This is a genomic window from Embleya sp. NPDC059237 (assembly GCF_042754105.1).
Lineage (GTDB): Bacteria > Actinomycetota > Actinomycetes > Streptomycetales > Streptomycetaceae > Embleya.
Genome location: NZ_JBHZAE010000001.1, coordinates 752,374 through 867,716 on the forward strand (window position 1 = coordinate 752,374; position 115,343 = coordinate 867,716).

87 protein-coding genes, 1 other RNA gene and 3 pseudogenes (1 of these 91 running past the window's edge) are annotated in these 115,343 nt (G+C 72.4%); 53 read left to right on the forward strand and 38 right to left on the reverse strand.

The window, feature by feature from the left end; all coding sequences use genetic code 11:
* Positions 1-2,147: 2,147 nt before the first annotated feature.
* The 4 genes from ACFXKZ_RS03360 to ACFXKZ_RS03375 all read right to left on the reverse strand — a co-directional run bounded on the left by ACFXKZ_RS03360 (position 2,148) and on the right by ACFXKZ_RS03375 (position 9,632).
* On the reverse strand, positions 2,148-3,923 hold the full coding sequence (locus tag ACFXKZ_RS03360; RefSeq protein WP_379995866.1) for an ABC transporter ATP-binding protein: 1,776 nt from the start codon (positions 3,921-3,923) through the stop codon (positions 2,148-2,150).
* Between the two features lie 443 nt (positions 3,924-4,366).
* Positions 4,367-4,504 (reverse strand): VenA family class IV lanthipeptide, encoded by a 138-nt coding sequence (locus tag ACFXKZ_RS03365; RefSeq protein WP_379995868.1) that lies wholly within the window; start codon positions 4,502-4,504, stop codon positions 4,367-4,369.
* A gap of 77 nt (positions 4,505-4,581) precedes the next feature.
* A complete protein-coding gene (locus tag ACFXKZ_RS03370; protein WP_379997280.1) occupies positions 4,582-6,399 on the reverse strand; it encodes a prolyl oligopeptidase family serine peptidase in 1,818 nt (605 codons plus the stop codon).
* A gap of 5 nt (positions 6,400-6,404) precedes the next feature.
* Complete coding sequence (locus tag ACFXKZ_RS03375; RefSeq protein ID WP_379995871.1) at positions 6,405-9,632, reverse strand: lanthionine synthetase LanC family protein; 3,228 nt, start codon at positions 9,630-9,632, stop codon at positions 6,405-6,407.
* A 931-nt stretch (positions 9,633-10,563) separates the two neighbouring features.
* Here ACFXKZ_RS03375 and ACFXKZ_RS03380 point away from each other — a divergent pair.
* Positions 10,564-11,421 carry a helix-turn-helix domain-containing protein gene (locus ACFXKZ_RS03380; protein ID WP_379997282.1) on the forward strand — a complete coding sequence of 286 codons (858 nt, stop codon included), beginning with the start codon at positions 10,564-10,566 and terminating at the stop codon, positions 11,419-11,421.
* A gap of 50 nt (positions 11,422-11,471) precedes the next feature.
* Here ACFXKZ_RS03380 and ACFXKZ_RS03385 read toward each other — a convergent pair whose 3' ends face one another.
* The 4 genes from ACFXKZ_RS03385 to ACFXKZ_RS03400 all read right to left on the reverse strand — a co-directional run bounded on the left by ACFXKZ_RS03385 (position 11,472) and on the right by ACFXKZ_RS03400 (position 15,661).
* Positions 11,472-12,143 (reverse strand): response regulator, encoded by a 672-nt coding sequence (locus tag ACFXKZ_RS03385; RefSeq protein WP_379995873.1) that lies wholly within the window; start codon positions 12,141-12,143, stop codon positions 11,472-11,474.
* Positions 12,140-13,405 (reverse strand): sensor histidine kinase, encoded by a 1,266-nt coding sequence (locus ACFXKZ_RS03390; RefSeq protein ID WP_379995876.1) that lies wholly within the window; start codon positions 13,403-13,405, stop codon positions 12,140-12,142. Before ACFXKZ_RS03390 ends, ACFXKZ_RS03385 begins: the two co-directional genes overlap by 4 nt.
* An 86-nt stretch (positions 13,406-13,491) precedes the next feature.
* Positions 13,492-14,256, reverse strand: coding sequence for an SDR family NAD(P)-dependent oxidoreductase (locus tag ACFXKZ_RS03395; RefSeq protein ID WP_379995878.1), 765 nt, complete (start codon positions 14,254-14,256; stop codon positions 13,492-13,494).
* 103 nt (positions 14,257-14,359) lie between these two features.
* Positions 14,360-15,661: a PASTA domain-containing protein gene (locus ACFXKZ_RS03400; RefSeq protein WP_379995880.1), complete on the reverse strand. Its 1,302-nt coding sequence runs from the start codon at positions 15,659-15,661 to the stop codon at positions 14,360-14,362.
* 165 nt (positions 15,662-15,826) lie between these two features.
* Here ACFXKZ_RS03400 and ACFXKZ_RS03405 point away from each other — a divergent pair, with 165 nt between their 5' ends.
* Genes ACFXKZ_RS03405 through ACFXKZ_RS03415 form a run of 3 tightly spaced genes read left to right on the forward strand, consistent with a single transcriptional unit; the run spans position 15,827 to position 18,776 of the window.
* Positions 15,827-16,654: a Nif3-like dinuclear metal center hexameric protein gene (locus tag ACFXKZ_RS03405; protein ID WP_379995882.1), complete on the forward strand. Its 828-nt coding sequence runs from the start codon at positions 15,827-15,829 to the stop codon at positions 16,652-16,654.
* Positions 16,627-17,613: a zinc ribbon domain-containing protein gene (locus tag ACFXKZ_RS03410; RefSeq protein ID WP_379995884.1), complete on the forward strand. Its 987-nt coding sequence runs from the start codon at positions 16,627-16,629 to the stop codon at positions 17,611-17,613. Before ACFXKZ_RS03405 ends, ACFXKZ_RS03410 begins: the two co-directional genes overlap by 28 nt.
* Entirely contained in the window at positions 17,610-18,776 is a 1,167-nt protein-coding gene (locus ACFXKZ_RS03415; protein WP_379995886.1) for a bifunctional RNase H/acid phosphatase, read from the forward strand. The genes ACFXKZ_RS03410 and ACFXKZ_RS03415 overlap by 4 nt, the downstream gene beginning before the upstream one ends.
* A 171-nt stretch (positions 18,777-18,947) precedes the next feature.
* Here ACFXKZ_RS03415 and ACFXKZ_RS03420 read toward each other — a convergent pair whose 3' ends face one another.
* The 5 genes and pseudogenes from ACFXKZ_RS03420 to ACFXKZ_RS03440 form a co-directional block, all read right to left on the reverse strand.
* Complete coding sequence (locus ACFXKZ_RS03420) at positions 18,948-19,085, reverse strand: hypothetical protein (RefSeq protein ID WP_379995888.1); 138 nt, start codon at positions 19,083-19,085, stop codon at positions 18,948-18,950.
* An 89-nt stretch (positions 19,086-19,174) separates the two neighbouring features.
* Complete coding sequence (locus tag ACFXKZ_RS03425) at positions 19,175-19,927, reverse strand: hypothetical protein (protein WP_379995890.1); 753 nt, start codon at positions 19,925-19,927, stop codon at positions 19,175-19,177.
* Between the two features lie 31 nt (positions 19,928-19,958).
* Entirely contained in the window at positions 19,959-21,146 is a 1,188-nt protein-coding gene (locus ACFXKZ_RS03430; RefSeq protein WP_379995892.1) for a 4-hydroxybenzoate 3-monooxygenase, read from the reverse strand.
* 201 nt (positions 21,147-21,347) lie between these two features.
* Positions 21,348-21,757: RNase P RNA component class A (rnpB, locus tag ACFXKZ_RS03435), an RNA gene on the reverse strand.
* Positions 21,758-21,837: 80 nt separating this feature from the next.
* Positions 21,838-22,998: pseudogene (locus tag ACFXKZ_RS03440) on the reverse strand (RNB domain-containing ribonuclease); the annotation flags it as partial.
* A gap of 387 nt (positions 22,999-23,385) precedes the next feature.
* Here ACFXKZ_RS03440 and yaaA point away from each other — a divergent pair.
* From yaaA to ACFXKZ_RS03460, 4 genes are all read left to right on the forward strand, one after another.
* Positions 23,386-24,183 (forward strand): peroxide stress protein YaaA, encoded by a 798-nt coding sequence (gene yaaA, locus ACFXKZ_RS03445; protein ID WP_379995894.1) that lies wholly within the window; start codon positions 23,386-23,388, stop codon positions 24,181-24,183.
* A 418-nt stretch (positions 24,184-24,601) separates the two neighbouring features.
* Positions 24,602-25,312: a DUF732 domain-containing protein gene (locus ACFXKZ_RS03450; protein WP_379995896.1), complete on the forward strand. Its 711-nt coding sequence runs from the start codon at positions 24,602-24,604 to the stop codon at positions 25,310-25,312.
* 125 nt (positions 25,313-25,437) lie between these two features.
* Positions 25,438-25,725, forward strand: coding sequence for a chaplin (locus ACFXKZ_RS03455; protein WP_379995898.1), 288 nt, complete (start codon positions 25,438-25,440; stop codon positions 25,723-25,725).
* A 318-nt stretch (positions 25,726-26,043) separates the two neighbouring features.
* Positions 26,044-26,733 (forward strand): bifunctional DNA primase/polymerase, encoded by a 690-nt coding sequence (locus ACFXKZ_RS03460; RefSeq protein ID WP_379995900.1) that lies wholly within the window; start codon positions 26,044-26,046, stop codon positions 26,731-26,733.
* A 46-nt stretch (positions 26,734-26,779) separates the two neighbouring features.
* Here ACFXKZ_RS03460 and ACFXKZ_RS03465 read toward each other — a convergent pair whose 3' ends face one another.
* Both ACFXKZ_RS03465 and map read right to left on the reverse strand, forming a co-directional pair.
* Positions 26,780-27,739 (reverse strand): hypothetical protein, encoded by a 960-nt coding sequence (locus tag ACFXKZ_RS03465; RefSeq protein ID WP_379995902.1) that lies wholly within the window; start codon positions 27,737-27,739, stop codon positions 26,780-26,782.
* A gap of 111 nt (positions 27,740-27,850) precedes the next feature.
* On the reverse strand, positions 27,851-28,699 hold the full coding sequence (map, locus tag ACFXKZ_RS03470) for a type I methionyl aminopeptidase (RefSeq protein WP_379995904.1): 849 nt from the start codon (positions 28,697-28,699) through the stop codon (positions 27,851-27,853).
* A gap of 81 nt (positions 28,700-28,780) precedes the next feature.
* Here map and ACFXKZ_RS03475 point away from each other — a divergent pair, with 81 nt between their 5' ends.
* Positions 28,781-28,999: a hypothetical protein gene (locus ACFXKZ_RS03475; protein ID WP_246127151.1), complete on the forward strand. Its 219-nt coding sequence runs from the start codon at positions 28,781-28,783 to the stop codon at positions 28,997-28,999.
* A 25-nt stretch (positions 29,000-29,024) separates the two neighbouring features.
* Here ACFXKZ_RS03475 and ACFXKZ_RS03480 read toward each other — a convergent pair whose 3' ends face one another.
* Together ACFXKZ_RS03480 and ACFXKZ_RS03485 are read right to left on the reverse strand one after the other, a co-directional pair.
* On the reverse strand, positions 29,025-29,798 hold the full coding sequence (locus ACFXKZ_RS03480) for an MgtC/SapB family protein (protein ID WP_379995906.1): 774 nt from the start codon (positions 29,796-29,798) through the stop codon (positions 29,025-29,027).
* Between the two features lie 143 nt (positions 29,799-29,941).
* On the reverse strand, positions 29,942-30,430 hold the full coding sequence (locus ACFXKZ_RS03485) for a DUF1508 domain-containing protein (RefSeq protein ID WP_379995908.1): 489 nt from the start codon (positions 30,428-30,430) through the stop codon (positions 29,942-29,944).
* A gap of 135 nt (positions 30,431-30,565) precedes the next feature.
* On the opposite strand from ACFXKZ_RS03485, the gene npdG reads away from it, so the two are divergent.
* On the forward strand, positions 30,566-31,258 hold the full coding sequence (gene npdG / locus ACFXKZ_RS03490) for an NADPH-dependent F420 reductase (protein ID WP_101897013.1): 693 nt from the start codon (positions 30,566-30,568) through the stop codon (positions 31,256-31,258).
* A 145-nt stretch (positions 31,259-31,403) separates the two neighbouring features.
* Here npdG and ACFXKZ_RS03495 read toward each other — a convergent pair whose 3' ends face one another.
* Positions 31,404-32,012, reverse strand: coding sequence for an NADPH-dependent FMN reductase (locus ACFXKZ_RS03495; protein ID WP_379995910.1), 609 nt, complete (start codon positions 32,010-32,012; stop codon positions 31,404-31,406).
* A gap of 241 nt (positions 32,013-32,253) precedes the next feature.
* On the opposite strand from ACFXKZ_RS03495, the gene ACFXKZ_RS03500 reads away from it, so the two are divergent.
* The 5 genes and pseudogenes from ACFXKZ_RS03500 (at position 32,254) to ACFXKZ_RS03520 (ending at position 36,652) form a co-directional block, all read left to right on the forward strand.
* The gene (locus tag ACFXKZ_RS03500; protein WP_078975031.1) at positions 32,254-32,445 is read left to right on the forward strand and encodes a hypothetical protein; all 192 of its coding nucleotides are present in this window, start codon (positions 32,254-32,256) and stop codon (positions 32,443-32,445) included.
* Positions 32,446-32,677: 232 nt separating this feature from the next.
* Positions 32,678-33,691: pseudogene (gene recA, locus ACFXKZ_RS03505) on the forward strand (recombinase RecA); the annotation flags it as partial.
* A gap of 25 nt (positions 33,692-33,716) precedes the next feature.
* Positions 33,717-34,697 carry a recombination regulator RecX gene (recX, locus tag ACFXKZ_RS03510; protein ID WP_379995912.1) on the forward strand — a complete coding sequence of 327 codons (981 nt, stop codon included), beginning with the start codon at positions 33,717-33,719 and terminating at the stop codon, positions 34,695-34,697.
* A gap of 123 nt (positions 34,698-34,820) precedes the next feature.
* Positions 34,821-36,188, forward strand: a complete 1,368-nt coding sequence (locus tag ACFXKZ_RS03515; RefSeq protein ID WP_379995914.1) for an L-serine ammonia-lyase — start codon at positions 34,821-34,823, stop codon at positions 36,186-36,188.
* 86 nt (positions 36,189-36,274) lie between these two features.
* Positions 36,275-36,652, forward strand: a complete 378-nt coding sequence (locus ACFXKZ_RS03520; protein WP_379995916.1) for an STAS domain-containing protein — start codon at positions 36,275-36,277, stop codon at positions 36,650-36,652.
* A 239-nt stretch (positions 36,653-36,891) separates the two neighbouring features.
* Here ACFXKZ_RS03520 and ACFXKZ_RS03525 read toward each other — a convergent pair whose 3' ends face one another.
* Positions 36,892-37,854, reverse strand: a complete 963-nt coding sequence (locus ACFXKZ_RS03525; RefSeq protein ID WP_379995918.1) for an alpha/beta hydrolase — start codon at positions 37,852-37,854, stop codon at positions 36,892-36,894.
* Between the two features lie 168 nt (positions 37,855-38,022).
* Here ACFXKZ_RS03525 and ACFXKZ_RS03530 point away from each other — a divergent pair, with 168 nt between their 5' ends.
* Positions 38,023-39,240, forward strand: a complete 1,218-nt coding sequence (locus ACFXKZ_RS03530; RefSeq protein WP_379995920.1) for a hypothetical protein — start codon at positions 38,023-38,025, stop codon at positions 39,238-39,240.
* Positions 39,241-39,463: 223 nt separating this feature from the next.
* Here ACFXKZ_RS03530 and ACFXKZ_RS03535 read toward each other — a convergent pair whose 3' ends face one another.
* The 5 genes from ACFXKZ_RS03535 to ACFXKZ_RS03555 form a co-directional block, all read right to left on the reverse strand.
* Positions 39,464-41,173, reverse strand: a complete 1,710-nt coding sequence (locus ACFXKZ_RS03535; protein WP_379995922.1) for an FAD-dependent monooxygenase — start codon at positions 41,171-41,173, stop codon at positions 39,464-39,466.
* A gap of 148 nt (positions 41,174-41,321) precedes the next feature.
* Positions 41,322-42,209, reverse strand: a complete 888-nt coding sequence (locus tag ACFXKZ_RS03540; protein WP_379995924.1) for an amino acid ABC transporter permease — start codon at positions 42,207-42,209, stop codon at positions 41,322-41,324.
* Positions 42,206-42,853, reverse strand: a complete 648-nt coding sequence (locus tag ACFXKZ_RS03545; RefSeq protein WP_379995927.1) for an amino acid ABC transporter permease — start codon at positions 42,851-42,853, stop codon at positions 42,206-42,208. The genes ACFXKZ_RS03540 and ACFXKZ_RS03545 overlap by 4 nt, the downstream gene beginning before the upstream one ends.
* A 148-nt stretch (positions 42,854-43,001) precedes the next feature.
* A complete protein-coding gene (locus ACFXKZ_RS03550) occupies positions 43,002-43,952 on the reverse strand; it encodes a glutamate ABC transporter substrate-binding protein (RefSeq protein WP_379995929.1) in 951 nt (316 codons plus the stop codon).
* A 107-nt stretch (positions 43,953-44,059) separates the two neighbouring features.
* Complete coding sequence (locus ACFXKZ_RS03555; RefSeq protein ID WP_126641699.1) at positions 44,060-44,839, reverse strand: amino acid ABC transporter ATP-binding protein; 780 nt, start codon at positions 44,837-44,839, stop codon at positions 44,060-44,062.
* Between the two features lie 225 nt (positions 44,840-45,064).
* On the opposite strand from ACFXKZ_RS03555, the gene ACFXKZ_RS03560 reads away from it, so the two are divergent.
* Positions 45,065-45,742 (forward strand): response regulator transcription factor, encoded by a 678-nt coding sequence (locus ACFXKZ_RS03560; protein ID WP_126641698.1) that lies wholly within the window; start codon positions 45,065-45,067, stop codon positions 45,740-45,742.
* A gap of 36 nt (positions 45,743-45,778) precedes the next feature.
* Positions 45,779-47,194 carry an ATP-binding protein gene (locus tag ACFXKZ_RS03565; protein ID WP_379995933.1) on the forward strand — a complete coding sequence of 472 codons (1,416 nt, stop codon included), beginning with the start codon at positions 45,779-45,781 and terminating at the stop codon, positions 47,192-47,194.
* Between the two features lie 123 nt (positions 47,195-47,317).
* Here ACFXKZ_RS03565 and ACFXKZ_RS03570 read toward each other — a convergent pair whose 3' ends face one another.
* Together ACFXKZ_RS03570 and ACFXKZ_RS03575 are read right to left on the reverse strand one after the other, a co-directional pair.
* The gene (locus ACFXKZ_RS03570) at positions 47,318-49,237 is read right to left on the reverse strand and encodes a bifunctional serine/threonine-protein kinase/glutamate ABC transporter substrate-binding protein (RefSeq protein WP_379995936.1); all 1,920 of its coding nucleotides are present in this window, start codon (positions 49,235-49,237) and stop codon (positions 47,318-47,320) included.
* 210 nt (positions 49,238-49,447) lie between these two features.
* Positions 49,448-50,449, reverse strand: coding sequence for a TAXI family TRAP transporter solute-binding subunit (locus tag ACFXKZ_RS03575; RefSeq protein WP_379995937.1), 1,002 nt, complete (start codon positions 50,447-50,449; stop codon positions 49,448-49,450).
* Between the two features lie 68 nt (positions 50,450-50,517).
* Here ACFXKZ_RS03575 and miaB point away from each other — a divergent pair, with 68 nt between their 5' ends.
* On the forward strand, positions 50,518-51,999 hold the full coding sequence (miaB, locus tag ACFXKZ_RS03580; protein WP_379995938.1) for a tRNA (N6-isopentenyl adenosine(37)-C2)-methylthiotransferase MiaB: 1,482 nt from the start codon (positions 50,518-50,520) through the stop codon (positions 51,997-51,999).
* Positions 52,000-52,027: 28 nt separating this feature from the next.
* Here miaB and ACFXKZ_RS03585 read toward each other — a convergent pair whose 3' ends face one another.
* The gene (locus ACFXKZ_RS03585) at positions 52,028-52,615 is read right to left on the reverse strand and encodes a histidine phosphatase family protein (RefSeq protein WP_379995940.1); all 588 of its coding nucleotides are present in this window, start codon (positions 52,613-52,615) and stop codon (positions 52,028-52,030) included.
* A gap of 61 nt (positions 52,616-52,676) precedes the next feature.
* Here ACFXKZ_RS03585 and ACFXKZ_RS03590 point away from each other — a divergent pair, with 61 nt between their 5' ends.
* A complete protein-coding gene (locus ACFXKZ_RS03590; RefSeq protein WP_379995942.1) occupies positions 52,677-53,396 on the forward strand; it encodes a hypothetical protein in 720 nt (239 codons plus the stop codon).
* 167 nt (positions 53,397-53,563) lie between these two features.
* Here ACFXKZ_RS03590 and ACFXKZ_RS03595 read toward each other — a convergent pair whose 3' ends face one another.
* Positions 53,564-53,905: a hypothetical protein gene (locus ACFXKZ_RS03595; protein WP_379995945.1), complete on the reverse strand. Its 342-nt coding sequence runs from the start codon at positions 53,903-53,905 to the stop codon at positions 53,564-53,566.
* Positions 53,906-54,086: 181 nt separating this feature from the next.
* On the opposite strand from ACFXKZ_RS03595, the gene miaA reads away from it, so the two are divergent.
* The 6 genes from miaA (at position 54,087) to hflX (ending at position 61,351) form a co-directional block, all read left to right on the forward strand.
* Positions 54,087-54,992 carry a tRNA (adenosine(37)-N6)-dimethylallyltransferase MiaA gene (gene miaA, locus ACFXKZ_RS03600; RefSeq protein WP_379995947.1) on the forward strand — a complete coding sequence of 302 codons (906 nt, stop codon included), beginning with the start codon at positions 54,087-54,089 and terminating at the stop codon, positions 54,990-54,992.
* A gap of 197 nt (positions 54,993-55,189) precedes the next feature.
* Complete coding sequence (gene ggt / locus ACFXKZ_RS03605; RefSeq protein WP_379997284.1) at positions 55,190-56,980, forward strand: gamma-glutamyltransferase; 1,791 nt, start codon at positions 55,190-55,192, stop codon at positions 56,978-56,980.
* Positions 56,981-57,058: 78 nt separating this feature from the next.
* Positions 57,059-57,913 carry a diaminopimelate epimerase gene (gene dapF, locus ACFXKZ_RS03610; RefSeq protein WP_379995949.1) on the forward strand — a complete coding sequence of 285 codons (855 nt, stop codon included), beginning with the start codon at positions 57,059-57,061 and terminating at the stop codon, positions 57,911-57,913.
* Between the two features lie 112 nt (positions 57,914-58,025).
* Positions 58,026-58,769, forward strand: coding sequence for a hypothetical protein (locus ACFXKZ_RS03615; RefSeq protein ID WP_379995952.1), 744 nt, complete (start codon positions 58,026-58,028; stop codon positions 58,767-58,769).
* A gap of 225 nt (positions 58,770-58,994) precedes the next feature.
* Positions 58,995-59,705, forward strand: a complete 711-nt coding sequence (locus tag ACFXKZ_RS03620) for a DUF4097 family beta strand repeat-containing protein (RefSeq protein WP_379995954.1) — start codon at positions 58,995-58,997, stop codon at positions 59,703-59,705.
* A 140-nt stretch (positions 59,706-59,845) separates the two neighbouring features.
* Positions 59,846-61,351 (forward strand): GTPase HflX, encoded by a 1,506-nt coding sequence (gene hflX / locus ACFXKZ_RS03625; protein ID WP_379995956.1) that lies wholly within the window; start codon positions 59,846-59,848, stop codon positions 61,349-61,351.
* Between the two features lie 62 nt (positions 61,352-61,413).
* Here hflX and ACFXKZ_RS03630 read toward each other — a convergent pair whose 3' ends face one another.
* Positions 61,414-62,505: a trypsin-like serine peptidase gene (locus ACFXKZ_RS03630; RefSeq protein ID WP_379995959.1), complete on the reverse strand. Its 1,092-nt coding sequence runs from the start codon at positions 62,503-62,505 to the stop codon at positions 61,414-61,416.
* 213 nt (positions 62,506-62,718) lie between these two features.
* Here ACFXKZ_RS03630 and ACFXKZ_RS03635 point away from each other — a divergent pair.
* From ACFXKZ_RS03635 to ACFXKZ_RS03675, 9 genes and pseudogenes are all read left to right on the forward strand, one after another.
* A pseudogene (locus tag ACFXKZ_RS03635) lies at positions 62,719-64,185 on the forward strand (diaminobutyrate--2-oxoglutarate transaminase); the annotation flags it as partial.
* 644 nt (positions 64,186-64,829) lie between these two features.
* Positions 64,830-66,350 carry a pyridoxal phosphate-dependent decarboxylase family protein gene (locus ACFXKZ_RS03640; RefSeq protein ID WP_379995961.1) on the forward strand — a complete coding sequence of 507 codons (1,521 nt, stop codon included), beginning with the start codon at positions 64,830-64,832 and terminating at the stop codon, positions 66,348-66,350.
* Between the two features lie 172 nt (positions 66,351-66,522).
* Positions 66,523-68,292 (forward strand): IucA/IucC family protein, encoded by a 1,770-nt coding sequence (locus tag ACFXKZ_RS03645; RefSeq protein ID WP_379995964.1) that lies wholly within the window; start codon positions 66,523-66,525, stop codon positions 68,290-68,292.
* 28 nt (positions 68,293-68,320) lie between these two features.
* Positions 68,321-68,989, forward strand: coding sequence for a GNAT family N-acetyltransferase (locus tag ACFXKZ_RS03650; protein ID WP_379995966.1), 669 nt, complete (start codon positions 68,321-68,323; stop codon positions 68,987-68,989).
* A complete protein-coding gene (locus ACFXKZ_RS03655) occupies positions 68,986-70,458 on the forward strand; it encodes a lysine N(6)-hydroxylase/L-ornithine N(5)-oxygenase family protein (RefSeq protein ID WP_379995968.1) in 1,473 nt (490 codons plus the stop codon). Before ACFXKZ_RS03650 ends, ACFXKZ_RS03655 begins: the two co-directional genes overlap by 4 nt.
* Entirely contained in the window at positions 70,382-72,247 is a 1,866-nt protein-coding gene (locus ACFXKZ_RS03660; protein WP_379995970.1) for an IucA/IucC family protein, read from the forward strand. Before ACFXKZ_RS03655 ends, ACFXKZ_RS03660 begins: the two co-directional genes overlap by 77 nt.
* 87 nt (positions 72,248-72,334) lie before the next feature.
* Positions 72,335-73,192: a carbon-nitrogen hydrolase family protein gene (locus ACFXKZ_RS03665; protein WP_379995972.1), complete on the forward strand. Its 858-nt coding sequence runs from the start codon at positions 72,335-72,337 to the stop codon at positions 73,190-73,192.
* 104 nt (positions 73,193-73,296) lie between these two features.
* A complete protein-coding gene (locus ACFXKZ_RS03670) occupies positions 73,297-74,253 on the forward strand; it encodes an SGNH/GDSL hydrolase family protein (RefSeq protein ID WP_379995974.1) in 957 nt (318 codons plus the stop codon).
* 83 nt (positions 74,254-74,336) lie between these two features.
* Positions 74,337-76,364 (forward strand): ATP-dependent DNA helicase, encoded by a 2,028-nt coding sequence (locus ACFXKZ_RS03675; protein ID WP_379995976.1) that lies wholly within the window; start codon positions 74,337-74,339, stop codon positions 76,362-76,364.
* 384 nt (positions 76,365-76,748) lie between these two features.
* Here ACFXKZ_RS03675 and lexA read toward each other — a convergent pair whose 3' ends face one another.
* A complete protein-coding gene (lexA, locus tag ACFXKZ_RS03680) occupies positions 76,749-77,540 on the reverse strand; it encodes a transcriptional repressor LexA (protein ID WP_379995978.1) in 792 nt (263 codons plus the stop codon).
* Positions 77,541-78,110: 570 nt separating this feature from the next.
* Here lexA and nrdR point away from each other — a divergent pair.
* Both nrdR and ACFXKZ_RS03690 read left to right on the forward strand, forming a co-directional pair.
* On the forward strand, positions 78,111-78,614 hold the full coding sequence (gene nrdR / locus ACFXKZ_RS03685) for a transcriptional regulator NrdR (protein ID WP_379995980.1): 504 nt from the start codon (positions 78,111-78,113) through the stop codon (positions 78,612-78,614).
* A 149-nt stretch (positions 78,615-78,763) separates the two neighbouring features.
* The gene (locus ACFXKZ_RS03690; RefSeq protein WP_379995982.1) at positions 78,764-81,616 is read left to right on the forward strand and encodes a vitamin B12-dependent ribonucleotide reductase; all 2,853 of its coding nucleotides are present in this window, start codon (positions 78,764-78,766) and stop codon (positions 81,614-81,616) included.
* A gap of 101 nt (positions 81,617-81,717) precedes the next feature.
* Here the strand turns inward: ACFXKZ_RS03690 and def are convergent, their stop codons facing one another.
* From def to ACFXKZ_RS03705, 3 genes are all read right to left on the reverse strand, one after another.
* Positions 81,718-82,395: a peptide deformylase gene (def, locus tag ACFXKZ_RS03695; protein ID WP_379995984.1), complete on the reverse strand. Its 678-nt coding sequence runs from the start codon at positions 82,393-82,395 to the stop codon at positions 81,718-81,720.
* A gap of 56 nt (positions 82,396-82,451) precedes the next feature.
* Positions 82,452-84,071, reverse strand: a complete 1,620-nt coding sequence (locus tag ACFXKZ_RS03700) for a hypothetical protein (RefSeq protein WP_379995986.1) — start codon at positions 84,069-84,071, stop codon at positions 82,452-82,454.
* 156 nt (positions 84,072-84,227) lie between these two features.
* The gene (locus ACFXKZ_RS03705) at positions 84,228-84,773 is read right to left on the reverse strand and encodes a hypothetical protein (protein WP_379995988.1); all 546 of its coding nucleotides are present in this window, start codon (positions 84,771-84,773) and stop codon (positions 84,228-84,230) included.
* Between the two features lie 289 nt (positions 84,774-85,062).
* Here ACFXKZ_RS03705 and ACFXKZ_RS03710 point away from each other — a divergent pair, with 289 nt between their 5' ends.
* Entirely contained in the window at positions 85,063-85,656 is a 594-nt protein-coding gene (locus ACFXKZ_RS03710; RefSeq protein ID WP_379995990.1) for a TIGR00730 family Rossman fold protein, read from the forward strand.
* A gap of 46 nt (positions 85,657-85,702) precedes the next feature.
* Here ACFXKZ_RS03710 and ACFXKZ_RS03715 read toward each other — a convergent pair whose 3' ends face one another.
* Together ACFXKZ_RS03715 and ACFXKZ_RS03720 are read right to left on the reverse strand one after the other, a co-directional pair.
* Positions 85,703-87,325 carry a hypothetical protein gene (locus ACFXKZ_RS03715; protein WP_379995992.1) on the reverse strand — a complete coding sequence of 541 codons (1,623 nt, stop codon included), beginning with the start codon at positions 87,323-87,325 and terminating at the stop codon, positions 85,703-85,705.
* Between the two features lie 157 nt (positions 87,326-87,482).
* A complete protein-coding gene (locus ACFXKZ_RS03720) occupies positions 87,483-88,883 on the reverse strand; it encodes an MFS transporter (protein WP_379995994.1) in 1,401 nt (466 codons plus the stop codon).
* Between the two features lie 120 nt (positions 88,884-89,003).
* Here ACFXKZ_RS03720 and ACFXKZ_RS03725 point away from each other — a divergent pair, with 120 nt between their 5' ends.
* The 7 genes from ACFXKZ_RS03725 (at position 89,004) to ACFXKZ_RS03755 (ending at position 97,248) form a co-directional block, all read left to right on the forward strand.
* Positions 89,004-89,528, forward strand: coding sequence for a winged helix-turn-helix transcriptional regulator (locus ACFXKZ_RS03725; protein WP_379995996.1), 525 nt, complete (start codon positions 89,004-89,006; stop codon positions 89,526-89,528).
* A 162-nt stretch (positions 89,529-89,690) separates the two neighbouring features.
* Positions 89,691-91,181 (forward strand): hypothetical protein, encoded by a 1,491-nt coding sequence (locus tag ACFXKZ_RS03730; protein WP_379995998.1) that lies wholly within the window; start codon positions 89,691-89,693, stop codon positions 91,179-91,181.
* A 315-nt stretch (positions 91,182-91,496) separates the two neighbouring features.
* A complete protein-coding gene (locus tag ACFXKZ_RS03735) occupies positions 91,497-92,177 on the forward strand; it encodes a ribonuclease HII (protein WP_379997286.1) in 681 nt (226 codons plus the stop codon).
* A 92-nt stretch (positions 92,178-92,269) separates the two neighbouring features.
* On the forward strand, positions 92,270-93,175 hold the full coding sequence (locus tag ACFXKZ_RS03740; RefSeq protein WP_379996000.1) for a DUF2510 domain-containing protein: 906 nt from the start codon (positions 92,270-92,272) through the stop codon (positions 93,173-93,175).
* A gap of 164 nt (positions 93,176-93,339) precedes the next feature.
* Positions 93,340-95,949, forward strand: a complete 2,610-nt coding sequence (locus tag ACFXKZ_RS03745) for a TerD family protein (RefSeq protein ID WP_379996002.1) — start codon at positions 93,340-93,342, stop codon at positions 95,947-95,949.
* 231 nt (positions 95,950-96,180) lie between these two features.
* Positions 96,181-96,783, forward strand: coding sequence for a hypothetical protein (locus ACFXKZ_RS03750; protein WP_379996004.1), 603 nt, complete (start codon positions 96,181-96,183; stop codon positions 96,781-96,783).
* A gap of 96 nt (positions 96,784-96,879) precedes the next feature.
* Positions 96,880-97,248, forward strand: coding sequence for a hypothetical protein (locus ACFXKZ_RS03755; protein WP_126641566.1), 369 nt, complete (start codon positions 96,880-96,882; stop codon positions 97,246-97,248).
* 15 nt (positions 97,249-97,263) lie between these two features.
* Here the strand turns inward: ACFXKZ_RS03755 and ACFXKZ_RS03760 are convergent, their stop codons facing one another.
* Both ACFXKZ_RS03760 and ACFXKZ_RS03765 read right to left on the reverse strand, forming a co-directional pair.
* Positions 97,264-97,926, reverse strand: coding sequence for a hypothetical protein (locus ACFXKZ_RS03760; protein ID WP_379996007.1), 663 nt, complete (start codon positions 97,924-97,926; stop codon positions 97,264-97,266).
* A 244-nt stretch (positions 97,927-98,170) separates the two neighbouring features.
* Entirely contained in the window at positions 98,171-100,435 is a 2,265-nt protein-coding gene (locus ACFXKZ_RS03765) for a RecQ family ATP-dependent DNA helicase (RefSeq protein WP_379996009.1), read from the reverse strand.
* 2,338 nt (positions 100,436-102,773) lie between these two features.
* Here ACFXKZ_RS03765 and ACFXKZ_RS03770 point away from each other — a divergent pair.
* The 3 genes from ACFXKZ_RS03770 (at position 102,774) to ACFXKZ_RS03780 (ending at position 107,585) form a co-directional block, all read left to right on the forward strand.
* Positions 102,774-104,105: a DUF4192 domain-containing protein gene (locus ACFXKZ_RS03770; protein WP_379997288.1), complete on the forward strand. Its 1,332-nt coding sequence runs from the start codon at positions 102,774-102,776 to the stop codon at positions 104,103-104,105.
* 135 nt (positions 104,106-104,240) lie between these two features.
* The gene (locus ACFXKZ_RS03775) at positions 104,241-106,184 is read left to right on the forward strand and encodes a glycogen debranching N-terminal domain-containing protein (RefSeq protein WP_379996011.1); all 1,944 of its coding nucleotides are present in this window, start codon (positions 104,241-104,243) and stop codon (positions 106,182-106,184) included.
* 693 nt (positions 106,185-106,877) lie between these two features.
* Positions 106,878-107,585: an NUDIX domain-containing protein gene (locus tag ACFXKZ_RS03780; protein WP_379996014.1), complete on the forward strand. Its 708-nt coding sequence runs from the start codon at positions 106,878-106,880 to the stop codon at positions 107,583-107,585.
* A 105-nt stretch (positions 107,586-107,690) separates the two neighbouring features.
* On the opposite strand, the gene ACFXKZ_RS03785 is transcribed toward ACFXKZ_RS03780, so the two are convergent.
* Positions 107,691-108,143, reverse strand: a complete 453-nt coding sequence (locus tag ACFXKZ_RS03785; protein ID WP_379996016.1) for a hypothetical protein — start codon at positions 108,141-108,143, stop codon at positions 107,691-107,693.
* A 188-nt stretch (positions 108,144-108,331) separates the two neighbouring features.
* Between ACFXKZ_RS03785 and ACFXKZ_RS03790 the strand changes: the two genes are divergently transcribed.
* The 5 genes from ACFXKZ_RS03790 to ACFXKZ_RS03810 all read left to right on the forward strand — a co-directional run.
* Positions 108,332-109,852: an ABC transporter ATP-binding protein gene (locus ACFXKZ_RS03790; RefSeq protein ID WP_379996018.1), complete on the forward strand. Its 1,521-nt coding sequence runs from the start codon at positions 108,332-108,334 to the stop codon at positions 109,850-109,852.
* A complete protein-coding gene (locus ACFXKZ_RS03795; RefSeq protein WP_379996020.1) occupies positions 109,849-110,613 on the forward strand; it encodes a hypothetical protein in 765 nt (254 codons plus the stop codon). Before ACFXKZ_RS03790 ends, ACFXKZ_RS03795 begins: the two co-directional genes overlap by 4 nt.
* A 166-nt stretch (positions 110,614-110,779) precedes the next feature.
* A complete protein-coding gene (locus ACFXKZ_RS03800; RefSeq protein WP_379996022.1) occupies positions 110,780-111,634 on the forward strand; it encodes a FadR/GntR family transcriptional regulator in 855 nt (284 codons plus the stop codon).
* Positions 111,635-111,932: 298 nt separating this feature from the next.
* The gene (locus tag ACFXKZ_RS03805; RefSeq protein ID WP_379996025.1) at positions 111,933-113,588 is read left to right on the forward strand and encodes a SpoIIE family protein phosphatase; all 1,656 of its coding nucleotides are present in this window, start codon (positions 111,933-111,935) and stop codon (positions 113,586-113,588) included.
* 270 nt (positions 113,589-113,858) lie between these two features.
* Positions 113,859-115,343 carry the 5' portion of an RNA polymerase sigma factor gene (locus tag ACFXKZ_RS03810; RefSeq protein WP_379996027.1) on the forward strand. The gene runs 111 nt beyond the window's last position, so 1,485 of the gene's 1,596 nt are visible here — the first part of the coding sequence; the start codon lies at positions 113,859-113,861; its stop codon lies beyond the right edge, outside the window.

The window sequence follows — 115,343 nt, forward strand, 5'->3', positions numbered from 1 at the left end:
CGGACCTTCCTCCGCTGCTGCTGCCGCCGGCTCTTGGCACGGGCTCGTGCGCGGCCTGTGCCACCTGCGGCCCGGGCCGGGCGTTCCTACCGTGTCCCCTCGGGTGGGATCCCCGCCCGGGTCCGGGGCGGATGCGGGGCCTTCCTCGCCTGCGGCCGGTTCCCGGTGCCGGCGCGCGTCGGGTGTTCCTGCCGTGTTGCCTTGTGTGGGGAGCGCATCCAAGTTCGAGGCGGGCGCCGGGACTTCCTCCGCAGCCGCCGACTCCCGCCGCCGGCCCGTGCCCAGGATCCGTCGGCGGCGTCCCGCGTCGGGTCGTTGCGCCGGGGCGGCCGGCGTGGGCTGCGCTTCGGAGGCCGAGCCGTCCTCGTGGCGCGGCTCCGGTACCGCTGCCGCCGGTCGGGCGTCGGCCTGCGGGCGGCCGAGCGGGTCTTCCGGGCCGGTACGCGTGGAGGCCGCCGGCGTCGGGTCGAGTGTCGAGTCGTCCGTGGCCGACTCCCGGGCCGGGCTCGGGCCCGGGAGTCGGCCGCTGTGCAGGAGCCGGCGCCGAGCCTGTCTGTTCGGTGGGTTCTGTACGTCGGCCCGCGTGGGGGCGGGGCTCGATTCCGAGGTGGCCGGAGCGTTGTCGGCGCCCGGCTTCGGTACCGCCGCCTCACGTCGTCGGCCGGTGCGCAGGATCCGCCACCCGCCTCCGTTTGCCGGCTTTGGCGGTGTTTCGTCCGGCCCGGGCCCCTCGTCGGTGTCCCGACGCGGCGCCGCTGCGCGGTGTGGGCGGCCGGGGTGGGGCGCTCGTCGGCGGCCCGGACGGTCGGGTGATCCGTCCGGGTCTACCGGGATCGGGGTCCGGGCGACCTCCGGCGCGGTGCCCGACCACACCACCAGGCGGCGGGCGGATCGGGTCTCCGTGGCCCGAGGCGGCTCGCGGTCGCCGTCGTCGGAAGCGGTGGCGCGCTCGGCCGGCTCGGCGGGAAGGCCGCCCAGGTCCCAGACCGGGATCACCACCCGTCGGCGGCGGCCCGTCGGCCCGTCGTGATCGTCGTCCGTCATCCGGCCTCCCCCTTCGGACCCGGCCGGTTCACCGGATTTCGTCCTGTCGTCGGCGGCATTCGCCGTCGGGCGCGGGGCGCTCGCGCGTGGTTCGACCATCCGCGTCGCGTGCACGGACACCGCCGAACACCAGGCCCACTCACCACTTCGCCCCCCGACCCAACCCTCACCCCAAGGCCCGATCGCGTCCCGGGGCGGGGACCTGCCGGCGGTCGGCTCGGGGGCGTCGGCCTCGGACCCGGTCGTGATGTCGACCTCGACCCGGTCGCCCGTCCGGGACTCGACTCCGACCTCGGGCCCGGCCCAAGACCCCGACGAGGCCCGCGTCCCTGTCTCGTCCCAGGTCCCGATCGCCTCTCGAGGTGGAGACCCGCCGGCGGTCGCCACGGGGGCATCGACCTCGCGCCCGATCGCGGAGTAGGGGCCGGCCCGGCCACCTGTCCGGGTCTCCTCCCAGGATCTGATCGGTGCCCAAGACGGGGACCCGTGCCCGGCAGTGGTCGCCACCGGGCCACCGGCCTCGGGCCCGGTCGTGATGTCGGCCCCGCCCCGGTCGCCCGTCCCGGATCCGATCTCGACCTCGGGCCGGGCCCATGGCCCCGGCGCGGTCTCCGTTCGGGTCTCCTCCCAGGAGCTGATCGCGGCGCGTGACGGGGATCCGTGCCCGCCGGCGGTCGCCACGGGGCCATCGGCCTCGGGCCCGGTCGTGATGTCGGCCCCGCCCCGGTCGCCCGTCCCGGATTCGGCCCCGACCTCGGGCCGGGCCCATGGCCCCGGCGCGGCCCCCATCCATGTCTCGTCCCAGGGGCCGGTCACGGCCCGAGACGGGGACTCGGGCCTGCCGTCGGTCGCCACCGGGGCGTCGACCTCGGGCCCGGTCGTGACGTCGGCCCCGGCTCGGTCGCCCGTCCCGGATCCGACCCCGACCCCGACCCCGGGCCCGATCCCGGGCCCGGCCCAAGACCCCGGCGCGGCCTTCGGCCATGTCTCGCGCTCGGCGCCGGCTCGGGTGTCGGCCTTCGTCTCCGCCTTGGGATCGGCCTCGACCTCGACCTCGACCTCGACCTCGGCCTCGGCCTCGACCCCGTCCCCCGTCGCCCCCGTCACGTCCGCTCCTCCCTCGTGAATACCGCGCGGTATGCCGGGTCGTTCCACAGTTCCGTGTGTGGGCCGAGGGCCTTGATGCGGCCGGATTCGAGCCAGGCCACGAAGTCGGCGTCGGCCGCTGCCGTGGCGCGGTGGACGACGACGATTCGGGTGCGGTCGGCCAGGCCCGTGCGGAAAGCCTCGTGGATGTGGTGTTCGGTGACCGTGTCCAGGCCGCTGGTCGCGTCGTCCAGCACCAGGACCCGCGCGTCCTGGACCAACGCACGTGCCAGGCCGAGCCGTTGCACCTCGCCGCCGGACAGCGCCAAGCCGTCGGTCCGGGTCGCGTAGCCGGCCGGCAGTCGGCGGACGAAGTCGTCCGCGTAGGCCATCCGGGCCGCCCCGGTCACCGCCTCCGGATCCGCCCCGGGTCGGCCGTACGCCAGCGCCTCCGCCAGATCGGCGCCCACCAGGACCGGGCGCGGAAACGCGTACGCGACCCCCCGTCGCAACTCGCCGCGCGCCAACCGGGTCACCGGCAGCCCGTCGAGCAGCACCTCGCCCTCGTCCGGTTCGCACAGCCGCCCCGCCAGCGCCGCCAGCGTCGACTTGCCCGACCCGGACGCCCCCACCAGCGCCACACACGCCCCCGCCGGCACCGTCAGATCGATCCCGTCGAGCACCACCCGACCCCCGCCCGAGCCGACCTCCGGCACCCGCACCCGGATTCCCCGGAAGACCAGTTCGCCGCCCCCCGGCGGCAGAGTGCGCGCGGTGCCGTACCCGGCGGCCTCGACCGCCAGCAACTCGGCCGCCCGTACCCGCCCCGCGCGGGCATGGGCCACCCCGACCAGCGCCTCCACCTGCTCCAGGAACCCCAGACCGAGCGCCGCGTATCCGGCCGCCGCGACCAACTGCCCCGGCGGAATCCGCCCCTCGGCGAGCAACCACCCCGCCGTCGCGAGGACCGTCAGCTCGACCATCGGCGCGAGCAGCAACACCTGTGCGACGGCGCTGCGTTGGGCCCGCCACAGGCCGTGCCCGGCGGCCGAGAGCTCCGGCAGCGGGGCCAGGATCCGGGCGATCTCCCGATCACGCGTGCCGCACGCGCGGATCGTCCGCGCCCCCGCGAGCGCGTCGGTCAACCGGCCGGCCAACCCGCCCTGTACCGCCTGGTAGCGAGTGAACAGGTCGGTTGCGCGGGCCATGAACACCCGCACCACGAGCAGCCCCGGCAGCAGTCCGCCGAGGAAGCCGACCGCGAGCCACGGATCGATCAGGGCCAGCGCGACGATGCCGCCGAGCGAGGTGACCAGCGCGCCGAGCGTGCCGAGCAGCGACGGGACGAGCCCGGCCGCGTCGGGCGCGGCGCCGACCAGCCGCGAGGTGACGTCGCCGGCGGGAAAAGGATTCCGCGACCCGGTGCCCAGATCGGTGACGTGCACGGCCAGTCTGCGGCGCAGGCGCGCGGTGAGTTCGGCGGCCAGCCCCGGACCGGCGATCTCCGCGAGCAGCCCGGCCAGCAGGCCGAGGACCAGGACGGCGATCAGCCGTACGGTCGGCCCCGAGGCGGAGTCGCCGCGCACCACCGCGTCCACCGAGCCGGCCACCGCCGCCGGCAACAACAGCGCGGCGATCGATCCGGCCGGGACGGCGAGCGCGAGGGTCACCGTCGCCCCGGGCGCCACCCGCAGCGCTCCGCGCACCCCGGTGCCGGTGCGATCCGTCGGCGCCGGCATCGATGCCGGCGCACCCGCCGGGAGTGCCGGCGCGGCTATCGGGACGTCGACCACGGCGTGCCTCCTCGGATGCGCGGACCGTCGAGCGCAGCGGACCGGCGCGGCAGCCGTGCCCCCGCTCTCGCCGACGCCGCCGCGAGGGAAAAACGCGCGCGAGCGGCGTGCCCCCTGGGCGTCGGTCGCCCGGATTGCGATGCTGATCTGGGCCCGGTGACCGGGAGCTCCTGATTCCGGCAGGAACTCCCGGTCCCGGGTTCGTACTTGTCGAACAACCTGCCGACCCGACCGACGCGCCGACCGATCGGGAACACCGGACGGGCAGTCCACCCGCCCGCCGAACGATCACGCTGTCGATCGAACCCGAGCGTCGACCGGTCTCACGAGCGCGACCGATCGTGCCCGCGGATCGAGTCCGGGTGCCGAGTCCGGGTGCCGAGTCCGGCTGCCGAACCCGTGTCCGAATCCGTGTACCGAATCCGCGTCCCGGACGCGGTGCGCTAGTTGATCGTGAAGAGCAGGCAGGTGATCAGCAGACAGGTGAACTGACACCCGTTGCCGCCGTGCCCACCCAGCTCGACCGACTCGGTCTCGGGAAGCTGCTGCAGCGCGGCGAGGTCGGTCTCGATGTGCTCCATGGTGAATCTCCTTCGGGACGTGCCGCCGCCGCGAGCGGTTGCCCGCGACGGGTGGTGCGGGGCGACTCCCCCCCTCGTCACACTCGGCCGGTTTGCAGGAAACCGGTGAGGTGGGCGTGGAGTTCGGGTGCCCCATCCCCGGCCAGGGCCTCGTGGCCGAGGCCGGGAAGCTCCAGATAACGAAAGTCGGCGCCCTCGACCCGGCCGTGCGCCAGCAGCGTGTGGCGCAGCGCCCTGGACTGGCCGACCGGGATGGTGTCGTCCCGGCCGCCGTGGACGAACAGCAGCGGTACGGCGATGCGTTCGCACACCGCGAGCACGTCGCGCGGACCCTGGTCGTCGACGTACTCGGTGTCGCCGCCGAGCCGGGTCATCAGCGCGCGGATCGGCAGCGACGCCTCGGCGATCAGCCGCGGCCCGGACAGGAACGGCGCGACCGCGAGGCAGCGCGACCACGCACCCGGCGCGAACGACGCGGCGAGCAGCGCGAGGTAGGCCCCGTAGCTGACCCCGAACAGGGCGGCCGGCGCGCGGCCGAAGGCGGCCCGCTCGGCGGCCAGGGTGCGGCCGATCGCGGTGACGTCGGCCAGGTCCGGGCCGCCCCACGCGCCGTGCAACTCGCGGGCGAAGCGGGCGCCGTATCCGGTACTGCCGCGCTGGTTCGGCGCCACCACCGCGATGCCCGCCGCCGCGAGCCGTTGCAGCAGCGGATCGAACTCGAACCGCCACGCCGCCGCCGGACCGCCGTGCAGGGCGAGCAGGACGTGCTCGGCGCACCGCCAGTCGGGGCCGCCGTAGACGATCGACTCGACCGGACCGGCCCCGCCGACCAGCAGTTCCAGATGGGCCGGCCGCCACTGCGGCCGGTCCGCGTCGTCGAAGCCGACGAACGGGCCCGGTTCGCCGTCCTGGCGCCACGACCCCGGCCGGGACGGGTCGAGCCGAGCCAGGCAACTGGGCCGATCCGGCGCGGAGAACGGGATGCGCAACCCCTGTTCGGTCCACCGGCCGACCGCGCCCAGGCACCCGTCCGGCGTGGTCGCCTCGACCAGTTCGCCATCCTCCGGGGTCCACACGGCCAGCCGCGAGATCGCCCCCCGGTCGAGCTGGACCGCCACCCGGCGGCCGTCCGGCGCGATCGCGATCGGGCGTACCTGCGCGTCGGGCACGTGTACGACCTCGGGAAACCGCACCCGGCCCGGCGCCTGCGTGCGCTCGGCGGGCAGCCGGATCCAGCCGAGCCGGTCCGAACCCGGCGCGTCGCTGGCGATCACCAGCAGGCCGCCGACCGGATCGGCGAGCAGGAGCCGGTCGTTGCTCTCGTCGGTCAGCTCCAGGAACGGGCGTACGGTCGCCGTCTCCAAGTCGAGCGCGACGGTCTTGACCCGGCCGCCGCGCACCTCGTCCAAGGCGAGCCGGTAGCCGTCCGGGTCGAGCCAGACCCCGCCGCTGTACAGCCCCGACAATTCGGCGACGGGGTCCAATCGCCCGTCCTCGCGGACCAGCCACACCGTCGTCGACGGGGACGTGTCCGCCCCGAGGGCGAGGGCGAGCGCGTCCGTACCGGGGTAGGGGAGCAGTCGCAGACCGGGCAGCCGCACCATGGCCAAGTGCCGTTCGCTGCCCGCGTCGTCGGCTTCGAGCAGGACCAACTCGTGGCGCCCGGGCTCGTGTCGGCAGGCCAGTACCCGACCGTCGGGGAGGGCGAGCAACTGGGTGTGCAGCCGCTCGGGCGCACCGGTGCCGACCGGGATCGCGCCACTGGCCCGCCCCGGCCGCAACGACCACGACTCCACCCGCCACGTGCCGTCGCCCGGCGTGGCCAGGCACGCTGCGTGCCCGCCGTCGGCCGCGAACGACCAACTGATCCGGCGCATCGGTCGAGTCGTCACCATGGTGCTCACGCTTCCTCACCGTCCAACCACAACCGCGGTCCGCGGTGGCGGAGCCGGAGCAGGAAGCCGAGGACACCGGCGGTGCCGGTGCCGTACGAGGCGGACACACCCGTGGCGCTTTCGTCGGCCGGCACCCGCAGGCCGTCGACGATCGCGGTTCGCACCCGCAGCTGATCGGCGAGCTCGGCGGCCCGCGCACGATGGATCGGCTCGTCCAGCGCCTCGGCCAGGTCGAGCAGGAACTCCCCGTTGCCCGCGAGGCCGTGGCACGCGGTGGTGCCCGAATGCCACCGGGCACGATGGGCCGCCGCGCCGGCTGCCTCGGCCAGGTCGCGGTGGAGCGGATCGTGGTCCGCCCGCCACAGCCGGATCAGGAACGTCCCGACGCCGGCCGAGCCGCTGCACCAGTACGCCAGCCGGACCCCGGCCGGATCGCCCGGCCCCTGAGGCCACCACGCGCCGTCGCCGTCCACGCGCGCGGTGCGGGTGAGGGTGTGCGCCGCCGCCCGGGCGCCGTCGAGGTAGCCCTCGCGGCCGGTGGCCAGCGCCGCTTCGAGGAGGAACGTACCCACCCCGGCGACGCCGTGCGCGAATCCGAGGTGCGCGGCGCCGGCGAGGCGCGAATCGAAGTCCTGCGGTACGGGCCACAGGGTCAGGTCGCCGGCCTGCCGGGCGGCGCCGAGCAGCGAGTCGGCACACGCGACGACGCGCTGCCGGAAACGTTCGTCGCCGGTGGCCCGCCACATCCGGACCTGGAGCAGACCGGCCCCGGCGGCGCCGTGGCACACGTCCGGGTTGGGCCAGGCGATCGGTACGCGCAGGGCGAGGTCGGCGGCGCCGGCGGCCAGTTCGGCGTCGCCGAGCAGCGCCGCCGCGTCGTGCAGCGCCCAGGCGGTGCCGGAACGCCCGAAGTGCAGCCCGGGTAAGACCACCGGCTCGGCCGCGGCCCGATCGCGTAGCCAGGCGGCGCCGTCCTCGACCGCGCGATGCAGGGTGTAGCGCAGCCGGGGTTCGAGCGTGGTGGTGTGCGCGGCTCGGGCCAGTACGCCGAGCACGCCGGCCGCGCCGTACTGCACGCTGCACGGATCCATCGCCGCCGCGCCGGCCGTCATCGGCCACAGCCGATCCACCCGCCCGGGCGTCATCGTGGCCACGAGGTGCGCGAGCCCGTCCCGAAGCAGCACGTCGTCCTCGGGCGGCTGCGGATGCGGCGGCACCTTGTCGCCCTCGGTATCCGGATGCGGCCGAGGCCCATCCGGCACATCCCGCCGGCCGGCACACCCGCCACGCCCATCGACGGCACCGCCGAGGCCGGAGCGGCGAGGGCCGTCGCCCGGCAGCCCTGCCGGCAAGAGTGCCGACCGTTCGCCCACCGCGCCCACGGCGCGGCCTGATTCGCGGCGGGGGTCGTCGCTCGGCAGGTCTGCCGTCATGCGGTCCGACCGGCTGCCCACCCGATCGCCCGACAGGCCCGCCGACTGTGCGCGCGTCACATTTCCCACGCCGGTAGGCGTCCCGTAGCTCGTCCCCGTGGCTGCCCTGTCGCTCGGTTCGCAGCGCGAACCGGTGGCCGACCTGCCGTTCGGCTCGGCGGCAGCCCCGTTGTCCGGCTCACCGCTTGGCCCGTCGCCCGAGCCCGAGCGTGCATCGTCGACCGTGTCCGCCCCGTCCCCGCCCCCGCTCCCGCGCGCAAGTCCCGCCACGAAGGCCGACGTCCGCTCCGTCGACCAGCGTTGTGTCGGGTCCTCGCGCCACAGGCCGCGGATCGCCGGGGTCAGGCGCTGTGCGGTTTCGCCGTGTCGGGCCGCCAACTCCAGCCACGCACCCAGGCGTTCCACCGTGTCGCGGGTGGTTCCCACGTCCTCGGGCAGGGCCGGGTCGGCGCCGGTGGCGAGCAGGAAGAACAGGCCGCCGAGGCTGTACAGGTCGGCCGAGGGATGCGCACGATGGTTGCCGTCGACGCCCGGCCGCTGCTCCGGCGCCCGATAGCCGGGCGTACCCGCGGCGCCGGCCGGCACACCGATGTCGGCGGCCAGCTCCAGATCCACCAGCCGCAGCGCGCCGTCCGGCCCGACCAGCACATTCGTCGGCGACAGGTCGCGAATCACCAGACCCTCGCCGTGCACGGTCCGAACCAGTCGGATCAGCCCCTCGACGAGAGGCCGAGCGAGTGTCCACGCCACACCCGGATCCGCGGCGTGCCGGACCACCCAGGCACGCAACGGCTCGCCCGGTATCCGCTCCTGGGCCAGGAAGATCGTCTCGGCCTCTTCGAGCAGCGCGACGTGCCGAGGGGTCACGCCGGTGTGCTCGAGCCGCCGCATCAGCACCGCCTCGTGCCGCAGCGCCGCACACGCGTCCCGCCCGGAGCGGTCCACCTCGATGTGCGCGCGGGCCTGCTTGACCACGACGTCGGCATCGTCGGTGGTGTCCTTGCCCAGGAACACGCCGCCCTTGGCGGAGTGCCGCAGCGCCGAGGTGACCGCGAATCGGCCGCCGATCAGCACCTCCGCCCGCCGAGGCGCCGGCTCGGACGCGGCGGCCGGTGCCGAACGGGCCCGCCGTACCAGCGGATCGGGCGCCCACGACGGCGGAGTGAACCACGCCTCCCGGGCGTCGTCCACGGCCGACCCGTCGGGATCGGTCAGCACCGCGTGATAGCCGCCGTCGTTGCCGAGCACCGCTCGACGGCCGAACCCGCCGTAGCGGTAGTGCACCACGCTGCCGGGCCGGCACGGCCGGTCGGAGAGGATGCCCGGGCCGGTCAGCTCGCGGGTGACCTCGTCGAGCGCGTCCACCAGTTCCATGAACTGCTCGTCGTCGTCGGGATAGACGGTGATGAACTTGCCCGCCGAAGCCCGGTCCGCCTCACGGGAGTTGAGCATCCGCAACCGCTCCAGGTCACCGGCGAACTTGAACGCCACCCGGCGCGGCAACAACACGTCGCACACCCGGCCGAGCACATGCGGGGCGTCCCCGGTCCGCGCGCTGACATGGATCTTCCAGCCCTGCGCGCGAGCCGCGTGGCCCGGCGGCCGTACGGTGCACCAGAAGTCGTCGGAGCGCACATCCCACGCATCGGCCGAGCCCGGGGCCTGCTCCCCGTTTCCCTGTTCCCGGGCACCGACCGCATCGCGATCGAGCGCCGCACGGACGCGGTCGACCAGGTTCGTACCCGGCGCGCCGTGGCCGCCGGTGCGCTCCGCCCGGTGCCCACGAGTCGTCGTCGCCATCCCTGGACTTCCCCCCTCGACAGTGCCCTCGCGCCCCGGCCGACGACGCGTCGCGCGCCCGTCGACCGATGCCCGGAAACGGTTGTCGAGCGACCGGGTGCCCCGGTCGCCGACGCGGCCGCCCCGCCTCGGATCGCTCCCCCCGACGGGACGGCATGACCGTACGCAGCGCCTTCGGGCCACCTCAACGAGTTGCGACTCCCTTCACCCAATTGAGTGAAGTGACCCGCATTGAGGACCAGTTGGTCAGTTCATCTGCATATTCCCGCCCAGCCGCCATCCCCCCAGCTCAGCCCACCCACCACCCCACCCCCAAACGCCAGAGCATGGCCCATTCGAGCGAGCCCCCACCCGCCCCCCACGGGCAGCGCACAGAGAGCGAGGCCAAGCAGATCTCCCGTCCCGGAAACCCACCGAACCTGACCGGGAATCCGGAGCCGAAAGCAGCATCGGACGCAACGGAGCGTGCATTGCACGAAGGCATCGATGGCGCCGACCAGGCTTGCCGGCGACGGCTGAGACGGATGCTGCCGCACTCCCGTGCCGCACGGAGGAAGGGCGGTACAACGGCGAAGACTTCAACGACCTCTTTCGCTCATTCCAGATGTCCGCCTTCAAGATGGAGACCCGAGACTTCTCGACGTCAAGCAAGAGCGGGCAGAATTCCGCCTGTTCCTGAACGGCGGGCGCATGCCGGAAGAATGGCACGACAGCCCCTGGGTTCGCGGAATTGTAGACACCGGCAAAACAATGATCCGCGTCCACGTCCTCACATCACCGACTGCGACACGGAAGGACTGCCCCGACTCGGCCGCGACATCGCGCGTCCGGACGCAACGGGAGGTCCATCGCCGGGACTTCGGTTGCCCTCGCATGCGCGCCGGCGGCGTAACGTGGTGTTCCGGCAACCACACATCGACAGGTGGCGATCATGGCGGGGAACCTCGGGGACAACGTCAGAAAGTACCGGCGGGTAGTCGGTCTCAGCCAGGAGGAGCCGGCGCACAGGGCGGGCCTCGGCCTCTCGACCGTCGCAAAGCTTGAACAGGGCGGCACGGTCCGCATCGAGACTCTTCATATGATCGCGCGGGCGCTCGACGTCGAGACATCGGACCTTATGGTGTCCGCCGGTCGAGAACCGATCGTGGAATCGGATTTCCACAGCTTGCAAGTCATGGAATTGCGGAAGGTTCTCACCCCTCCCAAAGGCTTCTCGGCTCCCGTGCCCGCCGACGACGAAGTGCCCAATCTGGCTGCGTTGCGTCATGTTATCGTAGATTTTGAGCGATCATATTTTGCGGACGACTACGAAGAGATCTCACATCGACTTCCAGATCTCATGCGAGATGTGAACACGGCGGTTCGGCACTACGAATCGGGCCCGGAGCGCACGCATGCGTTGGAGGCCCGCATCACCGCCATGCGAATGGCGGGAAACTATCTCACGCAGACACGCGAGTACGATCTCGCCTATCACGCACTGTCGCAGTCCATCGATGATGCCCAGGAAATCAGTAGTGATCTGGATATCGCTTCCGGGGTCATGTGGCTGTGCTGGATGATGCTGAGACAAGGAAGACTCAAGGAAACTCTCACCCTGGCTGCGGAGACGGCCGATCACATCGAGCCCAATAAAATCTCCACTGCCTCGATCGACCATCTTTCGGTGTGGGGGTGGCGATCACCCCCGACGCGCGACGCACACGGCACCCAGGCCAACTCCTGGCCGCCTCCCCCTTGCCGACCGACCACCCGCCTCCACCGCTCGCCCCGTTCCGCAGCGACGTGACCTGGTCGATGCCACCGGAGTGAACCGATCCCGACCCGAAGCAGCCGCCGCTACTCGGCGATGCCGCGTTGTTGGGCCAGGATTGCGGCTTGGACTCGGCTGTTGAGGCCGAGTTTGGTGAGGATGCGGCTGACGTGGGTCTTCGCGGTGGCCTCGGCCATGTCCAGGTGGGCGGCGATGCGTTGGTTCGACATGCCGCGGCCCAGGCAGGCCAGGACGTCGCTTTCGCGTGGGGTGAGTGAGGCCAGGGCCTCGGCGGGGACCTCCGGGCCGTCCGTCGGCCGGGTCGGGGGCGGGCTCGCGAACGCGTGGATCAGCCGACGGGTGACCTCCGGCGCGACGAAGCCGTCGCCGCGCGCGACCAGGCGTACCGCCTCGACCAACCGGGCGGCGTCGGCCGTCTTGAGCAGGAACCCGGCCGCGCCCGCGCGCAGTGCGCCGAAGACGTACTCGTCCAGGTCGAACGTGGTCAGCACGAGCACGTCCAGGCCCGCCGCGGTCAACTCCCGGGTGGCGCTGATCCCGTCGAGGCGCGGCATCCGTACGTCCATCAGCACCACGTCCGGCCGCAGCGTCCGGGCCAGCGCCACCGCGTCCTCGCCGTCGGCGGCCTCGCCGACCACCTCGATGCCCGGCTCCGCGTCCAGGATCAGGACGAGCCCCGCCCGGACCGCCGCCTGATCCTCCGCGACCAGCACCCGCAGCGTCTCGGCGTCGCTCACCCGGTCCCACCTTTCGGCCCCATCGGGGCGTTCTTGATTCCGGCGTCGAGCACCACGTCGTCACCGCACGGGAGTTCGGCCCGCAGATGCCACCGGCCGTCGCGCGGGCCCGCCTCGAACAGGCCGCCGAGCAACGAGACCCGCTCCGACATGCCGACCAGACCCGCCCGCGCGCCGGGCAGTCCGGTGACGTGGTCGGGGTCGATCCCGTTCTCGCCGGTGATCACCACATCATCGGCGCGATAGGTGAAGACCAGGCGCAACCGCTGCGGCGTGGCGTGCTTGAGGGCGTTGGTCAGTGTCTCCTGGACCACCCGATAGGCCGCGAGGTCGACCGGGGTGGGCAACTCGCGCACCACGCCGACGATCTCGATGTCCACGAGCAGCCCGGCGCGGCGCACGTGTTCGACCAGTCGATCGGTCTCGGCCAGCCGAGGAACCGACACCGGCTCCTCGGGAGTGTTCTCCGAGCGCAGCAGACCGATCATCCGGCGCATCTCGGTGAGCCCCTGCACGCTGCTCTCCCGGATCACCTCCAGCGCCTCGCGCAGCCGCGCCTCGTCCAGGCTCTTCACGGACAACGCGGCGGTCGACTGGACCGCGACCGCGCTCAGATGGTTGGCGATCACGTCGTGCAACTCGCGGGCCATCCGGGCACGTTCGGCGATCACGGCGGCCTGGTGGTCGAGTTCGGCCAGCCGTGCCGTCTGGGCGGAGCGCAGTCGTTCCACCTCGGCCTTCTCCCGGTGCTCGCGCACCGAGAACCCGGTGAGCGCGGGGGAGATGGCGACCAGGCCGATGTAGAAGACGGCGAGGACGAAGATCCGGAAGCTGCGGGTCGTCGCCCAGATGGTGATCGTACTCACCACCAGCACCGTCAGATTGCCGTACAACAGGCGCCAGGCCAGCCGCGAACTGCCGTACACGCTGACCGCGTACAGCACGTCCGACCACATGATCAGGCCGCCGATCGAGGGCCCGAGCACGGTGTCGACGCCCTCGCCGACGAGTCCGATGGCGAGTGCGAAGCGCGGCGACGAACTGCGGTGGCATTGGGCGACGGTGAGCAGCAGCAACGGCGCGAGCCGCAACCACGGACTCGGATCCCACACGTTCCAGACCACATACGAACGGGTGAAGAGCAGGACGAGCGCGCCCGCGAACACCACGCCGCCGATCGCGCAGTCGCGACGGATCGGCGGCGCCAGGCCGGGCAGGTGCAGGGGCAGGGGACGCTGCCATGCGGAGGTCTGATCGCTCACGACCCCATCCCAACATCATGGGGACGGGTGTGCCGACCATTGCCGCCGATCGACGGGGGAAATCTCCCGGTTCACAGCGATTACCGCTATTTCGGCTGAAAGCGAATCCCGCCGTCGAGCCGGATCACCTCGGCGTTGAGGTAGCTGTTCGTGAGCAATTCGTACGCCAGCGAGGCGAACTCGTCGGGCACGCCCATGCGCTTGGGGAAGAGCACCTGCGCGCCGAGGGTGTCCTTGACCGCCTGCGGCGCGGCGGCGAACAGCGCGGTGTCCATCGTGCCCGGCGCGATGGTGTTGACCCGTACGCCGATCGCGGACAGGTCGCGTGCCACCGGCAGGGTCAGGCCGACCACACCGGCCTTGGAGGCGCCGTACGCGGCCTGCCCGATCTGCCCGTCGAACGCGGCCACCGAGGCGGTGCACACGATCGCGCCCCGCTCGCCGTCGGCCTGCGGCTCGACCGAGGCCATCGCGGCGGCGGCCAGGCGGACGGCGTTGAACGTGCCGATCAGGTTCAGCCGGACGATGAACTCGAACGCGGCCAGCGCGTGCGGGGTGCCGTCCCGGGCCACGGTACGCGCGCCCATGCCGGTGCCGGCGCAGGACACCAGGGCGCGCAGCGGCGCGACGGCGACGGCCGCGTCCACCGCGGCCTGTACCTGGTCCTCCTGCGTGACGTCGGTGGCGACGAAGACACCGCCGATCTCGGCGGCGACCGCCTTGCCGCGTTCCTCGTTCTTGTCCGCGATCACCACGGAGGTGCCGCCGGCCGCGAGCCGGCGGGCGGTGGCCTCGCCGAGCCCGGAGGCCCCGCCGGTGACGATCGCGGACGCGCCGGTGAGATCCAGCATGAGCAAGCTCCCTTCGCCTGTTCTTGACTGAAGCAAGCTATTGCATGGCATGGGGAAGCGGCCAGGCCCGCAGCGTCGACCGGCCCCGGCCCCGGCCCCGCTGTCAGCGCGGCGCCGGCGACCCCGTGCTCGGCGCCGTCGCCACCTTCACGGTCACCGTCGAGCCGCGCCGAACCTTCGCCCCCTCGCCCGGAGCGCAGTCGACGACCGTGTCCTCCGGCGTATCGGCGGTCGGCACCCGCACGATGTGCGCCACCAGGTCGGCCCCGCGCAGCCGGGACTCCGCCTCGGACGACGACGCGCCGATCAGCGGCGGCACCGTGGTCGTCGCCGGCGCGGTCGCCGTGGGGGAGGAGATCGGCGCGGCGGTGGTCGGCGGCGGGGTCGTCCTGGCCCCCGACATCACCACCACGACCTCGGCCCGGTCCCGGTCCAGCTTCGTCCCTGCCGCCGGATCGGTGGACACGATTGTGCCGCCGCTGCCCCGGACGGTGCCCCGGAAGCCCTTCTCGCGCAGCAGCGCGACGCCCTGCGCCTCGCTCATCCCGACCACGTTCGGCACGGTCAGCCGGGTGGGCGCGCTCGTACTCGGTACGGCCGAGTCGCTCGCATCCGGCGTGCTGGTCACCGGCGCCTCCGTGGTCGGCCCGGCGGCCGGCCTCGGGCTCGTCGACTCCGGCACGGACGTGGTCGGACTCGTCTTGGCCGCCGGCGAGGTGTCGTCCGAATCCGCCATCGCCATGCCGACCACCACGGCCACCACGATCGCGGCCACGGTGGCGAACACGGCCGCGACGACCTTCGTCCGCCGATTCCCGTTCCGGTGCTCGCGGTCGACCGCCGCGCCCGAGGCCGCCCCCGCCGCGCCCCACGCCCCCGCACCGCCGCCGGCGACCACCTGTACCGAGAACGGCGCGCACGCCGCCACCCGCATGTCCCGGGCGGAGACCACCCGCACCGGCACGTCGTTCTCCTCGACGACCCGGGAGTCCTCTTCGAACGCGCTGCCGCTACCGTCCGCGCCGACCTCGCCGAGGCCGAACATCCCGTTCGGCGCGAGCTGGTCCTCCACGTCCGGGGGCACCGTGTACACGATCGTCCAGGTCCGCACCTCGCCCGGATGCAGCTCGGGCGGCCCGGGCCGGTCGAGGCCGATCCGCCGGGCGGCGTCCCGGGGCAGTTCCGGGTCGTAGACGTCCGACACGCTGCCCGTGTTGCGCAGGGTCAGCGTCACCATGACCGTCTCGCCGGGAACCGCGGTGATCCGACGGGGCTCGCACCACGCCTGTACCGCGCAGGCCGGGTCGCCCATGCGCTGGCCGTGCAGGTCGGTGCCGCATTGTTCGCCCGGGCAGTACGCGTCCGTCTCCAGATAGGGCGTACCGCACAGCAGACAGTGCAGCATCGTCGTCGTCCCCCTCGTGTGTACGACAGTGCGAGCCTGCATACCGCACAAACGCTTCGGATGGGGCCGACTTCACACAACCCGGAGGCATTCCGGTGTGCTCCGTCACCGTCCGTCCGGGATGCCCGAATCGGGGCGGCGGGCGCGGAGAGGTAACCTCCCTTCGTGCCCAAGCTCTCCGACGTCGTCGCCACCCTCGAACGGATCTACCACCCCGACTGGGCCGAATCCTGGGACGCGGTCGGGTTGGTCTGCGGCGACCCGGACGCCGAGGTGCGCTCGGTGCTGTTCGCCGTCGACCCGACCCTGGCGGTCGCGGAGGAAGCGCTCGCGCGCGGCGCCGACCTCCTGGTCACCCACCACCCGCTCTTCCTGCGTGGCGTGCACTCGGTGGCCGCGACCGGGTTCAAGGGGCGTGTCGTCCACCGACTGATCACCGGTGGCTGCGCCCTGCACGTGGCGCACACCAATGCCGACTCGGCCGCCCCCGGCGTCTCCGACGCACTGGCCGCCGCCCTCGGACTGACCGTCACCGCGCCGCTCGACCCGGCCCCGGCCGACCCGAGCGAGTGCCGGGGTATCGGCCGGATCGGCGAGTTGGCCGCCCCCGAGACGCTGGCCGCGTTCGCCGCCCGGGCCGCCCGAGCCCTGCCCGCCACCGCGACGGGCCTGCGGGTGGCCGGCGACCCGGATCGCCTCGTGCGTACCGTCGCGGTGTGCGGCGGCGCGGGCGACAGCCTCTTCGCCGCGGTCCGGCGCAGTCGCGCCGACGTCTACGTCACCGCCGACCTGCGCCACCACCCGGCGTCCGAGGCGCTGGAGGCCGGCGGCCCCGCGCTGCTCGATGCCCCACACTGGGCCACCGAGTGGCCGTGGTTGCGCTGCGCGGCCGACGAACTCACCCGTGCACTGACCGCCGACGGTACTACGGTGGAAACCCACGTCTCGGAACTAGTCACCGACCCATGGACGTTCCACACACCGCATCCCTGAACACCGCCGTACACACAGCGACACCGTCACACAGCCACACCACACTTGCCACACCGCGACCGGGCACCGCGACGCGGGTGATCGGGCCCGCCCGGCCCGTCCGCCGTCCGCAGCACCCGAACCCACCCACCGAACGCACCCGGGTGGCCGGGTGGGAACACAACCTCCCGCCCACCCGAGCCGTATCCACCCGAGCCGTATCCAAGGAGCCTCCGCTGAACGCCGCGCCCGCCGACCAGCTTCGCCTGCTCGACCTCCAGGCCCTGGACTCGCGAATCGACCTGCTCGCCCACAAGAAGCGCACGCTGCCGGAGAACGAGGAGATCGACCGCCTCGGCTCGCAGCTCGCCCGGCTGCGCGACCTCGTGGTCGCTGCCGAGACCGAGGAGAGCGACGCGGCCCGCGACCAGGCCAAGGCCGAGCAGGACGTCGACCAGGTCCGCAAGCGCGCCGAGCGCGACCGGCAGCGGCTCGACTCGGGCCACGTCACCTCGCCCAAGGACCTGGAGAACCTGCAGCGCGAGGTGGCCTCGCTCGCCAAGCGCCAGGACGACCTCGAAGAGGTCGTCCTGGAGGTCATGGAGCGTCGCGAGGAGATCCAGGGCCGCCTGGGGCAGCTGGTCGGCGAGCGGGACGCGGCGCAGACCGCCCGGGACGCCGCCGAGGCACGCCGCGGTGCCGCCGAGGCGGAGATCGACGCCGAGGCGGACGCCGCCCGCAAGCAGCGCACGGTGGTCGCGAGCGCGATCCCGGCCGACCTGATCAAGCTGTACGAGCGCATCCGCGAGCAGTCGCACGGCGTGGCGGTGGCCCCGCTGTTCCAGCGCCGCTGCGAGGGCTGCCGGCTGGAGTTGGGGATCACCGACCTGGGCGCGATCCGGGCCGCGGCGCCGGACGCGATCGTGCGCTGCGAGAACTGTCGGCGCATCCTCGTCCGCACCGCCGAGTCGGGCCTGTGAGGCTCGTCGTCGAGGCCGACGGCGGCTCCCGGGGCAACCCGGGCCCGGCGGCCTACGGCGCGCTGGTGCGCGACGCGGACACCGGCGAGGTGCTGCACGAGATCGCCGAGGCGATCGGGGTGGCCACGAACAACGTGGCCGAGTACCGGGGCCTGATCGCGGGGCTGACCGCCGCGCACACGATCGACCCGACGGCGACCGTGGAGGTGCGGGCCGACTCCAAGCTCGTGGTCGAGCAGATGTCGGGCCGCTGGAAGATCAAGCACGCCGACATGCGCGACCTGGCGGCCAAGGCTCGGGGGATTTATTCACCGGGGCAGGTCACCTACACGTGGATCCCGCGCGAGCGGAACAAGCACGCCGACCGCCTCGCCAACGAGGCGATGGACGCGGCGGCCAAGGGCCGGGCCTGGACCCCGCAGAACTCCACCGCGTTCGCGACGGCCGGGCCGGCCGAGGCCGCGCCGGCCGCCGAACCCGCGCCGAGCGAGTCGACCGCGGCGCCCAAGGTGCGCCCGACCGCTCCCGGCTGGGGGCCGGACCTGGGCCGCCCGACCACCCTGGTACTGCTGCGCCACGGCGAGACCGCGCTCACCCCGCAAAAGCGCTTCTCCGGCACCGGCGCCGACCCGGACCTGTCCGAGCGCGGCCGGTGGCAGGCCGCCCGCGCGGCCGAGGCGTTGGCCGAGCGCGGCACCATCGAGGCGATCGTGTCCTCCCCGCTGGGTCGTTGCCGGCAGACCGCCGAGGCGGTGGCGCAGCGGCTCGGGCTGAAGGTGCGCGAGGAGCCGGGCTTTCGGGAGACCGACTTCGGCGCCTGGGAGGGGTTGACCTTCGCCGAGGCGCGCGAGCGTACGCCGGATGCCCTGGACGCGTGGCTGACCTCGGCCGACGCGGCTCCGCCCGGCGGCGAGAGCTTCACCGAGGTGGCTCGCCGGGTCGAGGTGGCCCGGGACAAGACGATCGCCCGGTACGCCGGCCGCACCGTGCTCGTGGTCACCCACGTGACGCCGATCAAGACCCTGGTCCGGATCGCCCTCGGCGCACCGGCGGAGTCGATGTTCCGGATGGAGCTGTCGGCGGCGGCGATCAGCGCGGTCCAGTGGTGGTCCGACGGCAACGCGTCGCTGCGCGTCTTCAACGAGACCGCACACCTGCGCTGACCGACCCCGGATCGAACAAAAGTTTGACCTCGGTGCGGAGCGTGTGGCATAGTGGCGAGTGCCTTTAGCGTGCCCGCCAGTGGAATCCGGGCGGACCACGCGGAGGACCAAGCTTCCGAAAGCCCCGAGCCGATCCCGGCCGGGGCTTTCGTCGTATCGAGCCCCCGGACCTCAGGGACGTGACGTGTCGGCCCTGCGGGCGTGCAGCACACTCGCGCCCAGCGGCAGCGGCGAGGCGTCGACGAGCCGGAGCCCGACCTCGGCCGGCAGCAGGCGCTCGACGACGAGCAGGTCGGCGTGCGCGGGCATGGCGGTCGCGCAGTGGCGTGAGCGCGGCGGGGAGCCCGAAGGGCGGATGCCGTGCATCGGCGTGCCGGAGAAGCAGGTGCATAGTGGTTTTATTCGCCTGTTTCTCCGGGGTGGCGAGGTGCGGTGCCGGGCGTCGTGGAGCTCGGCGGGGGTTTGAAGACACGCGCTGGGTGGGCGGCGAGCACCTGGCGGTGGTCGCCGCCCGCGTACAGCTCCAGGCGGCCGTACCCGGCCTTCGAGTCGGCGGGAGCGGTGAAGTAGAAGACCGTGCCGTCCTCGTGCGGGTTGTACCCGCCGCCGTCGGCGAGCGCCCCGTGCCGGGCGAACGTCGCGCACAGCCCGCGCAGCACCAGCGGATCGGGCCGCTCGACGTCGAACGCCAGGTGCGTCTCGTGTTCCCGCTCCCGCTCGTGCGTGGCGATGTCCGCCAACCCCGACCCCGGCGGCACGGGGAGCACGAACACCTCGACCGCCCGGCACTCGCCGTCCAGACCCCGTACGGCGGGGCGCAGGATGCCCACGTCGAGATCGGCGATGTCGCGCCGGTGTCGTAATGCGAGCCGTTCGCGGACCACCACGCTGGGGTGCCGCGGGCCGTCCGCGTCCAGCCCGTGCGCGGCCAACTCCGCGCGCAATTGCGCCATGCTCGGCGGGCACACGAGCAGCCCGGCGTGCGCGAAGCGGCAACGATCCACGAGCGCCCGCAACTCCGGTCCGTCCAGGCGCGGCAACAGCAGCGCGAGCAGCGTCGCGGTGTCCTGGTGTCGGACGATGTCGATCGCCGCGCTCAGGCGGGCCGTGTCGTCACCACCGTTCGTCCTCGTCGGCGGGTGTGCGGTCATCAAAGGGACTCCCTCGTCGCGATGGATCTCGTCACACGCCGACGTAGTTCTCGGCGAACCAGTCCTGTTGGGCCCGTGAGGTGCGCAGCGATTCGACGCGCGCGCGGCGCAACCCGTCCCGGAACAACCTCTCGTCGTCCGACCCGGGCGTGCGGTGCAGCAGCCGGATCATCCACGACGAGAACTCCTGCGCCCGCCAGATGTACGCCAGGCAGCGCGCCGAATAGCGGGCCAGTGGCTCGGGGTCGGCGTGCACGAGGTCCGCGATCAGCGCGTGTGCCAGGATCTCCGCCTCCAGGACCGCGAGGTTCGCGCCCTTCGCGGCGGACGGGCTCACCAAACTCGCCGCATCCCCGACCAGGAACAGCGAGCCGTACCGCAGCGGTTCCAGCACGTCCGACTCCAGGTCCACGACGGTGCGCTGCCGGATCGGACCGGTCCGCAGCGGCCCGTAGTCCGCCGCGCGCATCCGCACCGCCAACTCGTCCCAGATCCGCTCGTCGGGCCAGGCGTCGATCGAGGTGCCCGGCTCGCACTGGAGGTAGTAGCGCGTGGCGTCCGGGGTGCGCGCCATGTGGCCTGCGAAGCCGCGCGCGTGCATCGCGTAGCCGACGGCGTCCATGCTCGGCGGCGCGTCGGCGAGCACGCCCAGCCAGGACACGCCGTGGTCGCGCCGGTGGTGCCGGACCGCACCTGGCGGGATCGACCGCCGGGCGGCCCCGTGCCGGCCGTCGCAGCCGGCGACGTACCCCGCCGTCCAGCCGCCGAGGCGCCCGTCTGCCTCCCGCACCCGCACGGACGGCCGTGAGGTGTCCGCGTCGATCACCGCCGTCGCCTCGGCCCCGAACCGGATCCGCCCGCCCGCGTCGAGATACCGCGCCAACAGGTCGGTGACCAGATCCTGTTGCGGGTAGACCGTGTGCGCCTCCCCGCTGCCGAGCCGGCCGTAGTCCAGCCGGAAGCGCTCACCCTCGGTGCGGAACTCGCAGACGCCGTGCTCGCGGCCCCGCCTGCGCAAGCCCTCGGCCAGACCGTTGCGCTCCAGCACCCGCACGGTGTTCGCGGCCAGGAACCCCGCCCGCGCCCGGGTCTCGATGTGTGCCCGGGCGGCCCGTTCCAGGACGACGCAGTCGATTCCGTGCCCGTGCAGGATGTTCGCGAGGACAAGCCCGGCAGGCCCGGAGCCGAGGATGAGCACGTCGGTCGTGTCGCGTAACATCCGCGCATTGTGATGTTCTGTCACGTGAATGGATGCTAATCGTCGGTAAATGCCCAACTATTCGGCCATCACCCGAATGCCGATCACAACAGTCGCGGCAGGCGAATCCCGTGTCGATCGGGGCACTTCCCAGGCGGCCGGCAATCGCACCCGCCATGCGGCCGGGACCCTGCGGGAAGCTTTTCCCGGGCGCAGAGGCGGCGGATGAGTCGGCCTCTACGCCGGGTTCTGTCTCCCGGGAGCCTTGCGGCGCCCGGGGAGGCGGCCATCCATCTACGACTGCCGTTGCCGACAGCCTCCAGCGGTCTACCCGCGAACTCGGGCGGGCCGCCCTCGAACGTTCGCGCAGAGCACGTTTGACGGTGCCCCTCTTGACCTTGCTCCGGGTGGGGTTTACCTAGCCGCCCGAGTCACCTCGGGCGCTGGTGGTCTCTTACACCACCGTTTCACCCTTACCGGTCGTCCGAGGACGCCGGCGGTCTGTTTTCTGTGGCACTGTCCCGCGGGTCGCCCCGGGTCGGTGTTACCGACCACCCTGCCCTGTGGAGCCCGGACGTTCCTCGGCGGAACCCTCCGAGGAGGAATCCCGACGCGGCCGCCCGGCCGACTCATCCGCCGTGTCGTCCATCCTAGCCGGGGCGAAGCGAACCCTTCGCCGGGTGTCGTCGGCCTCGGTGAGCCGCACCCGCACCCGCTCGCCGAGCCCCAGGCCCGGCCCGTCGAAGCGGGCCCGGACGGCCGGCTCGGCGAGTTGTACCGTGCCGCCGTCGCCGCGCTCGTTGAGATCCACCACCACCGCGTCGAACACGTCGCCGACGTGGTCCGCCAGCACCACCGCCTCGACCAGGGAGACCGCCTCGCGCTCGACCTCGTGGGCCCGGCGATCGCCGGTCTCCATCGCCTTGGGCAACTCGTGCAGCCGCGCGCCCACCCACTCGGGCACCTCGACGCCCGCGACCAGCGAGACGCAGATCTCGCCCGCGTACCGGTCGACCAGGCGCCGCAGCGGCGCGGTCACGTGCGCGTACTCGTCGGCGACCGCCGCGTGCCCGGCCTGCTCGGGCGCGCCCGCGTCGAACGCGGTGTAGCCGGCTCCGCGCAGCAGCCCGGTGGCCTCCTCCAGGAACGCGGCGTGCCGGGGGTTGTCGGGATCGAGCGAGCGGATCACCGCGCCGTAGGTGGCGCCCTCGGGCCACGCCACGTCGAGCGCGCGCCCGACCCGGCGGACCCGGTCGAGCGCCTCGGGCGCCGGTTGCGGCAGGGTGCGCAGGACGCCGATGCCCGCGCGGGTCATCAGGTCGGCGGCGGCGATCCCGGTGAGCAGCGAGATCTGCGCGTTCCAGCCCTCGGCGGGGAGCGGCGCGCGGTACTCCAGTCGCCACGAGTCGCCGTGCTCGACGATCTCCTGCTCCGGGATCGGCAGGCTCACCCCGCCGCGCTCGATCTCCAGCCCCTCGCGCAACCGGCCGATCTCGGCGAGCAGCGCCAACGGCTCCGCCGCCGACCCGCTCTCGACCGCCCGCTGCACCCCCGGATAGTCGTACCGGGCGCGGCTGCGCACCAGCGCGCGAAAGACGTCGGTGCCGACCAGGTCGCCGGACCCGTCCAGGTCGAGCACCCACACCAGGGCCGGCCGGTCACGACCCGGCAGCAGGCTCGCCGCCGCCTCGGACAGGGCCGGCGGATGCAGCGGGATGCGCTCGTCGGGCAGGTACAGCGTCTCCACCCGGCGCATGGTCTCCGCGTCCAGCGCGCCGCCCGGGACGACCCACGCCGCGACGTCGGCGATCGCGTAGTGCACCCGATAGCCGCCGTCCCGACGGGCCAGGTGCATCGCCTGGTCCAGGTCCATCGACTCGGCCGGATCGATGGTGAGGAACGGCAGCCCGGTCAGATCCCGCCGCCGAGTCGGCGTGGGCCCGCGCCGCACCGCCGCGTCGGCCTCCGCCAGCACCTCCGGGACGAACGCGCCCGGCAGCGCCAGATCGGTGCGCAGGCGGGCGAAACCCGCCCGCAGGAGATCACCGTCGGCGGACCTGATGTGGAGATGACGACGAGGCACGAGTCGAGCTTAGGAAAGATCCGCTGCGCCGAGAAGGACTTTCCCGGCTTTTCGCCCGCGCGCCCGGAGCGCCGGCGGCGCCTTCCGTCCGGGTCGTCCCCATAAACTTGATCGTCGCCCCGCCGTCCGCAAACCCGGTCGGCCGCCCTGCCGTCCGCGTCGCTTGGAGTTGCGCCCGTGCTCGTGTTGTTGCCGCCCTCCGAGGGCAAGGCCGCCGCGGGGGCGGGCCCCGCGCTCGATCTCGCCGGTCTTTCGATGCCGGAACTGAACTCCGTGCGGCGGCAGGTGCTCGACTCGCTGATCACCCTGTGCGAGGGCGACGAGCGCAAGGCACTGGAGGTGCTCGGCCTCGGCCCGAAGCTGCGCGGCGAGGTGCTGCGCAACCTCGACCTGCGCGAGGCGGCGACGCTGCCGGTGGCCGGGCTGTATACCGGAGTGCTCTACGACGCGCTGGACCTGTCCTCGCTCACCGGCGCGGCGGCGGCGCGCGCGGCCGGGTCGATCCTGGTCTTCTCCGGACTGTGGGGTGCGCTGCGCCCGACCGACCGGGTGCCGCCCTACCGCTGCTCGATGGGGGTACGGCTGCCCGGGATCGGCGCGCTCGCCGGCCAGTGGCGCGCGGTGACGGCGCCGGTGTTGCCCAGGCTCGCGGGCGACGACCTCGTTTTGGACCTGCGGTCGGCGGCGTACGCCGCGGCCTGGAAGCCGGTCGGTGCCGTGGCCGAACGCACCGCGACCGTGCGGGTGCTGCACGAGCGGATCGTGGACGGGGTGGCCAAGCGCTCGGTGGTCAGCCACTTCAACAAGGCGACCAAGGGCCGGATCACCCGCGACCTGCTGGTCTCCGGCGCCGAACCGCGCAACCCGGCCGAACTCGCCGACGCGCTACGGGAACTGGGCTGGACCGTGGAGACCGCCGAGCCGAAGCAGGCGGGCACCCCCTGGGCCCTGGACGTCGTGGTCGCGGCGGTCTGACCCCTCACCCCCGCCGCCGAAACACCTCCCGCCCGGCCGGCGTGCCGACGAACTCCCCGAGCCCCGGGTGTCGAAGCAGTCGAGATCGCCCGCGACGTCGACGCCGACCCGCTTCGACTGCTCGACGGCGAAACGCTCCGCGGCCGAGCGGGTCACCGCGTCGGCGGTCCCGCCGATCCGGTCCCCGGCCTCCCGGGTGCCCTGCGCGACAACCTTCCTGGCATCGTTTCCGGTGCACCCCACGGCAAGTGGCAAGAGGGCGATCGCGATCGCCGTCGATCCCATCTTGACAAAACCGGGGAGCTTCATGATCCTGACGCTTCCTCCGCAGACGGAAAACAAAGCATTTCGTCCTACTTTCGGACGATCCGCGCGTCACGTCAGACGGAGTGGACGACCCGACATCCATGGGGGATGAGTGAGTTACCCGCCGCCGCCCGGCCAGGACCCGAACCAGCCGTACGGCCAGCCCCAGTACGGGCAACCGCCCTATCCGGGTCAGAGCCAGGGCCAGGGCCAGTACCCCGGTCAGTACCAGCAGCCCCAGTACCCGCAGGGGCAACCGGGCCCGTACGGACAACCGCAATACCCCGGCGCCTACCCGCAGGGCGGCGGCTACCCGCCCCCGCCGAACCAGAGCCGCAAGGGGCTGTGGATCGGCGTCTCGGTGGTCGCCGTGCTCGCGATCGTCGGCGTGCTCGTCGCCGTGGGGTTGTCCGGCGGCGACGACGACAAGAAGTCGACGGCCTCCTCCACGTCGTCGGCGACCACCACAGGCGCCCCGAAGTCGGGTTCGCCGACCCCGACGGGCAAGGCGACCAAGCGCACCGTCGCGCCCGATCCCACCTCCGACGACGACGCGACCACCGCCCCCGGCCCCGGTACGCGCGGGCTGGGTGAGGACAACTTCCTCACCACGATGCACCGCCTGATCCCGGGCACGAAGTCGACGGCGGACGCCGAGCTGATCTCGCAGGGCAAGCAGGCCTGCTCCGACCTCAAGTCGGGCAAGACCCTGCTCGACACCGCGATGAAGGTGACCGCGGTCAGCGGCGTGTCCGAAAAGGGCATGCTCGTCGGCGGCGCCATCGCGGCGTTCTGCCCGGACCAGTCGGGCAAGGTCTCCTGACCCGCCCCACCGCCCGAACGCCGGCCTGAAAACCGGCTCGGCGCCGGACGATCCCGGCCCGCGAGGTGAACGAGTGAATCTCGCGGGCCGGGCGTTTCCCCTTCACGATCACGTCGTTGACCAGCATGCCGAACCTGGTCGGCACGCTACGTGGAGGAACGAACGCAGTGACGAACATGAAGAAGATCGCCGCCGTCGCGGCCATGGCCGGTGGCATCGCGGCCATGGGCGCCGGAATCGCCAACGCGAGCGCCGACGCGGACGGCGCGGCGGTCAACTCGCCCGGTGTCGTCTCGGGCAACAACATCGAGGCCCCCATTCACGTGCCGGTCAACGTCTGCGGCAACACGGTCGACATCCTGATCGGCGTGCTCAACCCGACGTTCGGCAACACCTGCGTCAACGCCGGCTGACTCGCCGCCCCGGCCCGCCTCCTTGGTCGGTGGCCGGCGCAACCGCCCCGTTCCCGGTTTTCCGGGAACGGGGCGGTCGTCGTTGTGAGCGCCGCACCGAACACAAGCGATCCGCGATGTACATTTCTCGCAGGCTCGCGGCGTCTTACCCGTGCCATTCCGCGCCATTTCACACCGGTCCGGTCATCTCCGAACCCGGTCGGCAGATGGACACGGGCGACCCGCGATGATGGGGATTGCCCGGACGGGTCTTCCGCGTTGTATACGCAGAGGCGCCGTGTGGGGCGCGCACGAAACGCACGCGGAAGAAGGGGTTCCATGGAGCGAATGGGCAGAATGGCCGGATGGCTGCGCCGTCGACCGCGTGAGGATCCGGACATCGTTCGCGACCGGCGGGCCGGACTGCTCATGGACGTGGTGGAGCGCGGCTGGCCCGTCTGTCCGGCGGCGCACCCGGTGGGTTTCGGCTGTTCCTGCGACCGGGTCGGCTGTCCGTCGCCGGGCATGCACCCGGTCTCCTTCGCCTGGCAGACCCAGGCGTCCACCGACCCCGTACAGGTGGCGCGCTGGCTGGAGCTGTATCCCGAGGCCAACTTCGTGACCGCGACCGGCACGGGCCACGACGTGCTCGACGTGCCCGCACGGGCCGGCGAGATCGCCCTCGCGGTGTTCGCCGAGCAGGGCATCGAGATCGGCCCGGTGGCCTCCTGCGGCCCCGACCGCACGCTGTTCTTCACCGCGACCCGAGGCACCCCCGCCGACGAGGACGAGTGGTGGCCCTGCGAGTTGGACTGCCACCCCGAGACGCTGGACGCCCACCCGGGGCTGCGCTGGCACTGCCGCGGCAGCTACGTCCTGGTGCCGTCCTCGCAACACCCCTCGGGGCAGTCGGTGCGCTGGATCCGCGGCCCCGAACTCGCGCTGCCCGACCCGCTGCGGGTGCTCGACGTCCTCACCGACGCGTGCGACACCGTGGGCGCCGCGGCGGCCGACGGACACTGGTCCTAGCGGCCGACACAACGGCCGTCGGGTCGGCGACCGTCCCGCCGACCGCTCACTCGCCCTCGGCGCCGACCAGGCCGTACACCCAGCCGACCAGCTGCACCTTGCCACCGGCCTTCGGAACCACCGCGACATACTCCGAGAGCCGGTGCTCGGTGACCGACCGGCTCGGCTTGCCGGTCAAAAACGCCAGCGTCGAGGGGTCCACGTCGCCGAGTCGGCGCGGGGGCTGCACGGTGAGCTTGATGCTGTGCTGGAGCGCGAACAACACCAGCGCGCCGCCGTCCGCGGTACGCACCGCCAGCGGCGGGAACTGCGCCGCGGGGCTGTCCACGGCCTGCCGGACGTAGCCGTCACCGATCGGCTCGTCCCGCTGCTTGCGCAACTGCGCGGTGTACGGGTCGGGCCCGAACAACTCGGCGCGGGTCTTGCCGTCCTTGAGGAACTCGCTGAGTACGGGAGCCAGTTCGCCGGGCGAGGCGGCAAGTCCGGTAGCGCCGGCAGAGACCTGCTCCAGGTAGCCGGACGAATCCCGCTTCAGCTTGGGCAGTTCGCTCTGCAGCGTCGGCCCCCACGCCGCCTGCCACACCGCGTCCGGGCCCGCCCGGAGGAAGACCAGGAACTGCGGCTTGGCGTTGTTGAAGTTCGGCGTGTTCTGCACGGCGAACCACTTGGGCCAGCCGATCACCTTCGGGATCAGGAACTCCGGCCGCTCGTGCAGGATCGGCGCCCGGCCCAGATTGCCGTTCGGGTCGGTGAAGGCGAGGATGCGCAGGCCGGCCTGGTCGAGCACGCCGAGCGAGCCCGTCTCGGCCCGCGCGTTGAGCGGGAGATCGCGGTTCGCGTACGCCTGGTTGTTCTGCACCTCGTACTCGTGCAGCACCTTGGCGGCCTCGTGCTTGTCCAGCGCCGCGACGGGCGTGCTCGCGCCGCTGACGGTGACACAGCCGGTCGCGGCGAGCGCGATCGCGAGCAGGGCGGCGACCGCGGCCGGCATGCGGGATATGCGCATCGGTAGTCGGCAACTCTTCCGGGGGAGCGGGCAGGAGGAGATCTCGCGAAACCATACTGCCCGCACCCCGCAACACACCGCGCCCGCCCGGCGGGTGCGTCGAGACAAGCCCTATGCCAAGGTGAGGATCTCGGCCCCGGTGTCGGTGACGACCAGCGTGTGCTCGAACTGGGCGGTGCGCTTGCGGTCCTTGGTGACCACGGTCCAGCCGTCGTCCCACATGTCGTAGTCGTGGGTGCCCAGCGTCAACATCGGCTCGATGGTGAAGGTCATCCCGGGCTCCATCACGGTGGTCGCCCGCTCGTCGTCGTAGTGCGGGATGATCAGGCCGGAGTGGAACGAGCTGTTGATGCCGTGGCCGGTGAAGTCGCGCACCACGCCGTAGCCGAAGCGCTTCGCGTAGGACTCGATGACCCGGCCGATCACATTGATCTGCCGACCCGGCTTGACCGCCTTGATGCCCCGGTTCAGCGCCTCGCGGGTGCGCTCGACGAGCAGCCGCGACTCCTCGTCCACGTCGCCCACGAGGTAGGTCGCGTCGGTGTCGCCGTGCACGCCACCGATGAACACGGTGACGTCGATGTTGACGATGTCGCCGTCCTCGAGCCGGGTGGTGTCGGGGATGCCGTGGCAGATCACCTCGTTGATCGAGGTGCAGATGGTCTTCGGGAAGCCCCGGTAGCCCAGGCAGGACGGGTAGGCGTGGTGGTCGAGCACGTACTCGTGGGCGACCTTGTCCAGCGCGTCGGTGCTCACCCCGGGCGCGATGTGCGCGGCGGCGGCCTCCATGGCGCCCGCCGCGATCCGCCCGGCGATCCGCATGCGCTCGATGGTCTCGGCGTCCTGCACCTCGGGCCCGGTGTACGGGGTGGGGGCGGGCTTGCCGACATACTCCGGCCGCGGGATGTCGGCGGGTACGGAGCGGATGGGGGTCGGCTTACCGGGTACGAGAATCGCCATAACCAGCGAGTGTAGCCGGCGCCGCGACCGAGCCGGCGGGTGATCCGGTCGGCGACGGCATCGAGTGGGTGGAGGACGGCCGTGAGGTTCAGACTGTGGCGCAGGCCCGAGGGTCGCGCCGGCGAGTGGTACTACTGCATCAAACACGGCAAGGTCGAGGAGGGACCCGACTGTCCGGCCCGCGACCGGCTCGGCCCGTACGCGACCCGCGCCGAGGCGGCGAACGCGTTGGAGACCGCCAAGACCCGCAATCAGGCGTGGGAGAACGATCCGCACTGGAACGACCCCGGCCGCCGCTGACCTGGCGTACGGCGCGGCGGGCGGGTCACTCGGCGGGTTCGGGGACCCGCCCGCCGCCGACGGTGAGCACCCCGGGCAGTTCGGACAGGCCCGACACCAGCTCGCCGGGTTCGCCCGGCCCCTCCAGGAGCAACACCACCGCCGCCGCCCTCGGTTCCGTCGCCGGCGCCTCGCCGACATCCTCGACGGGCTCGCGCTCGCGGTTGTGCACGGAGACGTCCACCACGGTGAATCCGGCGCCGGTACAGGCCACCAGGACCGCGGACAACACGCCGTGTCCGGGCAGGTAGGAGATCCGGATCTCGGCCGCCCGATCCCGGGGGCCGCCGATCCGGCGGATGATCGGCGGATAGCCGTAGACGACCACGAAGTGCAGCGTGGTGACCCCGATCGCCAGATACGGCAGGCCCGCGCCGCAGGCCATGCCGATCGCGCAGGTGAGCCAGACCACCGCGGCCGTGGTGAGGCCGCGCACGGTGTCGCGGCGGACGAAGATCAGGCCGCCGCCGATGAAGCCGATGCCGGAGACCACCTGCGCGGCGATCCGGGAGGGGTCCCAGCCGACGTGGCCCGCGGGCAACACGTCGGCGAAGCCGTACTTGGAGATCTCCATGAACAGCGTGGTGCCGACCCCGACCAGCGCGTGGGTGCGCAGCCCCGCGCTCTTCTGCCGCACCTCGCGCTCGACGCCGATGACGCTGGAGAGCACGAAGGAGAGCATCAACTCGGAGAACTGGGTCCACCCCTGACTCGCGCCGATCCCCTCCGACCACGCCGCCAGGGTCGTTCCGGAATGCACGCGCCCACCTCCTCCGCCCGGGACCGGGGTCCCGGGGCTGCTCGATCTTCTTCCTCTGCTCGCACGCTATGACTCCATACGGAGCAATGGGTCACGGCCGAGGTTCGGATACCGCGATCGAGGGAGGGGTGGGCCGGCGAAAATCAGGCGCGCGAGCGAGCCGTGCTGCGCTTGCGCGAGGCGGTCGTCCGGGTCACGGCCTTACGCGGACGCGACGTGGCCGTCTTGGATACGGCCTTTCGGGGGCGCGAGCCGGCCGTCTTGGATACGGCCTTTCGCTGGGACGCGGCCTTTCGGGGACTCGATACCGCCTTTCGGGTACCGGATACCGCCTTTCGGGGACGCGAGGCGACGGGTTTGGACACCGGGCGCTTGCGCATCGCCGCGGGCGCCGCCGGGGCGTCGACCGTACGGTCGTCGACCGTTTCGGTGTCGCCGTTGCGCTGAATGTAGCGAAGTGCGGTGAGCGCCTCGCGCTTCGTTTCATAGGACGCGGACTTGATGACCGTCGAACCGTTGGCGGCGGTCAGCACGAATCCGAACTTGCCGGAGCGTCCCTTGGTGACGATGAATTTGGCCGGCACGACATCTCCTTGGGAGAGAAGAGAAAGTTTTCTCCTCCACGGAAACATGGTTCGTCCCGGTTGTCATATATAAGGGCTATTTACGGGTGAATCGACCTCCGCAGCCGAAAACCACTGTGACGTCGACTGCATCCGGGCGCGGACCCCGTGTTCTCTTCGGTTTCGGCCGGCAGGATCGCGCCCATGACAACCCCCTCGTCCCCCAAGCGTGACCCGCGTGACCTGCCGAACATCGACGATCTGGTGGTCGGCGTCCTCGGCGGCACCGGTGAGCAGGGCCGCGGCCTCGCGTACCGCCTGGCCGTCGCCGGCCAAAAAGTGATCATCGGCTCGCGCAGCGCCGACCGTGCGGCGTCCGCCGCAGCCGAACTCGGTGCCGGCGTGCGCGGCGCCGACAACGCCACCTGCGCGGCCGAGAGCGACATCGTGATCATCGCCGTGCCCTGGGAGGGCCACCGCGATCTGCTGCTCTCCCTCACGGGCGAGCTGGCGGGCAAGATCGTGGTCGACTGCGTGAACCCGATGGGCTTCGACAAGCAGGGCGCGTTCGTGCTCGACGTCGAGGAGGGCAGCGCCGCCCAGCAGGCCGCCGCCGTGCTCCCCGACTCGACCGTCACCGCCGCCTTCCACCACGTGTCCGCGGTGTTGCTGCTCGACCCGAACGTGGAGTCGCTCGACACCGACATCATGGTGCTCGGCGACAAGCGCGAGGCCACCGACGCGGTGCAGGCGCTCGCGTCGCGGATCCCCGGCATGCGCGGGGTGTACGCCGGCCGGCTGCGCAATGCGCGGCAGGTCGAGGGGCTGACCGCCAACCTGATCTCGACCAACCGCCGCTACAAGGCACACGCCGGACTGCGCGTCACCGACGTGTGAGCCGGCCCGGCCGCGCCCGCACGTGCCCGTCCGACGCACGACGGCGTGCGGCCCCGCGCATCCGAGGATGTGGGGGCCGCACGCCGTTCGTGCTTTTCGGGCCGGAGCCGAGGGTGCCGGGAGATCGCCCGGGGTCGCCCGGGGATCAGACCTGGGCGGCGTTCCAGGTCTGGAGCGGGCGGGTGACCAACTCGCCGGCGCCGTTGTCGATCGCGTCCCGCAGGCCGCCGAGCACGTGGGTGACCATGCCGGCGGTGACCGGGTCGGTCAGCACGTGCTGTACGTCGGCCTCGACGCCGAGCCGGGTGTGCACCTCGGGCACCGCGATCTCCGGGCCGGAGACGACGAAGTTGCCCAGGTCCCGCAGCAGCGCCTTGAGCTGGATCAGCGCTCGGATGCCGCCCTGGGGGCCGGGCGAGGCGGAGATCGCGACGATCGACTTGCCGGTCAGCACGCCCTGGGCGTACGGACGCGAGGCCCAGTCCAGCGCGTTCTTGAGCACGCCCGGCAGGCTGCGGTTGTACTCGGGGGTGGTGATGATCAGGCCGTCGGCCTCGGCGATCGCCTCGCGCAGGCGCACCACGGTGGCGGGCGGGTTCGGCTCCAGGTCCTGGTTGAAGTGCGGCAGTTCGTCGAGACCCTTGAACACCTCGATCTGCATGCCCTCGGGCGCGTACGGCTGGAGGGCGTTCAGCAGTGCCGTGTTGAACGACTCGGCGCGCAGCGAACCGGAGATGGCAAGGATGCGAGACATGGTTCCTCCGTGGATGGAGAGAGGGTGCCGGGTAGGGCGCGAAGCATGTTGTTGAACGTTTAACAATGTAGCGCGGGCTTGTTGCGGATTCAACTTCCGATTGCCGAGTGGGCGCCGAGGGTGCCGGGTGTGGGTGCCGGGTGGGTGCCGGTCGGGCGGTCGTCGGGGGCGACAATGGAGCCGCGTCGCGCCGGAAAGCGCCGCGACCGAGGTCCGTCCGCACCCGTCTGGAGCCCCCGCCATGCCCCGCATCGTCGTCCTCGCCGTGATCGTGTGTGTGCTGGCGCTCGCCGCCGCCGTGGTGGCCTTCGTCAACGGGAGCTGGCTCGGCCTGCCGTTCGTGCTCCTCGCCGCGCTCGACGGCAACATCGCGTTCTACTACCTGCGCCGGCAGCGGGTGCGCCGTGCGCGCGACCTCGCCGCGCGGGCCTGATCCCCGCTGCCGACCCCCGCTGCCCGACCCCGCTCCCGCCACCCGCCGGCCGTCCCCCGTAAGGGTGGATGCCGGTGCCGGATGGCGTGTCGGCATCAATTCGAACAAAGGTTCGGGCTACGCTTCGATCCGACGTTGTCCACAGGCGTGCGCCGGTCGTGCCTCCGTGTCGGTGCGACGGGTTAGCGTTCAAGGTGTGAAGCGAACACCACAGACCGGCAAGGCGGCATCCATGGCTGGACAGGATCGCGAGAAGGCGCTCGAAAACGCCCTCGCCCAAATTGAACGGCAGTTCGGGAAGGGCTCGGTGATGCGCCTCGGCGACGAGGTGCGCGCACCGATCGAGGTCATTCCCACCGGCTCGATCTCGCTCGACGTGGCGCTGGGCATCGGCGGGCTCCCGCGCGGCCGGGTCATCGAGGTCTACGGCCCGGAAGGCTCCGGCAAGACGAGCCTCGCGCTGCACGCCATCGCGAGCGTCCAGCGGGCCGGCGGCATCGCGGCCATCGTCGACGCGGAGCACGCGCTCGACCCGGAATACGCCAAGAAGCTCGGCGTCGACACCGACGCCCTCCTGGTCTCCCAGCCGGACACCGGCGAGCAGGCGCTGGAGATCGTCGACATGCTGACCCGCTCCGGCGCGGTCGACATCATCGTGATCGACTCGGTGGCGGCGCTCGTGCCGCGCGCCGAGATCGAGGGCGAAATGGGCGACTCGCACGTGGGTCTCCAGGCCCGACTGATGAGCCAGGCGCTGCGCAAGATCACCGGTGCGCTCAACCAGACGAACACCACCGCGCTGTTCATCAACCAGCTGCGCGAGAAGATCGGCGTGATGTTCGGTTCGCCGGAGACCACGACCGGTGGCCGGGCGCTGAAGTTCTACGCCTCCGTCCGCCTCGACATCCGCCGGATCGAGACCCTCAAGGACGGCACCGAGGCGGTCGGCAACCGCACCCGGGTCAAGGTCGTCAAGAACAAGCTCGCGTCGCCGTTCAAGCAGGCCGAGTTCGACATCCTCTACGGCATCGGGATCAGCCGCGAGGGCGGCCTGATCGACATGGGCGTGGAGCACGGCTTCGTGCGCAAGTCCGGCGCCTGGTACACGTACGAGGGCGACCAGCTCGGTCAGGGCAAGGAGAACGCGCGCAAGTTCCTCCGTGACAACCCCGACCTCTCCGACGAGATCGAGAAGAAGATCAAGGAGAAGCTGGGAGTGGGCCCGCGGGTCGACGCACCGGCGGAGGCGGAACCCGAGGAGGGCTGAGTCCGTGGTTCGCCCTGCCGGCGAGTGGTCGAACACGTGGGGAGACGGGTCCGCCGACGGATCCGTCTCCCCAGCCGCCCGGCCACCCGTCGATGCCGCCGAACTGCGAGCCGCGATGGCCGCCATCGAGGCCGCCGCTCCCTCGGGCGCCGACACCGGGGCCGGTGGCGCACACGGTGGTGGTGGCGGGCGACGCGGTGCTCCGGGAGCCGGCACCCGCCGGACTCGCGCGGCGCGCCGTGACCCGCAAGAGCACGAGGCGGGCGAACAGGATCCGATCGACGACGGCTCGGGGGCCGACGTCACGGGCACGGACCGACACGCTCGCGGTCGTGGGACCGGGAGTGGTCGGGCGAAACGCGACAGGCGGGCCGGGACTCGGGGCCGGGCCCGTCGTGACACCGAGGATTCGGAGCGGCCGGCCGACGAGGACGTCGACGCGGCTCCGGAACCGCTCGCCGATCCGGAGGCGACGGCGCGGGCGATCTGTCTGCGGCTGCTGACCGGGCGGGCGCGCACCCGGGCCCAACTGGCCGACGCGCTGCGCCGCCGGGAAGTGCCCGACGAGGTCGCGGAATACGTACTGGGCCGCTTCACCGACGTCGGTCTGATCGACGACACGGCCTTCGCCGACGCGTGGGTGAGCACCAGGCACACGGGCAAGGGGCTGGCCCGACGGGCCCTGGCCCAGGAACTTCGCCGGCGCGGGGTGGACGCGGTCGTGGTCGACGAGGCGGTCGCGCAACTGGAACCCGAGCAGGAGTTGGAGACCGCCCGGGCCCTGGTCGCCCGCCGGTTGCCGGGCACGCGTGGCCTGGACCGGGACAAGCGAATCCGCAGGTTGGCGGGCATGCTCGCGCGCAAGGGATACGGCGAGGGACTGGCCGTCCGCGTCGTCCGCGAGGCGCTCGATCACGAGGCCGAGGCCGACGAGAACGACGACCCGGCCGAGACCCCGTGGCGCGCCTGGGACGGGCCGGCCTGATCCCGACCCCCGCCAGGTCGGCCGGTGACCTAGCCTGGGAGCGTTGTCCCAGCCGTCGGGGCGTCACAAGCGTGTCCGTCGGCACCGTTGCGCTCCAGCCGTCCGCTTGAAGGGCCATCCGCCTTGGCGATCAGTGTGTTCGACATGTTCTCGATCGGGATCGGCCCGTCGAGCTCCCACACGGTGGGTCCGATGCGCGCCGCGCGGATGTTCGCGCAGCGGCTGAAGAGCGAGGGTGTCCTCGACCGGGTCGCCTCGGTCCGGGTCGAGCTGTACGGCTCCCTGGGCGCGACCGGGCACGGACACGGCACCCCGCGCGCGGTGCTGCTCGGCCTGGAGGGTTACTCGCCGCGCACGGTCGATCCGGAGGAGGTCGAGCCGGAGCTGGCCCGGATCCGCGAGTCGGGGATGTTGCGGCTGCACGGCGTGCACGACATCGCCTTCGACGGCGACCGCGACCTGGTGCTGCACCGGCGCAAGGCGCTGCCGTACCACGCCAACGGGATGACCGCGTGGGCCCGGGACGCCGACGGCACCGAGCTGCTGAGCAAGACCTACTACTCCGTCGGCGGCGGCTTCGTGGTGGACGAGGACGCGGTGGGCGCGGACCGGGTCAAGCCCGACGACACCGTGCTGCGCCACCCCTTCCGCACCGGCGACGAGTTGTTGCGGCTGACCCGCGAGACCGGGTTGTCGGTGTCCGCGCTGATGCTGGAGAACGAGAAGGCCTGGCGCACCGAGGCGGAGATCCGGGCCGAACTGCTCGAGATCTGGCAGGTGATGCGCGGGTGCGTCGAGCGCGGCCTGGCCACCGAGGGCATCCTGCCGGGCGGTCTCAAGGTGCGCCGTCGCGCCGCCCGTACCGCCCGCACGCTGCGCGCCGAGGGGGACCGGCCCACGCACGCGATGGAGTGGGTCACCCTGTGGGCGATGGCGGTCAACGAGGAGAACGCGGCGGGCGGGCGGGTGGTCACCGCACCCACCAACGGCGCCGCCGGGATCATTCCGGCCGTGCTGCACCACTACGTGGAGACCGTCCCCGGCGCCGACGACGACGGTGTGGTGCGCTTCCTGCTCGCCGCGGGAGCGATCGGCATGTTGTTCAAGGAGAACGCCTCGATCTCCGGCGCGGAGGTCGGCTGCCAGGGCGAGGTCGGCTCGGCCTGCGCGATGGCCGCCGGCGGTCTGGCCGAGGTGCTGGGCGGCACCCCCGAGCAGGTGGAGAACGCCGCCGAGATCGGGATGGAACACAACCTCGGGCTGACCTGCGACCCGGTCGGCGGCCTGGTCCAGATCCCGTGCATCGAGCGCAACGGCATGGCCGGGGTCAAGGCGGTCACCGCGGCCCGCATGGCGCTGCGCGGTGACGGCCGGCACCACGTGTCGCTGGACAAGGTCATCAAGACCATGAAGGAGACCGGCGCCGACATGAAGACCAAGTACAAGGAGACCGCCCGGGGCGGCCTCGCGGTGAACATCATCGAGTGCTGAGTCTCGTCGGGGGCCCGGTCGCGGGGGTGCGCGATCGCATCGATGGGTGAGGTGTGCTTGTGGAGACGAGGGGTAGGGATGCGCCCGTGAATGACGAGAGTGGTCCCCTCCTGGTGCAGGTGTCGGCGGTCGGAGCCGGTCATACGTTGGTGACCGTGCACGGTGAGATCGACATGGACAGCGGCCCGATCCTGGACGACGCGTTGGGTCGACAGGTGTCGGCCGAGCCGACCCGTCTGCTCCTGGACCTGTCGTCGGTCGCCTTCATCGACTCCTTCGGACTGCGCATCCTGGTCCGTGCGGAGCGACGTGTGCGGGAGGCGGGCGGTTCACTGCGGCTGATCGCGCCGACGCGCGCGGTCGAGCGGGTGTTGCGGCTGACCGGCTTCACGCTGATGGTCGCCGTGCACGACACCGTGCGTGAGGCGCTGGACGCCGAGGGGGCCACGGTCGGGCACGAGTAGCCGCGCCACTGTCCGATACACGCTGCGCTGTGAGCGGAATCGGTACCAGACATGATCAAAGTCCGGTCGAGGGGTGGCCGGATTCGATCATGCACGCCACACTTGGAATGTCCGCGCGCCGGATGTTTCTGCTGTCGCCCGAAGGCCGTGGACCTGTGGCCGTCCCGTCGAGCGCAAGCCCGACGGGACGGCCGCCGCATGTTCGGGGCGGGGGCGGGTGAGGCGGCCCCGAGCCCGGATCAACCCAGGGTGCGCTCGAGGAACTCCGCCATCGTCGAGCGATACTCGCGCGCCTCGGGAAGCAGCGCGGTCAGCTCGCCGGCCCCGTGCACGAAACCGTCCCAGCGCTTGCTCTCGACCGCGACGCCGGCCTCCGCCAGGCGCTTCGCGTAGCCCTCGCCCTCGTCCCGCAGCGGGTCGTACTCGGCGGTGAGCACCAGCGCGGTGGGCAGCCCCGCCAGGTCCTCGGCGTGCAGTGGTGAGGCCAGCGGGTCGGTGGCCTCGCTGCGCGGGCTGGACAGGTACTGCGCGATCGCGAACTCCAGGCCGGCGCGGGTGAGCAGGTACCCCTCGCCGTTCTCCGTCACCGACGGCTGCGCCAGGGTCAGGTCCAGGATCGGGCAGTCCAGCACCTGGGCCACCGGGGTCGGCTGGCGGCGGTCACGCAACATCAGGGCGCAGGCGGCGGCCAGGTTGGCCCCCGCGCTCGTGCCGCCGATGGCGACCTTGTCCGCGTTGACGCCCAACTGGAACGCGCGCTCCTGGACCCAGATCCACGCGGCGTACGCGTCCTCCAGGGGCCAGGGGAACTTGAACTCGGGGGCAAGGCGATACTCGACCGAGACCACCACCGCGCCGCTCTCCGCGGCGATGTGCGCGCAGTGGCTGTCGGACGCGTCGACCGAGCCCAGCCACCACGCGCCGCCGTGGAGGTACACGTAGCCTGGACGACCGCCCTTCGGCGCGGGTCCGGCCGGCGTGTACACGCGGGCGGTGATCTTCCCCGGCTCGGGCTCCTTGACGGTGATGCTCACTTCCCGCGTCGTCACATCTTTCGGCGCGGGCTCGACGGACGCGAGGATGGTCGTCTCGAGACCTTTGTTCGACGCGGCACGACGCTCCGCCAGGGGCAGGTCGGCCGGAAGGGGCGGCGCGGCGGCGACAGCGTCGAGGATCGGCTGGATCTGCGGTGCGACGGGCATGCGACTCCTCCGAACGGAACTACGAAGCAGCACAGTAGAACTTCACGCCCGGAGTTGACAGAGCGTCAGAAGTCGAGCGCGTGACATAGGCCACACAGAAACGGCACGAAGGGCGTCAACCGTCCCAGTTGCCCCCAGCGTTCAATAGACGAACCCAACGAGGAGTACGTGTTGACCGTCATCGACGAACCCCGGATACCGGGCGCGCCCCCGTCCGGACCGGGCCGGGGCGCATCCGACGAGCGCGTGTCGGGAGCCCTGTCGTTCGTGGAGCGCGGCCTTCGCCTCCTGTGGCGCCCGCTGGCCGTCTACGCCGCCACCGCGCTGGCGCAACTGCTCGTGCTCTCGTGGATGATCCCGCCGGGCGGACCGAGCCTGCGCGATCGGCTGTTGCAGTGGGACGCGCACTGGTACGTGGACGTCGCCGCGCACGGCTACCCGGACAGCTTCACGTACACCCCCGAGGGCGACCTCACCGGGAACACGCTCGCGTTCTTCCCGCTGTATCCGGGCCTGGTCCGGATCGTGCACTACCTGACCGGCACCGACTACGAGACGGCCGGCCTGATCGCCGGGCACCTGGCCACCGCCGCCGCGATGTGCGTGCTGTACGTGTTCATGACGCGCCTGTACGACCGGCGCGCGGCGTTGGTGATGGTCGTCCTGGTGGGCGGCGCGCAGCCGATGTCCGTGGTGTTCTCGATGGCCTACAGCGAGACGCTCTTCCTGGCGCTCGCGGTGGGCACGCTGTTGGCCGCGCATCGCAAGGCCTGGTTGACCGCGGGCCTGCTCGCGTGTCTGACGAGCGTGACCCGACCGGCGGGCATCGCGGCGATCGCCGCGCTCGGGGTGGCGGCGCTGATGGAGATGTGGCGGCATCGGCGGCTGATGTCCGCGCCGATCGCCGCGTGTGCGATCGCGTGCATGGGGATGCCGCTCTACCTGTTGTGGGTGGGCGAGCGGCTGGGCGAGATCGATGCGTGGTTCACCATCCAGGACGCCGGGTGGGGCACCAAGTGGGACAACGGGGACGCGGTCCGGCACTTCCTCACCGACACGCTGCGCAACGGCGACCAGTGGATAGCGGTCAGCACGGCGGTGCTGATCATCGCGGCGGTGGTCGGCTCGCTGGTCGCGCTGAACCGGCGCATCTGGCCGCCGTTGGCGGTGTACGGGCTGTCGATCCTGGTGATGACGCTGTGTCAGAGCAACTACTACCACTCGAAGTTGCGGCTGATGATCCCCACGCTGCTGTTCTTCGTCCCACTGGCGACGGTGCTGGCGAGGGCGCGGACCCGCACGGCCGTGCTGGTGCTGGGCGGCGCGTGCCTGTTCGGGATGTGGTACGGCGCGTACATGCTGACCACGTGGCACTACGGAATCTGACCGAAGCCCGGCCGGCCTGCGGCGCCGCGTCCTCAAGCGCCGGACGGGCTTTGTTTGTTCGGCACGAGTGCGGTGCCGGCTGTTTCGGGTGTCCTCGAACGCCGGACGGGCTGCAATCAACCCGTGCGGTGCTTGGTTTTGCCGAGGGCGGGTTCCGAACCCGGCGGCACACTTCGGCCCGGCCGGCGGTCGAGGACGACGTGGGCCGGGCCGTTTCCGGGTGTCAGTGGCCGGCTCCGCGGGCTCGGTTTATGGATTCCTCGAGGATGTCCAGGTTTTCGGGGGGCAGGTGGGCGGCTATGTAGCCGTCGGGGCGGATGAGCAGGATCGTGTGGGCGGTGGTGCCCGGGTAGTCCGGGGTGACCACCAGCTCGGCGGGCGCGGCGAGTTTGTCCAGCCGGCCGCGCAGCCTGGGCATCAGGCCGGCCTCGCGCCAGCCGTCGCCGTGCCACACCTGTATGCCGGGGGCGATCAGCAGCACGACCAGGCCGCGGTCCAGGCACTCGCTCAGCCATCCCTCGGCGCCGTCCGCGCGAAACACCTCGACGTCGCGGATCCACTCGCCCACACCCGGCCCGGGGGTGAGCAGCGGCGAGCCGGCGTAGTCCGGGCCGGACGTGCTCGCCGCCGGCCCGCGCGGGTCGAGCCGGCGCAGCGTGGTGCCCTTGCCGCGCGCGCCCATCAGGGTCAGCCGGCGGCCGACCTTCTGCGCCGGGCTCGCGGGCGCGAGGAAGTGGAGCGCGTCCTCCCCGAGCGCGAGTCGACGGCGGGCGGCGCCCCGGCGTTCGCCGTGGTACGTCTCCAGGAGCCGGATGGGCGCGTAACCCCGCAGCGTGAAGGCCAGCTTCCAGGCCAGGTTGCGCACGTCCTGCAGGCCGAGTTCGACCGCGTCGGCGGCGGACGGGTGGACCAGGTGCGCGGCGTCGCCGGCGAGCAGCACCCGGCCGACCCGAAATCGCCGGGCGAGCCGCTGATGCACCTCGTACTCGCCACTCCACAGCAGGTCGTGCGCGGGATCCTCGGACGCGTCGGGCTCGGGCGAGAGCGCGTCGAGGGTGCGCAGCACCGAACGCACCCGCGCGGCGATGCGCTTGGGGTCGGCCGGATCGCCCGTCACCGGGATCACCCGCGTCTCCTCGGCGGCCTTGGCCACCCCGTGCGCCATCGGCAACTGCCAGGTCAGCCGCCACACGTCGTCCGGCAGCGGCTGGGCCAAGACGGTACCGCCGCGGTGGAACGGCGGGTCGACGAACAACCACGGCGTGGCCGGCCCGCCGAGGTCCGGGCTCGCGGGCTCGTCGGCGAGCGAGGGGTCCGGCGGCACCAGCGCCGTCGCGGTGATCCGGCGCGGCAGCCGTACCTTCACGTCGGCGCACAACAGCCGGTCCACCCGCGGCCGACCCGGAAAGCGCACGTCGACCGCGCGGCGCACCACCGAGCGGGCGCCGTCGCAGCCGACCAGCCACTGGGCCCGAAACCTGACCGGCCCGCCCGGGCCCCGGGCGAGCACGGTGACCGATGTTTCGTCCTGCTCGACGCCCTCGATCCGGTGACGCCACGCGGTGGTCACCAGGGGACTGGCGTGCGCGGCGTCCAACAGGGCACGCTCCAGCCGCTGTTGGGACAGCCCGTAGCGCACCGGAGCCTCGGGCTCGGCCACCGGCTGCGGTACGTCGCGACCGCGCCGGCGGATGCGCTGGACCCCCCACGGTTCGGCGGCGCCGTCGAGCCGGGTGCCGGTCAGGTCGTAGACGAAGGCCAGCGTCGAGGCCTCCAGACCACAGGCCCGCGAACCCGCGCGGGGCGTGCCGTTGCCCATGTCGAGCACCACCGAGCGCACCCCGCGCCCGGCCAGCGCCAGTGCGGCGGCCAAACCGGCGGGCCCGGCGCCCGCGATGATCACCGAGTCCGCGCGCGGAGCGTTGCCCGCCATCGTGGCCCCCCAAGTGTTGCAAGACGTGTCGTACTCGTCGCCCATCATCCGGCACCGGGGCCCTACGACGACAAAGCGACGCCCCGCGGGTGGCGTTCACCGCGGGGCGTCGGTCGGTGGTGCGGGGTGGGACGGCGTGTCGACGGGGTCAGACGATGGCCATCTTGTCGAGGGACGACTCGGCCTGCGTCGGCGGGACGACGACCGGCGGCTTGCCCTTGCGGGAGGTGCGCAGCCTGCGCTCCAGCCAGGTCGCGAACGCCGACAGGATCATGCACATCGCCACGTAGATGGTGCCGACGATGATGGTGACCGGGATGAACGGCATGTTGTAGTCCTGGTAGCCGCCGATCAGCTTGGCCGCCGCGAGCAGTTCCGGGTAGGTGATCAGGAAGCCGAGCGAGGTGTCCTTGAGGGTCACCACGATCTGGCTGATGATCGTCGGAAGCATGGTGCGGATGCCCTGGGGGACCAGGATCATCGTCATCACCTGGGTCTTGCGCATGCCCAGCGCGTAGGCCGCCTCGCTCTGCCCCTTGGGCACGGCCAGGATGCCGGCGCGGATGTTCTCCGCCTGCACGGTGCCGTTGTAGATGGTCAGACCGACCACCAGCGGCCACATCGGATCCCACTTCCACCAGCCCTGGCTGCCCGGGACGAGGTAGAGCATGAAGATCAGCACCAGCAGCGGCATGGCGCGGAAGAAGGTCACGAACGTGGTCGAGGCCCAGCGCACGATCTTGTGATCCGAGAGCCGGCCGGCGGCCAGGAAGGCACCGAGCACGATGGAGAACACCGCAGCCAGCGCGAACGCCTTCAGCGTGGCCTTGAGGCCGTCGAAGATGAACTGCTGGACACCGTTGTACTGGAACGGGTCCCACTTGGCCGACTCGAACTGGCCGGTGTCGTTGAACCGCACGATCACGAAGACCAGGAACGCGGCCAGACCCAGACTGCCGACGACGCCGATGATCAGGTTGCGGCGACGCGCCCTGGGGCCGGGGACGTCGAACAGCACGCTCGCTTCGCGGCTCATCGGACCACCGCCAGCTTCTTTTCGAGCGCGGCCAGCGCGGCGCTCATGGACAGGGTGATGATCAGGTAGCCGACCGCGATCCACAGCAGGACCCACAGCGACTTGTAGCCGTTCTCGACCATCTGCGCGCTGGTGCCCATGAGTTCGGTGACGTTGAAGGCGCTGGCGATGGCCGAGTTGCGGACCATCGCGATCAGCAGGCTGCCGATCGGCGGGACCGCCGCCCGACCGGCCTGGGGCAGCACGATCTGGCTCAGCGTCTGGGTGAAGGACATCCCGAGGCTGCGGGCCGCCTCGGCCTGGCCGATCGGCACGGTGTTGATGCCCGAGCGGATCGCCTCGCAGATGAACGCGGCGGTGTAGGTGCTCAGCGCGATGACCGCGAACTCGAAGTAGGAGAAGTTGAAGCGCAGCTTCGGGAAACCGAGCGCGACGGCGAAGAAGATCAGTGTCAGGGGGGTGTTGCGGAAAAGGTTGACGTAGGTGGCGCCGAACCAGCGCAGCGGCGGCACCGGCGAGACCCGACACGCGGCTATCAGCGTGCCGAGCAGAAGCGACACGATCCCACAGACGACGGTCAGCTTGAGCGTCCCGACGAAGCCGTGCCGCAAGAGGTCCCAGTTGTCCTGGATCACTTCGAGCATCGTGATCGAGCCCTCCTCTCCGTGATCGTGGGTTCAAGGGTTGGCGTGACGGCCCGTACCCACGGTCTGGTGCGGCGGGGACGGGAGGGGCACGCGCCGGCCGGTCGAGGGGGAGCCGGGACCGGCCGGCGCGCGGGACTGCGGACGATCAGTAGCGGACGAGCGCCGGGATGGCCGGGGCCGCCGAGCCGGACAGGCCCAGGGTGGCGTCGTACGCCTTCTTCCAGTCGCCGTTCTTCTCGTGCGCCTCGATGGCGTCGCTGACCGCGTTGCGGAAGACCGAGTCGTCCTTGTTCAGGCCGACGCCGTAGTTCTCGGTGGTGAACGGCTCGCCGACCACCTTGAGCGCCTTGGGGTCCTTGGCCGCGTAGCCCTTGAGGATCGCGTCGTCGGTGGAGACCGCGTCGACCTGGTTGGAGAGCAGGCTCTCGACACACAGCGAGTAGGTGTCGAAGACGCGGGTGGTGGTGTCGGGGAAGTTGGTCTGGAGGTTCTGCAGCGGGGTCGAGCCCTTCGCCGAGCAGACCGTCTTGCCCTTGATGGTGTCCTTGCCGGTGATCGCGGTCTCGTTCTTGCGGACCAGGAGGGACTGGCCGGCGATGTAGTACGGACCCGCGAAGGACACCTGCTGCTTACGCTTGTCGGTGATGCTGTAGGTGCCGACGTAGTAGTCGATGTCGCCGTTGACCAGGGCGTTCTCACGGTTGGTCGAGGCGATCGCCTTGAACTCGATCTTGTCCGGGCCGAAGCCGAGGTCGGCCGCGATCATCTTGGCGATCTCGATGTCGAAACCGGAGACCTTGCCGGTGGCCGGGTCCTTGGAGCCGAGGAAGGGCTGGTCCTCCTTGGCGCCGACGACCAGCTTGCCGCGCGACTTGGCCGCGTCGAACGTCTTCGAGCCGGTGAGCGCCACACCCGTCTTGGGGGTGTAGGTGGGCAGTTCGGGCGCGGCGCCGCCGGGCGCGCCGGGGGCACCTTGCGAACCGCCGGTCGAACCGGCCGGGGTTTTGGCCTCGGGCGAACCGTCCTTGCCACACGCGGTGCCGAACAGGGCGAGCACGGCGATGCCGGCGACGGCCACGGATGAGCGCATCTTCATGATCAACGTCCTTCGGAAAAGGGGAACAGGCCTGGCGGTGGCCGAACCACGGGCTGCGGAGCGGGAGTCGCGACGTCGTCGGGCGGGCTGGGGGCGCCCGACGGCGCTCAGTGGTGCAGGATCTTGGAGAGGAAGTCCCGGGCCCGGTCGCTGCGCGGGTTGCTGAAGAACTCCTCGGGCGTGTTCTCCTCGACGATGCGGCCGTCGGCCATGAAGATCACCCGGTTCGCGGCGGAGCGCGCGAAGCCCATCTCGTGGGTCACCACGACCATCGTCATGCCCTCGCGGGCCAGGTCGCGCATGACCTCGAGGACCTCGTTGATCATCTCCGGGTCGAGCGCCGAGGTGGGCTCGTCGAAGAGCATCACCTTGGGCTCCATGGCCAGCGCGCGGGCGATCGCGACGCGCTGCTGCTGGCCACCGGAGAGCTGGGCGGGGTACTTGTCCGCCTGGCTGCCCACGCCGACCCGGTCGAGCAGCTCGTGCGCGCGCCGGGTGACCACATCGGCCTTCTCGCGGCGAACCTTGAGCGGGCCCAGCGTGACGTTCTGCAGCACGGTCTTGTGCGCGAACAGGTTGAACGACTGGAACACCATGCCCACGTCGGAGCGCAGCCGGGCCAGCTCGCGGCCCTCCTGCGGCAGCAGGGCGCCGTCGATGGTGATCCGACCGCCGTCGATCGCCTCGAGGCGGTTGATCGTGCGGCACAGGGTCGACTTGCCCGATCCCGACGGACCGATGACGACGACGACCTCGCCCTTGTGGATGGTCAGGTCGATGTCCTGCAGCACGTGCAGGGCGCCGAAGTGCTTGTTGACGTTCTCCAAGACGACAAGGGGTGCGCCGGGGTGGACGGCGTCCTTGCCGACTTCGCTCTTGGTGAGCACCGGCGGCTTCGGTGTGGTGTCAGAGGCATCCGTCGTCACGATGGCGGGCTCCGTCCAGAGTCGTCCCGTATCTTTTTGCGCGACCGGGTGGCAGGTGGGTTCGAGGGCTCCCGGCGAGGCCGGGTGGTGCGTGACACTAAGGCAGGCAGCACCCCTCCAGTCAGTGCACTTGAGCTTGTCTTGAGGTCAAGAGTCGGTAACGGACCGTCAGATGTGAGGAACCACGTGCGCCTCCTGCTCGTTGAGGACGACCTGCGTGTCGCCGCGCCGCTACGCGCGGTGCTGGGCCGACACGGATTCACCGTGCGGCACGCCACCACCGGCGAGGAGGCCCTCGCCGCGCTCGACGACGTGCCCGACGTGGTGCTCCTGGACCTGTCGCTGCCCGACCACGACGGCTTCGAGGTGTGCAGCCGGATCCGCAGGCTGTGCGACGTCCCGGTGATCATGGTGACCGCGCGGGCGGACATTCGATCCCGGATACACGGACTGAACCTGGGCGCCGACGACTACGTCACCAAGCCCTACGACATCGGTGAACTGCTGGCCCGAATACACGCGGTGAGCAGGCGTACGCGCAGCGACGCGCCCGCCGCGGAGACCCCGCCGCCCGCCAAGGGGCCCGGCGGCATCGAGCTGGACCCGGCCACCCGGCGGGTCACCGTCGGCGGCGTCGACGTGGTGCTCACCCGCAAGGAGTTCGACCTGCTCGCCCTCCTCGCCCAGCGTCCGGGCGTGGTCTTTCGCCGCGAACAGATCATCAGCGAGGTCTGGCACACCAGCTGGGCGGGCAACAATCGCACCCTGGAGGTGCACGTCGCGTCGCTGCGCTCCAAGCTCGGGAACCCGGCGATCGTCGAGACGGTGCGCGGCGTGGGCTACCGTGTCGTCCCCGAGGCCTGATCCCACCGGCTTCCCGAAGGATCGTCACCGGTTCCCGTGCGCACCCGCCTGCTCGCATTGCTCCTCGCCCTGATGACCGCGGTGCTGATCGCCCTCGGCATCCCGTTGGCCATCTCCCGTGCCGCCGCGCATCAGCAGGAGCTGATCCGCGATCGCGTGGACGACCTGACCCGCTTCGTTTCGGACACCCAGCTGACCGTGGTCTCGGACACGCTGCGCGCGCAGACCGAAAGCGACGTGCCGCCCGGACCGGACGCCGTCGACCTCGACATGCTCCGCTCCGAACTGGAGCGCTACGAGGCCGTCTACGGCATCCGGGTCGGCGCCTTCGACCGGCGCGGCCAGCCGATCGCCGTGTCCCATCAGGGATTTCGGGTCGATCCGCGCTCGCCCGCGTTCACCGAGGCGCTGGCCGGACGGCGCAGCGACGACCCCGGACAGGTGTGGCCCTGGCAGCGCGATCGCATCGTGGTGGCGGTGCCGGTGATCCACCGGGGCGATGTGGTCGCGGTGGTGCTCACCGACTCGCCGACCGGTCGCATGCGTTCGAAAATCCAGCAGGTGTGGCTGATTCTGTTCGCCGGCGAAGTGGTCGCGGTACTGGCCGCGTTGCTGCTCGCGACCCGGCTGACCGGCTGGGTGCTGCGCCCGGTGCGAGTGCTCGACTCGGTGACCCACGAGATCGCCACCGGCCGGCTCGGGGCGCGCGTGGCCGGCGCCCAGGGGCCGCCGGAACTGCGGCGCCTGGCACGGTCGTTCAACGAGATGGCGGACCACGTGGAGACCGTGGTGGACCAGCAGCGGGCGTTCGCCGCCGACGCCTCGCACCAGTTGCGCAATCCGCTGTCGGCGCTGCTCCTGCGGATCGAGGAACTGGGTCTGTCGTTGCCGCCGGGACACGGCGAGACGCTGGAGGGGGTGCGGGACGAGGGCCGTCGGCTTACCCGCGTGTTGGACGAACTCCTCGAACTGGCACTGGCCGAGAATGCGCGCCCGTCCGCCCGGGCCGTCGACGTGGCGGCGCTGGTGCACGAGCGGGTGGACGCGTGGCAGACCCTGGCCCGCTCGCGCGCCCGGCGGTTCGAGCAGGAGGGCCCGCTCGCGCTCACCGGGAACGTGGACCCGGTCACGCTCGGCAGCGCGCTGGACGCGATCCTGGACAACGCGCTCAAGTTCGCCCCGGAGGACAGCACGATCACCGTCGCGTGCGCGGCGGTGGGCGGCGAGGTGGAGATCCGGGTCAGCGACCGCGGCCCCGGGCTCACCTTCGAGGAGATGCGCCGGGTGGGCGACCGCTTCTGGCGCAGCCCCCGGCACCAGAACGTGGACGGCTCCGGTCTGGGCCTGTCCATCGCCCGCACGCTGCTCGCCGCGAGCGGCGGCACGATCGACTTCGCCGCGCGCGAGGGCGGCGGCCTCACCGTCACGCTGACGGTCCCCAGGGCCGACTGAACCGGCGCCGCGCGAGAGGCGATCCACCCGGCGCCGAAGCCGCCTCCGGTTCACCTCGCGCCGAGTTCACCCGCGCTGACCCGGCCGCCGGGAAGGCGGACGCGGGCCCGTCCGGTCGGCGGCCTACTCGTTCACCCGGCACTGCGGCGCGCGCGGCTGCGGCAGGCCCAGCGGGCGCAACCGCGCGTCGTAGGCGCGCTGCCAGTCGCCGTTGGCGATGTGCCGGTTCAACGCGCCGCACACGGCTTCGGCGAGCGCCACGTCGCCCTTGCTCAGGCCCACTCCGTACGGCTCGTCGGAGAACGGCCGGCCCAGGATCCGCAGTGCCCCCGGGTGTTGCACGACGAAGCCGGACAGGATCGCGTCGTCGGTGCTGACCCCGCGCACTCTGCCGGCCAGCAACTCGTCCACACACTCCGAATACTTGCCGCGCTCCTCGACCCGCATGGTCGGGAACTCGCCGCGGATGCGCAACGCCGAGGTCGACTCGCGCACCACGCACACGGAACTGTGCGCGAGGTCCTCGGGGCCGTTGACCCCGGGATCGTCGGTGCGGACCAGGAAGTCCTGCCCGGCGATGTAGTACGGCCCGGCGAAGGAGACCTTCTGCGCGCGGACCGCGTTGATCGTGTAGCTCGCCACGACCAGGTCGACCTGGCCGCTGGTGATCCGGTACTCGCGGTTTTGCGTCTCCACGTCCATGAACGTGACGCGGTCCTTGAACCCCAGGTCCTCGGCGATCATCAGGGCCACGTCGTCGTCGAAGCCCTGATACGCCTGATCGCCGGTGCGCACGCTCCACCCCGGCTGGTCCGGCTTGACCCCGATGATCACCCGGCCCCGGGCCACCATCTCCCGGTAGGTCGGCGAGTTCTTGCGCAGGTTCGCGAGCGGGTCGGCCTGATGCGTGCCGCCCTCGGCCCGGTTGTTCTCCACCGCCAGCCACGACACCCCGACGGCGACCAGCAGGAAGGCCAGCGCGGCGGGCAGCGCGATCCGGGTACGCCGCCACCAGCGGGACGGGCGCGCCGGGCGCGCGGACGGCTCGTCGGCCGGCGGCTCGCCCGCGAAGGTCGCGTCGACGTCCTCGTCCCGATCGGCGCGCTCGTCACGGCGGGGCAGCGGATCACCGCCCCACGTCACCGGCACCGAGTCCTGCACCACCCGGGTCAGCAGCGCGTCGGTCTCCTTGGCGTCCAGGCGCCGGGTCGGGTCCTTGCGCAACAGGCCCATGATCACCGACTCCAGCGGACCGGCGTGCCTGGGCGGCGCGGGCGGCGCGTTGACCACCGCGTCCACGACCTCCACCGGCGAGGCCCGGCGGAACGGGGCCATGCCCTCGACCATTTCGTACAGCGTCGCGCCCAACGACCACAGGTCTGAGGCGGGATCGAGCCCGTCCGGCCGGTCGGCGAGCGTGTGGTCCCCGTTCGCGTCGTCGGTAAGCACGCTGGGCCGGGACCGGGCGAACTGTTCCGCGCGCTCGGGCGCCAGATAGCCCGGCGTGCCGAGCAGTTCGCCGAACTGGGTCACCTGCGGCGCGTCGACGAAGGTGGCGATGCCGAAGTCGGTGAGCACCACCCGGCCGTCCATGCCGAGCAGGACGTTGGCCGGCTTCACGTCACGGTGCAGCACACCCTTGGCGTGCGCGGCGCGCAACGCCCGCAGTACGTCCAGGCCGATCCGGGCCGCCTCGGCGTGGTCGAGTCGACCCTCCGCGCGGATCACGTCGGCCAGCGACCGCGAAATCACCAATTCCATGACGATCCACGGCAAACCGTCTTCCTCGAAGACGTCGTGGACCGTCACCACGTTCTCGTGGCGAATACGGGCCGCCGCGATCGCCTCGCGCTTGCTGCGCTCCAGCCAGGAACGCTGGGATCCCGCGTCCAGCGACTTGGGCAGCAGCAGTTCCTTGATCGCGACCTCGCGACCGAGGGCGGTGTCGACGGCCAGCCAGACCTCGCCCATACCGCCTCGGCCGAGACTGCGGCTCAGCCGGTAACGATTGTTCAGTATTCGGCCGATCTCCCCCTCGGACACCGCGGTCGCACCCTCCTCCCGAGCAAGCGGGCCTCCCTGAACATGCTGTGCAGCCTTCCCCCCGGTCGGCTCACGGCGTCGGTTCGGGGACCGCGCACGGTCTGGCCCACAGGCTCAGAGCGTAGATGTCGGTCCCGAACACGATGACACGACCCAGCATGTGCCATCGAAGCCGTTCGCGCGACGCCCTGGGCATCACGATCTGTCCCATCAGGGTTTCACCGATCGGTACCACCGCAGCGCGCCCGTGTGCAGCGGCAGCGGATCGGTGAAGATCGCCGTCCTCGGGTCGACCAACTGGGCGGCGTGCACCTCGCGTCCGATCGCCTCACGGTTCTCCATCACCGTCTCGGTCACCCGCCTGATCAGCTCCGGATCCTGCGACGCCTGGGTGACCAGCAGATTCGGCACCGCGATGGTCGGCGTCTCGGTCCCGCCGGGATAGGCGTCGGCCGGCACCACCGCCTCGCGGTACACCGGCCCGTAACGATCGCGCAGCTTGCCCGCGAGGTCGCCGAGTTGCACCAACCGCACCTGCCAGTGCTCGGCGAGATCGGAGACCGCGCCGGTGGGCAGCCCGCCGGACCAGAAGAACGCGTCGACGGTGCCGTCCCTGAGCCGCTCGGTGGCCTCGCCGATGCCGACCCGCACCGGGGTGATGGCCTGCTCCATGTCGCTCATGCCCACCTCGCTCAGCAGCCGGCGAGTGATCAACTCCACCCCCGAGCCGGGCAGCCCGACCACCACCCGACGCCCGCGCAGGTCGGTGATCTTCTGCACCGGCGAACCGACCGGCACCACGAGTTGCACGTAGTCGTCGTACAGCCGCGCCACCGCGCGCAACTGGTCCCGGTCGCCCGGTCCCAGGTCGGCCACCGCGTCGGCGGTGGAGATGCCGAAGGTGTCCACGCCCGCGACCACCCGACGCAGGTTCTCCACCGACCCTCCGCTGGCATCCACGCTCACCCGCACGCCCAGGTCCGCGGACAGCCGGGGCCGCAGCAGTTCGCCGTAGCGGTGGTACACCCCCATCGGCACCCCGGTGGCCAGCGAGACCGGCCCGCTCGGCGCCTGCCGGTCGTCCCGGCCGAGCACCAGGTAGCCCCCGACCAGGCAGAACAGCAGCAGCGTCGCCACCCCGGCCTGCACCAGGCGGGGGCGTCGCGCGTAGGCGTCGCGCAGGGAAACGGGGAGGAACGACAAGGAGGGCACGGCGGCGATATTGCCATGGAGGTCGGCCACACACGCCAGGAAGCAAACCCCGTACCCTGTCGGGTGTTATGACTGCGCGAAGCTATGAGGTCCGCACCTACGGGTGCCAGATGAACGTCCACGACTCCGAGCGGCTGTCCGGCCTCCTCGAGGAGGCGGGCTACGTCCGCGCGCCCAAGGGGGAGCCGGCCGACGTGGTCGTCTTCAACACGTGCGCCGTCCGGGAGAACGCGGACAACAAGCTGTACGGGAATCTGGGCCATCTCGCGCCCGCGAAGGCCGAACGCCCCGGGATGCAGATCGCGGTCGGCGGCTGCCTCGCGCAGAAGGACCGGGACACCATCGTGCGCAAGGCGCCGTGGGTCGACGTGGTCTTCGGCACGCACAACGTGGGTTCGCTGCCGGTGCTCCTGGAGCGGGCCCGGGTCGAGCAGGAGGCCCAGGTCGAGATCCTGGAATCGCTCGACGTGTTCCCCTCCACGCTGCCCACCCGCCGCGAGTCGGCCTACGCGGCCTGGGTGGCGATCTCGGTGGGCTGCAACAACACCTGCACGTTCTGCATCGTGCCCGCGCTGCGTGGCAAGGAGAAGGACCGCCGCCCCGGCGACGTGCTCGCCGAGATCGAGACGCTGGTCGGCGAGGGCGTGATCGAGGTCACCCTGCTCGGCCAGAACGTCAACGCGTACGGCTCCGACATGGGCGACCGCGAGGCGTTCTCCAAGCTGCTCCGCTCGTGCGGGCGGATCGACGGCCTGGAGCGGGTGCGCTTCACCTCGCCGCACCCGCGCGACTTCACCGACGACGTGATCGCCGCGATGGCCGAGACGCCGAACGTCATGCACCAGCTGCACATGCCGCTGCAGTCCGGGTCCGACTCGATGTTGCGGGCGATGCGCCGCTCCTACCGCCAGGACCGCTACCTGGGGATCATCGAGCGGGTGCGCGCGGCGATGCCCGACGCGGCCATCTCCACCGACATCATCGTGGGCTTCCCCGGGGAGACCGACGAGGACTTCGAGCAGACCCTGCACACGGTGCGCGAGGCCCGCTTCGCCGCCGCGTTCACCTTCCAGTACTCCAAGCGCCCCGGCACCCCCGCCGCCACGATGGACGGCCAGGTGCCCAAGGAAGTGGTCACCGAGCGCTACCAGCGGCTGCTCGCGCTCCAGGAGGAGATCTCCTGGGCGGAGAACCGCACCCAGGTCGGTCGCACCCTCGAGGTGCTGGTCGCCGAGGGCGAGGGCCGCAAGGACCACGACACCGCGCGGTTGTCCGGGCGCGCCCCGGACAACCGGCTCGTGCACTTCGAGCGCCCCGCCGACGGTGTGCGGCCCGGCGACATGGTCGCGGTCGAGATCACCTACGCCGCGCCGCACCACCTGCTGGCCGAGCGCCCCCCGCTCGCTGTCCGGCGCACCCGCGCGGGCGACGCGTGGGAGCGCCGCACCTCGACCCCCGCGCCGAGCCCGGGCGTACTGCTCGGGATGCCGAGCATCGGCGCCCCGGTCACGGTGGGGGCGCCGTCGGCGCCGGCGGGTTGTTGCGACTGACCGGTGGGGCCGCGTTTGCGCCGCTCGGTCAGGACACGTTCCAGCCGAGCATCGCCGGCTGTTCACGCTCGTAGCCGAGGGTGGACAGCCGGGCGGTCTCCAGGCGGAACAGCCGGCCGTCCTCGGGCGGCAGGCCCAGCCAGCGGGCGGTGAGCACCCGGAGCAGGTGGCCGTGCGCGACCAGCACCGCGTCCTCGCCGCGCGCCAGCACCGGGCGCACCTTCTCCAGCACCCGGTCCACCCGCCGGCCCACGTCGGCGATCGACTCGCCGGGGTGGGCCGCGTCGCCGGGGATCACCCCGTCGCGCCACAACACCCAGCCGGGCACCCGCTCGCGGATCTGATCCGTGGTGATGCCCTCGTAGCCGCCGTAGTCCCACTCGACCAGGTCGGGTTCCGGGGTCCCGCCGGTGATCCCGGCCAGTTCGGCGGTCTGCCGGGCCCGGCTCAGCGGGCTCACCAGGGTCAACCCGAACTCGCGTCCGGCGAGCAGGTCGGCCACCGCCTTCGCCTGCGTCTCGCCCTCGGGGGTGAGCGGGATGTCGGTCAGCCCCGTGTGCCGCCCGGACCTGCTCCACTCGGTCTCACCGTGTCGCACCAGCATCAGTTCACGCATGTGATCCATCCCATCATGCGACCCGGGAGGCGTCGCGTCGGCCGCTTAGTACTCTCCCTGAATGCTCGTAGCCGCCGCGGTAGTCCCGTGCCCCCCGATGATCGTGCCCGAGCTGGCCCGCGGGGCCGTAGCGGAGCTGGACGCGCTGCGTGCGGCGTGCGATCAGGCGCTCGCCGCGCTGGCCGCGAGCGCGCCGGACCGGTTGGTGGTGGTGGGGGCGGGCCCCGTCGAGGCGACCCTCGGCGACGGCGGGATCGGCTCCTTCGCGCGGTACGGGGTCGACCTGGAGGTCACCCTCGGCGGCGGCGCGGACCACGAACTGCCGCCCGCGCTGGCCGTCGGCGCGTGGCTGCTCGGCCGTTCCCCGTGGGCCGCCGACCGGATCGCCGCGGGCACCGCCCCGAGCCCGGTGTCCGGCGCGGTGATCGCCGCCGACGCCGATCCGGCGCGCTGTGCGACGCGGGGTGCGGAGCTGGTCGCGGGAGCGGATCGGGTGGCGCTCCTGGTGGTGGGCGACGGGTCCGCGTGCCGGACCGAGAAGGCCCCCGGCTACCTCGACGCGCGCGCCGAGCCGTACGACGTCGCGCTCGCGGCGGCACTGGATGCGGCCGACCCGGCGGCGCTGGCGGCGCTCGACCCCGCGCTCGCCGACGAGCTGTGGGTGGGGGGCCGACCGGCGCTCCAGGTGTTGGCCGGGGCGACGGGCCCAGGCCGGAGCGGGCGGCTGTTGTATGACGAAGCGCCTTATGGCGTGGGGTATTTCGTGGCGCTGTGGTCCTGAGGCCTGAGGCCTGAGGCCTGAGGCACGCCTGACGGGTGACTGGTGGGAGGCCGCGGGCCGGCCGTCGGCCGCGCCGGTGGCGCCGCCGCCGTGCCCCGATGCACGTGCCCCCGTGAACGCGACGGGCGGCGGTCACCGGATCCGGTGACCGCCGCCCGCTGTCCGACTCACGCGCCCGATGCCGCCGCGGGTTGCTTCCCGGCCGCCTCGGGCGTGCCATCGCCGGTCTCGGCAGGCGCGTCCTCCGCGTCGGCGTCGTGGGCGACACCCGTGTCCGGCTCCTCCGGGGTCTGTGCCGCCTCCGCCGCGACGACCGCGTCCCCGGCGGTCCGGGGCGTCGGGGCGGCGACCGGTTCGTCGGTCTCGGTCGCGGCGTGCCCCTCGGCCGGCGTCCCGGGCCGGTCCTCGACCAGCGTGGCGGTGTCCGTGCCCGCCGTGTTGCCCGAGCAGCACGAGCCGCCCGTCTCCGCCGTGTCGGGGCGCCGCTTGAACCAGTCGAAAACACTCACGTTTGCTCCTTGACCGTATGTCTGTGTCCGAGCTCAACGAGAGCGAACGTGGCCGGTCACGACCTCGCGCACGGCCGTACCGCAACGAGCGACGGCGCGCGCACGCCGGCGCGTGCCGGGACAGGCGCCGTCGTACCCCGCCGTGCGCGGCGACCGGTCGGCGATCCGGCAGACTTGGGGGGTGAGTCCCCGTGTCATTGCCGTCGTCGGTCCCACTGCGGCCGGAAAGTCCGATCTGGGGGTCGCCTTGGCCCGTGCGCTGGACGGGGAGGTGATCAATACCGACTCCATGCAGCTCTACCGAGGCATGGACATCGGTACCGCCAAGCTGACCGTCTCCGAGCGCGGCGGCGTCCCGCATCACCTGCTCGACGTGTGGGAGGTGACCAGCTCCGCCAGCGTGGCCGAATACCAACGCGACGCGCGAGCTGTGGTCGACGACCTGCTCGCGCGCGGGCGGACCCCGATCCTGGTCGGCGGCTCGGGGCTGTACGTCCGCGCCGTCCTGGACGACCTGGAGTTTCCCGGCACCGACCCGGAGATCCGGGCCCGCCTGGAGGCCGAGGCCGAGCGGGTGGGGCCCGGGCCGCTGCACGCGCGCCTGGCGGTCGCCGATCCGCCTGCCGCCGCGGTGATCCTGCCGAGCAACGCCCGGCGGATCGTACGCGCGCTGGAGGTCATCGAGCTGACCGGGCGGCCGTTCACCGCGACCCTGCCCACCCACCGCTCGCTCTACGACAGCGTGCAGATCGGGGTGGACGTTCCCCGGCCGGTGCTGGACGAGCGGATCACCACACGGGTGGACCGCATGTGGGCGGCGGGCCTGGTCGAGGAGGTGCGCGAGCTGGAGCGGGTCGGGCTGCGCGAGGGCCGCACCGCCTCCCGCGCGCTGGGCTACGCCCAGGTGCTGCGCATGCTCGCGGGCGAGTGCGGCGACGAGGAGGCCCGCGAGGACACGGTCCGCACCACGCGCCGGTTCGCCCGCCGCCAGGACACCTGGTTCCGCCGCGACCCGAGAATCGAATGGCTGGACCACACCCGCGCCGACCTGCTCGAAGCGGCCCTGGAAAAGGTGAGTGCTCCCTAGGTGTACTGCCCACCGGGCGGGTCGATGCGGGTCCGCTCCGCGCCGGGTGCGCGGTGGTGCGCACAACCGGGTGAACCTTGGCCCGGTCGGGGACTTGGGGGTGTTGCGGGTGGGGCCGGCGTGGCACGGTGGGGGTTCGTGACACACCGGAACCTGTTCGGGGGAGGCTGGTCGTGATTCGCTCGGTTCGTCGCGCCATGGCGTCGGTCGCGGCGCTGGGGCTCGCAATGACCATCCCGGGAGTGGCGTCCGCGTCGCCCGGTGAGCCGGCGCAGGCGCCGGCCAAACAACCCGTGGCCACCGGGTGGGGCGGCGCGGTGTCCAGCGTCGATCCCGACGCCACCCGGATCGGCCTGGACGTGCTGCGCCGGGGCGGCAACGCGGTGGACGCCGCCGTGGCCACGGCCGCCGCGCTGGGCGTGACCGAGCCGTACTCGTCGGGGATCGGCGGTGGCGGCTACTTCGTCTACTACGACGCGCGCAGTCGCAGCGTGCGCACCCTGGACGGGCGGGAGACGGCGCCCGCGAAGATGCGGGAGGACGCGTTCCTCGACCCCGCCACCGGGTTGCCCATCCCGTTCGACCAGGGGGTCAACTCCGGGCTTTCGGTGGGGGTTCCCGGCACGCCGCAGACGTGGAACACCGCGCTGCGCACGTGGGGTACGACCAGTCTGCGCTCCGCCCTCGAACCGGCTCGGCAACTGGCCGAGCGCGGGTTCGTGGTGGACCAGACGTTCCATGACCAGACCGCGGCGAACGCGTCCCGGTTCGACGACATCACGCCGACCGCGCAGTTGTTTCTGCCGAACGGGCAACCGCCGGTCGTGGGCAGCGTGTTCCGCAATCCGGACCTGGCCCGCACGTACGAGCAACTCGGTCGCAACGGCGTCGACTGGTTCTATCGCGGCGGCCTCGGCCGCGAGGTGGTGCGCACCGCGCAACAACCGCCGGTGGCACCGGGAGCCGACCGGGTCTTCCGGCCCGGACTGATCGAGAACGGCGACCTGGCGAACTACCGGATCCGGGAGCAGCGGCCGACCCACCTCGACTACCGGGGCCTGGACGTCTACGGCATGGCCCCGTCCTCGTCGGGCGGCTCCACCGTGGGCGAGGCGCTGAACATCCTGGAGACCACCGACCCGCGCACGCAGGACGAGGTTGCCGCGACGCACCACTACCTGGAGGCGTCGCGCCTGGCCTTCGCCGACCGCAACCGCTACGTGGGCGACCCCGCGTTCGTGGACGTGCCGCTCAAGGGCCTGCTCGCCGACGGTTTCGCCAAGGAACGCGCGTGTCTGATCGACCCGGACCACGCCGCGGTGAGCCCGGTGCCGCCGGGTGACCCGAAGCCGCCGTACGACCGGCCGTGCCGGGCGAGCGGCACGCCGGAGGCGACCGAGCCGATCGAGGGGTTGTCCACGACGCACCTGGTTACCGCCGACCGCTGGGGCAACGTGGTCTCCTACACGCTGACCATCGAGCAGACCGGCGGCAGTGCGATCACCGTGCCCGGACGCGGGTTCCTGCTCAACAACGAATTGACCGACTTCAACTTCGCGCCGCTGACCCCGGGCGTATTCGACCCGAACCTGCCCGCGCCGGGAAAACGCCCGCGCAGCAGCATGTCGCCGACGATCGTGCTGCGCGACGGTCGGCCGTTCATCGCGGTGGGCTCGCCCGGTGGGGCGACCATCATCACCACGGTGCTCCAGGTGCTGACCGAGCGGCTCGATCGTGGCCTCTCGCTGCCGCAGGCGGTCGCGGCGCCGCGACTGTCGCAGCGCAACGGCGCGGCCACCGAGGTCGAACCGGGGGTGCCGGCGTGGTTGCGCACGGGGCTGGAACAACGCGGGCACGTGCTCAAGGCCAACCCGGAGATCGGCGCCGCGGCGGCGCTGGAATTCCTGCCCGGCGGGCGCGTCCAAGCGGTGGCCGAGCCCACCCGCCGGGGCGGCGGCGCGGCCGGCGTGGTGCACCCGGACCGATAACGGGCCAATGAAACGCGCGAGCGGCCTCGGCGGATTCCGCCGAGGCCGCTCGCGCGTGGTCCGCCCTAGGATTGCGGAGTGAGCACTTTGCACTTCTTCAAGGGGCACGGCACCGAGAACGACTTCGTCATCGTGCCGGACGCCGACGGCGAACTGGACCTGTCCGCCGCGCAGGTCGCCGCGCTGTGCGACCGGCGGGCGGGCATCGGCGGCGACGGGGTGCTCCGGGTGGTGCGCGCGGCCAAGGATCCGGCCGCCGAGCACCTGGCCGGCGAGGCCGAGTGGTTCATGGACTACCGCAACGGCGACGGCTCGATCGCGGAGATGTGCGGCAACGGCGTGCGGGTGTTCGCACGGTTCCTGGTCGAGCGGGGCCTGGCCGAGGCGGGCGAGTTGCGGGTGGCCACGCGCGGTGGGGTCAAGGCGGTCACCGTGTCCGCCGAGGGCCCGGTCACCGTGGACATGGGCCCGGCCCGGCTGCCCGGTTCCGAGGGCATCGGGGTCGACGTCGAGGGGCGGGTGCGGCCGGCCACCAACGTGGACATGGGCAACCCGCACGCGGTGGTCTTCGTCGAGGACCTGGCCCAGGCGGGCACCCTGTACACCGCGCCGACCGTGACGCCCGCGGGGGCCTATCCGCACGGGGTCAACGTCGAGTTCGTGGTGCGCCGGGCGCCGGGTCACGTGGCCATGCGGGTGCACGAGCGCGGCTCGGGGGAGACCCGGTCCTGCGGCACGGGCGCGTGTGCGGTGATGGTCGCCGCGGCGCGCGCCGACGGCGCGGAGCCCTCGGTCACCGGCGAGCCCGTCACCTACACGGTGGACGTGCCCGGCGGGCGCCTGGTGATCACCGAGCGGGTGGACGGGCACATCGAGATGACCGGCCCGGCCGTGATCGTCGCCGAGGGACGGGTCGACCTCGCCCGCCTGTGACCCCGGTGCGGGCGTCGCGGAGCCGGTGTCCGAACACCTGCGCTTATTCGATCCGCCGTGATAGGTCTTGCCTGACACGGTCAAGCAAGGTCGTCCCCGGGGAGACACGAGCATGAGCAGCATGGACACCGCCCGCGAGACCACCCGCGCGGTCAAGACGACGGTGCAGGCGGCCGCGGCGTTCTTCTTCGCGCCGCACACCGTCGCGCGCGGCGCCGAACTGGGGCTGGACGGCGTGACGCTCTACGTCGCCGGCCGCGGCGGGGTGCTCGGTGACGTCGACGACGCCGCGGTGGTCGCCGCGTTCCATCACTTCACCGCCGACGCGCTGCTTCCGCTGTGGCAGGGCGGCAGGAAGGTCGCGCCGCCCGAGCGGGTCGGCGCGCTGTACGCCGAATGTGCCCGCGACTGGGGGCGCGAGCACCTCGCCGACCTGCCGGAGACCGCCCGGCTGGCGGAGATCACCACCACGATCGTGCGGGCGAACGACCTGGGCGCGCTGGCCCCGCTGTACTCGGCCTGGCGCGGTGTACCTCTTCCGGATGATGCGCCCGCTCTGCTCGCGCAGAACCTCCAGACGCTGCGCGAGCACCGCGGCGGGCTGCACATCCTGGCCCTGGCCGCACATCGCCTGACCGCGGTGGAGGCACAGGTGGCCGAGGCGAGCCCCTACCTCGAGTTCTACGGCCACACCGAGGCGTTTCCGCAGGTCACGGACGAGCTGACGGCACGCCGACAGGCCGCGGAGGACACCACGGACGAGCTGGTGGCGGCCGCGTATGCCGTGCTCGACGATGCCGAGTCGGCCGAATTCGCGGCGCTGGCACCGGCCTTGGGCGCGCGGCTGGCGCACTGACCGGCGGTACCGGTACCGGTACCGGGGTCCGGGAGAACCCCGAGGCGGGCCCTGCCCGGAGGTGGAGTGCCTCGGGGTCGCCTCCTGCCAGGGAAGGAGCCGGCCAACCCGACGCCGGACCGACGCGGGGAACAGGGGTGCTTCCTAGCCTGGAGGGCAAGAGGACAGCGGGGGAGTGGTCGTGCGTTCGGGCGGCGTACCCCGCCCCGACCCAAGGAGACCCTTATGGCTGCCCGCAACCGTCGTCTGGCCCTGCTCGTCCCGCTCGTCGCGCTTCCGCTGGTGCTGACCGCGTGCGAGTTCAACGTGGACACCGACCACGACGCGGAGAAGAAGACCACGTCCTACGACGTCACACAGAGCGTGAAGTCGCTCAAGGTGGACAGCGCGGCGGGCAACGTCAAGGTGACCGAGGGCGACGTCAACGTGGTCAAGGTGACCGAGAAACAGCATTACGACAAGACCGCGCCGACGACCACGCACAACGTGGACGGCAGCGGCCAGTTGGTCCTGGACTACGACTGCGCGAGCAAGAAGGCCTGCTTCGTGGCGTACGAGGTGACCATCCCGCGCGGCGGCGCCGCGCTCGACATCCGCACCGACGCGGGCAACGTGACGCTGCGCGATGTGACCGGGACGCTCAACCTGCACACCAGCGCGGGCAAGATCGACGGCGAGGGGATCACCTCGGCGAAGGTGACCGCGCAGACGAGCGCGGGCTCGATCGACATGACCTTCACCAAGGCGCCCTCCGACGTCAGCGCCAAGACCGACGCGGGTCGCGCGACGGTGCGGGTGCCCGGCGGGCAGCAGTACGCGGCGGATGTGTCCACCACGATCGGCGACAGCGACGTCAAGGTCTCGCGCAACGACCAGTCGCCGCACAAGATCAAGGTGCGCACCGAAGTCGGGCAGGCCCGACTGCTGACCTCGTGAGAACGCGGCGGGTCGCGCCCCGGTTCGCTTCGGGCGAACCGGCCGAAAACCCGGATGCCCGAGCCCGGACCCTCGTGGGACCATCGTGACGGCCGCTTCGGGGAATGGAGCGGCCCGCCGACTACGTTGAACAGGACGATATGACTTCTCGCTCACACCGCGCCGGACACGACGACACGGACTCGACTCCCCATTTCGACGACGCCGACGGCTTCGACGACGGAGCGGCCTTCGACGGATTCGGACCGGGCGATGACGTCGGAGGTCGTCCGGTCGACTACGACGGCGACCAATTCGACCGTGACGAGCGCAGCGCGCTGCGCCGGGTGGTCGGTCTCTCCACCGAGCTGACCGACGTCACCGAGGTCGAATACCGACAGCTTCGCCTGGAACGGGTGGTCCTCGTCGGGGTCTGGACCGACGGAACCGCCGCCGACGCCGAATACTCGCTCAAGGAACTCGCCGCGCTCGCGGAGACCGCGGGCTCGGAGGTGCTGGACGGACTGATCCAGCGCCGCGACAAGCCCGACCCGGCGACCTACATCGGCTCCGGCAAGGCCCGCGAACTGCGCGACGTGGTGATCGCCACCGGCGCGGACACCGTGGTCTGCGACGGTGAACTGACGCCCGGTCAGCTCATCCAGCTGGAAGACGTCGTCAAGGTCAAGGTCGTGGACCGCACGGCGCTGATCCTGGACATCTTCGCCCAGCACGCCAAGTCCCGAGAGGGCAAGGCGCAGGTCTCGCTGGCGCAGATGCAATACATGTTGCCGCGCCTGCGCGGCTGGGGTGCCTCGCTGTCGCGCCAGATGGGTGGCGGCGGCGGTGGTGGCATGGCCACGCGTGGTCCCGGTGAGACGAAGATCGAGACCGATCGTCGGCGCATCCGGGAGAAGATGGCCAAGATGCGCCGCGAGATCGCGGACATGAAGAAGGCCCGCGACACCAAGCGCCAGGAGCGCCGCCGCAACGCGGTTCCCTCGGTGGCCATCGCGGGTTACACCAACGCCGGCAAGTCCTCGATCCTGAACCGGTTGACCGGCGCGGGCGTGCTGGTGGAGAACGCGCTGTTCGCCACGCTGGATCCGACGGTGCGTCGGGCGGAGACGCCCAGCGGACGCGGCTACACGCTGGCGGACACGGTCGGTTTCGTGCGACACCTGCCGCACCAGTTGGTCGAGGCGTTTCGGTCCACCCTGGAGGAGGTCGCCGACGCCGACCTGATCCTGCACGTGGTGGACGGCTCCGACCCCACGCCGGAGGCCCAACTGGCGGCCGTGCGTGAGGTGTTCACCGAGGTCGACGCACACCGCGTGCGGGAGATCGTGGTGGTGAACAAGGCCGACGCGGCCGATCCGGAGGTGTTGGCGCGGCTGCTCCGTCGGGAGAAGCACGCGATCGTGGTGTCCGCCCGCACCGGACAGGGCATCGACGAGCTGCTCGCGCTGATCGACGAGGAACTGCCGCGTCCCGACGTCGAGGTCGAGGTGGTCGTGCCGTACGAGCGCGGCGACCTGGTGGCCAAGGTGCACGCGAGCGGTGAGCTGCTCGGCACCGAGCACCGCGAGTCGGGCACCTGGCTGCATGCCCGGGTGGGCCGGCAACTCGCGGCCGAGCTGGAGCGGTTCGTGGTGGTCACGCGCTGATCGTCGAATGGTGAGGGCCCGGGTCGCGTTCGCGACCCGGGCCTTCGTCGTGTCCGGCCGGGTCAGCGCTTGCGCTTGAGGTTGTCCAGCATGCGGCGGGCCTCCTGGTCCAGGTAGGGGCCGGCGATCCAGGTGTGGCCGGCGCCGCCGAGCGCACTGTTCCCGATCAGGCACAGCGTGCCGTCGGGGGCGGTGGCGTACCAGCCGCCGCCGCTGGCGCCGGCGGTCATGGTGCAGCCGATCCGCAGCAGGGGCGGGGTGTTCGGGTCGACGGTCATCCGGCGCGGGGCCTGGGCGCAGCCGAACATGGTCAGGCCGTCGAAGGGGGCGTCCTGCGGATAGCCGTAGGTGCCGGCCTCGGCCAGCTCGCGCGGGGCGTCGAACCACACGGGCAGGGCGCGGCCGACCGCCTCCTCCAGGCTGGGTCCGCTGCGGTCGGGGTTCTTCACCTCGACCACCGCGTAGTCGTACGACGTGGCGGCGGAGGTGGCGTTGGTGCCGCCGGCGCGCCACTGGTCGGAGGTGGCCACGGAGGTCGCCCACCACTGGCCGAAGGGGGCGACCGGGCCGGGGTTGCCGAGGTTGGCGAGGGTGGCCTGGCCGCTGCTGTTGAACGCGGGTACGAATTGCAGGCTGTTGAACCAGGTGCCGCCGCGTCCGGCGTGTACGCAGTGGCCGGCGGTCCACACCAGGTTGCTGCGGCCGGGCCGCTTGGGGTCGGCGATCACGGTGCCCGAGCAGACGGAGGGGCCGTCGGGGGCCTCGAAGAACAGTTTGCCGACGGCGACCGTGCCGGCCTCGCCGGTGTACGGGCGGGGGACCGCGCGGGCCTGTACCGGGGGTGGTTTGGCCTCGGCGAGCACGTCGGGCAGCGGTTCGGGGCCGGTCGGTGCCCCGGTGCGTCCAGGGTCGGGCGAGGGCGGGGGTACGGCCGGGCCCTCCTCGTTGCCGCGCGGCTCGCGCGGTTTGGCCCGACTCATCCGCTCCGGGGTCCAGTGCGCGGGATCGCCCGGATCGGCGAGTGCCGCCGGCCCCCGGCCGTGGCCGTCGTCGGTGCCGACGCCGCCCAGTGTCAGTGCCATGACGGTGCCCGTCACCAGCAGCGACACCGCCACCGTCAGCGTGACGAACAGCGTGCGAACGCCGCGCGTCAAGCGCCTACCTCCCCGTGTGCGCCCCCCGTGTGTGCCGGTCGACAGTATCGGAGGGACCGCCGCCCGTGATCGGGCGGCCGTTCGGTCGTTGTCAGCAAGGGAGTCGTCGATTCGACGAGCGTCACTCTTTGTGGTGATGGCGTTGCGATCCGCTGTCGTGCAAAGGTAAGCCTTACCTAAGTTTCCGATCGCCCTCGTGGAGGTGCCGCAGTCATGACCGCCGCCCTGACCAGGCCGGACGACCGCTCCGGTGCCCCAGACCCGACCCCACTCGGACCGCCCGCCGACGCCGTGAGCTCCGATGGCGGGGGGCAGGTCGGCGCGGCGATCGGCCGGCAGCGCTCGGGGACCACGAGCGCCGACGCGCCGGGCATCCTGCGGCGGCAGGCCGCCCGCGAGTCCTCGGCCCGCACCTACGCGCGCTCGTTGCCGATCGTGCCGGTGCGGGCCCGCGGCATGACCGTGGAGGGCGCGGACGGGCGGCGCTACCTCGACTGCCTCTCCGGCGCCGGCACGCTGGCCCTGGGCCACAACCACCCCGTAGTGCTCGCCGCGATCAGGGGCGTGCTCGACACCGGTGCGCCGCTGCACGTGCTCGACCTGGCCACCCCCGTCAAGGACCGGTTCGTCGAGGAGTTGTTCGCCACGCTGCCGGCGGAGTTGGCGCGCGACGGGCGCATCCAGTTCTGCGGGCCGGCCGGCACCGACGCGGTGGAGGCGGCGCTCAAGCTGGTGCGGACCGCGACCGGGCGGCGCGGGGTGGTCGCGTTCACCGGGGCCTACCACGGGATGACCGCGGGGGCGCTGGCCGTGAGCGGCGACACCGCGATCCGGGACGCGACCGGGGCGGGCACGGGCGACACGGTGCGGCTGCCGTTCCCGCAGGACTACCGCTGCCCGTTCGGCGTCGGCGGGGCCGAGGGCGCGCGGATCGCCGCGCACTACGCGGGCACGCTGCTCGCCGACCCCGGCGGCGGCGTGCCGACGCCCGCCGGGATGATCGTGGAACCGGTCCAGGGCGAGGGCGGGGTGCTGCCGGCGCCCGACGAGTGGTTGCGCGAGCTGCGCCGGCTCACCGCCGAGCGGGGGATTCCGCTGATCGCCGACGAGGTACAGACCGGCCTGGGGCGCACCGGCGCGATGTGGGGAGTGGACCACGCCGGCGTGGTGCCCGACGTGATGGTGGTCTCCAAGGCGATCGGCGGCAGCCTGCCGCTGGCCGTGGTGGTCTACCGGGCCGAGCTCGACCGCTGGTGGCCCGGCGCGCACGCGGGCACCTTCCGCGGCAACCAGCTGGCGATGGCGGCCGGCACCGCGACCATCGCCTTCGTGCGCGAGCACCGCCTGCACGAGCACGCGGCCCGCGTCGGGGCCCGACTCGCGGGCGCGCTGCGCGGCCTGATGCCCGGGCGGCCCGCGATCGGCGAGGTGCGCGGGCGGGGCCTGATGCTCGGCGTGGAGATCGTCGAGCCCGACGCGGCGCCGGATGCGCTCGGGGCCCGGCCCGCGGCGCCCGGCCTGGCGCTCGCGGTGCAGCGCGAGGCGTTGGCTCGGGGGCTGATCGTGGAGCTGGGCGGGCGGCACGACAGCGTGGTGCGGTTGCTGCCGCCGCTGACGATGACCGAGGTCCAGGCCGACGCGGTCTTCGAGCGTTTGGCCGAGGCCATCGAGGCGGCCGGGGTGGGATACCGCGGCCCGGCCGCCGGTCCGGGTGGCGCCGGAACCGGGACGGCCCGGCGCGCCCGCGCCGCGTCCGCGAGTGCCGGAGCGGCGGGCTCCGGGCCGGGGGCGGCCGGGTTCGCGAGTGCCGGAGCCTCGATGCCCGCGTCCGCGAACGGGGCGACCGGGACCGGAAACGGCGGCCCGACCGCCGGGCCCCCGGGTGGCGGGTCCGAGGATTCCGGGGTTGGGGGCGCCGGATGCCCGGGTGTCGGGTCCGAGGGCGCCAGGGCTCCGAGTGTCGGATCTTCGGGTGGCGGGTGCGGGGTTGCCGAGTCCGAGGCGAGCGGGTCCGGGAGCGGCGGGTTCGAGGGTGCCGGAGGTGGGAGTGGCGGATTCTCGGGTGGCGGGTGTGTGGTCGTCGAGTCCGAGTCCGAGTCCGAGTCGGCCGGGTCCGGGAGCGGCGGGTTCGAGGGTGCCGGAAGTGGGAGCGCCGGATTTTCGGGGGTCGGGTGGGGGGTTGCCGGGTCCGAAGTGAGCGGGTCCTCGGGTGGTGGGTCCGAGGGTGTCGGGGGTGGGAGCGTCGGGTCCTCGGGGGCCGGGTGTGTGGTTGTCGGATCGGAGTCGGTGTGAGTGCCGGGCGGGGGGTGGGGCACCCCGTCGGGGTGTCGCTCTCGGGGGGTGTGGCCGGGGCCGACGCGTTGCGGGCGCTGGTGGACGTCGCGCTCGGCGCGATGGGCGCCGGGGTTGGTGCGCGGGGTGGGCCGTTGCCGTCGGGTGGGCCGGTCGGGGTCGCGGTCGAGGTGGCCCGGGTGCTCGGCTCCGGCGCGGCGGGGCCGGTGCCGGCCGCGCGTGGTGCGGCATCGGCGGGCCCGGGGCCCGGGACACTGCCGGACATCGGGGTGGGCGACTTCGCCGCGTTGCGCGAGTTGTCCGCGCTGCTCGCGTGGGGGTCCGCCGACCCGGCCGACCCGCGCTGCGCCGGCCATCTGCACTGCCCGCCGCTGGCCGTCGCGGTGGCCGCCGACCTGATCGCCTCCGCGCTGAACCCCTCACTCGACTCGTGGGACCAGGCGCCGGCGGCGGTGGCCCTGGAGGCCGAGGTGGTGGCCGCGCTCGCCGGCCTGGTCGGCTTCCCGCCCGGCGGCGCCGGCGGCACGATCACCAGCGGCGGCACCGAGTCCAACCTGATGGGACTGCTCCTCGCCCGCGACGCGCTCGGCCCCGGCGTCGGCCGGCGACGGATCCTGTGCTCGCAGGCCGCGCACTTCACCATCCGCCGCTGCGCCGGCCACCTGGGCCTGGGCGAGGACGCGGTGGTCACCGTGCCCACCGACGCCGACCACCGGATGGACCCGCACGCGCTGGCGGCCGCGGTCGGACGGGTGCGGGCGGGCAACGACCGGATCGCGGCGATCGTGGCCACGGCCGGCACCACCGACCTGGGCGCGATCGACCCGCTGCCGGCGATCGCCGCGGTGGCGCGCGCGGCGGGCGCGTGGTTGCACGTGGACGCGGCCTACGGCGGCGGCGCGTTGTTCTCGGACCGGCTCACGCCGCTGCTCACCGGTCTCGAAGGGGCCCACTCGGTGGGCCTGGACCTGCACAAACTCGGCTGGCAGCCGATCGCGGCCGGGGTGTTCCTGGTTCGCGACGCGGCCTTACTCGGGCCGCTCGCCCAGCGCGCCGCCTACCTCAACCCCGACGACGACCAACGGGCCGGCTACGTCAGCCTGTTGGGCAACTCGCCGCGCACCACGCGCCGCGCCGACGTGTTCAAGATCGCGGTCACCCTGCGTGCGCTCGGCCGGGCCGGGCTGGGCGAGTTGGTGGACCGCTGCCACGACCTGGCCCGACACGCGGCCGCGGCGATCCGGGCCGACCCGCACCTGGAACTGGCCGCCGAGCCCGTGCTCACCACCGTGGTCTTCCGCTACCTCCCCCGAGGGCACGACCCCCACGACCCGGCCGACCGGGTCGAGGCGGACCGGGTCAACGCGGCGCTGCGCCGCCGACTGCTGCACGAGGGGCGCGCGGTGGTCGGCCGTACCGAACTGGGCGACGGGCCCGGCGCGGTCCGCCTCAAACTCACCCTGCTCAACCCCGACACCACCGGCGCCGACCTCGGCGCGCTGCTCGCCGCCGTGGTCGAGGCGGGGCGCGCGGAAAGCGCGACCTCGGGCTGACGCTCCGTCAACAATCTTCGTTACCGCGCGCCTCGCATATTCGCGACCATCCTCGCCAAACAATCGACACGGGTCGAAATCTCCATATCCCGAGTGCCGCCTTCGGCACGATGCACGATTCACGATTCACGGGCATCGACCCCCGGGTCGACCGACACCACACGGAGCAGCGATGACCATCGCGGGTCCCGACCCGTCCGCCGTGCGGACGGATCCCGACACGGACCACCTCGACGCGCCGAACCCCCGGCACGCCGCCGACGCGGCGACGGTCGAATGCCTGCTCCGCTGCTGGGTGCGCGAACACGCGCTGCCGAGACCGGAGTCGGGCGTGCTCACCGTCGAACTGCCCGGGGTCGGCCGGACCCTGACGGTCGTGGTGCGCTACTGGTCGCCGGCGGGCTGGCACCGCTTCGGCGCCGCGCACCTGGACGACGAGGGGCCGCTGAACGCGGTCACGCTGGCCCTGGTGCTCGGCGACGAGGCGAGCGCGAGCGGGGCCGGCGCGGCGGGCGAGGCCTGCGGTGACACCGCGATCCGGGTGGCCGACTCGGTCACCCACACCGAGCGCTACATCGCCCACCGGCGCGCGCATCCCGAAGACCCGCCCGGGACCGCCCCGTTCCTGGCCGCCGAGCAGTCCCTGGTGCTCGGCCACCCGATGCACCCCACACCCAAGAGCCGGGACCGGCTCGACCCCGACGAGGATGCCGCGTGGTCGCCGGAGTTGCGCGGATCCTTCCCGCTGCACTGGTTCGCCGCCGACGTCGACCTGGTCGGCCAGGACAGTGCGCTGGACCGGGAGGCCGCCGACGTGCTGGCCGACCTCGCCGGGGAGTTGCGCGCCCCCGAGGGCACCGTGCTCGTGCCCGCCCACCCGTGGCAGGCCCGCGACCTGCCGCGGCGCCCGCACCTGCGTGCCCTGCTCGACGCCGGCCGGTTGCGCGACCTGGGCCCCGCCGGCGCCCCCTGGCACCCCACCTCCTCGGTGCGCACGGTGTACCGGCCCGACGCCGAGGTGATGCTCAAGCTCTCCCTCGGCCTGCGGATCACCAACTCCCGCCGGGAGAACCTGCCCAAGGAACTGCTGCGCGGCATCGAGGTGCACCGCATCCTGCGCTCCGGCCTGGAACACGAACTGCGGGCCGTGCACCCCACGTTCGACATCGTCCGGGACCCGGCCTGGATCTCGGTGGCACCCCCGGAGCCGTTCCCGCGCCCGGACCGGCCCGCGGCCGGCCTGGAACTGGTGCTGCGGGCCAACCCGTTCGGCGCCGGCGACCGGGTCTCGTGCCTGGCCGCGCTGGTCGCCGAACGCCCCGGGATCGGCCCCTCGCGCCTGGCCGGACACGTACACACTCTCGCCGAGCGCACCGGGCGCGCGCCGGCGTCGGTGGCCGAGGAGTGGTTCGAGCGCTACCTGGCGGTGGTGGCCGAGCCGGTGTTGTGGCTGGACCGGCACGCCGGCATCGCGCTGGAGGCGCACCAGCAGAACACCCTGGTCCTACTCGACGCCGACGGGCTGCCCTCGGGCGGGCGCTACCGGGACAACCAGGGCTACTACTTCCGCGCCTCGCGCGCGGGCGACCTGGCTCGCCGGCTGCCCGCGGCCGGGGTGGCCAGCGACACGATCGTGCCGGACGAGATCGCCGACGAACGCCTGACCTACTACCTGGGGGTCAACAACCTGCTCGGCCTGATCGGCGCGTTCGGCGCCCAGGGGCTGGCCGACGAAGGGGTCCTGCTGGCCCGCCTGCGCGCCCTGTTGGCCCGCCACGCCGAGGACAGCGGCGCCGCGCGCTCGCTGCTCACCGATCCGCGCCCGCGCTGCAAGGCCAACCTGCTGACCCGTCTGCACGGCCTCGACGAACTCGTCGGGCCGGTCGCCACCCAGTCGATCTACGTGCACATCCGCAATCCGCTCGCCGACGCCCCCGCGTGAGCCCGGCCCCAGGAGGTTCCGTCCCCGTATGAGCCCGTCATTCCTCTCGTCCCCCGAGATCCCGCTCGCCGAGGCCGAGACGCTGCGCCTGACCACCCGCCGGCCGCGCACGGGGCCGACCGGCCCGCTGACCGAGGCGGCCCGCTGGGGTGCGCTCACCCTGCCGGTCGGCCGGTTCTCGCTGCACGAGGTGAACCCCAAGCGCGATCTGCCGCTTCTGCACGCGTGGATGAACGACCCGGTGACCGCCCGCTGGTGGGAGTTGGCCGGGGACGAGGAGGTGGTGCGCCGACACCTGGCCGGCCAGGCCGTGCGCGGTCACAGCAGCGCCTACCTGGGCTGCCTCGACGACGAGCCGGTCAGCTACTGGGAGCTGTACCGGGCCGACCTGGACGACCTGGCCCGGCACTACCCCGCGCGCCCGCACGACGTGGGCATCCACCTGCTGATCGGGCCCGCCGGCGTGCGCGGGCGCGGGATCGGCTCGCTGCTGCTGCGCGCGGTCGCCGAACTGGTGCTGCGCGCCGCGCCCGACACGATGCGGGTGGTGGCCGAGCCGGACGTGCGCAACGAGGCATCGGTGCGCGCCTTCGAGCGGGCCGGCTTTCAGCGCCTGGACGATGTGCTCCTGCCGGACAAGACCGCCGCGCTGATGGTGCGCCCACGCACCGCGCGGGAATCGGGTGCCCGGCCGTGACCGATCTCCTGCCCGCGCCGCGTCGGGCGGCCGACCCCGGCGCGGTGGTGCACGACCTGGTGGGCATCGGCATCGGGCCGTTCAACCTGGCGCTGGCGGCGCTGGCCGACCGGGTCGAGCCGCTGCGCACGCTGTTCCTGGACCGCGCGCCCACGTTCAGTTGGCATCCGGGGCTGCTCCTGGACGGCACTACCCTCCAGGTGCCGTTCCTGGCCGACCTGGTCACCCTGGTCGACCCGACCAACCCGTGGTCGTTCCTGGCCTATCTGCGCGCGCACGACCGGCTGTTCCCGTTCTACTTCGCCGAACGCCTGCATGTGCCCCGGCGCGAATACGACCACTACTGCCGCTGGGTCGCCGAGGCACTGCCCGCCTGCCGCTTCGGCAGCGAGGTGGTCTCCGTCGCCTGGGAGGGCGACCTGTACCGGATCGACTTTCGCGACGTGGCCGGCGGCGAGCACCACCGGGTGCACGCGCGGCACGTGGTGCTGGGCATCGGCACCGAACCGGTGGTGCCCGAGCCGTTCGCGCACCTGCTCGGGGACAGCGTGCTGCACGCGGCCGACTACCTCGACCACCGCGCCGATCTCACCGACGCCGAGGACGTCACGGTGCTCGGCTCGGGCCAGTCCGGCGCGGAGGTGTTCCTGGACCTGCTGCGCCGGCGCACCGGCCCCAGCCGGCGGCTGACCTGGCTGACCCGATCGCCCGCGTTCGCCCCGATGGAATACTCCAAACTCGGCCTGGAGCACTTCACGCCCGACTACACGCGCTACTTCCACGGCCTGCCCGAGCCGGTGCGCGACCGACTGCTGCCCGAGCAGTGGCAGTTGTACAAGGCGATCAGCGCGGACACCATCGCCGCGATCCACGACGAGTTGTACGAGCGCGGCATCGCCGGCGGCCGGGTGCGCGCCACGCTGATGCCCGACGTGACGGTCACCGCCGCGCGGATCACCGGCGACGGGGTGGAACTGGGCTGCCGACACGGCGAGCAGGACCGCGCGTTCACCGTCCGCACCGATCGGGTGGTGCTGGCCACCGGCTACGCACAGCGGCACCCCGCGATGCTCGACCCGCTGTGGGACCTGATCAATCGCGACGCCGCCGGGCGCCCGCTGATCGGCCTGGACCACCGGGTCACCCTGCCGGCGCACGTCACCGGCGGCCTGTACACGCAAAACGCCGAGCTGCACACGCACGGCGTGGGCACACCCGATCTGGGCCTGGGCGCGCACCGGGCCGCGACCATCCTCAACTCCGTGTGCGGTGGTGCGGTCTACCGACTGCCGATCCGCACCGCGTTCACCACGTTCGGCCTGGCCGCGGGCGACACCGAGCCCGCCCGCCGACCGCACCGACGGAGCGCGACCGACCCCGCAGAGGTACGCAATGTCGCAGTCGAACCCGGAAGCGGAGCCCATCGAGGCCGAACTGCCGCACCAGGGCGCCCGACACGCAGCGCCTGAGCCCGCCTCCCGGGTGCCCGCCGCGCGCCACGGGGCGCCCTCCACGGATTCGGAGCTGTGGCGGCGGGTCAACCGGGACATGATCGCCAAGGCGATCGCCGAGTTCGCCTACGAGGAACTGCTCGCCCCCGTCGCCGACGGCGACACCTACACCGTCGGGGTGTCCGGCGACGTGCACTACCGTTTCCGGGCCCGACGCGGCGCCTACGACGCGTGGCACGTGGACCCGGCGTCGGTGGTGCGCGAGTGGGAGGGCGGCGCCGATCCGGCCGAGGACATGCTCCAGTTCCTGCTCGACGCGCACACCGTGATCGGCCTCGCCGGCGACACCGCCGGGCACCTGGTGCGCGAGTTGACCGCGACGCTGGCCGCCGACGCGGCGATCGCGGCGAGCGCGCCGGCCGCGGCCGTGCTGGCCGACCTGGGCTACGCCGAACTGGAGGGCCACCAGACCGGTCACCCGTGGATCGTGCCGAACAAGGGCCGCGTCGGCTTCTCGGCGAGCGACGCGCGCGCCTACGCGCCCGAGGCGCGCCGCCCGATGCGGCTGCCGTGGATCGCGGTGCACCGGGACCTGGCACAGTGGCGGGCGGTGCCGGGCCTGGCCGAACAGCGGCTCTACGACGAGGAACTGGACCCGGCGACCAGTGAGCGCTTTTGCCGCGCACTGGCCGCGCGGGTGTCGGCGCCGGAGGAGTACCGGTGGCTTCCGGTGCACCCGTGGCAGTGGGACGAGGCGATCGCGACGCTGTTCGCGCCGGAGTTGGCCGCCGGGCGGATCGTGCCGCTGGGCGAGGCCGAGGACCGGCACCTGGCCCAGCAGTCGGTCCGTACGTTCCTCAACGTGGACCGCCCCACCCGCCGCACCGTCAAACTGCCGCTGTCGGTGCTCAACACGCTGGTGTGGCGCGGCCTGCCCAGCGAGCGCACGCTCGCCGCGCCCGCGGTCACCGCGTGGGTGCACGGCCTGCGCGACGCGGACCCGTTCCTGCGCGACGAATGCCGGGTGATCATGCTCGGCGAGACCGCGTCGATCACCGTGCGCCATCCGGTCCTCGAGGAACTGCCCGGCGTGCCCTACCAGTACCGCGAACTGCTCGGCGCGATCTGGCGCGAACCGCTGGCCCCGCACCTCGACCCCGGCGAGCGTGCCCGCACCCTCGCCTCGCTACTGCACGTGGACCAGGCCGGGCGGCCGTTCGTCGTCGAACTGATCGAACGCTCCGGCCTGGCCCCCCGGGTGTGGCTGCGCCGGCTCTTCCACACGCTGCTGCCGCCGCTGCTGCACTGCCTGTACCGCTACGGCCTGGTGTTCTCGCCGCACGGGGAGAACACGATCGTGGTCTTCGACGAGCACGACGTCCCGGTCCGGCTGGCGATCAAGGACTTCGTCGACGACGTCAACATCAGCGACCGGCCGCTGCCGGAGTTGGCCGCGCTGCCCGCCGACGTGGACGCGGTCCTGCTCCGGGAGAAGCCCGACTACCTGTGCCAGTTCATCCACGCCGCGCTCCTGGTCGGCCACCACCGCTACCTCGCCGATCTCGCGGTCGCCCACCTGGGCATCCCCCAGGAGGGGTTCTGGGCGCTGGTCCGCGAGGAGGTGCTGGAACATCAGGCGGCGTTCCCCGAACTGGCGGACCGCTTCGAGCTGTTCGACCTGCTCACGCCCCGGATCGACCGGCTGTGCCTGAACCGCAATCGGCTGCTCCTGGACGGCTACCGGGACCGCCCCACGCGCCCGCACGTGGGCGCGCACGGGACCGTGCCCAACCCGCTGTGCAGGTGAGACGCGCCCCGATCCGACCCGGTCTCGCGAACAACCTGTCCGGTTTGCCGATGGTGTGATCCCCATCACGATGCCAGAATGCGGCGGGTGACCGACGTCGCCGAAAACGCGAGGCAACCCCTGAGGGTCGCCGCCGCACAGGCCCAGGCGCGGCCGGGCGACATCCCCGCGAATGTCGCCACGGCCGCGCAACTCGTGCGCTTCGGTTCCTCGGCCGGCGCCGATGTCGTGGTGTTGCCGGAGCTGTTCCTGTCGGGCTACGACCTCGACCTGTTCCGACCCGACGTGAAACCGTGCGACATCGTGCCCGGCGACACCCGGCTCGGCGAGTTGCAGGCCGCCTGCTACGCCACCCGCACGGTCGCCGTGGTCGGCGCCGCGGTGCGCCGCGCGGGCGGGCGGACCATCTCGCTGCTGGTGATCGGCCGCGACGGCGACGCGCACGTGGCCTACGACCGCCAACACCTGTGGCGCGAGGAACGCGAACTGTTCCGCCCCGGCGACCACGGCTGCACGATCGAGATCGCCGGCTGGCGGCTGGGCCTGGGCAGCGCCTACGACGTGAGCTTTCCCGAACACGCGCGCGCGGCCGTGCACGACGGTTGCGACGCGTACCTGTGCCCGGGGGTGTACACCCGCGGCGACAGTGAACACCGGCGCGACCTCTACTTCGCCGCCCGCGCCCTGGAGAACACCTGCTACACGGTGGTGGCCAACCACATCGGCGACACCGGCCTGGGCCCCGCCTGCGGACGCAGCGGGGTGTACGGACCGGATGGGCGCGTGGTGATCGAGGCCGACGGGGAACGGGTGGACGTGGTCGCGGCCACCTTCCAGGACATCGAGATCGACGCCGCCCGCGAGTGCCTGACCATGCTGGAGGACCTGCCCTCGCGAGCACGTGCGGCGGCGGGCGCGCGCCGCGAGACGATCAAGCTCGACTGAGCCGGCGCCGAGGCCGGCATTCGGGCGCGGAAGACCGTAGTCTCGCCGGAACGCCGATACCTACCGACGGGTAATGGTCGGGCAACGACGAGAGGGGAGCGCTCGTGCGCACAACTCGCAGGGCGATCGCGGGCCTGGCCGCACTGACGGCGCTCGGCGCGCTGTCCGCCTGCTCGGACGACTCCGGCGATGCCAAGGCATCCGCCGCCGCGAAGAGCGGCGCCCCCGCGGGGACGCAGGCCGCCCCCGCACCGGCCGGCGCACTGCCCGCCGCCGCCAGTGGCGCCACCTACGTCGCGCTCGGCGACTCGTACGCGGCCGGCGTGAAGATACCGGTGATCGTGCCCACCGCGCCGCCCGGCTGCAGCCGCTCGGAGAGCAACTACGCGCACCTGGTGGCCAAGCAGAAGAACATCGCCGGCTTCGTCGACGTCACCTGCGGGGGAGCCAGGACCCCGGACCTGACGGTCGGCCAGCAGACCCAGGGCACCCCGCCGCCGCAGTTCGACGCGCTGCGCCCGGACACCGCGTTGGTCACCCTGGGCGTGGGCGGCAACGACATCGGCTTCTCCGAGATCGTCACGATGTGCGTGCTGCAAAGCCGCAGCACCACCTCGACCCAGCCGTGCACCGACAAGTACGCCCCGGGCGGCAACGACGAGTTGACCAAGCGGATCGGGGACACCGGGCCCAAGTTGGCCGCCGCCATCACCGGTATCAAGGAGCGCTCGCCCAAGGCCCGGATCCTGGTCGTCGGCTACCCCACGATCCTGCCGGAGAGCGGCCCAGGCTGCCCCACCCAGGTGCCCGTCGCCGACGGCGACCTGCCGTACCTGCGCAAGGTGGTGCCCGCGCTCAACGACATGATCGCCAAGGAGGCGGCCAAGCAGGGCGCGGAATACGTCGACACCTACACCGGCTCGGCCGGCCACGACGTGTGCAAGCCGGTCGGCACCAAGTGGGTCGAGGGCGTCAAGCCGGAGTCGCCCGCCGGCCCCGTGCACCCCAACGCGCTCGGCCAGGAGGCCATGGCCAAGGCGGTGCTGGCCAAGCTCGGCTGAGCCGGAAAACCTTCGGGGAGGAGTCGGACGAAGCGGGCCGCGCGGTCGGGGATGTCGGTCGGAGCATCTAGGCTTGTCGCCCGATGAGCGACTCCGACCGTCCCGCGCTGACCGAACTCCTGCACGCCGCCGTCGCCGCCGTCGGCGGATCGGAGCGACCCGGACAAGTATCGATGGCCGAGGCCGTCGCCGGCGCGGTTGCCCGTGCCGAACACCTGCTGGTCCAGGCCGGCACCGGCACCGGCAAATCGTTGGCCTACCTGGTGCCCGCGCTGGCCGCGCACCGCAAGGTCGTGGTGGCCACCGCGACCCTCGCGCTCCAGCGCCAACTCGTCGAGCGCGACCTGCCGCGCACGGTCGAGGCGCTGCGCCCGCAACTGCGCCGTTCGCCGACCTTCGCCACGCTCAAGGGGCGCGGCAACTACCTGTGCCTGCACCGGCTGCACGACGGGCCGCCCGACGAGGGCGAGGTGCTGTTCGACCCGGCGCCCACGAGCAAACTCGGGCAGGACGTGGTCCGGGTGCGCGACTGGGCCGACGAGACCGACACCGGCGACCGCGACGACCTGAGCCCGGGGGTCAACGACCGAGCCTGGGCCCAGGTGTCGGTGTCCTCGCGCGAGTGCCTGGGCGCCTCGCGCTGCCCGTACGGCGACGACTGCTTCGCCGAGGCCGCGCGCGAGCGGGCCAAGCAGGCCGACATCGTGGTGACCAACCACGCGCTGCTCGCCATCGACGCGTTGGAGGACGCGCCGGTGCTGCCCGAGCACGAGTTGCTGATCGTCGACGAGGCGCACGAGTTCGCGAGCCGGGCCACGGGCGTGGCCACCGCCGAGCTGAGCCTGAGCGCGGTCGACCGGGCCGCGCGGCGCGCCGGCAAGCTGGCCAACGAGGGCGCGGTGGACAACCTGAACGCCGCCTCGGAGGCGTTCCGCAAGACGCTGGACGGGCGCGAGCCGGGCCGGTTGCGCGAGGTGGATCCGGACCTGGGCTGGACGGTGACCGCGCTGCGCGACGCGAGCCGGGGCGTGATCACCTCGCTCGGCGAGGTCCGGGACAAGTCGCTGAGCAACGAGGACGCGGCCCGCCGCCAGGCGCTGGCCGGTGTCGAGCACATCCACGACACCTGCGAGCGCATCCTGCGCGAGTCGCCGCACGACGTGATCTGGATGGAGCGCAACGAGCGCACCGGCGCGTCGCTGCGGGTGGCCCCGATCGCGGTGGCCGGGCTGCTGCGCGAGGCCCTGTTCGGCGACCGCACCGTGGTGCTCACGTCGGCCACGCTCATGCTCGGCGGCAACTTCCGCGGTGTGGCGAGCAGCCTGGGGCTGAGCCCCGAGGGCATGTTGACCGACGCGCCCGAGCCGGTGCCCACGGAGGTCGCGGTGCGCCCGGGCGACGACGAGGAGGCGGCGGGGGAGGACGATGCCGACGACGACCTGGCGCAGTGGCGCTGTCTCGATGTGGGTTCGCCGTTCGACTACCCCAGGCAGGGCATCCTCTACGTGGCGCGACACCTGCCACGCCCCGGGCAGGGCGGGATCGGCGCGGACGCGCTGGACGAGCTGGCCGAGCTGATCGAGGCCGCGGGCGGCCGGGCGCTGGGCCTGTTCTCCTCGCGGCGCGGCGCGGAGGCGGCCACCGAGGCGCTGCGCGAGCGACTCGACGTGCCGATCCTGTGCCAGGGCGACGACTCGCTGGCCGAGCTGTTGCGGCGGTTCGCGGCCGAGCCGCGCACGTGCCTGTTCGGCACGTTGTCGCTGTGGCAGGGCGTGGACGTACCCGGGCCGTCCTGCCAGTTGGTGATCATGGACAGGATCCCGTTCCCGCGTCCCGACGACCCGCTGATGAGCGCACGAACCCAGACGGTCCAGGAAAGCGGCGGCAACGGCTTCATGGCGGTCTCGGCCACCCACGCCGCGCTGTTGATGGCCCAGGGGGCCGGCCGGCTGATCCGGTCGATGAACGACCGGGGAGTGGTGGCGGTGCTCGACTCGCGCCTGGCCACCGCCCAGTACGGCGGCTTCTTCAGGGCTTCGATGCCCCCGCTGTGGTACACGGAGGACCGCAACCAGGTCCGCCGATCATTGGCCGCGATCGACAAGGACTGACTCTCGGGCGCTTCGCGCCGGCTCGCGAGGCACCACTTTTCTGCTCCCCCGCTTCGCTCCTCCGCAGAAAAGCGGCCCCTCGCTCGGGGCCGTGTGCCCCTCCGCTTCGCTCCGGGTCACCCGGCCCGATTTTTTCTGCGGCTCCGCCGCTCTCCGCGTGTCGATCTCCACGGTCGGCCCGGGGCGGGGGCGCTGACGCGCTTGGGGGTGGACCGGTTCGGGGGGCGGACCGTGTCGTTTCGATGGCCGAAAGGGTGCTGCGTTGTGTGGGTGATCCGGGGTCACCGGGGCGGCGGGGTTGCGCCGGACGGGAAACGGGCGGTCGTTCGGCGTGGGTTTGCCGGACGACCGCCCGTGGGCGGTATGTGGGGGTCCCCGGTCATCTCAGACTCGGCGCATGACGGCGACCACACGGCCCAGGATGGTGGCCTCGTCGCCCGGGATGGGCTCGTAGGCCGGGTTGTGCGGCATCAGCCAGCGGTGGCCGTCCCGGTGCCGCAAGCGCTTGACGGTGGCCTCGCCGTCGAGCATCGCCGCGACGATGTCGCCGTTCTCGGCGACCGGCTGGCGGCGGACCGCGACGTAGTCGCCGTCCATGATCGCGGCCTCGATCATCGAGTCGCCGCTGACCTTGAGCAGGAACACGTCACCGTCGCCGACCAACTGGCGCGGCAGCGGGAAGACGTCCTCGACGGACTGCTCGGCCAGGATCGGACCGCCGGCCGCGATCCGGCCGACCACCGGGACGTAGGACGCGGCCTGCGAGCCGCGCTCGGCGTGCGGCCCGGCCGGCGCGAGCGGACGCCCGCCGTCGGGCGAACGCACCTCGTAGGCGCGCGGACGATGCGGATCACGGCGCAAATAGCCCTTGCGTTCGAGCGCCATCAACTGGTGCGCGACGGAGGACGTGCTGGACAGTCCGACCGCCTCGCCGATCTCGCGCATGCTCGGCGGATATCCGCGCGACTCGACGGAGGTGCGGATCACTTCGAGGACGCGCGTCTGGCGCGGCGTCAGCCCCCCCGCCGGACGCCGCGTCGCACCGCCCTGGACCTGCGCGTTCTCGGTGCCCGGGGCGGGCGCCGGCGGCGGCACGGTGGCGCTGTGCGGGTGTTTCGCGGGGAGGGTTTCGGTGCGGATTCCGGGGTGGATGGCTCCGGTGGCTTCTCCGGTCACGGCTGGCCCTTTCGACGGATTGCTCGCACGTGGAGAACGGTAGTCGGGTTCGAAAGGTTGCGCCAAACACACGTTCGAGTGAATTTAGGCCAATCCGGTGGCGATCATTCGGTTCCCGCTGTAGTAATCGTACATACATTCGAATTCCGTTCGGGAATTGCCCACGGAACCGATGCCCGAAATGTCGCGAGCGCCGCTCGTGTGCCGCGACACGCGGCCGGTCGGGTTAATTTCGCCGACTCCTCGGGCGGTGACCTGCGGGGATGACGAGAGGTCACCACGGGCTCTCCGAGTGTCTGCGAGTCGGCTTGCAGCGCCTCGGGTCGCGGTCTACCGTAGCCACTACATCTTGTGGTCGAGGGCGTTGCAGAAGCCCACAAGTTGTGGTTGCCGTATATACTATGTTCCCGGAGCATTCCCGGACCGCACCGGACGGGCCCCCAGGCGTGGGCCCTCGGGGCGAGGGCGCGGCAACCCGCGGCACCACCAGGGCACGTTTCGCCGCTCCGCGCGCGACGCGCACGAGCACCACGCAGGACCTGCGTCTGAACGAGGGGGAGAGGGAACGGCATGCACTGCCCCTTCTGTCGGCGAGCGGACAGCCGCGTCGTGGACAGCCGGACCACCGACGACGGGGCCGCCATCCGGCGCCGCCGCTCGTGCCCCGACTGCGGACGACGCTTCACCACGATCGAGACCGCCTCGCTCACGGTGATCAAGCGCAGCGGCGTCACCGAGCCGTTCAGCCGGGACAAGGTCATCGCCGGTGTGCGCAAGGCGTGCCAGGGCCGCCCGGTCACCGGTGACGCGCTGGCCCTGCTCGGCCAGCGGGTCGAGGAGGCGGTGCGGGCCACCGGGTGCGCCGAGTTGACCACCCACGACGTGGGCCTGACCATATTGGGCCCGCTCCGTGAGCTCGACGAGGTCGCCTACCTGCGGTTCGCGTCCGTGTACCGGGCCTTCGAGTCCCTGGAGGACTTCGAGGCCGAGGTCGCGCTGCTGCGCGCGGGTCGCGCGGAGTCGATCGGGCCCGAGGTGCCCGCGAACGCGGCGGACGCTCCCGCCGCGGACTAGCGCGGGTCACCCACGCGCGGGTCATTCACATTTTCATTCGGTAGTACACGTCGGTAGCACAGGAACGACGGACCACCCGACCGGTCATCCGGGTCCTCCCATCGGGATGCCCCGGCCTGCCCACGGCGTTGTTCAAAAGAGGAGACGGCATGACAGAGACGACGAGCGGCTCAGCACGCGGTGCCGGTCGGTCACGACCCGGCAAGGGCCTGCGGATCGAGCGCGTCTACACGACCCCCGGCGTCCACCCGTACGACGAGGTGGTCTGGGAGCGTCGTGACGTCGTCATGACCAACTGGCGCGACGGTTCGATCAACTTCGAACAGCGCGGCGTCGAGTTCCCCGACTCCTGGTCGGTGAACGCGGTCAACATCGTCACGAGCAAGTACTTCCGCGGTGCGGTGGGCACGCCGCAGCGCGAGTGGAGCCTGAAGCAGCTGATCGACCGGGTCGTGAAGACCTACCGCAAGTCGGGCGAGGAGAACGGCTACTTCGCCGGCCCCGCCGACGCGGAGATCTTCGAGCACGAGTTGGCGTACGCCCTCCTGCACCAGATCTTCAGCTTCAACTCGCCGGTCTGGTTCAACGTCGGCACCGCGCAGAAGCAGCAGGTCAGCGCGTGCTTCATCCTGTCGGTCGACGACTCGATGGACTCGATCCTGGACTGGTACAAGGAAGAGGGTCTGATCTTCAAGGGCGGCTCGGGCGCCGGCCTGAACCTGTCCCGGATCCGCTCCAGCAAGGAACTGCTCACCTCGGGCGGCAACGCCTCGGGTCCGGTCTCCTTCATGCGCGGCGCCGACGCCTCCGCCGGAACGATCAAGTCGGGCGGCGCCACCCGCCGCGCGGCCAAGATGGTCGTGCTCGACGTCGACCACCCCGACATCGAGGACTTCATCGACACCAAGGTCAAGGAGGAGGAGAAGATCCGCGCGCTGCGCGACGCGGGCTTCGACATGGACCTCGGTGGCGCCGACATCGCGTCGGTGCAGTACCAGAACGCGAACAACTCGGTCCGGGTCTCGGACGAGTTCATGAACGCCGTCGAGCAGGGCAAGGAGTTCGGGCTGCGCGCCCGGCTCACCGGCGACGTGCTGGAGACGGTCGACGCCAAGTCGCTGTTCCGGCGCATGGCCGAGGCCGCGTGGGCCTGCGCCGACCCCGGCATCCAGTACGACGACGAGATCAACAAGTGGCACACGTGCCCCGAGTCGGGTCGGATCACCGCGTCCAACCCGTGCTCGGAGTACATGCACCTGGACAACTCGTCCTGCAACCTCGCCTCGCTGAACCTGATGAAGTTCCTGCGCGAGGACGACACCTTCGACGCGGTCAACTTCGCCAAGGTCGTCGAGCTGGTCATCACCGCGATGGACATCTCGATCTGCTTCGCCGACTTCCCGACCGAGAAGATCGGCGAGACCACCCGCGCGTTCCGCCAGCTGGGCATCGGCTACGCCAACCTCGGCGCGCTGCTGATGGCCACCGGCCACGCGTACGACAGCGACGGCGGCCGGGCGCTGGCCGGTGCGATCACCTCGCTGATGACCGGCACCGCGTACAAGCGCTCCGCCGAGCTGGCCGCGATCGTCGGCGCGTACGACGGCTACGCCCGCAACGCCGAGCCGCACAAGCGGGTGATGCGCCAGCACGCCGACGCCAACGACGCCGGCAAGCGTATGGACGACCTGGACACCCCCGTGTGGGACCTGGCCACCAAGGCGTGGAAGGACGTCGCCAAGCTCGGCGACAAGCACGGCTTCCGCAACGCGCAGGCCTCGGTGCTGGCCCCCACCGGCACGATCGGCCTGATGATGGACTGCGACACCACCGGTGTCGAGCCCGACCTCGCGCTGGTGAAGTTCAAGAAGCTGGTCGGCGGCGGCTCGATGCAGATCGTCAACGGCACGGTCGCCCGGGCGCTGACCCGGCTCGGCTACCAGCCGGAGCAGGTCGAGGCGATCGTCGAGCACATCGCCGAGCACGGCCACGTGGTGGACGCGCCCGGCCTGAAGACCGAGCACTACGAGGTGTTCGACTGCGCGATGGGCGAGCGCACCATCTCGCCGATGGGCCACGTGCGGATGATGGCGGCGATCCAGCCGTGGATCTCCGGCGCGATCTCCAAGACGGTCAACATGTCCGAGGACGCCACCGTGGAGGAGATCGAGGAGATCTACTTCCAGGGCTGGAAGCTGGGCATCAAGGCGCTCGCGATCTACCGCGACAACTGCAAGGTCGGCCAGCCGCTCTCGGCCGGCAAGGGCGAGAACAAGGGCAAGGCCGACGACGGCAAGTCGACCGCGGCCACCGTGGTGGAGAAGGTCGTCGAGTACCGCCCGGTCCGCAAGCGCCTGCCCAAGGGCCGGCCCGGCATCACCACCTCCTTCTCGGTGGGCGGTGCCGAGGGCTACATGACCGCCAACTCCTACCCGGACGACGGCCTCGGCGAGGTCTTCCTGAAGATGTCCAAGCAGGGCTCGACCCTGGCGGGCATGATGGACGCCTTCTCGATCGCGGTCTCGGTGGGCCTGCAGTACGGCGTGCCGCTGGAGACCTACGTCTCCAAGTTCACCAACATGCGGTTCGAGCCGGCCGGTCTGACCGACGACCCGGACGTGCGGATGGCCCAGTCGATCGTCGACTACATCTTCCGCCGCCTGGCGCTCGACCACCTGCCGTTCGAGACCCGCTCGGCGCTCGGCATCCACTCGGCCGCGGAGCGCACCCGGCACCTGGAGACCGGTTCCTACGAGCCGGACGAGCCGGCCGCCGCGGAGGACATGCGCACCCTCGCGCAGTCCGCGCCGACCGATGCCGCGCCCAAGGCCCCGGACCTGAAGCCGGTGCCGGCCGCGGTGCACTCCTCCACCGAGCTGCTGGAGGCCCGCCAGGGCCGCAGCGCGGACGCCCCGCTGTGCTTCTCCTGCGGGATCAAAATGCGCCCGGCGGGCAGCTGCTACGTCTGCGAGGGCTGCGGCTCGACCAGCGGGTGCAGCTGATCGCGAGAGCGGTACGGCCTCAGGGATGAGGTGAACGCCTGAAAGGGGCGGGGAACCGGTACCGGTTCCCCGCCCCTTTCGGTGTTTCCCGCTTTCGGGCCTCAGCCCGCGAGCTGCTTGGCCTTCGCCTCGCGCTTGGCGAACACCTCGTCGCGCATCGACTCCATCTCCTTGAGCACGTTCTTGCGCTCGCGCTTGGAGAGCCGGTCGATGTACAGGTAGCCGTTGAGGTGGTCGGTCTCGTGCTGGAGGCAGCGGGCGAAGTAGCCCTCGCCCTCGATCACCAGCGGGTTGCCGTCCTTGTCCACCCCCCGCGCGATGGCGCGGTCGGGGCGGGCCAGGTCCTCGTGCGGGCCCGGGACGGACAGGCAGCCCTCGCCCGCCTCCTCCAGGTGCCGCTCGGTCGCGGGCAGTTCGTCCAGGACCGGGTTGAGGATGTGGCCGACGTGCCGGTGGCCGTCCTCGTCCACGCAGTCGTAGACGAACAGCCTGATGCCGACGTCGACCTGGTTCGCGGCCAGGCCCACGCCATCGGCGACGTACATGGTCAGGAACATGTCGTCGATCAGCGTGTTCAGCTCGTCGGTGCCGAACTCGGTGATCTCGGCGCAGGGCCGGTGCAGGACTTCCTCGCCGACCACGGTGACGCGCAGGACCTTGCCGCGCGCGGCCTCGGGCGCCATGGCGGGGTACGAGTCCACCGGGCGGCCCATCACAAAGATCCGGCCCTTTTCGTGATCGTGGTGATCGTGGCTGGAGTGGTCGTGGTGCTCGGCCATCGGTCTGCTTTACCTTTCCACCAGGGCATGAACCCGAATCACCCTACCCGCCCCGGTCAGGGCAGGACGGCCGACGCCTTCGCCGTGATGGTGACCTCGCCGGGTTCGGTGACGGTCACCTCGGTCCAGCCGTCCTCGGTCTCGCCGATGCTCGTATTGGGCTTGTTCGCGACGAACCAGCTGGTCCGGTGGATCCGTACGGTGAACGTGCCGGCCTGCTGGGCGAGCAGGGTGAAGCCGCTCGGGGTGATGTCGACCAGCTGCCCGGGGCCGTCCAGGAGCGGAACCGGGTCGGCCACCTCCCAGATCACCCAGTGCGGGTCGGACCACACCGGCACCAGCCAGTCGGCGCCCGCGCGCAGGATCTCCGCCTCGCGCTTGGCCGACGGGTCCAGCGGGACGTCGGGCAGCGCGATGAAGCGCACCCCGGTCTCGCGCACCCACGCGTGGTACTGCGCCTCGTCCAGGCCGGGGCCGTACAACACCGAGTTGTGCGCGCGGTCGAGCTGGCGCTCCCAGCCGCGGGCGAGCGGCATGTGCTCGGCGACGTAGACCGTCTCCCAATGGCCGCGGGTGAACGGGATCTCGATCCGGCCCACCGGCAGATTGGCCCGCTCCAGGAAGTCGAGCATCCCGGTGTAGTAGGCGGAGTTCTTGCCGGTGCTGTCCTGGTTGTTGAAGGCGACCGCCTTGCCGGCCGAGGAGAACTGCCAGGCGAGCAGCGGTACGGCGAGCAGGATCACCAGGCGACGGCGACCCAGCGAGAGCAGCACCACGGCCATCAGCGGGCCGGCGCACAACTCGCCGAGCCGGGCCACGTTGCCGCCCACGGCGCTGGGGATCAGGTACAGCACGGTGGAGGAGAGCGCGTACAACCACAGGAAGCGGCGCGCGCTGACCTCGGTGCGCGGGACCAGGGCCAGGCCCACGCCCGCGAAGCCCAGGATCGCGGCGAACCGCCACAGCGGGAAGGCGAAGTCGCCGCCGCCGGGGAAGACCAGCGACATCACCAGGCCGAGCACGGCCGGGGACAGGCTGAACCGGGTTGCCCACACCCGCTCGGAGGGCACCCACGCCAGCGCGATCATCAACAGGAACGCCGCGGCCAGCGGGCTGGCCAGGCCGCAGAAGCCGGCCGCCACCGCCGCCCACGCCCGATGCCCGGATCGGGCCGCCAGGATCGCCATCAGGCCGGCGGCCACGCCGAGCACGAACGGGGTGCGGCCGATCAGGTATTCGATGCTGACGATGACCGCGAACCAACAACTGCCGACCCGGCGGGCCAGGTCACCGCGTCCCAGGCGCAACCGGGAGAACGCCCACGCGGCGGCGACGCAGGAGATCGCGGTGAGCAGGCGCGTGCCGATGCCGCCGGCCAGAACCGGGGTGATCACGCTGTAGCCGGGCAGCAGGTGCCCGCCGTACCACTGGTTGTTCCACAACACCGCGCCGTGGTCGCGCACCAGCCAGGCGCGGAAGATCTGGGCCGGCCAGTCGGCGCCGTTGATGCCGAGCACGGTCAGCAGGCCGACCAGGGCCAGAGTGATCACGTACGGGTGCTCGGTGATCCCGATCAGCACCGTGCGCGCGTGTCGGCGCCACGTACGGCGGGCGGTGCCGCCCGCGCCCGATGTGGGCTCCCCCAGGGGTATGCGGCCGTCCAGAGCATGTGTCATGACAGCCCCAGTTTTTCACGCCGGGGCCGATGGGGTGCAGGTGGGCATTGAGGTAGGACGCCGGATTGTCCGATGTATGACGGGCCATGACGCAATGTCCATCGAGAAATCACCGGTGTGCCGCGAAAAAATCCTTCGTTCGGATGAATCGGTGGTTCAGACCACGGGGCCGTTCGGGGGGACGGCGAGGTCATCCTCAGGGGGTGGTTCGGGCGGGTTGGGCAGCCCCGCGCGGGCGCGCAGGTCGCGCGGGTCGCGCGGGCCCTCGATACGGCGGATCACGGACAGCGCGGCGGTGTGGAACGCCTCCAGGAACGCCTGCGCGGTGGACGCCGGCCATTCGGCGCGTTGGACCGCGTGCATGTTGTGGTCGGTGTCGCACCAGCACGCCACCTCGACGGTGGCGGTGACGCTGACGAAGGGCCCGTCCAGCTGCCAGACGTCCAGACCCAGTTCGAGCCAGTCCCCGTCGGCCTCGTACAGGAGCAGCGCGGTGCCCAGGATGTGCGGCGACGGCTCGGGCTCGGGTTCCGGGCTCAGCGGATCGGGCTCGTTCCAGAACCAGCGCGCGGGGTCGTCGAGGGAGCGGCGCAGATCGAGCGCTCTCGCGGCGGCGACCAGGCGTTCACGGCCATGGTCGTCCAGATCGGGAAACAGCCGCTCGAACGGGATGTCCGAGGCAGGGCGCTCGGTGGCGGGCACGCGGGCATTCTGCCGTGGCGAGGGGTCTTCCCGTCAACGTCGGGTTCGGTGACAGCCACCGACGATGGCCGAATTTGCCCTTCTATGCCGGGACTGTGCCGCTGTCATGGCGGGTGAGAGGCGATTCATCGACTCCATTCGCCATCGATTCGGCACCGACCCGATGACGCTCGACCACGCCGCTCCGGACGGGACCGTCGTCCGCGGGCGTGACCGGATTCGGCAGAATTCGATCGGCGTATTTTTCTGCGCACACCACCACGGTGGTCTTCGACGAGGGGAGCCCGTCATGCGGGTAGCGGTGTTCGCGGGGTCGGCGTCGGGCGTCTCGCCCCGGTTCCGGGAGGCGGCGACCGAACTCGGCCGCGGGCTCGCGGAGGCGGGTGTCGGGATCGTCTACGGCGGCGGACACGTGGGTCTGATGGGCGCGGTCGCCGACGCCTGTCTGGCGGCGGGCGGCGAGGTGATCGGCGTGATGCCGCGCTCGCTGGTGGATCGCGAGATCGCCCACCGCGGTCTGACCGATCTTCAGGTCACCGAGACGATGCACGAGCGCAAGGCGGCGATGGCGGCCCAGGCGGACGCCTTCGTCGCGCTGCCCGGCGGTGCGGGCACGCTGGAGGAGTTGTTCGAGGTCTGGACCTGGCAGCACCTGGCCATCCACACCAAGCCGGTCGCGGTCCTGGAGGTGGACGGCTTCTGGCGTCCGCTGCTCGACGCGCTGGACACGATGACCGCCAACGGCTTCCTCAAGCCGGACCTGCGCTCGACGCTGCTGGTGGCGCGGGGCGCCGCGAGCCTGTTGGCCGAGGTCAAGGCGTGGCAGCCCCGGGCACCCAAGTGGGCCGGCGGTCTGGACCCGGACGCGCCGCCGGCGCCGTGAGCGGGGCGGGGGTGGGTCGCGGACCCGCCCCCGCCCACTCGGCGGGTCAGGGTTTGTTGCCCTTGCCCTTGAAGAGTTTGGCGTCGCGCGCGGACACCGTGACCGGTCCGGGGCGGTCGACGGTGATCTCGCTCCACTCGTCCTTGGTCGCCTTGATCACGATCTCGGGCCGGTCGGCGGTCACCCAGAAGGTCGGGTGGATCTTCACCACGAACGTGCCCGCGGAGTGCGCGTTGAAGGAGAACCGGCTGGGCGTCAGCTCGGTCAGCTCGCCCGGCCCCTCGACGATCGGGCTCGGGTTCTCCACCTCCCAGATCTGCCAGCGCCCGTCCTTTTCCGTGTAGACCGGCTTGAGCCACGGGATGCCCTTGCGGATCAGGTCGGCCTCGGGGATCGCCGACGGATCGATCGGGATGTCGGGCAGGGCCACGAAGCGCACGCCCGTGTCGTCGATCCAGTCGCGATACTCCTCGACGGTCAGGTCCTTCTGGTAGAGCACCGCGTTGTAGTTGCGGTCCAACTGGCGCTCCCAGCCGCGCGCCAGCGGCATCTTCTCGGCGACGAAGACCGACTCCCAGTGCCCGCGCGTGAACGGGATCTCCACCCGGCCCAGCGGGTGGGTGTTGTTCTTCTGGAGGTAGTCGAGCATGCCCGCGTAGTACTGCGGCTTCTCGCCCGGCGAGTCCTTGATGTCGTGCGTGATGGCCAGCGCGGCGGACTGGAACTGCCAGACCAGCAGCGGCAGGGTCAGCAGCACCACCAGCCGGCGCCGGCCGGCCGAGAGCAGGACCACCGCCATCAGCGGCCCGGACGTCAGCTCGCCCAGCCGGGCCAGGTTGCCGCCGAGCGAGGTCGGCACGAAGAAGAAGATCACCGCGGTGGCGGCGTACAACCACAGGAAGCGCCGGGCGCTCTTCAGCTCCTTGGGCAGTATCGCCAGGCCGACCGCGGCGAAGGCCAGGATCGGCAGGAACCGCCACCACGGGAACGGGAACATGCCCTCGTTCGGGAACGCGAGCGCGGCGACCAGGCCGAGCGCGGCCGGGGCGAAGCACAGCCGGGTCGGCCAGACCCGCTCCCGGGGTACCCACGCGAGCGCGACCAGCATCAGGAACGCGCCGGACAGCGGGCTGGACAGGCCGCACAGCAGCGCGGCGAAGCCGGCCCACAGGGGGTGCCTGCGGCGGGCGGCCAGTATCGCGAGCATGCCCGCCGCGACGCCGAGCGCGAACGGGGTGCGGCCGATCAGGTAGTCGACGCTGCACATCACCGCGAACCAGCAGCTGCCCACCTGGCGGGCGAAGTCGTTGGCGCCGACCCGGAGCTTGTCCCAGGCCCACGCCGAGGTGACGCAGGACAGCGCGGTGAGGGTGGCGGTGCCGATCTTGGAGGCGATCACCGGCGCGAGGATGCTGTAGCCCGGGAGCAGGTGGCCGCCGTACCACTGGTTGTTCCACAGGTAGGTGCCGTGGTCGCGGATCAGCCAGGTGCGGAAGTATTGCGCCGGCCAGTCGGGGCCGTTCACCCCGGTGACGATGATCAGGCCGATCAGACCCGCGGTTATCAGGTAGGGACGCTCGATGATCGCGTTGGCGAGTGCCCGGAAACGACGGCGATCCGCCGGCGCTGCGGGTCGATCCGTCGTCGGTGTCTGCACATCGCTCGTCACATGACCCGAGTTTTCCAGACGCGGGGCTCGGCGTCGCCGGCGGGTGTCCGACATGGGCAGTTTTGTGGGTTTATTCGCTTTGATGCCGAGGGTATTCCCGCAGGTTGTGCCGTTGTGCCGCTGCCTGCTGCTGCCCGGCCGGTGCGGGCTGCTTGGTCTATCCCCGCTGCTCGGCGCGCCGGAGGCCGAGTACGACGAGGGCGCCGAGCAGGGACGCGCCGGCCGCCATCAGGATGGCCAGGTCCATGCCGCCCGCGTCGACGAGGGCGACCACGAGCGCGGCGCCGATCGAGGCGCCGGTGTAGCGGGCGGTGCTGTTGGCGCCGGAGCCCATGCTCGCGCGGTCGGCGGGCACGCTCTCCACCCCGAGGCGGGCCAGTGCGGTGTTGACGAGGCCGACCCCGAAGCCGCCGACCAGCAGGCCCGGTACGGCCCGGAGCCAGGAGTCGGCGGGGCCGATCCCGTACAGGCCCAGGAAGCCGACGGCGGAGACGAGCAGGCCCGCTGCGAAGCGGTGGGCGGGGTCGGGCAGCACATGCACCCGGCCGACGACGAACGAGGTGATCGCGGCCATGGCCGACCACAGGCCGAGCAGGAGCGCGGAGTCCAGGGCGCTCAGGCCGAGGGTGCCCTGGAACACGGTCGCCAGGTAGGCGGCGATGGCGATCACCGCGATGCCGGCGATCAGCGCACCGAACGTGGCGGCCAGGAACGCGGGCCGGGCGAACATGCGCAGGTCCAGCATCGGCGCCCGGCCGCGCAGCGCGGTCGCGGCGTAGCCGGCCAGCAGGAGTACGGCGGCCACCAGCAGTGCGTCGACCACCGGGCGCGACCACCCCTGGCGGCCCTCGATCAGCGCGGCGGTGAGCGCGATCAGTCCCGGGCCCAGGGTGAGCGTGCCCCACGCGTCCGGCCGGCGCGGGTGCTCGGCGCGCGACTCGGGCATGCTGCGGGCGACGACGGCCAGGCCCAGTGCGGCCAGTGCGGTGAACCAGTAGGGCGCGGACCGGTGCAGTTGCACCAGGGCGGCGCCGGTCGGCGGCCCGAGCACCATGCCCACGCCGATCGAGGAGCCGTAGGCGGCCATCGCCCGCCCGCGTGCGGCGCCCCGGTGGTTGTGCGCGAGCAGGCCGAGCCCGGCGGACATGATCGCCGCGCCGGCGACGCCTTGGAGGGCGCGGCCGATCACGTACAGCGGCAACGACGGGGCCAGTGCGGTGAGTGCGGAGGACAGCGCCAGGCCGAGCGCGCCCGCCGTGAATACCCGGCGGCGGCCCAGGTCGTCGGCGAGGCTGCCGGTGATCAGCAGGGCGGCGGACAGGCCCAGGCCGATGGCGCTGAGGATCCAGGCCGGACCGCTCGAACCGGCGTGCAGGTCGCGGAGGGTGTCCGGAACGATCGCCATCGGCATCGTGTAGGTCGCCAGGAGCAGCAGCGTGCCCAGCGCCACCACCGGCAGGGTGCGGTCGGCGCCGCCGGTTCTGTCGAGGGCGGACTCGGACGTGGCGGGCGTTGCGGATGTCGTGCGCGTGGCGGCGGCGGATGTGGCGATGGACATGGTTGTGCTCCCCGGATTGCGACTCCTGGCGCGTAGGTTCGGTGAATGAACCGACGGTGCCCGAGCAACGTAGCATCCATTGGTTCGATGAATGAACCGACCCGGGGTTAAAGTGCTTGCATGGCTTTGGGCAAGGACTACGGACAGCAGGACTGCGCGCTCGCCCGCACGCTGGAACTCGTCGGCGAGCGATGGACGCTGTTGATCGTCCGGGACGCCTTCTACGGCGTGCGGCGCTACAGCGACTTCCTCGGACACCTCGACATCCCGCGCGCGGTGCTCTCCGGTCGGTTGCAGACGCTGGTCGACGCGGGTGTGCTGGATCGGCACCGCTATCAGGAATCCCCGCCGCGCGACGAGTACGTGCTCACCGAGCGTGGCATCGACCTGTGGCCGATCATCCGGGCGATGGCCCGCTGGGGCGAGCAGCATGTGCAGAACGGGGTGCCCTGCCGGATCTTCCGGCACGAGGGTTGTGGCGGGGCGGTCGACCCACACGGGGTCTGCGCGGCGTGCGGGGCGACGGTCACGCCGGCGGAGACCGAGGTGGCGCCGGGGCCGGGGGCGAACCTGCTGCGCCGGGACGATCCCGTGACCCGGGCGATGCGGCAGCCGCATCGGCTGCTGGAGCCGCTGCTGCCCTGAGGGAGTTGCCGGCGGGCAACGGGCGCTCGACGGGCCCTCGGCGGGCGCCCGGCCGCCGGTCGACGCGCACGGATGACCGCGGATGACCGCGGATCCCGCGCGGGTCGTGGGCCAGGCTCTAGGGTCGTCCTCGAACGGGTGAATATTCCTCGAGGGGGACCGATGGGCGCACGGACGGGCCTACGCGCACTCGCCGGGGTGCTGCTCCTGGGCGTGCTCTACGTCGTGCTCGCGCTGCCGCTCCTGGTCGTGGCCTTCGCCACGGGCGCGATCGTCGACCACGGGCGGTTCTTCACCTCGGGCGCTGCGGTGTTGTGGGGCCTGGGTGTGGTCGCGGTGGTCGCACTGCTGCTCGAACTCGCCGGCCCGCGCCGGTTGCCGGTCGGACTCGCCGTCGACGCGGTGGCGCAGCCGGTGTTGTGGGAGCTGGTCGAGGACGTGGCCGCCGACCTGCGAGTGCCGGTCCCGGACGGGATCGTGCTGACCGGCGGCGCGGGGTGCGAACTGCGGGTGGTGCGCCGGCCCGGGACCCTGCTGCACCGACACCTGGTCCTCGGCGGCACGCTGCCCTACGTGATGACCGGCCGCCCGCTGCGGGTGGTGATCGCGCACGCGCTGGGCCACTCCCGCCGCCGCCGACCCCCGCTGGCGGACCGCATCGCCTGCCACGGCGTGGACGCGGTGGTCGGGCTGGCCGATGCGTTCGCCGGACGGGGTGCGTCGGCCCGGATCGCGGCCGGCTACGCGGCGCTGTACCGGCGGGTGTGCGCGCCGGTGGTGGACTTCGAGGAGCGGGCCGCAGATCGGGCCGCCGCGCGCGCGTACGGCACCGAGGCGGTCGTGGACGCGCTGACCGAGCTGGCTCTGGTGCGGGCGGACTGGCGGCGGTTCCGGGACGAACTCCTGGTGCCGGGGATGGCGGCCGGGTGCGTACCGCGCGATCCGATCGCCGGCTTCCGGGCGTTTCGGGCGGAGCGGGACGAGGCCGGGAGCGAGCCGGAGCCGGCCCTGGTGACCCGGATCGAACGGCTGCGGGCGCGGCCGACGGACGGGCGGGGCACACCCGCAGGTACGGACCTGGTGGGTGGTGCGTCGGCCGAACCGAGGTTGTTGGCGCATGTGCACCCGTACCTGCTGGCCACCGACGACGACGGGCATCTCGGGCGGCGCGGGTTCGCGCCGCTGGACGGCCTGGTGAAGTTGTCCGACGAGGCGTTCCTGGGGCACCTGCTCGGATTCGGGTCGGCCCGTCGGGCGGCGGCGCTCGGGATGTCCGCGCGGCGGGCGGGCGTGGAGTATCCGGTCACCCTCGGCGGGGTGCTCGGCCTGCTCGTGGAGGGGCGGGGCGACGAACTGATCGCTCGGCACGGCGAGGACACCGCCGAGGCGCTGGCGGCCCTGCTGGAGTGCGCGTGGGTCGAGTCGGGGCGGGGCCGGATGCGGCCGAGTTGGGCCGGTACGGGCACCGTCACCGACCACGACGGCGTCGAACTGGACCTGGCCGCGGCGGCCGAGGCCGCGTTGGCGGGCGCGGCCGGGGCGCGGGCGCTGCGCGACCGGTTGCGGGCGACGGGGGTGTCGACCTACTTCGAGCCGAAGCCGCCGCTTTCGATCGCCGATGGCGAGCGCGAGACGGTGGTCGGCCACCGCTGACGGGTGACCTACGGTGGAGGCGTGAAGCAGCCCAGCGCCGAACCGACGAACACCCCGGCGGACACCACGGCAACGGCCCCGGAGCCGAGCACCGACAGCACGCCGCACACCCGGGCGCGCAGCGCTCCGAGGGCAACGGCGGGCACGAAGGCCGCTGCCGAGGCGGTCGCCGCCGGGCAGGTCGCCGGCAAGAAGGTTGCTGCCAAGAAGGTCGTAGCCAAGAAGGTCGCGGGCAAGACGATTGCGGCCAAGAAGGTGGCCGGCAAGAAGGCCGCCGGCAAGAAGGTCGTCGGGCCGCGTAAGGGCGGTGGGCGGATCGCGCCGCCGACCTACGACGTCGAGCGGGAGCTGATCGCTCGGGGCGCACGTGTGGTCGCGGGCGTGGATGAGGTCGGGCGTGGTGCGTGGGCCGGGCCGGTGTTGGTCGCCGCGGCGATCACCGACCTGTCCGTACCGCCCGCCGGCCTCACCGACTCGAAGTTGCTCACCGCGCGGCGTCGCGAGGAGGTGGCCGCCGCGGTCGATCCGTGGGTGCGGGCGTACGCGTTCGGTGCGGCCGAGCCGGAGGAGATCGACACGCTCGGCATGACCGCCGCGCTGCGGCTGGCCGCGGTGCGCGCGTTGGCCGCGCTGCCGATCCGCCCCGACACGATCGTGCTGGACGGCAAGCACGACTTCCTCGGCGCGCCGTGGGCCGTGCGCTGCGTGATCAAGGGCGACCAGTCGTGCGTCAGCGTCGCGGCGGCCTCGGTGCTCGCGAAGGTGCATCGCGACGCGATGATGGCCGGGCTCGGCGAGAAGTATCCCGAGTACGGCTTCGCGGGCAACGCCGGCTATCCGGCCCCGGTGCACCGCGCCGCGTTGGCCGAATTCGGCCCCACGCCCCACCACCGGATGTCGTGGGCGTACTGGGACGACCTGCCCGCGTGGCGGCATCTGAAGCGACCCCGCGTGGAGCCGACCGTCGACGGTCAACTCGGCCTCGACCTGGGCTGATCGGCGCCCGCCGGTGGGGTTCGCGTCTCCGAACGGTCACGTTTGCCGGGTGACGCTCGTGTCGCGCCGGGGCCGGTTGTACCGTCACGCGGGTGACTGCCTCGATTCCTCCCGGCTGGTACGAAGACCCGTCGGCTCCCGGCTCCGAGCGATGGTGGGACGGAGCGCAGTGGACCGCCTCGACCCGGGCCCGCGCGCAGGGCGAGATTCCGCCGCCGCCGAGCAGCGCCCCGCTCGGTCCGCCGCACGCCGGCTACCCCCAGGGGGGATACCCCGGCGGCTATCAGCCGATCGGGCCGCCCCCCGGCGCCGCCCGACCCGGTCGGGGCAAGGCGATCGGGCTGAGCGCGCTGGCGCTGGTCGTGGTGGGCGGACTGATCGCCGCGCTGATCGTGCTCCTGGGCGGGGACGACGACGGCGGCACGACCGTGGCCACGGACGGCACGCTCACCGACCCCACCACCGGGCTGACCGTACCCAGGTTCAAGGACTGGATCGTCCCCGACCCCGACTCCCCGGCGGACCAGGCGGTGGAGGGTCCCTGCCCGAGCAGGTCGGCGTCGCGCAGCGGCGGATCCGACGTCGAGACCCGGTTCCAGGCGGAGCGCAAGTGCTACGTGGCGGGGGTGACGCTGACCGCCCGCAAGGCCGACTCCCTGGCCGCGCTGGTCGCCGATCTGAAGAAGGACGTGAGCGGCGGCGACAAGGGCAAGGTCAAGTTGGAGAGCCTGGAGCTGGACAAGGCGATCACGGTGGACGGCCACCCGGGCTACGTCCTGCGCGGCCGGGTCTCGGGCAAGCCCGAGGACCTGGGTACGAACGCGGACTCCGCCTGGGCGCAGGCGGTGGTGATCGACGAGAAGAACGAGCGCGGCAGATACCCGTGTGTGCTGCTCAAGTTGGCGATCACCGCCGGGGCTCCGGACAAGGCGACGCTCGACACCGTCCTGAAGGGCATCCGGGTCGGCGAGCCGCAGCCCTCGGCGAGCACGTCCTGATCGTGTGTCATATCTGATGACTCGTCACCAGCGGTACGGTTACGACCGATCGGTCGCGCCGTACCCCGCACCGGTCGCGAGCGCGTACGGTGGACGCGCGCCGCAGGTCGGGCTTGCCGGGGTGCGACCGAAGGAGGCCGCACCGGGCACATCATCATTGGGGGGTGACTGTGCGCATCGGTGATCGCCTCGCATGCCCCGGCTACTCGGTGGTGGCCGTGGAGACGACGGGTTTGTCCCCACATCGACATCGCATCATCGAGATCGCGGTCGCGCAATGCGATCTCGACGGGCGCGTGACCGAGTTCTTCACGACCCTGCTCGATCCACAGGGTCCCGCCGGCGACTTCCAGGCCCACGGGCTGTTCGACGACGACGTGGTCAACGCCCCGACCTTCGCCGAGGTCGCGCCGTGGCTGGCCAACCTGTTCCGGCAGCGGGTCGTGGTCGCGCACAACGCGCGCTTCGACATCGGCTTCGTCGAGCGCGAGTTCCAGCGCCGGGGCCGGCCGACCGTGCCGCCGCTGACCACCGTATGCACCATGCGCGAGGCGCCGCACCACCTGCCGGAGGCGCCCAGGTTCACCCTGCTCGCCTGCTGCGAGGCGGCCGGGGTGCCGGTGGACGGCGGACACGGCGCGGCGGCCAAGGCGATGGGTACGGCGCGCCTGTTGGAGCACTACCTGAGTCGCGGCGCGGGCGAGGCCCGGCACTGGCAGCAGGCCCGGACCGTGGCCGCCTCGCTCAACTGGCCGCGGCGCAGCGCCGATCCGCCGCGCGTGTTCACCCGCGACGACGCGCACACGGCCCGGCGCGCCCGCGAGGAGGCCGAGCAGGTGCGCCGCCGGGACGCGGTGTCGTACCTGGAGAAGGCCCGCGCGTACGGGCCGCCGACCGGCGTGGGGGAGGGGCCCGACAGCTACCTGGCGGTGCTCGACGCGGCCCTGGAGGACCGGGTGATCACCCCGCAGGAGGCGATCGACCTCGCCGAACTCGCGGTCTCCCTGGGCATCTCCGAGGAGCAGCGCAAGGACCTGGACCGGTTGTACGTGACCGCGCTGGCCGCCTCGATGGTCGCCGCCGGGCCGATCGACCGGGAGGAACGGGCCGATCTGACCCGGGTGGCGGCGCAGTTGGGCATTCCGCGCATCGCGCTCGACGAGATCGTCGGGATGGCCCGCTCCACCGTCGAGGAGGGTCGCGGCGGGCCGCGCATCCTGGCCCGGGGGCGACCGCTCGAATCGGGTCTGCACGTGCTGTTCCACGGCTATCTCGCGGTCACCCGGGGCGAGTTGGAGCGTCGCATGGCCCGGGCGGACCTGTCCGTGGCGTCCGGCATCCACGACCGGGTGGACGTGCTCGTGGTCGCCGATCCGGACGAGTCCGCGGACCGCACCTACTGGGCCCGGCAGCGCGGCATCCGGGTGCTGATCGAGCCGGTGTTCCTGGCCCTGCTCGCGGACCTGGAGCGCGGGCGCAGCAGCGCGGCCGACGCGGCCTCCCAGGTGGCCGCCGCCTCGTTGGCGCTGGCCGTACCGGGGATGCCGCGCACCACCAGCGGCTTCCTGCTGCCCCGGCCCAGCGCGTCGGTGGCGGCCGGCGCCGGGTCGTTCACGCCGGGGCCGTACCGACCCTACGACACCCCGGTGGACGGTTCGGACGTGCTGCCCGCGGTGGCGGAGCCGACCGAGGCATTCGAGGCGACGGAGGCGTTCGGGCCGGACGCGTCGGCGGCGCCGACGGAGGCGTTCGACGTCACCGAGGCGCAGTCCGCGTCGGGCGCGCCGATGTCCGGGGCCGGGTCCGCCACCACGCCGGCGCCGGTGCCGGGGGCCGGGGCGACGCTGCCGAGCATTCCGCCGCCGCCGACCGCGGCCGATCTGCCGGTCGCGGCCGGGTCGTCGGCCGCCGAGGTGTTGGAGGCGACCGTCCCGGACGTGTTGCCGCCGCCGCCCGAGGTGCCGCCGGTGCCGGACGCGGGGCCGCGTACGCCGCCGCCCGTGCCGGGTCCGCAGACGCCGTCCGTGCCGGGTCCGCAGACGCCGCCGCACGCGGGGGCGCGTACGCCGCCGCGGCCGACGATGCCGGTGCCGCCCGGGCCGGTCCCGTCGGTGCCGCCGAAGCCCGAACACCCGGCGTCGGGCGAGGTGTCGGCGGAGTCGGCGGTCGCGGGTCCGGCGCCGACCGTGCCGCCGCGGCCGGCGATCGCGCCGCCGCGCGGGCTGACGCGGGGGCAGGCGGTCACGATCGAGGATCTGGGCCCGTTCGCGGGCACGGTGCGGATCGAGGCCGCGTGGTGGGCGCCGGCGCAGGTGGACGGCGACACGGTGGCCCTCGTCCTCGACGACGATCGGCGGGTGGCCGACGACGGCGACCTGGTGTTCTTCAACCAGCCGGTACACGCCAGCGGGGCGGTGCGGTTGGCCGGCAAACTCCAGACCGGGACCACCAACGACGTGGAACCGGGCTCGGATTCGGTCGAGATCGACGTCACCACGCTGCCCGCCGGCCGCAGTCGGGTCGTCGTCGCGCTCGCGCTGGACGCGACGAGTGGCACCACCTTCGCCCAGGTGCCGGTGACCGTCGGTATCGTCGACCCCGTGACCTGCCGTCGACTCGCCGAATTCCGGTTGAGCGGAGGCGACGAGACCGTCATGATCCTGGCCGAGGTCTATCGGCGCGGCGACTCCTGGCGCCTGCGGGCGGTCGGTCAGGGCTATGCGGAGGGGTTGGCAGCTTTGGTGATCGAGCACGGGGTGGTGGTGGACGATTGATCCGGCCGAGCTGACGGGGCATCGTAGTATGCGCCGTCGTACGCCCGGGCCACACCCCAGGAGCACCCTGGGTGGGCACGCCCCGCGCGGCTTTGATAGGACTGCCACCATGCCGCGCGTGTTCTCCGGGGAACGGGACTCCACCGATCCCTCCCCGCGTCTCCTCACCGCCGGGCATCCCGGTACCGCCACGAACGAACCGAGCCTTCCCCAGACATGACTGTGAATCCGGTGACTGCCGAAAACACCGCGGACACGACGTCCGCAGCAGAGACCCCGTCCGTGCCGCGTCCCTCCGGCGCGGTGCCCAAGCCCGGACCGCGCCCGAAGCCGAGCCCGCCCAAGCCCGCCGTGCCGCGGCAGGCGAGCGCGGGCAAGCCCGGTCCGGCCAAGCCCGGTCCCCCGAAGCCGGGTGCGGCCAAGCCCGGCCCCGACCTGTCCGCCTCGCCGACGCCGCGCGTGACGCTGATCCCCGCCGGTGCCGACGACGTCTTCGACGTCGCCGACGACGCGGTTGACGCGCTCCTGGAGGCCGGTACCGAGCCCGGCGCGATCCTGGTGCTGACCACGGGTGGGCCGCACCCGTGGCAGCAGCACGAGGAGACGTTCGGCGCCGCGCAGTACTGGCGCCAGTACGACGAGGGCAAGGACGTGTTCTACGCGTCGCTGCCGGCCTCGCGTCCGCTGCGGCGGGCCGCGGTCGTCGTCGTGGTCAACGGTTTCGCCGAGGGCGCCGACGCGGGTCGGATCCTGACCTCGGCGCTCACGGCCGGGGCGTCGGTCACGGTCTGCGGCGACGTGGAGCGGGTGCGCGCGCTCACCGGCGCCGCGTAACACGTCGTAGCACGTAGGGGGCCCGGCCGTATCCGGTCCGACCGAACTCGGGCCCCCTGCCCCGCGGATCGCCAAGGTCGGCTACGGTTCGTTGCCATGTCGGAATCGCCGTCGATCGCGCAGCTCCTTGACCGGTTCCTCAGCGACCAGGAGGACCGGCTGAAAATCCAGCAGTACCGGGCCTGTAGCACCGTCATCGACATGTTGTCGGGCTATCTCAACCGGTACGCCTACACGACCCTGATCGGGGAAGAACGCCAGGAATGGGACCGCGCCTTCTCGGCCGGTGACGACCGGGCGTTCTGCAACGTGTTCGGGGTACGCAAGTTGATCTCCGGGATCAAGCCGTTCCACGCGCAACATCTGCGCATGCGGCTGCAGAGTCCGGAGCTAGTTCAGGACCACGCGTTGACGGTCACGACCGATCTGGTCGACTGGCTCGCCGAACGTGGTCTCACCGCCTGATCACACACGTGTCCATCAGGACGCGGAGGGTCGTACCAGGGGAGTGGGCCCCGTCTCCGGCAGGTAGCGCACCTGCGGCAGTTCCGTCGCGGGGCGGGCCGGGGCGATGCCCGCTGCCCTGATCGGCGTTTTGGCGCCGGGGCCGCCGTTGCGGCCCGGGGGCAGCGCGGGGGTACGTCCGTGACGCCCGTCGGCGACCAGTTGCCAGCCGTCCTCCGCGACGATCGCGAAGGCGCCGCAGCGCAGACCGTGCAGGACGCACGCGTCGTGCAGCCCCCACATCCAGCGGCCGTCGTCCGCCGCCCAGCCGCGCCCGCCCTCGCGATGCACCGCCAACACCGTGGTGTGCGTGGGGGTGCCCCGGCGCAGGTCGTCGGGGACGATCAGGCGCAGGTTGGCCAGGATCAGATTGCGGCAGCGCCAGCCGTCGGTGCGGCCCTCGCCGAAGCCGAAGGACGCGCTGGCGACCGGCCGTTCGGAGCGATCCAAAACCGCGACCACCGCCGTGCGGGCCGCCGGCCGATGCAGATCGTGGAGCCGTTTGAGCAGTGCTCGCGGATCGCGCAGCAGGGGAATCCGGCGCGCGCGCCAGGACTCCGGGTCCAACCAGCGGGAGGGACTGGCCGGGGGCGTGCCGGTGTGGGCCGGCGCCGGGGACGCGGTTGCGGCGATGTGCACGGTCCTCCTTCCGTCCATGGCGGACAGCGGCGCACACTCCGACTACGGGCGGCTCGCGGCGGAGCGGCGCCGACGGGGCCCGCACGGGAAAGTGAAGAGAACGCCTTGTCGATTCTTGCGTGACGCCGACGAACTCGGCAACACGTACCGGTGATCATTCGCTACGTCCGTGTGACGGCACGGCGACCGGCCGGGGCTGGGCGGGCAATCGGCCCGCGTGGGGCGGACGACCGAACGGGGCGGGTCACCCCTCCATCATGAGCACCAAGGGCAACACCTGAACGGCGCCGGCGCGACGCAGCAGGCGGGCCGCCACGGTGAGCGTCCACCCCGTGTCGGTGCGGTCGTCGACCAGCAGGACCGGGGCGCCGAGGGCGGCCACCCGCTCGGCGACATCGGGCGGCAGCACGAACGCGTCGGCAACCGTACGCAGCCGCTGGGCGCTGTTGCTGCGCGGGGCGGGGCCGCCGGCGCCCGGCGCGTATTCCACCCGGCCCAGCCAGGGCAGCCGGCCGACCTCGGCCAACCGCTCGCCCAGGCTGTCGATCAGCGTGGCGCGCGTGTGCGAGGCGATGGTGACCACGCCGCCGGGTCGCCGCTGCCAGCCCCATCCGGCCAGGACCTCGACGACGGCGGCGAACACGGCGTCGGGGACGGGTCCGTCGGGCGCGCCCGGGGCCAGGATCGGACGCAGTCGGTTGCCCCAGCCGATGTCGGAGGAGCGGCCAAGGGCCCGACCCGCGGCGGCCTGCTCGCCGTCGGGGATGCGGCCCTTGAACGCGACCCCGGTGACCGCCATGCCGGTGGGCCACATCCGGCGTGCCTCCACCTCCACGCCCGGCCGGCCCAGCGCGGCGCGGGCCGCGTCGCGCGAGGCCCGATCCACCCGCGTGTCGTGGCGCGGCCCGGCGCACGTGTCGCAGCGACCGCAGGGGGCGGCGCCCGGGTCGTCCAGGCAGCGGCGCAGGAACTCCATCCGGCAGGTGCCGTCGGCCTGGTAGTCGCGCATGGACTGCTGCTCGTGCTCGCGCGCGGCGGCCACGCGCGCGTAGCGCTCGGCGTCGTAGGCCCAGGGCTGACCGGTGGTGATCCAGCCCCCGCGCACCCGCTTGACCGCGCCGTCGACGTCGAGCACCTTGAGCATCAGCTCCAGGCGGTTGCGCCGCAGTTCCACGAGGGGTTCGAGGGCCTGGGTGGACAGCGGGCGCCCGGCTCCCTCCAGCGCGGCCAGGGTGCGCTCGACCTGCTCGCGGGCGGGGAAGCCGAGCGAGCCGAAGTAGCGCCAGATCGCCTCGTCCTCCCGGCCGGGCAGCAGCAGCACGTCGGCCCGCTCCACCGCGCGCCCGGCCCGGCCGATCTGCTGGTAGTAGGCGATCGGCGACTGCGGGGCGCCCAAGTGCACGACGAAGCCCAGGTCGCCCTTGTCGAAGCCCATGCCCAGGGCCGAGGTGGCCACCAGCGCCTTGACCCGGTTGGCCAGCAGGTCGGCCTCGGCGACCCGCCGCTCGGCGTCCTCGGTGCGGCCCGAGTAGGAGGCGACCGCGTGGCCGCGCGAGCGCAGGAACGCGGTGACCTCCTCGGCGGCGGCGACGGTCAGCGTGTAGACGATCCCCGAGCCCGGCAGCTCGGGCAGGTGCGTGTCGAGCCAGGCCAGCCGCTCGACCGGATCGGGCAGCCGCAACACGCCCAGCGACAGGCTCTCCCGATCGAGCGCGCCGCGCAGGACCAACGCGTCGCCGGTCGGGTCCAGTTGCTCGGCCACGTCGGTGCTCACCCGGGCATTGGCGGTGGCGGTGGTGGCCAGGACCGGAACGCCCGCCGGCAACTCCTCCAGGAGGGTGCGCAGGCGACGGTAGTCGGGCCGGAAGTCGTGCCCCCAGTCGGAGACGCAGTGCGCCTCGTCCACCACGAGCAGCCCCGTCGTGGCGGCCAACTTGGGCAACACGGTGTCCCGAAAATCGGGATTGTTGAGCCGCTCCGGGCTGACCAGAAGCACATCCACCGTGCCGTCGGCAACCTCCGCCTGTACCGCGTCCCAATCGTCGACGTTGGCCGAGTTGATGGTGCGGGCCCGGATCCCGGCACGAGCGGCGGCATCGACCTGATTGCGCATCAACGCCAACAACGGCGAAACGATCACGGTGGGCCCCGCCCCACGAGCACGCAGCAGCGCAGTGGCCACGAAGTACACCGCCGACTTGCCCCACCCGGTGCGCTGCACCACCAGAACCCGCCGATGCCGCGCGACCAGGGCCTCCACGGCCCGCCACTGATCCTCCCGCAGCCGAGCCGCACCCCCCACGAGCTCCCGCAACACGGCATCGGCACGATCCCGCAACCCGACCCCCGGGGCGGACCCGGAGTCGGGCCGGGCGGGGTCGGTGGCGCTTGATGCGGTGGCGCTTGATGCGGTGGCGCCCGGCTCGGTGGCGCCTGGTTCGGTGCCGCCCGGCTCGGTATCGCTGGAGCCGGTATCGCTCGGGCCGGTGCCGGCGTCGTCCTGTTTCATGCCCCCTTTGTAACCCCCCACCCCGACGGAGAGGAGAGCCGGTGCACGCTTTTGTGCAGAAACGTGTCGCCTGCCCACCCACGACCCCCGCCCACCACTACCGGCCCGACCCCCTTCGATACCCGACTCGGCCGCACGTCCGCCTCACCGTGCGACGCCGGCGACCCGGCCGGGTTCGCTGCGCGACGTTGGCGCGCCGGTTTGCTCGGGGGTGGGGGACGGGCGCGCGTTGCGCTTGTGGTTGCGGGTGGCTGGTGCGGGGCTGGTCTGAGTCGGTGGTGGGTCGCCGCCGGCGTGCGGGGCTTCGAGACTTGGGGCTTGCGGCGGGGCGGGTGTGTTGGTCGGCTTAAAAGCGGCCAGCGGCGGCGGGCGGGGTGGGTGCTCGGGTTGGGTTCGCCGGGGGTGCGTTTTTGAGTGGGCCGGGTGGTTTCGGCGCGCGTTGCGCTTTGGGTTGCGGGTGGCTGGTGCGGGGCGGGTCTGAGTCGGTGGTGGGTCGCCGTCGGCGTGCGGGGCTTCGAGACTTGGGGCTTGTGGCGAGGCGGGTGTGTCGGTCGGCTTAAAAGCGGCCAGCAGCGGCGGGCGGGGTGGGTGCTCGGGTTGGGTTCGCCGGGGGTGCGTTTTTGAGTGGGCCGGGTGGTTTCGGCGCGCGGTCCGCTTTGGGTTGCGGGCGGCTGGTGCGGGGCCGGTCGGAGTCGGTGATGGGTCGCCGCCGGCGTGCGGGGCCCCGAGACTCCGGGCGTCCGGTGAGGCGGACGTGTTGCCAGGCGGAAAACCGGCTGGCAGCGAGGGAACGGGTGGGTGCTCGGGTCGAGTTTGCCGAGAGGCCTTCCGGGGTGGGTGGTGCGTTTGGTGGTGTGGGGGGTGGGGATCGGAACCGGATCTCGGTGGGTGCTTGTGGGCTTCGAGTCTCTGTGACCTGCGGTTTTGCGGTGTCGAGTTGGAGAGTCGGGTGTCGAGTGCCGGTTTCGTGTTCTTCGGCCTCTTCGGCGCGAGTGTGGAGACCGAATGTGCCTGGTTGGGGTTGGCTGCGGGCGCTGCGACCTCGCGGAGGCCGTTGAAGAGACCGAAAGTGCCCAGTGGGGGCCGAAACCGGATCCCGAGGCGCCTCAAACGCTCCCCTCTCCACGCTGACCTGCGGTTTTCTTTTACGCCGAGGTCACGGCACCCCACGCCGTCCGGTTTTGGAACCCTCGCCACCCACACGCTGACCGCACGCCGAAAACACCCGGCCCACTTGGGAAGACTCCTCGGCGGACTCGACCCGAGCGCCCTCCTGCCCGCCGCTGCCGGCCGGTTTTCAGTGAGCAACACGCCCGTCTCGTCGGGAGCTTCGGGTCGGAGCCCCGCACGCCGGCGGCGGCCCACCACCGACTCCGACCGGCCCCGCACCAGCCGCCCGCAACCCAAAGCGGACCGCGCGCCGAAACCACCCGGCCCACTCCAAAACGCACCCTCGGCGAACCCGACCCGAGCACCCACCCTGCCCGCCGCTGCTGGCCGCTTTTAAGCCGACCGCCACACCCGCCTCGCCAAAAGCCCCAAGTCTCGGAGCCCCGCACGCCGGTGGCGGCCCATCACCGACTCTGGCCGGCCCCGCACCAGCCGCCCGCAACCCAAAGCGGACCGCGCGCCGAAACCACCCGGCCCACTCCAAAACGCACGCCCGGCGAACCCAACCCGAGCACCCACCCCGCCCGCCGCCGCTGGTCGCTTTTAAGCCGACCGACACACCCGTCTCGTCGGGAGCTTCGGGTCGGAGCCCCGCACGCCGGCGGCGACCCATCACCGACTCTGACCGGCCCCGCACCGGCCACCCGCAACCCAAAGCGCGACGCGCGCCGAAACCACCCGGCCCACTCAAAAACGCAAGCCCGGCGAACCCAACCCGAGTACCCACCCCGCCCGCCGCCGCTGGCCGCTTTTAAGCCGACCAACACACCCGCCCCGCCACAAGCCCCAAGTCTCGGAGCCCCGCACGCCGGCGGCGACCCACCACCGACTCAGACCCGCCCCGCACCGGCCACCCGCGACCACAAGCGCAACGGTCGCTGAGGCACGCGACCCGCTCGGGAAGGCTCCCCGGCGGACTCGACCCGAGTCCGCCCGCTCGCCTCATGGCTGCGGCCGGTCGGTGACTCCGGTTGGGTTCGCTACGGCTGCCGAAGGCTTGCGTGGGCCTCGGCCGTGGGGGGCGCTGTGGTTCGGTGGTGTCGAGTCGTCGGTCCACAAGGGGCGAGTTGTGCACAGCCCGGTTGGACAAGTCCGGTCGGGAGTGGGGCGAGCGCACGCTCGATGCATGAACGACACCGATGGGTTCGACCGTACGCCCTATGTGGCCATGTCCCCGCAGTCCGTCCTGCGGGTTCGCTCGCCGGCCGACCTCGTGGAGGCCGTGCCGTATTTGATCGGCGTGCGGCCCACCGACAGCGTGGTGCTGCTCGGGATCCTGCCGGGGGATCGGAGCCGGGTCGGGCCGGTTCTGCGGCACGATCTTCCAGCGCCCGCCGACTTCGCGAACGCTGCCCGGCACTTTGCGCGCCTGCTGGTGCGGACCGGCGCGCGCGGGGTGGCGGTGGCGATATACGCGGACGGGGAGCACGGCCGCGTGAGCGGGGCGGAGGCTGCCGGGACGTGGAGTGCGGCCGACACCGCCGGTGGATCCGATGGGTCGGGTGCGTCGCGAGTGGCCGGCTTGTCCGGTGCTTCCGGTGCTTCCGGTGCTTCCGGTGCTTCCGGTGCTTCCGGTGCTTCCGGTGCTTCCGGTGCTTCGGGTGCGTTGGGTGCTTCGGATCCGTCGGGAGGATGTGCGGCGTCAGGCGGTTCGGGTGCCCCGGTTACCCCGGAGCCCCCGGTTGCCCCCGAGGTCCCCGAGGCGTTGCCCGGCTCCCCCTCCACCCCCCTCGACGGCCTGCCCGTAGCCGTTGGTCGGTTGCGGCCCCTGTATATGGCGATTGCTCGGGAGTGTGCGGCTCTGGGGATCGAGGTTCGGGAAGCGGTGTGTGTTGCCGCCGGGCGGTGGTGGTCCTACGGGTGCGCCGATGCGCGGTGTTGTCCGATGGAAGGCACGCCCCTGCGTACCGAACGTAATTCGACCGTGGCCGCGACCGCGGTTTGGGCCGGGTTGCCGGAGCCGGCCTCGTTGGCGGAGTTGGTGCGGCTGTTTCGGCCGCCGGAGTATGCGATGCGTGAGCGGATACTGCGTGCGTATACCGACGTGCGGGGTGATCCCGCGGGCTTCGAGCCGGGGCGCACGTTGATGGCGTTGGCGGGCCACCGTCTTCGGTTTCGGGGCGGTGATACCGAGATCGAGCCGGAGGAGGCGGCGCGGCTGGTGCTGGGGCTCGGCGATGCGCGGGTGCGCGACGAGGTGATGGCCTGGCACGGGGAGACGCCGGGGGAGGCCGACGACCGCACGTTGCTCGCTCTGTGGACCGTGCTTGCCCGTCGGGCGTTCGCGCCCGCGTCCGCGCCGCCGCTCACCCTCGCCGCGTGGGCGGCCTGGACGGCGCACGACGGGGTGCTGGCCCGGGTCGCGGTGACCGGGGCGTTGCGCGCGGATCCCGGATACACCATGGCGCGGCTGCTGCACTCGGCGATCAACAGTCCGCTGAGCGCCGCCGAGGTGCGGCGGCGGATCTTCCGTGATGCCGTGACCAACCGGGCGCCGTGAGCGTTGGGGGGCCGGGGGCCGGTTGTCGAACGCGGGGGTGCGGTGCGGCTCGGCGCGTCGCCGCCGTCCGGGTGGACCGGCGCGATCACGGCCCCGCGTGGGACCTGGGAGAAGCGGGAGGCGAGAGCGGTGACGGTGAGCACGATTCCACATCCGGTCGCGCACGACGCGCTCGTCTGCGTGGACGCGCCGGGCATGGTGATCAGCGGTCGCGACGGGCAACTGCGCGGTCGGGGCGTGGAGGGCATCTACCACGACGGGCGGCGCACGCTCTCGCGCAACGTGCTGACGCTCGGCGGCATCGAGCCGGAGCCGCTGTCCGGGCACGTGGTCGCCGCGGGGACCGTGCGATATCTGGCGATGCGCCGATTCGCCGCGGACACCACGCCCGACCCCGCCCTGGTGGTCGAGCGCACCCGGTTCGCCGACGGCCGGGAGCGGATCGTGGTGCGCAACACCGGTCGCCGGTCGCTGAGCTTCCCGGTCGAGATGGTGCTGGGCGCCGACCTGATCCCGCTCGACGCGCTGCGCGCCGGATACCGGCCGGCCGAACTGCGCGCCCGGGTCGCGGCGGCGGGCCTGGGCTGGAGCGCGCCGGACGGGATGTCCGTGCGCGCGGTGACCGAGCCCGCGCCGGACACCGCGCTGGCCGCCACCGCGACGCTGCGCTGGGACGTGGCGCTGGAGCCTGCCCGCTCGTGGGCGGTCGAACTGCGCGTGCTCGCCGAGCCGGTCCCCGGCCGGTCCGGCCCGCGCGCGGTCTCGGGCCGACCGCCGTGGACCGAGCCGCGGGTGCGCTGCGACGACGTACGGGTGGCGGCCTGGGTCGACCAGGGCCTGCGCGATCTGCGGGCGTTGCTCGTGGTCCCCGATCCGGACCTGCCGACCGCGGTGCTGCCCGCCGTCGGCGCGCCCTGGCAACTCGCCCCCACCGGGCGTGACGCGCTGTGGACGGCCCGGATGTTGCTGCCGCTGGGCACCCGCTTCGCGAGCGGCGTGCTGCGGTTGCTCGCGTCGCGCCAGGGGGTGAGGTCGCGACCGGGGGTCGGCGAGGAGGTCGGGCGCATCCCGCACACCCTGGGGCGGGGCGGCGGGCCGGTGCGCTACGACTGCGCGGGCTCGACCGCGCTGTTCGTCACGCTGCTCGGCGAGGCATGGCGGTGGGGGTTGCCCGCCACCGAGACCGCCGCGCTGCTGCCCGCGTGCGGCCGCGCGCTCGGACATCTGACCCGGACGCTGGGCGAGCGGCCCGGCGACTTCGTCCGACTGGGGCCCGAGGGGCCGGCGCCGTGCGAACTCCAGGCCCAGACGTACGAGGCCGCGCGGCACGGTGCCGCGCTCCTCGACGCGCACGACCTGCCGGGCGGGCCGGCGTTGCGCGAGCGCGCCGAGCAGCTGGCCGTGGCGTTTCGCCGCGCGTTTCGGGCCGAGGACGCGGCGGGGGAGTACTACGCGGCGGCGCTCGATCCCGGCGGTCGGCCGATCCCGGTGGCCTCGTCGGCGATGGCGCACCTGCCCGGCAGCGGCATCCTGGACGAAACCGGCAGCGAGGCGGTGGCCCGTCGGCTGACCGCGCCCGACCTGGACTGCGGCTGGGGCCTACGCGGCACCTCGGCCCGTACGCCCGGCTATCACCCGCTCGCCGCGCGCGGCGGAGTGGTGCGCACCCACGACACGTGCGTGGCGGTGGCCGGGCTGGCCGAGGCCGGTCATCCCGACGCCGCACAGCGGTTGTTCGCCGGACTGCTCGACGCCGCGCCGTGGTTCCAGTACCGGCTGCCGGAGATGCACGTGGGCGAACAACGCGTCGAGGGCCACGTACCCGTGGCCCACCCGCTGGCCTGCCGCCCCCTCGCCCGTGCCGCCGGCGCGATCCTGCCGGTCCTGGTCGCCTTCGCCGGCATCCGCCCCGACGCCCCCACCGGCCGCGTCATCGTGCGCCCGGGCGGCCCCTTGGACATCGGCGAACTCGAACTGCGCGACCTGCGCATCGCCGGCGACCCCTTCACGGTCCGGGTCAACCGAGCCGGCCAACCCATCATCGAAGAGGCCCCCGAATCCCTCCAACTCTCCACGTAGCCAACCCCCGCCCGCCGGCAGCAGGAGCGACCCGGGCGGCGGCGGGATGTGGCGGCGGTGGGCCCGGGCAGAGGGCGGCGCGATGTCGGGTGTGGTGTGGCGTGGCGGGTCTCCTGGCGCGGGGCGGGGTATCCGCTGCCGTGCCGGCATCCCCGGGCCGGCCGCTGCCGCGACCCTCCGCCCGCCGCACGCGGCGTCACGCCACGATCTCGCCTTGCCCGCCGGGCCGCGGCCGCACGTGCCGCGATCGTGTTCACCACCCCGGGCCCTCATCAGGCCGCCGTCCCGCCCCAGCCCCATCGGGCCCGTGCGGACCGTGAGCCGTGGAATGCCTCATCAAGCCGGGCCCACACCTGCGCTCCCGTCGTCCGGTGCCGACGGGCACAGTCCCCGCGCTGTGTTCCGTCACGGCGGACAGCCGCCCGCGTGCCGCTGCCCCGTCGGTGACCACCCGCACCGAACCTGTCGGTCCGGGCCGGTCCGTGGTGTGGTCGTGCAGGTCCCGATCGGTACCACGCCCCGTTTCGCCCGATGTGCCACCCCGCCCGTCGGTGGGGCAATTCGGCGGCGGAACGTTGCTCCGCTTCGGTGGGAGTTCGGATGTTGTTCGAGGGGCCGGCGGGAAGGGTGAGGTTGGGGGTGGTTTTATCGTCAGCCAGACAGCTAGTGGCTTTCGGGCACTAGGATCGCTCCATGCCGCGCTCCGATACCTCGCTCTTCCCGCCCTTCGGAGTCACCGTGGATCTTGTCGTCCTCACGGTGCGCGAGCACGCTCTGAGTGCCCTGACCATTCGTCGGGGCGAGCCGCCGTTCCAGGGGGCCTGGGCGTTGCCCGGGGGATTCGTGCGCGAGGGGGAGGGGCTGGAGGCCGCCGCGGCGCGGGAGTTGGCCGAGGAGACCGGGCTGGATCGGCTGCCCGTGCACCTCGAACAACTCGCCACCTTCGGCGACCCCGGCCGGGATCCCCGGATGCGCGTGGTCAGCGTCGCCTATCTGGTCCTAGCCCCCGACCTGCCCGCGCCGCGCCCCGGCGGAGACGCGGCGGGTGCGCGCTGGTCCCCGGTCGGCGAACTGCTGGGCGACGGCGGTCGGCTCGCGTTCGACCACGCGCGGATCCTGGAGGACGGCGTGGAGCGGGCCCGGTCCAAGATCGAATACTCCTCGCTGGCCGCCGCGTTCTGCCCCGAGGAGTTCACCGTGGGCGAGCTGCGCCGGGTATACGAGTCGGTGTGGGGCGTGGCGCTGGACCCACGCAACTTCCACCGCAAGGTCACCGGCACCCCCGACTTCCTCGTGCCCACCGGCGGCACCACCACGCGCCAGGGCGGCCGCCCCGCCCAACTGTTCCGTCGCGGGTCCGCGGAGAAGCTCAACCCGCCGATGTTGCGCCCCGAAGCCTGACCGTCAACCCCCGCCTGACCGCCAAGCCCCGCCCAATCGCCAAGCCCTGATTGCGTGGCGCGGCGGACCCCCGACACACCGACCCGGCCGCACTCCTCGTCGGCGTCAGCCCTGTCCGCCCAGGTCCACTGCCATCGCGTCATACGCGAGCTGGGCGTCACGGCTGCGGTGGCGGACCAGTTGGGCGAGCAGGTCCAGCACCCTCGGCCGCAGCGCCGGCCGGCCGGCCGCGTCCTGCGGGCCGTACGCCAGGTCCGAGAGCAGGTCGTCGAGGAGCAGGCCGAGGTGGGTGTGCTCACCCCGCAGCCGCCACACCGTCGGTTCGAATCTGGGATCCGCGCGGCGCACCTCCTCGTAGAGCCCGTCGGGCCCCTCGGTGGCGGCGACGTGTTCGTACAGATCGGCCCGCAACTCGCGCAGCCCCGCACACAGCACGGCCATCCGGCGCGGACCCGCGCGGTCGGCGACCAGACCGTCACGAACGATCAACAACGCGTCGTCGAGGTCGCTCCGCCTGCGGCGGACGGCGTCCAGGACGCCCGGATCGGGAAGAGACATGCCGACCTCCAGAGACGTGCTCGGCGGTAGTTCGATGGTCCTCCCACACCCCGTGACCTGTCCAGGTTCGGGGGACTTTTCCCCAGCTCGCCGATACGGGATCAAATGCCGGGAAAATTGTGGTTTCGCCGGTATGTTGCCAAAGATCCAAAGATCTCCCACACATGGGATGACCAGGAGCGATGGCGATGGCGATGATCCAGACACGTGCGCTGACCAAGAGATACGGCGGCATCGTGGCCGTCGACGACCTTTCCTTCGACGTGCTGCCGGGCAAGGTGACCGCCCTCCTCGGGCCCAACGGCGCGGGCAAGACCACCACGCTGCGGCTGATGCTCGACCTCGAACGCGGTGGCGGCGAGACGCGGTACGACGGCCGTCGCTATCGCCGACTGCGCCGCCCCGCCACCGTGGTCGGCGCCTGCGTCGGCCCGGGTGCGGCCCACCCCGGCCGGCGCGTGCGGGCGCACCTGCGGATGCTCGCCGCGGCCGGGCGCATTCCGGCACGTCGGGTCGACGAGGTGCTGGACCTGGTCGGCCTGACCCCCGTGGCCGGCGCCCGGGCCCGGGTGCTCTCGGCCGGCGCGCTCGGCCGACTCGCGCTCGCCTCGGCGCTGCTCGGCGATCCGGACACGCTGATCCTGGACGAACCGGCCGCCGGCCTGGACCCGCAGGGGGTGCGGTGGCTGCGCGACTTCCTGCGTGCCTATGCCACCCAGGGCCGTACCGTCCTGGTCGCGGGGCACATCCTGGCCGAGACCGCGCGCTGCGCCGACCGGGTGCTGGTGATCAGCCGCGGGCGGCTGGTCGCGGACGAGTCGGCCGCCGACTTCCTGCGCCGAGGGGTGCGCACGGGGGTGGCGGTACGGACCCCGCAGGTGGCCCGGCTGTCCGCGCTGTTGCGGGCCGAGGGGGTACACACCACACGCCCCGGGGGCACCACGCTCACCGCGATCGGTGCGGATCGGGCCCGGGTCGGCGAGATCGCCTTCCGCGGCGGTGTGCTGCTGCACGAGTTGACCGAACGCGAGCCGGGCGTGGGCGATGCGTTCGCCGACGCGATCACCCGCCGCCGCGAGCGCGCGGCCGTCACGGCCGAACTCGCCCGCACCGAGCACCGCACCGAGCACCGAGCCGAGCACCGGACCGAGCACCGGACCGAGATCCCCGCCATCCACCCGCCCGAGCACCCCGCCGACGCGGTGTCCACCGAAACGGGACACCGTGCCGACCCGACACGCGCCGATCGGGTGACACAGCACCTCGCCGACCCGGTACAGACGGACGATTCGGCCTGGACCGACGACCTGGCCTGGACGGACGACCCGCTCCGCGCCGACCACCACCCGGCCGCACCCGCACCCGCACCCGCACCCGTCCCCACCCCCGGATCGCTCACCGGCCACCGCGTCGATCCCGCCCCGACGACCACGGATCACCTCACCGAAGCCCTCGCCGAGTCCACGCTCGCCCGATCCGCCCCCCGCTTCGACACCCCCACCCGCGTCGACCTCCCGCGAACCGCCCTCGCCTCCGACCCCCGACGCGCCGAACCGGCCCCGGAGGCCGCGCCCGAGGTACACCCGCTCGACGCGTCCGGGCCGCCCCCCGAGGACCCACCCGCCGCGCGTCCGCCGCGGCGTCGATTCGCCCGCGCCTGGCGCTCCGCCGACCGCGCCCGACAGACCGACGAGGTGAGGAGCGCATGAGCGCGATCCGGTACGAACTCGCGCGAGCCCGGAGCCTGCGCGCCACGTGGTGGGGCGCGTTGGCGCTGATCGCGCTCGCCGCCGGGAGCACATGGGTGGCGGTCCGCCAGGCCGGGGCCGCGCCGATCGGCTCCGGCGAGGTGGCCAACCTGCTCACCGCGGGCCCCGGCCACACCCCCGTCCTGGTCCCGGCGATCATGCTCTCGATCGCGCTGGCGTGTGCGCGCGAGCAGCGTCGCGACGCGCTGCCCACGCTCTTCCTCGCCCTGCCGCGACGCAACCGGGTGTTCCTGGCCAAGGTCGTCGGCACCGCGCTCGCCGCTGCGCTGGTCGCGGTCCTGGCGGTGGGCGCCGATCTGGCCACGGCCCGCGCGGTGTTCGGCCCGACCTTCCCGGACCTCGCGGCGATCGACCCCCCGGCGCCGCGGATCCTGGTCGGCTTCGTCGGCTACGTGGTGCTCGCCGCCGTACTCGGCCTGGGCGTCGGGGTGTTGTCCCGCGGCGCGCCGCTGGTCGCGGTCGCCGTCGCGGCGCTGCCCGCGGGCGCCGAACGGTTGATCGCGGCGGCCATTCGGGCCGGCGTTCCGCCGGCGCAGCGGGACCTGGTGCGTTACCTTCCGTTCCGCGCCGCCGACCGGATGCTCGTGGTCGGCGAGGGTGGCGGTACGTGGTCGCCGCTGGTCGACGGCGCGGTTCTGGCCGGACTCACGGGTGTGGTCGCCGTACTGGCGATGGTGACGTTCCGTCGTCGGCGGGCCTGAGGAGGGGTCCGCTTCGTGGGGTTGTGCGGGCTTCACACTTTCGGACGATCGACCCGCAAGGTAGATCACCCTTTCGTGTGTTTTTCAGTCGGGAGCGGGTTTGCAGCTCAAGCCCGACCCGTTCGAAGCCGAGATGGAGAGCGTGAGTATCGCTGCCCATCAGACAATGACCCACGCCCCGGCGAGCGGCTCGGCCGACGCGTTCCGCGCCGGCGAGCCGGGCGCCGCCGGCACCGACCCGATGTCCCGCCGGCCGTACGTGTGGGACGGACCCGACCTCGAACCGGCCCGCGCCGTCCGCAAACCCGGCGTCGGCCGGGGGCGGGGCCTGCACGGCCAACTCGTCCAGCAGCTCGGCCAGATGATCGTCGCGGGCGAGGTGGGCGCCGAACGCCCGCTGGTGCCCGAGGAGATCGGCCAGCGTTTCGAGGTCTCCCGGACCGTCGTGCGCGAATCGCTCCGGGTCCTGGAGGCCAAGGGCCTGGTCAGCGCCCGGCCCAACGTCGGCACCCGGGTGCGTCCGGTGAGCGACTGGAACCTGCTCGACCCCGACGTGATCGAGTGGCGCGCATGCGGCCCGCAGCGTGATTCGCAGCGTCGCGAATTGTTCGAACTGCGCTGGGGGATCGAGCCGCTGGCCGCGCACATGGCCGCGTGTCGCAACCACCCGGAGATCGTCCGTCGGCTCGCCGACGTCGTGGAGATCATGCAGCGGGCGGTGGCCCAGCCCGATCCGCTGACCTTCAGCCGTGCCGACGCCGAGTTCCACGGCCTGCTGCTCCAGGTCGCCGGCAACCGGATGCTCGACCACCTCGCGAGCATCCTGGCCGCCGCCCTCCAGGTGTCCGGCGGGCATGTCGCCGGGTGCGAACACCTGTCGGAGGCTTCGGTCGCGCTGCACGCGCGCCTGGTCGACGCGGTCGCCGCCGGCGACGGGGAAAGCGCCGAGACCGCCATGCGGTCGCTGCTCGCGGTACACCCCGAGGTGGACCGCCAGTTCCCCGCCCCCCGCGAGGGATGACCCGCGCCGCCGCGTCCCGGATACCGCGCATCGCCCCTTCGCCGACCCACCGCCCGGGTCGCCGGAGGGGCGCGCGTATGCCTCGGGCCCCGCTCCGATGCTTGGCCCGGTCGGCCGCCGACGGAGCGACGACCGACCCCGATCCGTCCACATGCGCACGGCAGTTCGCGACGCGGCGCGCGAGACGGGGAGAGTTCGGGGCAATCCTCCCGGTGAGGCGGTTCGCGTGCGTACTCTCGATATCTGACTCGATCCGACTCGCCGGCCCGTAATTGCCAACAGGTGGGGTTGTGAGGCAATGAACGACGACAAGGGCGGAAGCGAGCGGCCCGCGGCCGTCGACGCGGCGTTGCTCGACACCTTGAGCGCCCATGGATCCACCGCATTCGCCTTCTATGACCGGCAGTTGCGCTGTCGCCGGGTCAGCGGCGCGCTCGCCCGGATGCATCGGCGCGCCGCCGCCGATCTGCTCGGCAAACGTCCCGGCGAGGTCTCCCCGGACGCGCGGGGTCGGCGGATCGAGGCGGTGTTGTCCCGCGTGCTGGCCGACGGTGAACCCCACATCGAGCCGCACGCGACCGGCCCCGACGGCGCCGCGGACGCCCAAGATCCCGCGGACTCCGGCGACCCGGCCCGGCCGGAGCCCGTGGACGGGCACGAACGGGCTTACGAGGCACAGTGGTTGCCTGTTCCCGACCCCGCCGACCGGGACGGCCCGGCGATCGGCGTGCTGCTGGTGGTGCGCGATGTCACCGAGCAGCGTCGCTGTGAGGATTTGCTGCGCGCCGGGCAGTGGCGCACCGCCGGCCTCCAGGCGATGACCGCGCGGATCGCCGGCACCTTGAGCGTGCCCGAGGTCGAGGACGCGATCGGCGAACTCGGCGTCGGCATCGCCGCCGTGTGCTCGGAGGCGTACCTCCTCGACGAGACCACACCGGTGTACCCCTGGCCGAACGTGCCCGCGCAGCGCACCGTCGGCCGCCGCCGCGGCATGCCCGCACACTGGCCGGCGGACCTGGTGGCGGCGGTCACCGACGGCGTGGCGCGGTACACCTGCGCCGACGGCCCCGGCGCATCCCGGGCGATCCTGCCGCTGGTCGGCTCCGGCGCGCCGCTGGGCGTGCTGCGCTACACCTTCGACGACGGACGGGCGTTCGGGGCGGACGACCGCGTCTTCCTGGAGGCGTTCGCCGGGCAGTGCGCGCTCGCGGTCGAGCGGTCGCGGCTGTACGAGCGCGAACACCGCACCGCGGTCGCCCTGCAGCGCAGCCTGCTGCCGGATCGGTTACCCGCGGTGCCCGGGGTCGAGTTCGGCTTCCGCTACCTGCCGGGCGCGCCGGACTTCGAGGTCGGCGGCGACTGGTACGACGTGTTCCAACTGCCCGACGGGCGGGTGGCGATCGTGGTCGGCGACGTGATCGGCAAGGGGTTGACCGCGGCGGCCGGCATGGGCCGGGTGCGTTCGGCGCTGCGGGCGCTCGCCTTCACCGATCCCGAACCCGCCGCCGTACTCACCGGCCTGGACCGGCTGTTCACCGCCACCGAGGACGACGAGTCGCTGACCACGCTCGTCTATGCGGTGATCGACCCCAACACCGGCCTGCTCGATCTCGCCGACGCGGGGCATCTGCCGGTGGTGGTCGTCTCGGCCGACGGCAAGTCCCGACTGGTCGAGATCGGTGAGGAGTCCACACCCCTGGGGGTGGCGGAACACCGCACCCAGCACACCGTGCGCCTCGACCCCGGCGACATCCTCATCGGCTTCTCCGACGGACTCGTGGAAACGCGCGGACGCGGCATCGACGAGGGGCTGGACGACCTCGTCGACATGGCCCGAGGGGCCAACGAGGGCCTGGAGCCGCTGTTGACCGCCATCCTCGACGGACTCATCGGCGACCGGGGCCGCGACGACGACGTGACCATCCTGGGGGTGCGGATCACCGGCGGCGATTGACGCGGATCCCGCATACATCCCTCACACAGGGTGTGGCGCGCGCCGCAAGGGGGAATCGTGTGAGCTGCGCCACTGAAGGGGCGCGTAACACTTCTTCGCCTGGCCCGATGAGTACGAAGGTGGCAGCCGTTCGGGAATAGCAAAACAAGCCGAAGCGCTGACTCGAGTGCAACCGGTTTGCCGGAACCACGCGCTGTCCGCCCGAGTGTCGTTCGCTTGGCGGCGCCTGCCTGTTCACCAGGCCGTGACGCCGTCCAGATCGTCGAGAGGTTGTTTGTGTCGGCCAGCACATCCCGTTCGCTCCCGCCCGAGATCGCCGAATTCGTCAATGTGAAGTCGTTGATCGAGCGGGGTGAGGCCCAGGGGTACATCGCCAGCGACGAGGTGCGCCAGGCGTTCGAGGCCGACCAGATTCCGGCCACCCAGTGGAAGAACGTCCTGCGCAGCCTCAACCAGGTCCTCGACCAGGAGGGGGTGACCATCATGGTCAGTGCCGCGGACTCGGCGGCGCCCAAGCGCAGTCGCAAGAGCGTGGCGGCGAAGAGCGCGGCCAAGCGCACCGCGACCAAGACCGTCGTCACCAACCGCGCCGCGACCGCCCCCGTGCCGGCAACCCCCGCGCCCGGGATCTCGCCGGCGCCGACCACGAGCACCACGACACCCCACGAGAACGCCACCCCGGCCCCGATCGCCGAGGCCGCCCCGGCACCCGCCGCCGCGCCGCGCAAGGTCGCCGCGAAGAAGACCGCCGCCGGCGCCAAGAAGGCCGCGCCGAAGAAGGTCGCCGCCAAGAAGACGGCCGGCAAGGCCGGCGAAGCCGAGCCGGACGCCGAGGAGTTGCCCGACGAGCCCGACGTCGTCGTCGAGGACGCGGTCCCCGACGAGCCGGAGAGCAAGGGCTTCATCCTTTCCGACGACGAGGACGACGCGCCGGCCCAGCAGGTCGCGGCCGCGGGCGCCACCGCCGACCCGGTCAAGGACTACCTCAAGCAGATCGGCAAGGTCCCGCTGCTCAACGCCGAGCAGGAGGTCAACCTCGCCAAGCGCATCGAGGCCGGCCTGTTCGCCGAGGACAAGCTGGGCTCCGGCGAGAAGTTGCAACCCAAGCTCCGGATGGAACTGGAGATCATCGCCGAGGACGGCCGCCGGGCGAAGAACCACCTGCTCGAGGCCAACCTCCGCCTGGTGGTCTCGCTGGCCAAGCGCTACACCGGCCGCGGCATGCTCTTCCTGGACCTGATCCAGGAGGGCAACCTGGGTCTGATCCGCGCGGTGGAGAAGTTCGACTACACCAAGGGCTACAAGTTCTCCACCTACGCCACGTGGTGGATCCGGCAGGCGATCACCCGGGCCATGGCCGACCAGGCGCGGACGATCCGCATCCCGGTCCACATGGTCGAGGTGATCAACAAGCTCGCCCGCGTGCAGCGCCAGATGCTCCAGGACCTGGGCCGCGAGCCCACGCCGGAGGAACTGGCCAAGGAACTCGACATGACGCCGGAGAAGGTCATCGAGGTCCAGAAGTACGGGCGCGAGCCGATCTCGCTGCACACCCCCCTCGGCGAGGACGGGGACAGCGAGTTCGGCGACCTGATCGAGGACTCCGAGGCGGTCGTGCCCGCCGACGCGGTCAGCTTCACCCTGCTCCAGGAGCAGCTGCACTCGGTGCTCGACACGCTCTCCGAGCGCGAGGCGGGTGTGGTTTCGATGCGCTTCGGGCTCACCGACGGACAGCCCAAGACGCTGGACGAGATC

What these genes read in the sequence shown, in the direction of transcription:
- ACFXKZ_RS03790 (WP_379996018.1), top strand. Translation starts at nt 108,332, where the DNA reads ATGGCGATGATCCAGACACGTGCGCTGACCAAGAGATACGGCGGCATC.
- ACFXKZ_RS03730 (WP_379995998.1), top strand. Translation starts at nt 89,691, where the DNA reads ATGGGCGCACGGACGGGCCTACGCGCACTCGCCGGGGTGCTGCTCCTG.
- hflX (WP_379995956.1), top strand. Translation starts at nt 59,846, where the DNA reads ATGACTTCTCGCTCACACCGCGCCGGACACGACGACACGGACTCGACT.
- ACFXKZ_RS03545 (WP_379995927.1), bottom strand. Translation starts at nt 42,853, where the DNA reads ATGCTCGAAGTGATCCAGGACAACTGGGACCTCTTGCGGCACGGCTTC.
- ACFXKZ_RS03710 (WP_379995990.1), top strand. Translation starts at nt 85,063, where the DNA reads ATGCGGGTAGCGGTGTTCGCGGGGTCGGCGTCGGGCGTCTCGCCCCGG.
- ACFXKZ_RS03525 (WP_379995918.1), bottom strand. Translation starts at nt 37,854, where the DNA reads ATGCCCGTCGCACCGCAGATCCAGCCGATCCTCGACGCTGTCGCCGCC.
- ACFXKZ_RS03645 (WP_379995964.1), top strand. Translation starts at nt 66,523, where the DNA reads ATGACCATCGCGGGTCCCGACCCGTCCGCCGTGCGGACGGATCCCGAC.
- nrdR (WP_379995980.1), top strand. Translation starts at nt 78,111, where the DNA reads ATGCACTGCCCCTTCTGTCGGCGAGCGGACAGCCGCGTCGTGGACAGC.
- ACFXKZ_RS03585 (WP_379995940.1), bottom strand. Translation starts at nt 52,615, where the DNA reads ATGCGTGAACTGATGCTGGTGCGACACGGTGAGACCGAGTGGAGCAGG.
- ACFXKZ_RS03805 (WP_379996025.1), top strand. Translation starts at nt 111,933, where the DNA reads ATGAACGACGACAAGGGCGGAAGCGAGCGGCCCGCGGCCGTCGACGCG.
- ACFXKZ_RS03755 (WP_126641566.1), top strand. Translation starts at nt 96,880, where the DNA reads ATGTCGGAATCGCCGTCGATCGCGCAGCTCCTTGACCGGTTCCTCAGC.
- ACFXKZ_RS03770 (WP_379997288.1), top strand. Translation starts at nt 102,774, where the DNA reads ATGTCCCCGCAGTCCGTCCTGCGGGTTCGCTCGCCGGCCGACCTCGTG.
- ACFXKZ_RS03720 (WP_379995994.1), bottom strand. Translation starts at nt 88,883, where the DNA reads ATGTCCATCGCCACATCCGCCGCCGCCACGCGCACGACATCCGCAACG.
- miaB (WP_379995938.1), top strand. Translation starts at nt 50,518, where the DNA reads ATGACTGCGCGAAGCTATGAGGTCCGCACCTACGGGTGCCAGATGAAC.
- ACFXKZ_RS03660 (WP_379995970.1), top strand. Translation starts at nt 70,382, where the DNA reads ATGTCGCAGTCGAACCCGGAAGCGGAGCCCATCGAGGCCGAACTGCCG.
- ACFXKZ_RS03535 (WP_379995922.1), bottom strand. Translation starts at nt 41,173, where the DNA reads ATGGCGGGCAACGCTCCGCGCGCGGACTCGGTGATCATCGCGGGCGCC.
- ggt (WP_379997284.1), top strand. Translation starts at nt 55,190, where the DNA reads ATGGCGTCGGTCGCGGCGCTGGGGCTCGCAATGACCATCCCGGGAGTG.
- ACFXKZ_RS03650 (WP_379995966.1), top strand. Translation starts at nt 68,321, where the DNA reads ATGAGCCCGTCATTCCTCTCGTCCCCCGAGATCCCGCTCGCCGAGGCC.
- ACFXKZ_RS03615 (WP_379995952.1), top strand. Translation starts at nt 58,026, where the DNA reads ATGAGCAGCATGGACACCGCCCGCGAGACCACCCGCGCGGTCAAGACG.
- ACFXKZ_RS03365 (WP_379995868.1), bottom strand. Translation starts at nt 4,504, where the DNA reads ATGGAGCACATCGAGACCGACCTCGCCGCGCTGCAGCAGCTTCCCGAG.
- npdG (WP_101897013.1), top strand. Translation starts at nt 30,566, where the DNA reads ATGACAACCCCCTCGTCCCCCAAGCGTGACCCGCGTGACCTGCCGAAC.
- ACFXKZ_RS03370 (WP_379997280.1), bottom strand. Translation starts at nt 6,399, where the DNA reads ATGGTGACGACTCGACCGATGCGCCGGATCAGTTGGTCGTTCGCGGCC.
- ACFXKZ_RS03465 (WP_379995902.1), bottom strand. Translation starts at nt 27,739, where the DNA reads ATGCGCATATCCCGCATGCCGGCCGCGGTCGCCGCCCTGCTCGCGATC.
- ACFXKZ_RS03620 (WP_379995954.1), top strand. Translation starts at nt 58,995, where the DNA reads ATGGCTGCCCGCAACCGTCGTCTGGCCCTGCTCGTCCCGCTCGTCGCG.
- ACFXKZ_RS03460 (WP_379995900.1), top strand. Translation starts at nt 26,044, where the DNA reads ATGGAGCGAATGGGCAGAATGGCCGGATGGCTGCGCCGTCGACCGCGT.
- ACFXKZ_RS03495 (WP_379995910.1), bottom strand. Translation starts at nt 32,012, where the DNA reads ATGTCTCGCATCCTTGCCATCTCCGGTTCGCTGCGCGCCGAGTCGTTC.
- ACFXKZ_RS03700 (WP_379995986.1), bottom strand. Translation starts at nt 84,071, where the DNA reads ATGACACATGCTCTGGACGGCCGCATACCCCTGGGGGAGCCCACATCG.
- ACFXKZ_RS03800 (WP_379996022.1), top strand. Translation starts at nt 110,780, where the DNA reads ATGACCCACGCCCCGGCGAGCGGCTCGGCCGACGCGTTCCGCGCCGGC.
- def (WP_379995984.1), bottom strand. Translation starts at nt 82,395, where the DNA reads ATGGCCGAGCACCACGACCACTCCAGCCACGATCACCACGATCACGAA.
- ACFXKZ_RS03550 (WP_379995929.1), bottom strand. Translation starts at nt 43,952, where the DNA reads ATGAAGATGCGCTCATCCGTGGCCGTCGCCGGCATCGCCGTGCTCGCC.
- ACFXKZ_RS03725 (WP_379995996.1), top strand. Translation starts at nt 89,004, where the DNA reads ATGGCTTTGGGCAAGGACTACGGACAGCAGGACTGCGCGCTCGCCCGC.
- ACFXKZ_RS03540 (WP_379995924.1), bottom strand. Translation starts at nt 42,209, where the DNA reads ATGAGCCGCGAAGCGAGCGTGCTGTTCGACGTCCCCGGCCCCAGGGCG.
- ACFXKZ_RS03795 (WP_379996020.1), top strand. Translation starts at nt 109,849, where the DNA reads ATGAGCGCGATCCGGTACGAACTCGCGCGAGCCCGGAGCCTGCGCGCC.
- ACFXKZ_RS03765 (WP_379996009.1), bottom strand. Translation starts at nt 100,435, where the DNA reads ATGAAACAGGACGACGCCGGCACCGGCCCGAGCGATACCGGCTCCAGC.
- ACFXKZ_RS03395 (WP_379995878.1), bottom strand. Translation starts at nt 14,256, where the DNA reads ATGCTGGATCTCACCGGCGCGTCCGCGATCGTCACCGGCGGGGCCTCC.
- ACFXKZ_RS03780 (WP_379996014.1), top strand. Translation starts at nt 106,878, where the DNA reads ATGCCGCGCTCCGATACCTCGCTCTTCCCGCCCTTCGGAGTCACCGTG.
- ACFXKZ_RS03500 (WP_078975031.1), top strand. Translation starts at nt 32,254, where the DNA reads ATGCCCCGCATCGTCGTCCTCGCCGTGATCGTGTGTGTGCTGGCGCTC.
- ACFXKZ_RS03430 (WP_379995892.1), bottom strand. Translation starts at nt 21,146, where the DNA reads ATGTTACGCGACACGACCGACGTGCTCATCCTCGGCTCCGGGCCTGCC.
- ACFXKZ_RS03425 (WP_379995890.1), bottom strand. Translation starts at nt 19,927, where the DNA reads ATGACCGCACACCCGCCGACGAGGACGAACGGTGGTGACGACACGGCC.
- ACFXKZ_RS03400 (WP_379995880.1), bottom strand. Translation starts at nt 15,661, where the DNA reads ATGCTGCACTGTCTGCTGTGCGGTACGCCCTATCTGGAGACGGACGCG.
- ACFXKZ_RS03420 (WP_379995888.1), bottom strand. Translation starts at nt 19,085, where the DNA reads ATGCCCGCGCACGCCGACCTGCTCGTCGTCGAGCGCCTGCTGCCGGCC.
- ACFXKZ_RS03785 (WP_379996016.1), bottom strand. Translation starts at nt 108,143, where the DNA reads ATGTCTCTTCCCGATCCGGGCGTCCTGGACGCCGTCCGCCGCAGGCGG.
- ACFXKZ_RS03455 (WP_379995898.1), top strand. Translation starts at nt 25,438, where the DNA reads ATGCCGAACCTGGTCGGCACGCTACGTGGAGGAACGAACGCAGTGACG.
- ACFXKZ_RS03375 (WP_379995871.1), bottom strand. Translation starts at nt 9,632, where the DNA reads ATGGCGACGACGACTCGTGGGCACCGGGCGGAGCGCACCGGCGGCCAC.
- ACFXKZ_RS03380 (WP_379997282.1), top strand. Translation starts at nt 10,564, where the DNA reads ATGGCGGGGAACCTCGGGGACAACGTCAGAAAGTACCGGCGGGTAGTC.
- ACFXKZ_RS03675 (WP_379995976.1), top strand. Translation starts at nt 74,337, where the DNA reads ATGAGCGACTCCGACCGTCCCGCGCTGACCGAACTCCTGCACGCCGCC.
- ACFXKZ_RS03690 (WP_379995982.1), top strand. Translation starts at nt 78,764, where the DNA reads ATGACAGAGACGACGAGCGGCTCAGCACGCGGTGCCGGTCGGTCACGA.
- ACFXKZ_RS03485 (WP_379995908.1), bottom strand. Translation starts at nt 30,430, where the DNA reads ATGTTTCCGTGGAGGAGAAAACTTTCTCTTCTCTCCCAAGGAGATGTC.
- ACFXKZ_RS03590 (WP_379995942.1), top strand. Translation starts at nt 52,677, where the DNA reads ATGCTCGTAGCCGCCGCGGTAGTCCCGTGCCCCCCGATGATCGTGCCC.
- ACFXKZ_RS03410 (WP_379995884.1), top strand. Translation starts at nt 16,627, where the DNA reads ATGGACGTTCCACACACCGCATCCCTGAACACCGCCGTACACACAGCG.
- map (WP_379995904.1), bottom strand. Translation starts at nt 28,699, where the DNA reads ATGGCGATTCTCGTACCCGGTAAGCCGACCCCCATCCGCTCCGTACCC.